Annotated in this window: 102 protein-coding genes and 3 pseudogenes (2 of these 105 only partly in view); 61 read left to right on the top strand and 44 right to left on the bottom strand. The window is 70.9% G+C overall.

The window, feature by feature from the left end; genetic code table 11:
* The 3 genes from AB0M35_RS11000 to AB0M35_RS11010 all read right to left on the bottom strand — a co-directional run.
* Nucleotides 1-24, bottom strand: the beginning of a protein-coding gene (locus tag AB0M35_RS11000; RefSeq protein WP_363744021.1) for a hypothetical protein. 387 nt of this gene lie to the left of the window's left edge; 24 of the gene's 411 nt are visible here — the first part of the coding sequence; it begins with the start codon at nucleotides 22-24; its stop codon lies beyond the left edge, outside the window.
* A 270-nt stretch (nucleotides 25-294) separates the two neighbouring features.
* Complete coding sequence (locus AB0M35_RS11005; protein WP_363744023.1) at nucleotides 295-1,065, bottom strand: DUF5995 family protein; 771 nt, start codon at nucleotides 1,063-1,065, stop codon at nucleotides 295-297.
* A gap of 90 nt (nucleotides 1,066-1,155) precedes the next feature.
* Nucleotides 1,156-4,041 carry an AAA family ATPase gene (locus tag AB0M35_RS11010; protein ID WP_363744025.1) on the bottom strand — a complete coding sequence of 962 codons (2,886 nt, stop codon included), beginning with the start codon at nucleotides 4,039-4,041 and terminating at the stop codon, nucleotides 1,156-1,158.
* 198 nt (nucleotides 4,042-4,239) lie between these two features.
* On the opposite strand from AB0M35_RS11010, the pseudogene AB0M35_RS11015 reads away from it, so the two are divergent.
* Nucleotides 4,240-5,403 (top strand): annotated as a pseudogene (locus AB0M35_RS11015) (adenylate/guanylate cyclase domain-containing protein); the annotation flags it as partial.
* Between the two features lie 102 nt (nucleotides 5,404-5,505).
* Here AB0M35_RS11015 and AB0M35_RS11020 read toward each other — a convergent pair.
* From AB0M35_RS11020 to paaI, 3 genes and pseudogenes are all read right to left on the bottom strand, one after another.
* On the bottom strand, nucleotides 5,506-5,847 hold the full coding sequence (locus tag AB0M35_RS11020; protein ID WP_363744027.1) for a hypothetical protein: 342 nt from the start codon (nucleotides 5,845-5,847) through the stop codon (nucleotides 5,506-5,508).
* 96 nt (nucleotides 5,848-5,943) lie between these two features.
* Complete coding sequence (locus AB0M35_RS11025; protein ID WP_363744029.1) at nucleotides 5,944-6,510, bottom strand: dienelactone hydrolase family protein; 567 nt, start codon at nucleotides 6,508-6,510, stop codon at nucleotides 5,944-5,946.
* A gap of 198 nt (nucleotides 6,511-6,708) precedes the next feature.
* A pseudogene (gene paaI, locus AB0M35_RS11030) lies at nucleotides 6,709-7,083 on the bottom strand (hydroxyphenylacetyl-CoA thioesterase PaaI); the annotation flags it as partial.
* Between the two features lie 217 nt (nucleotides 7,084-7,300).
* On the opposite strand from paaI, the gene AB0M35_RS11035 reads away from it, so the two are divergent.
* Nucleotides 7,301-7,645: a methyltransferase gene (locus AB0M35_RS11035; protein WP_363744031.1), complete on the top strand. Its 345-nt coding sequence runs from the start codon at nucleotides 7,301-7,303 to the stop codon at nucleotides 7,643-7,645.
* A 59-nt stretch (nucleotides 7,646-7,704) separates the two neighbouring features.
* On the opposite strand, the gene AB0M35_RS11040 is transcribed toward AB0M35_RS11035, so the two are convergent.
* The gene (locus AB0M35_RS11040; RefSeq protein WP_363744032.1) at nucleotides 7,705-8,919 is read right to left on the bottom strand and encodes an MFS transporter; all 1,215 of its coding nucleotides are present in this window, start codon (nucleotides 8,917-8,919) and stop codon (nucleotides 7,705-7,707) included.
* Between the two features lie 164 nt (nucleotides 8,920-9,083).
* Between AB0M35_RS11040 and AB0M35_RS11045 the strand changes: the two genes are divergently transcribed.
* The 19 genes from AB0M35_RS11045 (at nucleotide 9,084) to yidC (ending at nucleotide 26,011) form a co-directional block, all read left to right on the top strand.
* On the top strand, nucleotides 9,084-10,064 hold the full coding sequence (locus AB0M35_RS11045; protein WP_363744034.1) for a LacI family DNA-binding transcriptional regulator: 981 nt from the start codon (nucleotides 9,084-9,086) through the stop codon (nucleotides 10,062-10,064).
* A 150-nt stretch (nucleotides 10,065-10,214) separates the two neighbouring features.
* Nucleotides 10,215-11,039 carry a DUF3153 domain-containing protein gene (locus AB0M35_RS11050; protein WP_363744036.1) on the top strand — a complete coding sequence of 275 codons (825 nt, stop codon included), beginning with the start codon at nucleotides 10,215-10,217 and terminating at the stop codon, nucleotides 11,037-11,039.
* Between the two features lie 80 nt (nucleotides 11,040-11,119).
* Entirely contained in the window at nucleotides 11,120-11,455 is a 336-nt protein-coding gene (locus tag AB0M35_RS11055) for a hypothetical protein (protein ID WP_363744038.1), read from the top strand.
* A 13-nt stretch (nucleotides 11,456-11,468) separates the two neighbouring features.
* The gene (locus tag AB0M35_RS11060; protein ID WP_363744040.1) at nucleotides 11,469-12,077 is read left to right on the top strand and encodes a glycine zipper family protein; all 609 of its coding nucleotides are present in this window, start codon (nucleotides 11,469-11,471) and stop codon (nucleotides 12,075-12,077) included.
* A complete protein-coding gene (locus tag AB0M35_RS11065) occupies nucleotides 12,074-12,763 on the top strand; it encodes a carboxypeptidase-like regulatory domain-containing protein (RefSeq protein ID WP_363744042.1) in 690 nt (229 codons plus the stop codon). The genes AB0M35_RS11060 and AB0M35_RS11065 overlap by 4 nt, the downstream gene beginning before the upstream one ends.
* A gap of 28 nt (nucleotides 12,764-12,791) precedes the next feature.
* Nucleotides 12,792-14,033 (top strand): phage tail sheath subtilisin-like domain-containing protein, encoded by a 1,242-nt coding sequence (locus AB0M35_RS11070; RefSeq protein WP_363744043.1) that lies wholly within the window; start codon nucleotides 12,792-12,794, stop codon nucleotides 14,031-14,033.
* 1 nt (nucleotide 14,034) lies between these two features.
* On the top strand, nucleotides 14,035-14,514 hold the full coding sequence (locus tag AB0M35_RS11075) for a phage tail protein (protein ID WP_363744045.1): 480 nt from the start codon (nucleotides 14,035-14,037) through the stop codon (nucleotides 14,512-14,514).
* A 466-nt stretch (nucleotides 14,515-14,980) separates the two neighbouring features.
* Nucleotides 14,981-15,937 carry a hypothetical protein gene (locus tag AB0M35_RS11080; RefSeq protein WP_363744047.1) on the top strand — a complete coding sequence of 319 codons (957 nt, stop codon included), beginning with the start codon at nucleotides 14,981-14,983 and terminating at the stop codon, nucleotides 15,935-15,937.
* Nucleotides 15,937-16,677 carry a hypothetical protein gene (locus AB0M35_RS11085; RefSeq protein WP_363744049.1) on the top strand — a complete coding sequence of 247 codons (741 nt, stop codon included), beginning with the start codon at nucleotides 15,937-15,939 and terminating at the stop codon, nucleotides 16,675-16,677. Before AB0M35_RS11080 ends, AB0M35_RS11085 begins: the two co-directional genes overlap by 1 nt.
* Complete coding sequence (locus tag AB0M35_RS11090) at nucleotides 16,674-18,269, top strand: phage baseplate assembly protein V (protein WP_363744051.1); 1,596 nt, start codon at nucleotides 16,674-16,676, stop codon at nucleotides 18,267-18,269. Before AB0M35_RS11085 ends, AB0M35_RS11090 begins: the two co-directional genes overlap by 4 nt.
* The gene (locus tag AB0M35_RS11095; RefSeq protein WP_363744053.1) at nucleotides 18,269-18,607 is read left to right on the top strand and encodes a hypothetical protein; all 339 of its coding nucleotides are present in this window, start codon (nucleotides 18,269-18,271) and stop codon (nucleotides 18,605-18,607) included. Before AB0M35_RS11090 ends, AB0M35_RS11095 begins: the two co-directional genes overlap by 1 nt.
* Complete coding sequence (locus tag AB0M35_RS11100) at nucleotides 18,604-19,089, top strand: GPW/gp25 family protein (protein WP_363744055.1); 486 nt, start codon at nucleotides 18,604-18,606, stop codon at nucleotides 19,087-19,089. The genes AB0M35_RS11095 and AB0M35_RS11100 overlap by 4 nt, the downstream gene beginning before the upstream one ends.
* A complete protein-coding gene (locus tag AB0M35_RS11105; RefSeq protein ID WP_363744057.1) occupies nucleotides 19,086-21,680 on the top strand; it encodes a putative baseplate assembly protein in 2,595 nt (864 codons plus the stop codon). Before AB0M35_RS11100 ends, AB0M35_RS11105 begins: the two co-directional genes overlap by 4 nt.
* Nucleotides 21,661-22,302, top strand: a complete 642-nt coding sequence (locus AB0M35_RS11110; RefSeq protein ID WP_363744058.1) for a phage tail protein — start codon at nucleotides 21,661-21,663, stop codon at nucleotides 22,300-22,302. The genes AB0M35_RS11105 and AB0M35_RS11110 overlap by 20 nt, the downstream gene beginning before the upstream one ends.
* Nucleotides 22,299-23,219 carry a hypothetical protein gene (locus AB0M35_RS11115; RefSeq protein WP_363744060.1) on the top strand — a complete coding sequence of 307 codons (921 nt, stop codon included), beginning with the start codon at nucleotides 22,299-22,301 and terminating at the stop codon, nucleotides 23,217-23,219. Before AB0M35_RS11110 ends, AB0M35_RS11115 begins: the two co-directional genes overlap by 4 nt.
* A gap of 105 nt (nucleotides 23,220-23,324) precedes the next feature.
* Complete coding sequence (locus AB0M35_RS11120) at nucleotides 23,325-23,780, top strand: hypothetical protein (RefSeq protein WP_363744062.1); 456 nt, start codon at nucleotides 23,325-23,327, stop codon at nucleotides 23,778-23,780.
* A 16-nt stretch (nucleotides 23,781-23,796) separates the two neighbouring features.
* Complete coding sequence (locus AB0M35_RS11125) at nucleotides 23,797-24,567, top strand: hypothetical protein (RefSeq protein ID WP_363744064.1); 771 nt, start codon at nucleotides 23,797-23,799, stop codon at nucleotides 24,565-24,567.
* Between the two features lie 105 nt (nucleotides 24,568-24,672).
* On the top strand, nucleotides 24,673-24,954 hold the full coding sequence (locus AB0M35_RS11130) for a DUF6412 domain-containing protein (RefSeq protein ID WP_363744066.1): 282 nt from the start codon (nucleotides 24,673-24,675) through the stop codon (nucleotides 24,952-24,954).
* 175 nt (nucleotides 24,955-25,129) lie between these two features.
* Entirely contained in the window at nucleotides 25,130-26,011 is an 882-nt protein-coding gene (yidC, locus tag AB0M35_RS11135) for a membrane protein insertase YidC (protein WP_363744487.1), read from the top strand.
* A 64-nt stretch (nucleotides 26,012-26,075) separates the two neighbouring features.
* On the opposite strand, the gene AB0M35_RS11140 is transcribed toward yidC, so the two are convergent.
* The 4 genes from AB0M35_RS11140 to AB0M35_RS11155 are packed head-to-tail and all read right to left on the bottom strand — an operon-like array spanning nucleotide 26,076 to nucleotide 31,612.
* Nucleotides 26,076-28,409, bottom strand: coding sequence for a glycoside hydrolase family 3 N-terminal domain-containing protein (locus AB0M35_RS11140; RefSeq protein WP_363744068.1), 2,334 nt, complete (start codon nucleotides 28,407-28,409; stop codon nucleotides 26,076-26,078).
* Nucleotides 28,410-28,447: 38 nt separating this feature from the next.
* The gene (locus tag AB0M35_RS11145) at nucleotides 28,448-29,308 is read right to left on the bottom strand and encodes a carbohydrate ABC transporter permease (protein WP_363744070.1); all 861 of its coding nucleotides are present in this window, start codon (nucleotides 29,306-29,308) and stop codon (nucleotides 28,448-28,450) included.
* 1 nt (nucleotide 29,309) lies between these two features.
* Nucleotides 29,310-30,299, bottom strand: a complete 990-nt coding sequence (locus AB0M35_RS11150) for a sugar ABC transporter permease (protein ID WP_363744071.1) — start codon at nucleotides 30,297-30,299, stop codon at nucleotides 29,310-29,312.
* A gap of 5 nt (nucleotides 30,300-30,304) precedes the next feature.
* Nucleotides 30,305-31,612 (bottom strand): extracellular solute-binding protein, encoded by a 1,308-nt coding sequence (locus AB0M35_RS11155; protein ID WP_363744073.1) that lies wholly within the window; start codon nucleotides 31,610-31,612, stop codon nucleotides 30,305-30,307.
* A 139-nt stretch (nucleotides 31,613-31,751) separates the two neighbouring features.
* Between AB0M35_RS11155 and AB0M35_RS11160 the strand changes: the two genes are divergently transcribed.
* The 3 genes from AB0M35_RS11160 (at nucleotide 31,752) to AB0M35_RS11170 (ending at nucleotide 34,164) form a co-directional block, all read left to right on the top strand.
* Entirely contained in the window at nucleotides 31,752-32,759 is a 1,008-nt protein-coding gene (locus AB0M35_RS11160; RefSeq protein WP_363744075.1) for a LacI family DNA-binding transcriptional regulator, read from the top strand.
* Between the two features lie 145 nt (nucleotides 32,760-32,904).
* Nucleotides 32,905-33,930, top strand: a complete 1,026-nt coding sequence (locus tag AB0M35_RS11165) for a hypothetical protein (RefSeq protein WP_363744077.1) — start codon at nucleotides 32,905-32,907, stop codon at nucleotides 33,928-33,930.
* 87 nt (nucleotides 33,931-34,017) lie between these two features.
* On the top strand, nucleotides 34,018-34,164 hold the full coding sequence (locus tag AB0M35_RS11170) for a hypothetical protein (RefSeq protein WP_363744079.1): 147 nt from the start codon (nucleotides 34,018-34,020) through the stop codon (nucleotides 34,162-34,164).
* Between the two features lie 53 nt (nucleotides 34,165-34,217).
* On the opposite strand, the gene AB0M35_RS11175 is transcribed toward AB0M35_RS11170, so the two are convergent.
* The 3 genes from AB0M35_RS11175 to AB0M35_RS11185 are packed head-to-tail and all read right to left on the bottom strand — an operon-like array spanning nucleotide 34,218 to nucleotide 36,634.
* On the bottom strand, nucleotides 34,218-34,682 hold the full coding sequence (locus AB0M35_RS11175) for a hypothetical protein (protein WP_363744488.1): 465 nt from the start codon (nucleotides 34,680-34,682) through the stop codon (nucleotides 34,218-34,220).
* A complete protein-coding gene (locus AB0M35_RS11180) occupies nucleotides 34,657-35,289 on the bottom strand; it encodes a sigma-70 family RNA polymerase sigma factor (protein ID WP_363744081.1) in 633 nt (210 codons plus the stop codon). Before AB0M35_RS11180 ends, AB0M35_RS11175 begins: the two co-directional genes overlap by 26 nt.
* 31 nt (nucleotides 35,290-35,320) lie before the next feature.
* Nucleotides 35,321-36,634 carry a S8/S53 family peptidase gene (locus AB0M35_RS11185; protein WP_363744083.1) on the bottom strand — a complete coding sequence of 438 codons (1,314 nt, stop codon included), beginning with the start codon at nucleotides 36,632-36,634 and terminating at the stop codon, nucleotides 35,321-35,323.
* Nucleotides 36,635-36,823: 189 nt separating this feature from the next.
* On the opposite strand from AB0M35_RS11185, the gene AB0M35_RS11190 reads away from it, so the two are divergent.
* Complete coding sequence (locus tag AB0M35_RS11190; RefSeq protein WP_363744085.1) at nucleotides 36,824-39,433, top strand: CHAT domain-containing protein; 2,610 nt, start codon at nucleotides 36,824-36,826, stop codon at nucleotides 39,431-39,433.
* 10 nt (nucleotides 39,434-39,443) lie between these two features.
* Here the strand turns inward: AB0M35_RS11190 and AB0M35_RS11195 are convergent, their stop codons facing one another.
* Genes AB0M35_RS11195 through AB0M35_RS11220 form a run of 6 tightly spaced genes read right to left on the bottom strand, consistent with a single transcriptional unit; the run spans nucleotide 39,444 to nucleotide 45,339 of the window.
* Nucleotides 39,444-40,355: a PmoA family protein gene (locus AB0M35_RS11195; RefSeq protein ID WP_363744087.1), complete on the bottom strand. Its 912-nt coding sequence runs from the start codon at nucleotides 40,353-40,355 to the stop codon at nucleotides 39,444-39,446.
* Nucleotides 40,352-40,969, bottom strand: a complete 618-nt coding sequence (locus AB0M35_RS11200) for a hypothetical protein (RefSeq protein WP_363744089.1) — start codon at nucleotides 40,967-40,969, stop codon at nucleotides 40,352-40,354. The genes AB0M35_RS11195 and AB0M35_RS11200 overlap by 4 nt, the downstream gene beginning before the upstream one ends.
* Nucleotides 40,953-41,837, bottom strand: a complete 885-nt coding sequence (locus AB0M35_RS11205) for a carbohydrate ABC transporter permease (RefSeq protein ID WP_363744091.1) — start codon at nucleotides 41,835-41,837, stop codon at nucleotides 40,953-40,955. The genes AB0M35_RS11200 and AB0M35_RS11205 overlap by 17 nt, the downstream gene beginning before the upstream one ends.
* A complete protein-coding gene (locus AB0M35_RS11210) occupies nucleotides 41,837-42,820 on the bottom strand; it encodes a sugar ABC transporter permease (RefSeq protein WP_363744093.1) in 984 nt (327 codons plus the stop codon). Before AB0M35_RS11210 ends, AB0M35_RS11205 begins: the two co-directional genes overlap by 1 nt.
* A 31-nt stretch (nucleotides 42,821-42,851) precedes the next feature.
* On the bottom strand, nucleotides 42,852-44,189 hold the full coding sequence (locus AB0M35_RS11215) for an extracellular solute-binding protein (protein WP_363744095.1): 1,338 nt from the start codon (nucleotides 44,187-44,189) through the stop codon (nucleotides 42,852-42,854).
* A 19-nt stretch (nucleotides 44,190-44,208) separates the two neighbouring features.
* On the bottom strand, nucleotides 44,209-45,339 hold the full coding sequence (locus AB0M35_RS11220) for a LacI family DNA-binding transcriptional regulator (protein ID WP_363744097.1): 1,131 nt from the start codon (nucleotides 45,337-45,339) through the stop codon (nucleotides 44,209-44,211).
* Between the two features lie 226 nt (nucleotides 45,340-45,565).
* Between AB0M35_RS11220 and AB0M35_RS11225 the strand changes: the two genes are divergently transcribed.
* The 8 genes from AB0M35_RS11225 to AB0M35_RS11260 all read left to right on the top strand — a co-directional run bounded on the left by AB0M35_RS11225 (nucleotide 45,566) and on the right by AB0M35_RS11260 (nucleotide 58,688).
* A complete protein-coding gene (locus AB0M35_RS11225) occupies nucleotides 45,566-46,894 on the top strand; it encodes a Gfo/Idh/MocA family oxidoreductase (protein WP_363744099.1) in 1,329 nt (442 codons plus the stop codon).
* Nucleotides 46,895-46,918: 24 nt separating this feature from the next.
* Nucleotides 46,919-48,337 carry a glucuronate isomerase gene (gene uxaC, locus AB0M35_RS11230; RefSeq protein WP_363744101.1) on the top strand — a complete coding sequence of 473 codons (1,419 nt, stop codon included), beginning with the start codon at nucleotides 46,919-46,921 and terminating at the stop codon, nucleotides 48,335-48,337.
* 119 nt (nucleotides 48,338-48,456) lie between these two features.
* Nucleotides 48,457-49,758, top strand: coding sequence for an enolase C-terminal domain-like protein (locus AB0M35_RS11235; RefSeq protein WP_363744103.1), 1,302 nt, complete (start codon nucleotides 48,457-48,459; stop codon nucleotides 49,756-49,758).
* Nucleotides 49,749-51,236, top strand: coding sequence for a mannitol dehydrogenase family protein (locus AB0M35_RS11240; RefSeq protein ID WP_363744105.1), 1,488 nt, complete (start codon nucleotides 49,749-49,751; stop codon nucleotides 51,234-51,236). The genes AB0M35_RS11235 and AB0M35_RS11240 overlap by 10 nt, the downstream gene beginning before the upstream one ends.
* Nucleotides 51,237-51,307: 71 nt before the next feature.
* Nucleotides 51,308-52,483: a Gfo/Idh/MocA family oxidoreductase gene (locus AB0M35_RS11245; protein ID WP_363744490.1), complete on the top strand. Its 1,176-nt coding sequence runs from the start codon at nucleotides 51,308-51,310 to the stop codon at nucleotides 52,481-52,483.
* 210 nt (nucleotides 52,484-52,693) lie between these two features.
* Nucleotides 52,694-54,076 carry a pectate lyase gene (locus tag AB0M35_RS11250; protein ID WP_363744107.1) on the top strand — a complete coding sequence of 461 codons (1,383 nt, stop codon included), beginning with the start codon at nucleotides 52,694-52,696 and terminating at the stop codon, nucleotides 54,074-54,076.
* Nucleotides 54,077-54,179: 103 nt separating this feature from the next.
* Nucleotides 54,180-55,748, top strand: coding sequence for a pectate lyase (locus AB0M35_RS11255; RefSeq protein ID WP_363744109.1), 1,569 nt, complete (start codon nucleotides 54,180-54,182; stop codon nucleotides 55,746-55,748).
* Nucleotides 55,749-55,880: 132 nt separating this feature from the next.
* Nucleotides 55,881-58,688, top strand: a complete 2,808-nt coding sequence (locus AB0M35_RS11260; RefSeq protein WP_363744111.1) for an AAA domain-containing protein — start codon at nucleotides 55,881-55,883, stop codon at nucleotides 58,686-58,688.
* A 519-nt stretch (nucleotides 58,689-59,207) separates the two neighbouring features.
* Here the strand turns inward: AB0M35_RS11260 and AB0M35_RS11265 are convergent.
* The 5 genes from AB0M35_RS11265 to AB0M35_RS11285 all read right to left on the bottom strand — a co-directional run bounded on the left by AB0M35_RS11265 (nucleotide 59,208) and on the right by AB0M35_RS11285 (nucleotide 62,264).
* Entirely contained in the window at nucleotides 59,208-59,585 is a 378-nt protein-coding gene (locus AB0M35_RS11265; protein WP_363744113.1) for a hypothetical protein, read from the bottom strand.
* On the bottom strand, nucleotides 59,582-60,817 hold the full coding sequence (locus tag AB0M35_RS11270) for a hypothetical protein (protein WP_363744114.1): 1,236 nt from the start codon (nucleotides 60,815-60,817) through the stop codon (nucleotides 59,582-59,584). Before AB0M35_RS11270 ends, AB0M35_RS11265 begins: the two co-directional genes overlap by 4 nt.
* The gene (locus tag AB0M35_RS11275; protein ID WP_363744116.1) at nucleotides 60,814-61,179 is read right to left on the bottom strand and encodes a type VII secretion target; all 366 of its coding nucleotides are present in this window, start codon (nucleotides 61,177-61,179) and stop codon (nucleotides 60,814-60,816) included. Before AB0M35_RS11275 ends, AB0M35_RS11270 begins: the two co-directional genes overlap by 4 nt.
* Entirely contained in the window at nucleotides 61,121-61,555 is a 435-nt protein-coding gene (locus AB0M35_RS11280; RefSeq protein WP_363744118.1) for a YbaB/EbfC family nucleoid-associated protein, read from the bottom strand. The genes AB0M35_RS11275 and AB0M35_RS11280 overlap by 59 nt, the downstream gene beginning before the upstream one ends.
* A gap of 88 nt (nucleotides 61,556-61,643) precedes the next feature.
* Complete coding sequence (locus tag AB0M35_RS11285; RefSeq protein WP_363744492.1) at nucleotides 61,644-62,264, bottom strand: hypothetical protein; 621 nt, start codon at nucleotides 62,262-62,264, stop codon at nucleotides 61,644-61,646.
* Nucleotides 62,265-62,878: 614 nt separating this feature from the next.
* On the opposite strand from AB0M35_RS11285, the gene AB0M35_RS11290 reads away from it, so the two are divergent.
* Nucleotides 62,879-63,397, top strand: a complete 519-nt coding sequence (locus AB0M35_RS11290; RefSeq protein ID WP_363744120.1) for a hypothetical protein — start codon at nucleotides 62,879-62,881, stop codon at nucleotides 63,395-63,397.
* On the opposite strand, the gene AB0M35_RS11295 is transcribed toward AB0M35_RS11290, so the two are convergent.
* Entirely contained in the window at nucleotides 63,330-63,584 is a 255-nt protein-coding gene (locus AB0M35_RS11295) for a hypothetical protein (protein WP_363744122.1), read from the bottom strand. The genes AB0M35_RS11290 and AB0M35_RS11295 overlap by 68 nt on opposite strands.
* Before the next feature lie 252 nt (nucleotides 63,585-63,836).
* Between AB0M35_RS11295 and AB0M35_RS11300 the strand changes: the two genes are divergently transcribed.
* Nucleotides 63,837-64,565, top strand: a complete 729-nt coding sequence (locus AB0M35_RS11300) for an HD domain-containing protein (protein ID WP_363744494.1) — start codon at nucleotides 63,837-63,839, stop codon at nucleotides 64,563-64,565.
* A gap of 8 nt (nucleotides 64,566-64,573) precedes the next feature.
* Here the strand turns inward: AB0M35_RS11300 and AB0M35_RS11305 are convergent, their stop codons facing one another.
* The 3 genes from AB0M35_RS11305 to AB0M35_RS11315 form a co-directional block, all read right to left on the bottom strand.
* Nucleotides 64,574-65,149, bottom strand: a complete 576-nt coding sequence (locus AB0M35_RS11305) for a hypothetical protein (RefSeq protein ID WP_363744124.1) — start codon at nucleotides 65,147-65,149, stop codon at nucleotides 64,574-64,576.
* Between the two features lie 45 nt (nucleotides 65,150-65,194).
* A complete protein-coding gene (locus AB0M35_RS11310) occupies nucleotides 65,195-66,724 on the bottom strand; it encodes a plasmid pRiA4b ORF-3 family protein (protein WP_363744126.1) in 1,530 nt (509 codons plus the stop codon).
* A 120-nt stretch (nucleotides 66,725-66,844) separates the two neighbouring features.
* Nucleotides 66,845-67,777, bottom strand: coding sequence for a hypothetical protein (locus AB0M35_RS11315; RefSeq protein WP_363744128.1), 933 nt, complete (start codon nucleotides 67,775-67,777; stop codon nucleotides 66,845-66,847).
* A gap of 372 nt (nucleotides 67,778-68,149) precedes the next feature.
* On the opposite strand from AB0M35_RS11315, the gene AB0M35_RS11320 reads away from it, so the two are divergent.
* Together AB0M35_RS11320 and AB0M35_RS11325 are read left to right on the top strand one after the other, a co-directional pair.
* The gene (locus tag AB0M35_RS11320) at nucleotides 68,150-68,383 is read left to right on the top strand and encodes a hypothetical protein (RefSeq protein WP_363744129.1); all 234 of its coding nucleotides are present in this window, start codon (nucleotides 68,150-68,152) and stop codon (nucleotides 68,381-68,383) included.
* A 222-nt stretch (nucleotides 68,384-68,605) separates the two neighbouring features.
* Nucleotides 68,606-70,036 carry a cellulase family glycosylhydrolase gene (locus AB0M35_RS11325; RefSeq protein WP_363744131.1) on the top strand — a complete coding sequence of 477 codons (1,431 nt, stop codon included), beginning with the start codon at nucleotides 68,606-68,608 and terminating at the stop codon, nucleotides 70,034-70,036.
* A 94-nt stretch (nucleotides 70,037-70,130) separates the two neighbouring features.
* Here AB0M35_RS11325 and AB0M35_RS11330 read toward each other — a convergent pair whose 3' ends face one another.
* The 7 genes from AB0M35_RS11330 to AB0M35_RS11360 form a co-directional block, all read right to left on the bottom strand.
* Nucleotides 70,131-70,787 carry an ATP-binding cassette domain-containing protein gene (locus AB0M35_RS11330; protein WP_363744133.1) on the bottom strand — a complete coding sequence of 219 codons (657 nt, stop codon included), beginning with the start codon at nucleotides 70,785-70,787 and terminating at the stop codon, nucleotides 70,131-70,133.
* Nucleotides 70,784-71,782, bottom strand: a complete 999-nt coding sequence (locus AB0M35_RS11335; RefSeq protein ID WP_363744134.1) for an ABC transporter ATP-binding protein — start codon at nucleotides 71,780-71,782, stop codon at nucleotides 70,784-70,786. The genes AB0M35_RS11330 and AB0M35_RS11335 overlap by 4 nt, the downstream gene beginning before the upstream one ends.
* Nucleotides 71,779-72,648 carry an ABC transporter permease gene (locus AB0M35_RS11340; RefSeq protein WP_363744136.1) on the bottom strand — a complete coding sequence of 290 codons (870 nt, stop codon included), beginning with the start codon at nucleotides 72,646-72,648 and terminating at the stop codon, nucleotides 71,779-71,781. Before AB0M35_RS11340 ends, AB0M35_RS11335 begins: the two co-directional genes overlap by 4 nt.
* Nucleotides 72,645-73,679, bottom strand: a complete 1,035-nt coding sequence (locus AB0M35_RS11345) for an ABC transporter permease (RefSeq protein WP_363744138.1) — start codon at nucleotides 73,677-73,679, stop codon at nucleotides 72,645-72,647. Before AB0M35_RS11345 ends, AB0M35_RS11340 begins: the two co-directional genes overlap by 4 nt.
* Nucleotides 73,646-75,235 carry an ABC transporter substrate-binding protein gene (locus tag AB0M35_RS11350; RefSeq protein ID WP_363744140.1) on the bottom strand — a complete coding sequence of 530 codons (1,590 nt, stop codon included), beginning with the start codon at nucleotides 75,233-75,235 and terminating at the stop codon, nucleotides 73,646-73,648. The genes AB0M35_RS11345 and AB0M35_RS11350 overlap by 34 nt, the downstream gene beginning before the upstream one ends.
* A gap of 278 nt (nucleotides 75,236-75,513) precedes the next feature.
* Nucleotides 75,514-76,572: a sporulation protein gene (locus AB0M35_RS11355; protein WP_363744142.1), complete on the bottom strand. Its 1,059-nt coding sequence runs from the start codon at nucleotides 76,570-76,572 to the stop codon at nucleotides 75,514-75,516.
* A gap of 165 nt (nucleotides 76,573-76,737) precedes the next feature.
* Complete coding sequence (locus AB0M35_RS11360) at nucleotides 76,738-78,216, bottom strand: glucose-6-phosphate dehydrogenase (protein WP_363744144.1); 1,479 nt, start codon at nucleotides 78,214-78,216, stop codon at nucleotides 76,738-76,740.
* Between the two features lie 204 nt (nucleotides 78,217-78,420).
* Here AB0M35_RS11360 and pgi point away from each other — a divergent pair, with 204 nt between their 5' ends.
* Nucleotides 78,421-80,055, top strand: a complete 1,635-nt coding sequence (gene pgi / locus AB0M35_RS11365) for a glucose-6-phosphate isomerase (RefSeq protein ID WP_363744496.1) — start codon at nucleotides 78,421-78,423, stop codon at nucleotides 80,053-80,055.
* Nucleotides 80,056-80,496: 441 nt separating this feature from the next.
* Complete coding sequence (locus tag AB0M35_RS11370; protein WP_363744497.1) at nucleotides 80,497-80,796, top strand: BON domain-containing protein; 300 nt, start codon at nucleotides 80,497-80,499, stop codon at nucleotides 80,794-80,796.
* Between the two features lie 344 nt (nucleotides 80,797-81,140).
* Here AB0M35_RS11370 and AB0M35_RS11375 read toward each other — a convergent pair whose 3' ends face one another.
* Entirely contained in the window at nucleotides 81,141-81,716 is a 576-nt protein-coding gene (locus AB0M35_RS11375; RefSeq protein ID WP_363744146.1) for an STAS domain-containing protein, read from the bottom strand.
* A gap of 211 nt (nucleotides 81,717-81,927) precedes the next feature.
* Between AB0M35_RS11375 and AB0M35_RS11380 the strand changes: the two genes are divergently transcribed.
* From AB0M35_RS11380 to AB0M35_RS11395, 4 genes are all read left to right on the top strand, one after another.
* Entirely contained in the window at nucleotides 81,928-83,034 is a 1,107-nt protein-coding gene (locus tag AB0M35_RS11380) for an L-dopachrome tautomerase-related protein (RefSeq protein ID WP_363744148.1), read from the top strand.
* A 106-nt stretch (nucleotides 83,035-83,140) separates the two neighbouring features.
* Entirely contained in the window at nucleotides 83,141-83,311 is a 171-nt protein-coding gene (locus AB0M35_RS11385; protein WP_363744150.1) for a hypothetical protein, read from the top strand.
* Between the two features lie 136 nt (nucleotides 83,312-83,447).
* A complete protein-coding gene (locus AB0M35_RS11390; protein ID WP_363744152.1) occupies nucleotides 83,448-84,788 on the top strand; it encodes a PHB depolymerase family esterase in 1,341 nt (446 codons plus the stop codon).
* Between the two features lie 186 nt (nucleotides 84,789-84,974).
* Complete coding sequence (locus AB0M35_RS11395) at nucleotides 84,975-86,588, top strand: RICIN domain-containing protein (protein WP_363744154.1); 1,614 nt, start codon at nucleotides 84,975-84,977, stop codon at nucleotides 86,586-86,588.
* Nucleotides 86,589-86,655: 67 nt separating this feature from the next.
* On the opposite strand, the gene AB0M35_RS11400 is transcribed toward AB0M35_RS11395, so the two are convergent.
* The 3 genes from AB0M35_RS11400 to AB0M35_RS11410 form a co-directional block, all read right to left on the bottom strand.
* Entirely contained in the window at nucleotides 86,656-88,074 is a 1,419-nt protein-coding gene (locus tag AB0M35_RS11400; RefSeq protein ID WP_363744156.1) for an endo-1,4-beta-xylanase, read from the bottom strand.
* A gap of 320 nt (nucleotides 88,075-88,394) precedes the next feature.
* Nucleotides 88,395-89,462 carry an acetylxylan esterase gene (locus AB0M35_RS11405; protein ID WP_363744158.1) on the bottom strand — a complete coding sequence of 356 codons (1,068 nt, stop codon included), beginning with the start codon at nucleotides 89,460-89,462 and terminating at the stop codon, nucleotides 88,395-88,397.
* Nucleotides 89,463-89,480: 18 nt separating this feature from the next.
* A complete protein-coding gene (locus tag AB0M35_RS11410; protein ID WP_363744160.1) occupies nucleotides 89,481-90,512 on the bottom strand; it encodes a LacI family DNA-binding transcriptional regulator in 1,032 nt (343 codons plus the stop codon).
* A 295-nt stretch (nucleotides 90,513-90,807) separates the two neighbouring features.
* Here AB0M35_RS11410 and AB0M35_RS11415 point away from each other — a divergent pair, with 295 nt between their 5' ends.
* The 9 genes from AB0M35_RS11415 to AB0M35_RS11455 all read left to right on the top strand — a co-directional run bounded on the left by AB0M35_RS11415 (nucleotide 90,808) and on the right by AB0M35_RS11455 (nucleotide 101,179).
* Nucleotides 90,808-93,195 carry a glycoside hydrolase family 3 N-terminal domain-containing protein gene (locus tag AB0M35_RS11415; protein WP_363744162.1) on the top strand — a complete coding sequence of 796 codons (2,388 nt, stop codon included), beginning with the start codon at nucleotides 90,808-90,810 and terminating at the stop codon, nucleotides 93,193-93,195.
* The gene (locus tag AB0M35_RS11420) at nucleotides 93,192-94,166 is read left to right on the top strand and encodes an ABC transporter permease subunit (RefSeq protein ID WP_363744164.1); all 975 of its coding nucleotides are present in this window, start codon (nucleotides 93,192-93,194) and stop codon (nucleotides 94,164-94,166) included. Before AB0M35_RS11415 ends, AB0M35_RS11420 begins: the two co-directional genes overlap by 4 nt.
* Nucleotides 94,163-95,101, top strand: coding sequence for a carbohydrate ABC transporter permease (locus AB0M35_RS11425; RefSeq protein WP_363744166.1), 939 nt, complete (start codon nucleotides 94,163-94,165; stop codon nucleotides 95,099-95,101). Before AB0M35_RS11420 ends, AB0M35_RS11425 begins: the two co-directional genes overlap by 4 nt.
* 45 nt (nucleotides 95,102-95,146) lie before the next feature.
* Entirely contained in the window at nucleotides 95,147-96,787 is a 1,641-nt protein-coding gene (locus AB0M35_RS11430) for an extracellular solute-binding protein (RefSeq protein ID WP_363744168.1), read from the top strand.
* A 70-nt stretch (nucleotides 96,788-96,857) separates the two neighbouring features.
* Complete coding sequence (locus AB0M35_RS11435; RefSeq protein ID WP_363744170.1) at nucleotides 96,858-96,998, top strand: hypothetical protein; 141 nt, start codon at nucleotides 96,858-96,860, stop codon at nucleotides 96,996-96,998.
* Nucleotides 96,995-97,678, top strand: coding sequence for a DUF624 domain-containing protein (locus AB0M35_RS11440; RefSeq protein ID WP_363744172.1), 684 nt, complete (start codon nucleotides 96,995-96,997; stop codon nucleotides 97,676-97,678). Before AB0M35_RS11435 ends, AB0M35_RS11440 begins: the two co-directional genes overlap by 4 nt.
* Before the next feature lie 8 nt (nucleotides 97,679-97,686).
* Nucleotides 97,687-99,711, top strand: a complete 2,025-nt coding sequence (locus AB0M35_RS11445) for a beta-galactosidase (RefSeq protein WP_363744174.1) — start codon at nucleotides 97,687-97,689, stop codon at nucleotides 99,709-99,711.
* Between the two features lie 287 nt (nucleotides 99,712-99,998).
* Complete coding sequence (locus AB0M35_RS11450) at nucleotides 99,999-100,295, top strand: DUF1540 domain-containing protein (RefSeq protein ID WP_363744176.1); 297 nt, start codon at nucleotides 99,999-100,001, stop codon at nucleotides 100,293-100,295.
* Between the two features lie 107 nt (nucleotides 100,296-100,402).
* A complete protein-coding gene (locus tag AB0M35_RS11455) occupies nucleotides 100,403-101,179 on the top strand; it encodes a DUF2470 domain-containing protein (protein WP_363744178.1) in 777 nt (258 codons plus the stop codon).
* Between the two features lie 112 nt (nucleotides 101,180-101,291).
* Here the strand turns inward: AB0M35_RS11455 and AB0M35_RS11460 are convergent, their stop codons facing one another.
* Nucleotides 101,292-103,481, bottom strand: a complete 2,190-nt coding sequence (locus tag AB0M35_RS11460) for an alpha-glucuronidase (RefSeq protein ID WP_363744180.1) — start codon at nucleotides 103,479-103,481, stop codon at nucleotides 101,292-101,294.
* Between the two features lie 140 nt (nucleotides 103,482-103,621).
* On the opposite strand from AB0M35_RS11460, the gene AB0M35_RS11465 reads away from it, so the two are divergent.
* Nucleotides 103,622-104,011 (top strand): DUF2267 domain-containing protein, encoded by a 390-nt coding sequence (locus AB0M35_RS11465; RefSeq protein ID WP_363744182.1) that lies wholly within the window; start codon nucleotides 103,622-103,624, stop codon nucleotides 104,009-104,011.
* A 37-nt stretch (nucleotides 104,012-104,048) separates the two neighbouring features.
* On the opposite strand, the gene AB0M35_RS11470 is transcribed toward AB0M35_RS11465, so the two are convergent.
* Nucleotides 104,049-104,459, bottom strand: coding sequence for a roadblock/LC7 domain-containing protein (locus AB0M35_RS11470; RefSeq protein WP_363744184.1), 411 nt, complete (start codon nucleotides 104,457-104,459; stop codon nucleotides 104,049-104,051).
* A 171-nt stretch (nucleotides 104,460-104,630) separates the two neighbouring features.
* Nucleotides 104,631-105,875: a hypothetical protein gene (locus AB0M35_RS11475; protein WP_363744186.1), complete on the bottom strand. Its 1,245-nt coding sequence runs from the start codon at nucleotides 105,873-105,875 to the stop codon at nucleotides 104,631-104,633.
* A 98-nt stretch (nucleotides 105,876-105,973) separates the two neighbouring features.
* Here AB0M35_RS11475 and AB0M35_RS11480 point away from each other — a divergent pair, with 98 nt between their 5' ends.
* The 8 genes and pseudogenes from AB0M35_RS11480 (at nucleotide 105,974) to AB0M35_RS11515 (ending at nucleotide 114,351) form a co-directional block, all read left to right on the top strand.
* On the top strand, nucleotides 105,974-106,546 hold the full coding sequence (locus AB0M35_RS11480) for an RNA polymerase sigma factor (RefSeq protein ID WP_363744499.1): 573 nt from the start codon (nucleotides 105,974-105,976) through the stop codon (nucleotides 106,544-106,546).
* Nucleotides 106,539-107,312, top strand: a complete 774-nt coding sequence (locus tag AB0M35_RS11485) for a hypothetical protein (RefSeq protein WP_363744188.1) — start codon at nucleotides 106,539-106,541, stop codon at nucleotides 107,310-107,312. Before AB0M35_RS11480 ends, AB0M35_RS11485 begins: the two co-directional genes overlap by 8 nt.
* A 505-nt stretch (nucleotides 107,313-107,817) precedes the next feature.
* Nucleotides 107,818-108,123 carry a DUF6403 family protein gene (locus tag AB0M35_RS11490; protein ID WP_363744190.1) on the top strand — a complete coding sequence of 102 codons (306 nt, stop codon included), beginning with the start codon at nucleotides 107,818-107,820 and terminating at the stop codon, nucleotides 108,121-108,123.
* On the top strand, nucleotides 108,120-109,487 hold the full coding sequence (locus tag AB0M35_RS11495; protein WP_363744192.1) for a hypothetical protein: 1,368 nt from the start codon (nucleotides 108,120-108,122) through the stop codon (nucleotides 109,485-109,487). The genes AB0M35_RS11490 and AB0M35_RS11495 overlap by 4 nt, the downstream gene beginning before the upstream one ends.
* Nucleotides 109,484-110,410: a hypothetical protein gene (locus tag AB0M35_RS11500; RefSeq protein ID WP_363744194.1), complete on the top strand. Its 927-nt coding sequence runs from the start codon at nucleotides 109,484-109,486 to the stop codon at nucleotides 110,408-110,410. Before AB0M35_RS11495 ends, AB0M35_RS11500 begins: the two co-directional genes overlap by 4 nt.
* A 127-nt stretch (nucleotides 110,411-110,537) precedes the next feature.
* Entirely contained in the window at nucleotides 110,538-111,752 is a 1,215-nt protein-coding gene (locus tag AB0M35_RS11505) for a S8 family peptidase (protein WP_363744195.1), read from the top strand.
* 241 nt (nucleotides 111,753-111,993) lie between these two features.
* Nucleotides 111,994-113,186, top strand: a pseudogene (locus AB0M35_RS11510) (MFS transporter).
* A 106-nt stretch (nucleotides 113,187-113,292) separates the two neighbouring features.
* Nucleotides 113,293-114,351 (top strand): DUF2332 domain-containing protein, encoded by a 1,059-nt coding sequence (locus AB0M35_RS11515; protein ID WP_363744197.1) that lies wholly within the window; start codon nucleotides 113,293-113,295, stop codon nucleotides 114,349-114,351.
* A 113-nt stretch (nucleotides 114,352-114,464) separates the two neighbouring features.
* Here AB0M35_RS11515 and katG read toward each other — a convergent pair whose 3' ends face one another.
* Nucleotides 114,465-115,004, bottom strand: partial view of a catalase/peroxidase HPI gene (gene katG / locus AB0M35_RS11520; protein WP_363744501.1) — the final stretch only. The gene runs 1,662 nt beyond the window's last position; the window shows 540 of its 2,202 coding nt (coding positions 1,663-2,202); its start codon lies beyond the right edge, outside the window — the gene reads right to left on this strand; its stop codon occupies nucleotides 114,465-114,467.

Genomic DNA, 115,004 nt, shown 5'->3' on the forward strand with positions numbered 1-115,004 from the left:
GAAGCCGAAGCGCTGTCCCGTCATCCGCGGGCTCCCCGGCCGGCACGGTCGCCCGGCCGGGCGGGACGAGGTGGGGCGGCGGGGCGAGGTCGGGGCCGGCTGGCGGGACGGCGCCGGAACGCAGCGGTCATGGCCGCGGCGTACCCGCGAAGGGCCGGCCGACACCCCCCGGGCCGGCCGGCCCCTTGCTCCCCCCTTGCTCCCCCCGTGGTCGATCCAGGCGATGTCGCCTGTGCGGGTCGGACCGCCCCCGCGCTCCGCCCACCGACGGAACGCGGGGACCCCCCGTCCCGGCTACTGCAGCAGCGCCCCCAGGGGCGACAGCAGCAACCGACCGAGCGCGGCGGCCGTCTCATCGAGCCGCTTACGCTCGCGTTCGTGTTGGTGCGGGTCGTGCCGGCACCGCCAGATCCGCTGGGCGTTGCGCCAGGCGACATCCCGCGTGTAGCCGATCAGTTCGCCCTGATACCAGTCGTCGATCTCCCCGTTGAGCATGTCGATGAGCAGTTGCCACCGCTCCAGGTAGCCCCGACGCAGGCCGGGGATCTTGTCGGCGAAGATCTTGTTGATCTCCAGGTAGTCGCGGTGCTGGTCACTACCGTCGACCGGCTCGGACTCCAGGTGGTCGAAGGTGGTGACGAGCGCGAACGGCAGGTCGAAGTTGATGTGCGCGTTGACTCCGGCCGCCGCCGAGGGCAGCGGTCGGGCGTCCGGGCCACGCATCCGTTCGAACAGGCAGGACCAGGCGCTGGGCGTACCGGGACTGGAGTCGGTCCACAGCCGCAGCGCGTCGAAGTAGCGGGCGGCGAACTCCACATCCAGTCGGGACAGGAAGACCGGGTCGACGAAGCGGTCGGAGTACAAACCGTCCAGCACGCTGCTGGTGATGGTCAGGTACAGCTTGTTGAAGTCGGCCAGCGGGCAACTGTCCAGCAGCGGAGGCAGCCGGACCAGCATGTCCTGCAACTTGGTCAGGTGGTCGACCACGGCCGGCACGTCCGCCGGGTGGTCGGCGAGCAGGTCGACGATGTCCCCGTGCACCGGCCCCCAGACCCGCTCACTCATGTCGTCCCCCGCCCTGCTCGTCGCCGCCGTGGTGCCGTTGCGGCGCCGGGCTCAGCCTTTCAGGCGGACCAACCGTCGACATCAGTAGAACTACGTATCCGACACCTGCGCGCGGCTACGTAGGAAGATGGCGCTGGCCTGGACCCGGGTACGCACCTGAAGCTTGTCGAAGATGTGCGACACGTGGACGCCGATGGTCCGTTCGCTGATGAACAACCGCTGGCCGATCTCCCGGTTGGTCAGCCCCTCGGCCACTGCGGCCAGGACCTCAAGCTCGCGGGCGGTCAACGCGGCGAGTTCCGCGCCAGCCGCCCCGGCCGGCGCGGTCGCCCCCGACGGGCCGGCCTCCTCCAACGTCACCCGGGCCCGACCGGCGAGGTTACGGATCTCGTGAGTCAACGGCACCGCGCCAAGCCCCTGAGCCATCTGGTACGCCTGCCGCAGCAGTTTCCCCGCGGTGGCGGTACGCCGCCGAAGAGCCAGCAACGCCTCCGCCTGACGCAGCCGGGAGTACGCCGCCGGGTACGGGTGGTTACGGTGATCCCACTCCGCGGCGGCCCGCGCCCACAGATCCGGATCGGCCACGTCGAGCCGACTCACCTCGGCCGCGCAGAGCGCCAGATAGCCGTCGACCACGTACCGTACCGGCCGGGCCGCGCTCTCACTCTTGTCCGCCACCCGGTCGGCGATCTGCCGCAACCGGCGTACCGCGTTGTCGTCGACGGGGGTGCGGCTGGCCTTCGCCTCCGCCTCGGCCCGCAGGCCGTGCCAGACGAGCACGGCGAGGATGACCAGGTCGTCGGAGCGGGTCTCGGTCAGCCCCCGCTGCACCGCATGCCGGGCGACATCGTGGTGCCCCTGCCACATGGCCAGCCCGGCCCGCAGGGTGAGCAGCGGAATGACGTGTCGGGCGCCACCGCCGGCCAGCATGGTGGCCACCGCGTCGAGATCCCGGTCGGCCGCCTCGATGTCGCCGTAACCCACCGAGAGGCGGCACCGGGCCAGCAGCAACTCGACCGCGTCGGTGCCGGAGGGGCGGTGCCGCAGGGCCGCCGCGACCACCTTCTCCGCCTCGGCCCACTGCCCCACCCGGAACAGGCCGTTGGTGGCGATCGCCAGCAGCCGGGTCTCGTAGCTGCGCCCCAACCCCAGCTCGGCCACCCGCTCGGCGCCCCGGCGGGCCACCACCACCCCCTCCTCCAGGATGTTCAGCGGCCCGGTCAGCAACTCGGCCAGGTGCAGGTAGGCCCGAGCCACGTCCTCCGGCTGGCCGGCGCGCTCGGCGGTCGCCAACGCGCGGCGCAGCACGGCCAGCCCGGCATCCGGGTCCTGGCGGTACGCCTCGGAGAAGCCCAGCGCCATGCTGGCCAGCACCATCTCCGTAGTGGCGTCGTCGGCCTGCTCGGCCAGCTCCAGCGCCTCCTTGGCCCACTGGCCGGCGTCGGCGTACCGGCCCAGTTGCAGCAGCAGCTCGGCCAGGTGTGCGGCGGCCGTGGCCCGCTGCCGGGAAGTGCAGTCGGCGGCGTCCAGGGCGCGCTGGTACTCCGCCTCGGCCAACGCGGAGCGACCTGCGGCGGCCAGGTAGCGGGCCCGGCGGATGTGCAGCTCACAGACCGGTTGGTCGGCGTCGACGCCGGCCAGTTCTTCGAGCAGGGCCAGCGCGCGGGCGTACTCGCCGCAGTGATGGGCGGCCTCGGCCGCATGCCTCAGCAGCACCGCCCGCTCCGCGCCGGGCAGGCCCTCGGCCAGTTCCACCGCGACCGACCAGTGCCGGTGCGCCTCCACGTAGCCGTACAGTCGCTCGGCCTCCTGCGCGGCGGCCACCGCCGCCGGCAGCGCCCGCTGCGGCTCGCCGGCCAGTCGCCAGTGGTGCGCCAGTCGGGCCTGGTGCAACTCCCCCGGCGCGGACGTCAGCGCCTCGGCGTAGCGGCGGTGCAGCACGGCCCGCTCGGCGGGCAGCAACTCGTCCTCCAGCACCTCGGCGACGAGTCGGTGCCGCAGCCGGTACCCGTCATGGGAGCCGACCACCAGCCGATGGGCCACGGTCGCCCGGATCGCGTCCAGCAGGTCCTGTTCGGGCAGCCCGAGCACCTGGGCGAGCAGCCAGTGCTCGACCGGTTCCACCCCGGCGGAAACCGCGTGCACGACCCGGTGCGCCGGCTGCGGCAACGCGTCCACCCGGGCCAGGAAGACCTCACGCAGGGTGTCGGAGAGCCCGTCACGGCCGTCGCGCAGATCGCGCGAGAGTTCCTCGATGACGAACGGGTTGCCGCCGCTGCGCCGACACAACCGCTCGACCGCCTCCGGGGCCATCGGCCGGCCCACGACCGCCGCAGCGAGTTGCTCGGCGGCGGCCCGGTCCAGCGGAGCGAGGTCGAGCACCTGCACCGACCGCAACCGACGCAGCTCGGTGAGCACCCGACGCAGCGGATGCGCCCCTTGCAGGGACTCCGACCGCACCGCGGCGAGCACCGACAGCTGAAGGTCGCCGAGGCCGGCCAGCAGATACAGCAGCAGTTGCCGGGTGGTCCGGTCGACCCATTGCAGATCGTCGAGGACCAGCACCACGGGTCGCCCTCCGGCGATCACGCCCAGCCCTCGGGCGACACGCTCCAGCAGCGCGCCCGCGCCGTCCGGCCCCGCCGCGTCCTCGGCGAACATCGCCAGCAACGCACGGACCGACGCGGCGGCGGCCGGGGGCAGGTCGGCGTCGAGCCGGCGCAGCGCCTGCCGCAACGGGTGCAGGGGTGAGGCGTCGCCGATGTCCAGACAGGAGCCGGTGAGCACCAGGGCACCCGCGTCGCCCAGCCGTTGGCCGAGCTCACGGAGCAGTCGGGTCTTTCCCACCCCGCTCTCACCGGTGAGGAACACGGCGGCCGTGCTGCCGGGCGCCACATCGTCGAGCAGCGCGGCACGCGCCGTCGCCACCAGGTCGGCCCGACCGACGAGCGGTGCGCTGTCCACGTCGCTGGCCATGGCTCGCAGCCTAGTCACAGGCGCCCTCCCCGTTCTACCGCCGCCGCCCGCCTGTCCTACTCCTCGCGTCGACAATGCGACCAACCGGTTGCGCTCGGCCGACATACGTCGTTCTGCCGATCCGCCGGTCAGACCCGCAGTGACAGTCTCCCGGCAACGTCGACCCACACGGGGGAGAGGCGGGTGCGTCTCATGCCAATGTCCACCATCGTCCCTGCTTGCGGACCGACCAGCCGAACGCGCTGGTCGGCGACCGAGGAGCGGCGAACCGTCACCGTGCTCTTCGTCGACATCATCGGCTCGACCAGACTGGTCGACCGGCTCGATCCGGAGGACGTCCGCGCCCTGCAACGGGTCTACTTCGGCACCGTCGCCCGGGTGCTGCGCCGCTGGGACGGCGCCGTGGAGAAGTACGTCGGCGACGCCGTGATGGCCCTGTTCGGCGCGCGAAGCGATGACGGATGGCAGGCGTACCGGGCGGTGCGGGCCGGTCTGGAGATCCAGCGGGCACTCGACCGTCGTACCCCGGCTGTGGCCCCCGGGCTGCGGGTGCGGGTCGGAGTGGCCACCGGCGAGGCGGTGGTGGACCTCGGGGTCGGGCACGACGGTGGGCACGGTGTGGCCAGCGGCGCGGTCATCACGCTGGCCGCCCGGTTGCAGGAGTACGCGCCACCCGGCGGGGTGGCGCTCTGCGCGACCACGCACCGGGCCGTCGCCGGGCTGATCGCCCAGCAGCCGATACCGGCGGTGACCGTGGCCGGTAAGGATCTGCCGATCGACGTCTGGCACGCCACCGGCACGCTGCGTCCCCGTCTGCTGCGGGCGGACGGCCCGCTGCTCGGCCGGCGTCGCGAGTTGGCCACCGCCCGGGAACAACTGACCCAGGCGGTACGCGGGCGCGGCCCACGGCGCCTGCTGCTGACCGGCACGCCCGGGACCGGCCGCAGCCGGTTGCTGCGCGAACTGGTCGGCAGCGTCCCCACAATGGACGGCGCAGCGGTGCGTTGGTGCGTGACGGCCTGTCCGCCGTATCCGGACGGCCCCCTGGCTCCCGTGGTGGACCTGCTCCGTGGACTTGCCGGCATCCGCGACACCGACGATCCCGGGACGGCACGCCGTCGACTGGCCACCGCCCTGCTTGATCAGGTGTCGCCGCAGTGCCTGGCGGCGGCGTTGGACGCGGTGACCGGATCGGCCGGCACGACCGGCGCCCGCGCTGCCGCCTGCTGGCGGGAGGTGCTGCTGAGCCTGGCCCGCCGGCAACCGGTGGTGGTGGCCGTCGACGATCTGGACCGTGCCGCGCCGGCGCTGCGCCGTCAACTGGACCTGCTGCTCGACCAGGCCACGGCCGACGGTCTGCCGCTGGTGCTGGTCGCGACCGGCACCGAGGATCTGGCCGGGTCGACCGGTCCTGCGGCCCGGGTGCCGTTGCGTCCGCTCGATGCGGTGACCACCGGTCGGTTGCTACGTCGGCTGTTGCGCCGCGCCGGGCGGCCGACCGGGTTGGTACGACAACTGATCCCCCTCGTCGACGGCAACCCCGGGTACGCCGTGGCGTACGTACGCGCGCTCGGCGACGCGATGACGCCGCCACCCGTGCCGGAGAGTGTGCGCCGGATCGTCGACGCCCGGCTGGACCGTCTCGACGATCCGCTCCGGGTCGCCCTGATGGCCGCCACCGTCCCGGCCCACTGCTCGGCGACGCACCTGGCGCGCACGCTGGGCTGGTCGGTGGGCCGGGCGCGATGGGCGCTGCACGCCCTGGCCGTGGCGGGCCTGCTCGTCGCGCTGCCGACCGGCGGTCACCGGTTCACCGATCCGGTGCTGGGCGAGGTCGTGGCCGCCCGGCTGACCCGGGCGCGACGGTCCACCTTCGCCCGCCGGGCCGCCACCGTCGAAGGATCATGGGCCGGCCAGGAAGGCCAGGACACGGTTCCAGGTGAGGTCGGCGGCGATCGGGTCATGATCGACCACGGTCGGGTCGGTGAACAGGTGACCCGCGCCCGGGTAGTGGTGCACCACGACGTCGGCGCCGGCAGCGGTCATCTCCCCCTGCCACTGGGTGACCTCCTCGGGCGGGTCGTAGGCGTCCGGATCGGCCAGGTGCAGTTGGATCCGCAGGCCGGGCCGGACCGCCTCCGGGGCGCCACCGGTACCGTGCAACAGCAGCAGGCCGGCGGTGTCGGGGCGCTCGGCGAGCAGCGCGCCGGCCACCCCGGCGCCCATCGAGAATCCGGCCAGTACGGTCTGCGGCGGCAGGCCGTCGAGCGCCGCGCGGGCCCGGTCGAGGACGGTCTGCTGACCGATCCGGCCGAGCAGGGCGAAGCCCTCCTCGACGGTGTCGACGGCCGGTACCCCGTACAGGTCGGGCACGTGCACCTGGTGCCCGGCGGCGTGCAGCCGGTCGGCGGCGGCCAGCACGGCCGGACGCAGTCCGTACACGGAGTGGAAGAGCGCGACGTCTGCCATGCGGACATCCTGCCCGACATCCATGACCGCCCCGGCCCGCCGCGCGGCGCGGCGGGGCCGGCCCGGCATCCGGCCGGCCGGCACGGACGCGGGACAGCCGGCCGCGTGGCGGGTCGGGCTCGGCCCGGTGGGTCAGCCTCGGTGGCCGGTGGCCGAACCGACGTTGCGTTCCCCAGGCACGGGCGGGTCGTGCCGAGCCGCACCCGGGCGCAGGGACCGGCTGTGGCCGCGGAACTCGGCGACCACCTCCCCGTCCTGCCGGGTCACCGTGACGTCGTAGATCCCGCTGCGCCCGTACCGGGTGCGCTCGGTGGCGCGGGCGAGCAGCAGGTCGCCCTCGTGCGCCGGGCGGACGAAGGTGATCTCGCCACCGGCGGCGACGGTGGCCGGTCCGTGGCTGTTGCAGGCGAGCGCGAAGGCGGTGTCGGCGAGCAAGAACACGAAGCCGCCATGGGCGATCCGATGCCCGTTGACCATCTCGGCGGTGATCCGCATGCGGGCGACCGCCGCGCCACCGCCGGCGGTGACCAGTTCGATTCCGAGGCGGTTCGATGCGACGTCGGCGTCGAACATCTCATGCGCTGCGGTGCGCTGCGGTTCCACCGGACTCCTGACGCCGTCAGTCGGGCGTACCCCCGCCCTCGGACGACCATCATGTCATCGCCGGTAGCAGGGGCCGCCGGCATCCGCCGACGGCCCCAGGATCATCGCCCCGCCATTGTCTCCCAGTTGCAAATCTTTGGCAACAAGCCTGGACATGGTTCCGGCAATGTAAGTAGCGTGCCCCGCCATGAGTACTTACATCTCCGAGATCGACGCCTGGCAGGAGAGCTGGGACCGGCAGCAGGAGGCGTACCTGCCGGATCGGGAGCAGCGCTTCGCCGCCATGCTCGACGCGGTCGACGCCATCCGCGACACCGCGCCGCCCCGGCTGCTCGACCTGGCCGGCGGCACCGGCACCATCTCGCTGCGCGCGTTGCGCCGCTTTCCCGACGCCGAACTGACCCTGGTCGATCTCGACCCCGCCCTGCTCGCCCTCGCCACCGCCACGCTCGGTGACCGGGCCAGCATCGTCACCGAGGTCGGCACCCTCTGGCGCGCCGGCCCGGACGCCGCTGTGGTCGCCGTCCGATGACCGACCGATCTTGGTACGAAAGCGCCCCTCCACGGGCGGTTTCGTACCAAGATCTCGACTCAGCGTGGGTGGCGCGCGGCGGGAACGAGGGCGAGGGTGGGTAGGAGGAGGATGGGGACGACCAGTAGTGCGCGCAGCGTGCCGACCTGGTCGCCGAGCAGGCCGAGCAGGGGCGGCCCGGCGAGGAACGCGGTGTAGCCGATCACCGCGACGACGCTGACCCGGACGTGGGCGTGCTCCTCCTCGTCGGCGGCGGCGCTCATGCCCACCGGGAAGCCGAGCGAGGCACCGAGACCCCACAGCACCACACCGACCACAGCGACCGGACCGGAACCGGCCAGCACCGCCAGGCCGGCCCCGACGATGGCGAGCACGATGGTGACGGTCAGCACCGGCCCTCTCCCCCACCGGTCCAGCGCCACCGTGCCGAGGGTGCGACCCACCGTCATGCCGACCACAAAGACGCCGAAGACCGCCGCGCCGGCCGCCTCGCTGAAGCCGTACCCGTCGATGAAGGCCACCGCGAGCCAGTCGTTGGCGCTGCCCTCGGCGAAGGCCACCGCCAGCACCAGCAGGCCGATGAGCAGCGTGCGCGGCTCCCGCCAGGCGGCGAACAGGCGCCGGCGACGGTCAGCCGGGGTGCTGGGCTGCGCCTCCGGCTCGGCCGCCAGGAACGCCCGCGCCCCGAGCAGGGTGCCGCCGAGCACCAGCGCGGCCAGGACACTGAGGTGTACGCCGATCGGCACACCCAACCGGGCGGCACCGGCACCGATTCCCGCACCGGCCACCCCACCGAGACTCCACGCGGCGTGGAAGCGGGGCAGCACCGTACGCCCGAGCCGTCGCTCGACGGCCGCGCCCTCGATGTTCATCGCCACATCGCAGCTGCCGGAACCGTAGCCGAGCGCGAACAGGCCCAGCGCCACCCCGGGCAACGAACCGACGACGCTGGCCGACACCCCGGCGACGGCCAGCCCGACCGTCAGGATCAGCGTGGACAGGACCACCGCGCGGGCCGCACCGAGACGCTGGGTGACCAGGCCGGCGGTGGGCATGGCGACGATCGCACCGATGGACATGGCCAGCAGGAGCAACCCGAGGCGCCCGGGGGTGAGGTCGAGGCCGTCGCGGACCGCCGGTACCCGGGCGAACCAGGTGGCCACGGCCAACCCGTTGAGCGCGAACACCACCGCCACGCCGTTGCGGGCGGCCAGCACGGGGCGGGACGGGCCGGGACCGGCCGGCGGGGCCGTGGGAATGGCGGTGGGATCCACGTGCTGCGTTCCTCTCCTGGGGGCTGACCCTCATTACGATCACACACCTGGGAGCGCTACCAGCACAATCGGGCACCGCTCCTTACCGGCAGGCCCTCCGGCCGGGCATGATGCGATTGGGCACCACGTACGGGGCACGGAACCAGGCAACGGGGAGCACAACCATGACGATGGCACACCGGCCCGCCACCCTGGAGGACGTCGCCCGGGTCGCCGGGGTGTCCCGGTCGACGGCGTCGCGGGTCCTCGCCGACAGCGGATTCACCTCACCGATCGCACGGGAGCGGGTGCGTACCGCCGCCGACCGGCTCGGCTACGTGCCCAACGCGGCGGCCCGGGCGCTGGTACGTGGCGCCGGCGTACGCCTGCTGGTGGCGGTGGCGGGCGCCACGCCGGGGGTGCTCGACGACAGCTACATCCACCAGGTGGTCAGCACCACCGCGCAGGTCTGCGCCCCGTACGGACTCGGAGTGACGGTCGAGTGGGTGCCGCTGGACGAGCCGGGACAGCTCACCCGGCTGGCCGACGATCGCGGAGTCGCCGGGCTGCTGCTGGTCAACACCACCGAAGCGCTGCTCGACCTGGTACCGCGCCGGCTACGCGGGCGGACGGCCTCGATCGGGATCGGCTCGGCCGCCGTACCGTCGGTGGACATCGACAACGGCGGCGGCACCGCGGCCATCGTCCGGCACCTGTACACCGCCGGCCGGCGACGGATCGCGATGGTCACCGGCCCTGCCTGGCTGACCTGCGCCAGCCGTTCGACGGAGGCGTACCGGGGGGTGCTGCGCGAGGCCGGTCTGCCGGTCCGCGAGGTGGCCGGTGACTTCACCGCGGCGCGCGGCCGGGCAGCCGCCCAGGAGGTGCTGCATCGCTGGCCGGACACCGACGCGATCGTGGGGAGCAGCGACGCGACCGCGCTGGGGGTGATCGACCAGCTGCGCACCGACGGCGTACGGGTGCCCGCCGACGTCGCGGTGACCGGGTTCGACGACATCCCGCTGGCCTCGGTGACCGCTCTGACCACGGCGAGCCATCCGGTACGGCGGATCGCCAAGGCGGCCGCGAGCATGGTGCTGGAGCAGCGTTCGGCACCGCCGGTGACCGTGTTCCCCTCGTCGCTGGTGCTGCGGGAGAGCGCCTGAGCGTCGCCGGCCAGATGCCAACCCTTCAGAATATCGATTCCTGCGCTTTGCACCCTCGGGTAAATGTGACTGACCACCGGTAAGATCGGCGACTTGCTTATGACTGATCGCTGACTGATGGGTCGGACGGAAAGCGCACACACTGTGCCCATGAGAAGTGGGTTCGGGCGCATCAAGACACTCCACGGTGTGGTGTGCCTCGTCCTGCTGGCGGCCCTTTCCGGCTGCATGCAGCTCAACATCGGGCTCACCGTCAAGGCCGACGACACGGTCAGCGGGCAACTCCTGCTGACCGCCGAACGCAAGGTCCTGACCTTGAACAACAAGACCGTCGAGCAGGGCTTCGCCGACCTTCGGCAGAACATCCCGGCGCTGCCGCCCGGCCCCGAGACCCCGTACGCGACCGACACCCACTTCGGATTCCAGATCAACTATCAGAACGTTCCTCTCGATCAATTCGACAGCGAAAGTCTGAGCATCGTCCGGGCGAACGACCGCTACGTCTTCACACTTCCGCTCGATCCGAACAAGTACGGCGGAAAAGTGGCCGAACAGGACCCGGAAAACCAAGCCAGGTTCATGTTGTTGATGTCTTTCGAGATCGCCGTGACCTTCCCCGGCCGCGTTCTCGACGTCAACGCGGGCGGTCAGGTCAACGACCGGACGGTGACCTGGCGGGTCAACCCCAATCAGCCGAAGCCGGCCGAACTACGTGCCGTGGCCGAGGCGCCGCCCCGGCCGTCCGCACCCGCGAACGCCGACGACGCCGACGGCGGGGTGCCGTGGCTGCTCATCGCCGCCGGTGCGGTGGTGTTGCTGCTCATCGCGCTACTCGTCGTACTGCTGCTGCGCCGGCCCCGGGCGGCCGGCACGCAAACCGGCGCACCGAGCGACCCGCACCCGGACACCGATCCGCGAGCGGGTGGTCCGGCCGCGCCGAGCACCACGATTCCCGGTTCACCGGGTGCCGGCTGACCAGCCGGCCGTCGCCCGCCCGAGCGGTCGGGCGACATCCTCCTCCCACCCCGCACCACCGCCACGAAGGGAGATCGGCGATGAACGATCTCTTCACCTGGGCCGCGTTGGGCAGCCTCACCGGCGCGAGCGCCGCGACGCTGCTCACCACAAATGTCATCGGGGGCCTGATCGGCCCCAGCGCCGACAAGGCGCGCAAGTGGATCGCGCTGGGCATCGCGCTCGCGCTGTCGTACCTCACCGCGGCCTTCGCCACCGACGTGGGAGCGGAAAAGTGGATCATCGCGTTCTTCAACGGCCTGGTCATCTTCTCCGCCGCGCTCGGCATCAACCAGTTGCCGCCCGGCAACCGGCAGGCGACGCCGACCCAACTGGCGCAGGGCAACGAGCCCCGCTTCATCCGCTCCTGGGCCTGATCGGAGCAGTGCCATGGTCTTCGGCATCATCAGCGCCGCCGTGCACGTCGCCGCCGGCGCGGTACTCGGCCAACTCGTCGGCGGCATCGTCGGGTTGCTCGTCGGCGCCGCCCTCGGCCTGCTGGTCGGTGGCGTCTTCGGCTGGGCGATCGCCTCGGCCCGGGTGTACGGACCCGACCCGCGCGGCGTGTTCCTGTTCGTGGTCGACCACACCTGGAGCCTGCTGAACACCCTGGTCGGCGCGGTGTACCTCGCCGTACACCTGGTGTTCGGCCACTCGCTGGACCGCACCACCTCTGCGCACAGCTGCCGGGTCAACGTGCTGGAGGGGGTCTCCCCCCGGTACGCCACCACGCTCGGCACCGTCTGCGCCGGTTCCGGTCCCGGCATCCAACGGCACGAGGACGTGCACGTCTTCCAGGCCCGACTGCTCGGGCCGCTCTACATCCCACTGGTCGTGGCCAACTACGTGCTGTTCACCATCGCGCCGGTGTGGCTGCTCTACCACGATCACGCGGGCGCGCCGATCAACCGGTTCACCCGCTACTTCGAGATCGGCGTCTACCCGCACGTGTGGAACGAGGCCATCGCGTACCGCATCCAGGGGACGCCACCGCGATGAGCGCAACCGGTCCGATCGAGGGCGCCACCGCCGACCTGACGGCGTGGCTGGCCGGGGCGGCGGGCGCCGCCGTACCGGTCGGCCCGCCCGGGCCGGACACCGATCCCGCCGGGCTGACGCTCTGGCCGCTGGAGCTGCGGCCGATGCGGCAGACCCGGGGCAGCGGCGGATCGGAGCCCTACCGGTTCACCGTCCGCTACCTGCTCGCCGTGGGCGGGCCGGAGGCTCTCGCGGCACTGGACCGGGTGCTGGTCGCGGCCACCACCACGGGCGGTCACACGCTCACCCTGGAGGCCGGCGACCCAACACTGTGGACGGCGTTCGGCACACCGCCCCGACCGGCGCTGCTGATCGACGTACCGGTGCAGATCACCCCGGCGAATCAGCCGGCCGCGCCGGTCCTGCACCCGCTGCGGCTACGACAACTGGACATGCTGACCTTCGACGGTCGGGTCGTCGGCCCGGCGCAGCAGCCACTCGCGGCGATGCGGGTCGAGGTCGTCGGTCAGGCGTACGCGACCCGGACCGATCCGGCCGGCCGCTTCCGGATCGTCGGCGTACCCCACGACCCCGAACGACCCGGCCCGGTCCGGCTCCGGCTCACCGGCCGGGGGCAGGTGCTCACCGCCGAGGTCGACCCGACCGAGCCCGACATCGTCATCGTCTGCGCCCCGCCGGCCAGCTGATCCGCCGACCCCGACCTCGGGAGGACCGATGCCCACCTACTTCTCGCCCGGCATCTACGTCGAGGAGGTGCCCGGTGCCGCCCGGCCGATCGGACCGGCCGGTACCAGCACCGCCGCCTTCGTCGGTGTCGCGCCCGACCGCACCGCGCACCTCGGCGAGGCGCTCGCCGTCAACAACTGGACCGACTTCCTGCGCCTGTACGCCGACGGCGACGAGTTGGAGAGCACCCCGTTGGCCCGTGCCGTCTTCGGTTTCCTGGACAACGGCGGCACCCGCTGCTGGGTGGTCAACGTCGGGGAGGGCGGCTCGGTCACCGGTACCGGCCGCAAACGCGCCGGCCTGGACCTGCTGGAGGCGGTCGACGAGATCTCCATCGTGGCCGCACCCGGGTTCCACGACCCGGTCTCCCACGAGGCGCTGCTGAGCCTGGCCGAACGCACCCGCGTCATGGTCGCCATCTGCGACCCGCCGCCCGACGTCGACGACATCTCCACCCTGACCCGGGTCGCCACGCCCGGCTCGACCCGCCCGGCCAAGCCCGCCGACGCCGCCGACCCGGACGCCCCCGCCGGCTCCGGAGGTGGGACGGGTGGTGGCCCGGTGTCGTACCGGCCCCGGCAGTCGGACTTCGGCGCCCTCTACTACCCCTGGCTGCGGGTGCGCGATCCGCTCTCCGGTGAGCTGGTGCTCACCCCGCCGAGCGGGCACGTCGCCGGCATCTGGGCCCGCACCGACGCCCTGCGCGGGGTGCACAAGGCGCCGGCGAACGAGCCGGTACGCGGCGCCGTCGACCTGGGCCACCTGGTCACCCGGGCCGAGCACGACGTGCTCAATCCCAAGGGGGTGAACGTCATCCGCTACTTCCCGGGCGAGGGCATCCGGGTCTGGGGCGCGCGTACCCTCGCCGCCGAGGCCAGCGAGTGGCGCTACCTGAACGTACGCCGGCTCTCCATCGCCATCGAACAGGCCATCGCCAACGGCACCCGCTGGATGGTGTTCGAGCCGAACGACTTCACGCTGTGGCGCTCGATCCGCCGCGACATCGGCGCCTTCCTGACCCGGGTGTGGCGCGACGGCGCGCTGCTGGGGCGTACGCCCGAGGAGGCGTTCTTCGTCAAGTGCGACGAGGAGACCAACCCGGCCGACGTACGCGACGCCGGCATGGTGGTCGCCCACATCGGCATCGCCGTGGTGAAGCCGGCGGAGTTCGTGGTGTTCAAGCTGAGCCAGTGGGCCGGCGGCACCGAGACCGAGACGATTGGAGGCTGACATGCCCACCACGGCCACTCCGCAGCCGGGCGCCCCGGTCGACCCGTACCGCGCGTACAACTTCAAGCTGCTGGTCAACGGCGTGACGAACGGTCACTTCACCGAGGTCAGCGGCCTGGAGGTGAACATCCCGGCGGTGGCGTACCGGGAGCAGGGCAACGACCGGATCCGGATGATTCCCGGCCAGGTCGAGTACGGCCCGGTCACCCTGCACTTCGGCCTCACCTCGTCGCGCGAGTTGTGGGACTGGGTGCACGCGGTCGCCCGCGGCACGGTGAACCGCCGCAACGTCTCGGTGGTGCTGCTCGACGCCGCCGGCACGGCGGAGGTGCTGCGTTGGAACCTGATCAACGCATGGCCGACGAACTGGCGCGGCGCGCACCTGAACACCCTCAACCAGGAGATCGCCATCGCGGCACTGACCCTGCGCTACGAGAGCCTGGAACTGGAGGCCGGTGGTGCCGCGCCGACGACCGCTTAGCCGGCTGGCCGACCTGCTCCGGTCCGCGGCACAGGCCGTGGACCGCGTCGCCGGCCCGCCGGTCCCCGGCCCCGACGGCACGGCCGGCTCAGCCGACGCCACCGGTCTCCCCCGACGTCCGGGCCGGCCACCGGAGCACTGGCTGCGAGTGGTCGAGGCACACGCCCCGGGGCTGCTGCGCGACCTCCCGCCCGACGGCCCGCCGCCGGACACGGGAACCCCTACGCAAGGCAGGCCGGACGACGGCGACACGGTCGTCTCACCCCACGGCCCGACCGGTCCGGACGACGGCCCGCACCCGGCACCCGGCGATACCTCCACCGGCCCCTCTGCTCTGCTTCAACCAACGCAACAGCCACTGTCCGGATACCGGACACCGGGCGTTGCGTGGAGTGAAGCAGCGCAAAGGGGGGTCGGCGAGGTCGCTCGGGGCGCTGCGGGGCAGCCCGAGCCGGCGAGGGCTGCCGTGAGTCCGGGCGAGGCCGGTCGGGTGGCGCCGGACGGCATCGATGCGACGACGCCACGAACCGGTGAAGCGGTTCCAACGTGCGGCGCAGCCAGTACCGCAGAGGCCGGCGGACCGCGCTTCGCCGACGAGGACAAGGCCACGCCCCGGCGGCTCGGCGGGCCGGATGCCGGCGCGTCACACCCGACACCACGGCTGCCAGCCTCCGGCCGGCGGGAGGGGACGGCGGACCCGCTGTCGTCGAACCGGGCTCGGCTGCGTACCGACGGCCAGCCGGGCACTGTTCCGGTGCCGGAACGAGGCGGATCTGGCGGGTGGCACGGCGGCAGCCATCCGGCCCGGACCGGTCGCTGGCTCCGGGCGGTCGATGCCCGTCACACCGCCGACGACACGGACCCGGCAGTCACTCCACCCCCGACCGGGCACGAATCGGCCACCCGCCCCACGGCGGACCACCAGCCCGACAGCACACCCACGTCCGGGCACCCGAGGCGACCCACCGACGGGCACGAACACCCAGGACGACCCACCGACCGGCACGCGCCCAGCAGCCGACTCGCCGGCGGGCGCGAGCTGTCCAGCCGGCCGACCACGGGATACGAGCCCGCCGGCCGCCCCTCGGTCCGGTACCGGCCAGGCGGTCGAGTCGTGGCCGGGGACGGGCTGTGGCCCGGCGGTGGAGTACCGGCCGGTGTCGAACCGACAACCGATGACAAATGGACAACCGTTGGCGAGCGGGGCACCGGTGTCGAACGGTTGACCGGTGTCGAACGGGCCGCTGGTGGCGGGACGCTGTGGCCGGACCTCGACCCTTCGGGCTGCTCGGACCGCCGGTGGCGGGTGGACGGTCCGTGGCCGAGGTTGCCCGACGACGCTCCCCTGTGGTCGGTGCCCGATGCCTCCGGCGACGACGGCGCGCATCGACGTCGGCTCGACCGGGAACAGGCGGGTGACTGATGGAACGGGTGGCCTTCCTCATCGACGCCACGGGTGAGCGCATCGACTGCCTGCTCAACCCGGAGAGTGTCCAGGTGACCCGGCTCGCCGGGGTGCGTCATCGGGGCAGCGCGGGCACCCAGCTCACCGGGGCCGGGCGGGCCGACGACCCGTTGGTCTTCACCGGCGGTGGGCGTACCGAACTCGTCCTCGACCTGCTGTTCGACACCGACTTCGCCGAGGGTCAGGTGCGGCCCGCCGACGTACGGGAACTCACCCGGCCGTTGTGGCTGCTCGCGGAGAACTCGGCGGTGGAGCACGGCTGGGTCCGGCCTCCGCTGGTCCGGCTGGTCTGGGGCAAGACCTGGAACGTGCCGGGGGTGATCGTCGCCGTCGCGGAACGCTTCGACGCGTTCACCGCCACCGGGTCACCGCGTCGGTCCTGGCTGCGCCTCAAGCTGGTCCGGGTCACCGAGGACGCCGACCGGGCCCGGGAGGGCTTCGCCGAGGAGTTGGCCGCCGCGCAGACCCCGGCCGTCGCGCCGGGCACGGCCCTGGTGGCCGCCGGCGACGGCAGCGGGACCGCCGACTCCTCCGGCGTACGCTTCGATCTGCTGGCGCACGACGCGCTCGGCTCGCCGCTGCGCTGGCGGCTGTTGGCCGAACACAATCGGATCACCGACCCGCTCGCGGTGCCCGCCGGCACCGCCCTGGCCGTGCCACCGCTACCCGAGACCGCCACCGCAGGGGGCGGACGGTGACCGGGGTCGCGCCTCGGGCGCTGATCGTGCTGCTCGACGGCGTGGCGCTGCCCGAGGCGCTGGCCGGCCAACTGCGTACCGTCCGGGTGGCCGCCCGGCTGAACCGTCCCACCCAGTGCGAGGCGGTGTTGGCCGCCGGTCCCGGCACGGCGGCGCTGACCGGTCCGGTGCGTCTCGGCGCGAGCCTGGACGTCCGCCTCGACGGTCAGCCGGAAATCCTGTTCAGCGGCGAGGTCACCGCCGTCGAGGTCGAGTACGCCGCCGACGGCGCCGCGACGCTGCGGGTCCGGGCCTACGACGCGCTGCACCGGCTGCGCAAGCGACAACGGCTACAGGTCTTCGAGTCGGTCACCGTGGCCGAACTGGCCGGTGAACTCTGCGCCGACCTCGGGCTGCACGTCGACGCGGAGTGCGACGGGCCACGGCTGGACCGGTTGGCCCACCATCGCCCCAGCGACCTCGACCTGCTGCTGGCGGTGGCCGGCCGGGCCGGGCTGCACCTGACCGTCCACGACGGCGTGCTGCGCCTGGTGACCCTGGACGGTCACGGCGAGCCGATCCCCCTGGAACTCGGCCGTCAGGTACACGGCCTGCGACTGTCGGTCAACGCCGACTCCGCCACCGGCGAGAGCACCGCGTTGGGTTGGCACCCACAGCGGGCCGAACCGATCGCGCAGAGCGCCGCCGCACCTCGCTGCGGGCGCCGTACGCCGGTGGAACCGGATCCGGCCGACGTCGGCGCGGACGGTACCCGCACCGCGCTGGACCAGCCGGGCCGCAGCGACGACGAGATCGCCGCGCTCGCCCAGGCCCGCCTGGACGTCCGGGCCGCCGCCCTGGTCACCGCCGAGGGGACGGCGGAGGGTGATCCGGCGCTACGGCCGGGACGCCGGGTACGCCTGAGCGGGGTCGCCGAGGCGGTGGCGGGCACGTACGTCCTCACCGAGGTGGTGCACACCCTCGACGGGAACGGGCATCTGACCCGCTTCTCCACCGTCCCACCGCCGGCACCGCCGGCCGGGCCACCCGCACCGGCGGTGGTCACCCTGGGCACGGTCACCGACGTGGCCGATCCCGACGGGCTGGGCCGGGTACGGGTGGAGTTGCCCGCCTACGGCGATGCCGACGCCGGCTGGCTCGGGGTGCTCTGCCCCGGGGCGGGTCCGGGCAAGGGCCTGGTGGCGCTGCCCGATCCGCGTGACAACGTGCTGGTGGCGCTGCCCGGTGGCGAACCGGCCTCGGGCGTCGTACTCGGGTCGCTGTTCGGCGCGGTCGAGCCGTACGACACCGGGGTCGACGACGGGCGGGCCCGGCGCTGGTCGCTGCGGACCGCCGGCGGCCAGCAGGTGGTCATCGACGACGTGGCGCGCAGCCTGCGGTTGAGCACCGAGGCCGGCAGTTGGCTGGAGTTGACCCCCGAGCTGGCGACCTTGCACGCCGCCACCGACCTGGTGCTCTCCGCACCGGGCCGGGCGATGGTGGTGCGGGCCCGCAGCGTCGACTTCCTGCACGCCGAGGCGGTCGAGGAACCGGACACCGCCGCCGAGCGGGCCCGCACGCTGGCCCGCGCTCATCATGAAGGAGGCGGCTGATGCGTTGGATCCACCGCGATTCGGTGATCAGGTGCGTGCACGACGGCCGGGTCCGCAATCAGGCGTCGCAGCAGTGGGTGACGGTGGCCGGTGTCCCGGCGCTGGTCGCCGAGGACCCGATGGGTCGGGAGATCGTCGCCTGCCCCAACTACGGCACCACCGTGAAGCCCTGCACGAAGACCGAACCGGTGCGGGCCGGCTACAGCGGCTGGGTACGCGTCGACGGTCGGCCCGTCGTGCTGTCGCACCTGGAGGGGTTCACCGACGGCAGCCCACCGGGCCAGTTCAAGTACCGGGTGCGCGATCCCCGGCAGCGGTTCGTGGGGGCCGACCGGTGAGGGCGATCAGATTCGTCGGTGCCGGCTTCGACCCGGGTCGCAGCGGCGGGCTCGGGTTGACCGCGGCCGGCGGGCTGGCCATGACCGACGGCGACGAGACGGTACGCCAGGCGCTGTTCCTGCTGTTGTCCACCACACCGGGTGAGCGGCTGATGCGGCCCGGCTACGGCTCGCGCCTGCACCGGCTGGTCTTCGCGCCGAACGACGACACCACCGCCGGCCTGGCCATCCACTACGTACGGGCGGCCATCGCCCGTTGGGAGCCGCGGATCGACGTGCTCGACGTCGACGCCGGCCCTGATCCGGACGACCCTTGGCGGCTGCTGATCCGGCTCGACTACCGGATCCGGGCCAGCCTCACGCCGGGCCAGCTGGTCTTCTCCGTCGACCTGCTGCCGGCCGACGACGAACCCACGCCGACTGTCGAACCCGCCGTGGGGCCGGCGGCGGAACCCGGCACCGACGCGGAGGAGGCGCGATGACCCTACCCGTGCCGCACCTGGACGACCGCAGCTTCCTCGATCTGGTCACCGAGGCCCGGGAGCGGATCCAGCAGTCCTGTCCGGGCTGGACCGACCTGTCCGCGCACGATCCCGGCATCGCGCTGCTGGAGGCGTTCGCCCACCTCACCGAGGTGATGATCTACCGGCTGAACCAACTGCCGGAAAAGGCGTACGTCTCGTTCCTGAACCTGCTCGGGGTGACCCGGCACGCCCCGACGGCGGCCTGGGCGGACGTCCGGTTCACCCGTTCCGGGGCGGACGACGCCGCGTTGCGGATCCCGGCCGGTACGCGGGTGGCCGCCGCCCGGGGCGCGGACCCCCGACCGGTCGTCTTCGTCACCTGTGAACCGGCGTCGCTGCCCGCCGGGCAGCACGAGGTGACCGTCCGGATGCACCACTGCGAGCTGGTCGAGGCGGAGCTGTTGGGTGTGGGCACCGGAGCGCCGGGGCAGGTGCTGCGCGCGGCGCGTGCCCCGCTGGCGCGTACCGCCGAGGCGTTGGACCTGCTGCTCGGTGTCGAGGTGCCGACCGGGTCGGTGGAGTTGGGCGCGGCGGCCCGGGAACACGAGGGCCGCACCTTCGAGATCTGGCGGCCGGTGGACAGCTTCGCCGGCCTCGGCCCGCAGGACAAGGCGTACCTGATCGACCGTTGCTCGGGCACGATCACCTTCGCCCCGGCGCTGGACCTGCGCACCGCCGACCCGGGGTCGCCGGGCTTAGACGGACCGGTCGCGGCGGTGCCGCCGGCCGGACGGCAGGTGCGGCTGTGGTACCGCGCCGGTGGCGGACCGACCGGCAACGTGGCGGCGGGCACGCTGACCAGCCTGCGTGATCCGTTGCCCGGGGTGAAGGTGGTCAACCCGCTGCCGGCGGTCGGTGGCCGGGAGATGGAGGCCATGGAGTCGGTGCTGCTGCGCGGGCCGTACGCCTTCTTCGCCCAACAGCGTGCGGTGACCGCCCGCGACTTCGAGGTGCTGGCCACCGCCGCCGGTGGGGTGGCCCGGGCCCGGGCCTTCACCCGGGCCGCCGTCTACAGCTTCGCCCGACCGGGTGAGGTGGAGACGGTGCTGGTGCCGTACGTGCCGGCCGAGGCCCGGCCGGGCGGCGGGCTGCCGGTTCAGGTGCTACGCGAACACGAGGTGGAGGAGACCCGGCTGCGGGTCGAGGCGGACCTGGGGCGGCGCCGCTCGCTGGGCACCACCTGCCGGGCCAGTTGGGCCCGGTACAAGGCGGTGTCGATCCGGGCCCGGGTGGTGGTCCGCCGGGAGGAGGACGTCGATGCGGTCCGCCGACGCATCCACGACCGACTGCACCAGACCCTCAGCCCGTTGCCCACCACGCTGAACCCGACCGGTTGGGCGTTCGGCGAGCCGCTGCGCGCGTCCAACGTGTACCGGTTGCTGGAGCACGCCGAGCCGGGGGTGCGCTACGTCGAGTCGGTGCGGTTCGTGGTGGACGAGGCGCCGGACAACCAGGTGCGTACGCTGGCCGCCGACGAGTACCAGCCGAACACCTGGTACGCGGGCAGCGCCTCGGTGCTGTTCCGCTCCACCAACGCCGGGGCAGGTTGGGAACCGGTCGGCCGTTTCGACGGGGAGACCGTGCAGCGGGTGGCTCCCGCCCCCGCTCCGGTCCGGCCGGGCATCGGGTCCCGCCCCGGCTCGGTGGCGGTGGCGACCGTACGCGCCGGCGGTGGCTCGCGGGTGCACCTGAGCACCGACCTGGGGGAAACCTGGTCGCTGCTGGCCGACCTGGATTCGCGGATCAGCGACCTGGCCTGGATCGACCGGGATGCTGCGGGGTCGCTGCTGGTCGCCACCGACACCGGCCTGTACGAGGTGTCCCTGCTGCCCGGCGCGGTGCCGTTGCAGATCCTGGTCGACCCGGCCGACGCCGACCGGGGTTTCTACGCGGTGCGGGCGTTCGTCTCCGAGCGCGGCGCCCCGGGGGTGGCGGTGGCGGCACAGGCCGGTTTCGGGGTGTACCTGTCGGGCAACGCCGGCCGACCCGGCAGCTTCACGCACGTCGGCCTGGCCAACGTGGACAACCGGGTGCTCGCCGTGCAGTACGACGGTCCGGCCACCCTGTTGTGGAGCGGCGCCGGGGAGCCGGACCCGAAGAAGCCCGGCCAGGGCTGTTTCCGGGCCCGGCTGTTCGAATCCGACGTGAAGTGGCAGGCGGTACAGGCCGGCTGGATCGGCGGGACCTGCCGGGATCTGGCTTTCAGCGGCAGCGTGGCGCTGGCGGCCACGCAGAGCGGAGGCGTGCTGCGGTTGGACACCCTGGCCGGGCAACCCCAGTGGGCGTCGGTGTCGGTCAACTGTGGGCTGCCGCTGCGCGACCGCACCCGGTTCGTGCCGGTCGACGCGGTCGCCGCCACCGCCGGGGCGCAGCGGCTGGTGCTGGTCGGCGGTGAACGGGGCGTGTTCCGCAGCGCCGACGCGGTGGACTGGTCGGCCAGCGCCAACCAGGCCACCGCCGACGTGGTGACCGTCCCGGACACCTGGTTGCTCTGCTCCGGAGAGCACGACATCGAGGTGGTGCGCCACGATGCGGCGAGCGGGCATTGAGCGGCTGCTGCCCGCGGCGTACCAGCGGGCGTGCGTGCCGGGCAGCGTGCTGTGGGCGCTGCTGGAGGTGATGGAGGGGCTGCACGCCCCGGACGAGGCGGTGCTGGCCGAGGTCGACGCCTTGTTCGCGCCGTACCAGGCGCCCGGCGCGATGGTGGCGTACCTGGCCCGCTGGGTGGCGATGGACCATCTGGTCGCCGCGCCCCGGCGGGACACTCCCCTGCCGCTGCCGTTGAGCCGGCTGCGGGACCTGGTGGCGCACGGTGCCCAACTGGCGGCCTGGCGGGGGACCCCGTACGGGCTGCGTACCGCCCTGGAGTTGGCCACCGGGGTCACCGGCTTCGTCCTCGACGAGCCGGCCGACCGGCCTTTCCACGTGGTGGTCCGGGTGCCGGCGGCGGCTGCCGGGCAGGTGGCCCTGATCGGGCGCATCGTCGAGGCGGAGAAGCCGGCCGCGGTCACCGCCGAGATCGTGGTCGATGCCACCGCGCCGGACCGGGTGATCGGTCGGGCCACCGTCGTGCCCGCTCCGGCCCACCCCGTCCCGACCGACACCCACCCGACCGACACCCACCCGGCCGTCGCCGACCCTGTCGATCCCGCTCCGGAGGAGCCGTCATGACCACCGAATGGACCGTCGTCGCCGCCGCCGAGCAGTTCACCCTGGACGCCCGCAACGCCGGGGAGCTGACCTTCACCGTCTCCAACCCGGGACTCGCGCCGGACACGGTGGTGTTCGACGTGGCCCCCGGCGAGGGGTCGCAGCGGGCCTGGTTCACCGTCACCGAACCGCAGCGGGTGGTGCCCGCACAGGGCTCGGTGTCGTTCCTGGTACGCCTGGCCGTGCCACCCGGGACTCCGCCCCGACGGTACGACATGACCGGCTTCGCCTACTCGGCGAACACCGCGCCGGAGGAGAGTTCCCGCTCCAGTGGCCGGGTCACCTACGAGGTGCGGGCGGTGGCGCCGCCGAAGCGTACGCCCTGGGCCTGGATCGCCGCGGCGGCGGCGCTGGTGCTCGTCGTCTCGGTCACGGTGGTGTTCCTGGTGACCCGGGATGAGGATCCACCGCCGGTGGCCCGGGTGGTGACCATCGAGGCGGAGACCCTGGTGCCCACCGCCGAGGTCGGGTCGCCGTCGAACTCCCCGGCGAGCGTGGCGGTGCAGGGAAACTGCTGCGAGGTGACCTGGTCGCAGGACGCCCAACTGTTCTTCCTGGGCCGGGCGATCAACGACCGGGTGACCGTACGGGTGGAACTGCCCGCCGAGGCGACCTGGCAGTTCTCTGCCGTGCTGACCACCGCGCCCGACTACGCCAACATCGTGTTCCTGATCGACGGCCGGCAGGTCGGTGACCCGTTCATCGGCTTCACCCCGAAGGTGCAGATCACCGACTGGCTCGACCTGGCCCGCGTCCGCCTCGCCGCCGGCTCCCACGAGATCACCCTGGTCGTGATCGGCAAGACCCAGTCCACCGACCGCTACTTCGCCGGCATGGACGCCATCCGTTTCACCGAACTCTCCCCACCCCAGCTCTAGTCGATCAAGAAGTTTGCGTCGGGCCGACGGCGGATCCTGACGCAAACCTCTTGATCGACAAGGCGAGGCCGAGGGTGATGGGAGAAGGGAGAGAGGAGGGTTGGGGTGAGCGGGAGGCAGAAGGTGTTGCTGGTGGGGCTCGGCGTGTTGGTGGTGGTGTTGTTCGTGGTGGCGGTGGGTGCGGGTCGGGATGACCGGGGCGACGCGACGGGGCGGCATTCGCTGGTGGAGTTGCTGGGGCGGGCCGCTGGTGGGCGCAGCGCCGTCGACCCGGCCGCCGTCGAGGCGGAGTGCGCCGAGGCGCCCGGCCGACTGGCGGTGGTCAACGACTGCGAACTGCGGGTCGCCGACCCGGGCGCTCTGCGCACGCTGGTCCTGCGCAGCCCGGGAGCGTTCACCGTCGAGGCACCGGCACCCGGCGGCGCCGACTTCACCGTGGCCGACACCGTCACCCCGGCGGACGACGGCACCGGCGCGGTGGCCCGGATCGCCGTGGACCGCCCGGCCACGGTGACCCTGCGCTGCCCCACGGGCTGCCTGGTCACGATCAGCCGCGACTGAGGCGAGGAGGACGCCGATGGGCGCATTACGCAGGCCGTTCCTGCTGCTGGCCATGCTCGCCCTGGTGCTGGCGGTCGGCGTCGAGGTCGGTGCCGGACTGTTGTTGGGCGGCTCGGACGCCGGGCCGGCGCTGGCCGGCAGCGCCGCCGACCTCGGGGTCGAGGTCGCCGACGTCAGCGGGGTCAGCGAGCCGTCCGGGCGGGGTACCAGTTATCTGGCACTGGTCGACGCGGCGGCGCTGTGGACCACCGGGCTGTTCTGCCTGGGACTGGTGCTCCCCGAACGGATCCACGGGCGGGTACAGGGCATCGCCACCCTGATCTTCTCGATCGTCCTGATCATCGTGGCGTTCCTGGCCCTGGTGATCGCCTTCGTCGAGCTGTCGATCATGGTTTCGCTGTTTCTGGCACCGCCGTTCGGCACACTGGCCTACCTGGCACTGTGGGGTTTCTTCCCGGTCGGGGACGCAGCCGTCCTACTCGGCCTGGTGCTGCTGCTCAAGCTGGCCTGGGCCGGGCTGCTGCTGCTCGCCCAGCCCAAGTTCATCCAGAACAAGGGCCTGGTGCTGCTGATCGGGACCAGCCTGCTCTGCACGGTGGTGTTGGAGTTCCTGCACCGCCTGGTGCCGGTGATCCTGGTGAGCATCCTCGACGATCTCGGCGCCCTCGTCTTCGCGGTGATCGCGATCATCTGGGCGTTGGTGCTGCTGATCGGGGCGATCCCGGCGATCGTCAAGGCGATCCGCGCCACCGCCGCCCTGCGCGCCGAGACCGACCCACACCGCTAGCGCGTGCTCCGGCAGGCCCGCGCCGGACTCGGGCGGGAGCCCGACGCGCACGGGCGAGCCTTCTGGAGCGCATCCCTGGTCGCGGCTAGCGGCTATGGTTGTGGGGTGATCGGGCTCGGCATGCTCTGGTACCTCGTCGGCGTTCTGGCCGACGCGGGTGCCACCAGCATGTTCACCGGCACCGCTGCGGCCACCGGCGTGCTGCTGGCGGTCGTGCTCGCCGCCGCGAGCCTGCTGCACCGGGTGGTCATCCCTGCCGAGCTGCGGATCACCCGTCGGATGATGCGCGAACGCTCCGGCCGCACCGGCGTACCCCGGCACCGTGATCCGGACGCGGCTGGCCGCGCCCGGCCCAGGGCACCGACGGCGACCCGCGCGGTCGCCTGAGCATCTTCTTCTGCCGCTCGACGGCGACCGCACCTGACTGGTTCCTGCCCGTTTTCAGTCGTCGGTCGTCCTCCGAGGGGTGCATCATGTCCAATTCACTGACCTTTGGCGGGTTCTCCACCCGCTGCCCGCTGGCCACCGGAGAGCGCCGGTGAGCACGATTTTCAGCCCACTGATGGCGTTGATCTACGGAGGCATCTCCGCGATCCTGCTGTTCTGGCACGCCGCCTGGCAGCTGATCTTCGATGACGCACCGCTGCTGGGCACCAACTGGTCGTGGGTGCTCGGCATCGTCTTCCTGGTGCTCACCGTCCGGGCCGCGCTCTTCCCGGTCTTCGTCAAGCAGATCAAGTCGCAACGGGCGATGCAGGCGTTGCAGCCACAGATCAAGGCGCTTCAGGAGAAGCACAAGGATGACCGGGAGACGCTTCAGAAGGAGCTTGTCGAGCTCTACCGCACGGAGCAGGCCAACCCGCTGATGGGCTGCCTGCCCATGCTGGTGCAGATTCCCGTCTTCCTGGGCCTGTTCCACGTGCTGCGGCATCTCAAGCCGTCCATGCCGGAGCACATGAAGACGCTGTACGGCTGGACGGTCACCCAGTTCGACAGCGCGTCGTCGGCAACCCTGTTCGGCGCTCCCATCGCGGCCAGCTTCCGCTCCAGCGGGCAGGAGTTGGTCCTGCTCGGCGCGGACGGGGTCACGGTCCGGGTGGTCGCCGCGATCCTGATCGTGGTCATGATCGCGACCACCTACCTGAGCAGCCGGCAGATGATCCTGCGAACCGGATGGGCCGAGGAGCCGCAGCAGAAGATGATGCAGCGGCTGATGCTCTACGGCATCCCGCTGTCGCTGCTCGTCTCCGGTCTGATCTTCCCCATCGGCGTGATCATCTACTGGGTCACCACGAACCTGTTCTCCCTCGGCCAGCAGACCTGGGTGCTACGCAAGTACCCGCCCCCGCCCGCCAACGGCGTCGCCGCCGCGAAGGCACCCACCAACGGCGCCGCGGGGTCACCGCCCCCGAAGGTGGGGGCCAAGCCGAAGAAGCGCCGCTGACCAGCCGGAGCCTGGTGCGTCGTCGCCCTTCGCGGGCGGCGCCGCACCAGGCTCCGGACAGCGGTCAGTGCAGTTGCGAGGTGGTCCAGCGAGGCGAGGCGTTGGTCACCGGGGCCCGGTCGCCGACCAGGGTGGTACGGGCCTGGGCGACTCGGTGGGCGCTGGTGCCGACCCAGATGTCGACGGCACCGGGCTCCACGACCCGGGTGAGGGTGCGGTCGGAGAACGCCAGCCGGGTGGTGGGCACGGACAGCTCGACCGTGACCGACTCACCGGGCTCCAGGTGGACCCGGCGGTACCCGAGCAGCTGCGCCACCGGTCGGGTCACCGAGGCCACCAGGTCGTGGCCGTAGAGCTGGATCACGTCCTCGCCGGCGACGGTGCCGGTGTTGGTGACGCGGACACTCGCCCGCACCGTACCGTCGGTGGGCACCGTGTCGGGCACCGTCAGGTCGGCGTACGCGAACGTGGTGTACGACAGGCCGTGGCCGAACGGCGCCGCGGGCGTCGCCGACAGGTTCGTCACCTCGCTGCCCTCCCCCAGCGTGGGATGCAGGTACGAGTACGGCTGCGCCCCGGCCGAACCGGGCAGGCTGACCGGCAGTCGACCCGACGGGTTGACCCGCCCGGAGAGCACACCCGCGATCGCTCCGGCGCCTTCCTCACCGGGGAAGAACGCCTGCACCACCGCCGCGCACCGGCCCAGTGCCCAACCCACCGCGTACGGCCGCCCGGTGAGCAGCACCAGCACGACCGGCGTACCCGTGTCCAGCACGGCCTCGACGAGTTCGCGCTGCACCCCGGGCAACTCCAGGTCGTCGCGGTCGCAGCCCTCGCCGACGGTGCCACGGCCGAACAGGCCGGCGTGGTCGCCGACGACCAGTACGGCCACGTCCGCGGCGGACGCGGTGGCCACGGCCTCGGCGAACCCGGACCGGTCCTCGGTGTCCACGGCACAACCCGACGCCGAGGTGACGTGCTCGGCACCGAACTCGACCCGCAGCGCGTCCAGCACCGTGGGCACCTCGATGCCGGTTTCCACCCCGGGATGCTGGGCGAGCACATGGTTGAGGAAGGAGTAGCACCCGAACAGCGCGGCCTCCCGGTCGGCGTTCGGGCCGATGACCGCCACCCGACGGCCCGGCGACAGCGGCAGCACCTGCTGGTTGGCGACCAGTACGACGGACTTCTCCGCCAACTGACGGGCGATCTTCCGATGCGCGGGCGAATCGAGGTCGACCTGCTGGGTCGGCTCGTCGTCGAAGGTGGCGTCGAGCAGCCCGAGTTCGAGCTTCTGGCGCAGCACCCGCAGCACCGACCGGTCGATCAGGGCCTCGTCGATGCGGCCGCTGCGCACCGACTCGATCAGGGTCAGGTAGGCGTCGCCGGTCGGCAGTTCGATGTCGACACCGGCGGTGAGCGCCTGCACGGCCGCCTCGGCGTGGTCCTCCGCGACGTGGTGCAGCAGGTTCAGGAACGCCACGCCGTAGTAGTCGGCCACCACGGTGCCGTCGAAGCCCCACCGGTCGCGCAGCAACTCGGTCAGCAGGGTCGGATCGGCGGCGACCGGTACGCCGTCGATCTCGGCGTACGAGTGCATGACCGAGCGCACGTTGCCGTCGAGGACCGCCATCTCGAACGGCAGGAGCAACACGTCAGCGATCTCCCGGGGACCGGCGTGCACCGGGGCGAAGTTACGCCCGGCCCGGGAGGCGGAGTAGCCGACGAAGTGCTTCAGCGTCGCATGCACGCCCTCCGATTGCAGGCCGCGCACGTACGACGTGCCGAGGGTGCCGACCAGGTACGGGTCCTCGGCGATGCACTCGTCGACCCGACCCCAACGCGGGTCCCGGATCACGTCGAGCACCGGGGCGAGCCCCTGATGGATGCCGAGCGTACGCATCACCGTCCCGATCGCCGCGCCCATCTCGGTGACGAGCTCGGGATCGAACGCGGCGCCCCAGGCCAACGGGGTGGGGAAGGTGGCCGCCTTCCAGGCCGACAGCCCGGTCAGGCACTCCTCGTGCACGATCGCCGGAATGCCGAGCCGGGTGCCGGTGACCAGCTCCGCCTGGAACTTCCACAGCCAGGCGGCGCGGGCGGCGGCGTCGACGGGACGGGTGCCGTACGCGCGGGTGAGATGGCCAAGTCCGTGCCGGGAGAAGGTCTCCAACCTGCCGACGTCGGCGAACTCGCCCTGCAACGGGGCGACCGCCTCGCCGTCCTCCTTCTCCCAGAACCCGACGAGCTGCGCGATCTTCTCCTCGATCGTCATCCGACCGAGCAGCTCACGGACGCGCGACTCGCCGTCCGGCCCGTCCCGCCCGTCCGGCCGGTCATGGCGCGGACCTGTTTGAGTCGGCGCCGACGCGCCCACCTTTTGACGGACCTCAGTCATGCTGTGCCTTCCATCTCTGGTGCTCGTGCGGCTGCCGCTCAGCCCTTGACCGCACCTTGCAGGCCTCCGACGATCTGCTTTTCGGCGAAGGTGAAGAAGAGTAGGGCGGGCAGCATCGCCAGCGAGGTGAAGGCGAGGATGCCGGCCGTGTCGGAGCTGTACTGACTGGAGAACTGCTGCACGCCAAGCGGCAGGGTGTGCAGGTTGGCGTCACCGAGCACGAGCAGTGGCAGGAGGAAGGCGTTCCAGCTCGTGACGAACGCGAGGATCCCGACGGTGACCAGTGCCGGCCGCGACAGCGGCAGCATGATGCGCCAGAGGAACCCGAGTCGCCCGGTGCCGTCGATGGCCGCCGCGTCCTCCAATTCACGGGGGATGGCCGACAGGAACGGTCGCAGGATGACGATCGTCAGCGGCAGTGAGAAGGCGACCTGCGGGAGGATCACCGCGTAGTACGAGTTGATCAGGCTGAGGTCGCGCAGCATGAGGTACAGCGGCAGAATCGCCGCCCCGGCCGGGAACAGCAGGCCGAGGGTGAAGAAGGTGTAGAGCACCTCACGCCCTCGGAAGGTGTACCGGGCGAGCACGAACGCGGCGGAGACCCCGAGCGCCACCACGCCGAGGGTGGTGCCAAAGGAGACCACGGCGCTGTTGAATGCCTGCCGCCAGAAGTTGCTCTCGGTCAGCACCCGGATGTAGTTGTCGAAGACCCACGGGTCGGGCAGGGCTGCCGGGTTCGCGACGATCTGCGGGGTGGTACGGAAACCGCCGATGACCACGTAGATCACCGGCGTGATCGACACGGCCGCGACCGCGAGCGCCAAGGCGTAGGTCAGGGGGTTGCCCCAGGACACCGGGCGGCGCTTGGCGGGCGACAGTGCGGTGTTCGCGGTCGTCACGTCATTTTGCCTTTCTGGTGATGGCGCCCTCGATGTCGCGGCGGAGCAGGAAGCGCTGGAACAGGATCGCCGCCACGAACGAGATGACGAACAGGATCACCGCGATCGCGTTGCCGTAGCCCCACAGTCGGGCGAAGAAGCCGTTGTCCACCATGTAGGTCGCCATGGTGGCCGACGCGCCGAGCGAGCGTACCGCCGGCACCGAGGTCACCCAGATCACGTCGAAGACCTGCAACGAGCCGATCATGGACAGGAACATCCAGATGCGGATCGTCGGACCCAGCAACGGCAGCGTGACGTGGCGCTGGATCTGCCACCAGCTCGCCCCGTCGATCGCGGCGGCCTCGTTCAACTCCTGCGGCACGTTGGACAGTCCAGCCAGCAGCAGGATGATGGCGAAACCGACATACTTCCAGGTTAGGACGAACAGCAGAGTCCAGATAACGATATCGAGGTCGGCAAGCCACGCCTGGACCACGCCGCCCAACCCGATCGAGCGCAGCAACGCGTCGAACGTGCCGTTCTCGGTCAGGATCAGCTTCCACATGATGCCGACGGTGACCTCGGCCAACACGTACGGCACGAAGGCCAGCAGGCGGAACAGCGTACGGCCGCGGAACTTGCGGTTGAGCAGCAACGCCACGCCCAGCGCGACGGGGCCCTGGATGGCCAGTGACCCGAACACGATGAGCGCGTTGTTGCGCAGCGCGTCGAGGAAGATCGGGTCCTGGAAGGCCATGACGTAGTTGTCGAAGCCGATGTACTCGGTGGGCGGTCCGACTCCACGCCAGCGGAACAGGCTGTAGTAGAAGGCGAAGCCCATCGGCACCAGGACGAACATCACGTACACGATGATCGCCGGGGTGGTGAGCCCGATGATCTCGTACCACTTGCGTCGGGTCTCGGCGGCCCGGTCGGATTTCCGCCGGGCGGGCCGGAGCCCCGCCGGCGGCGCGGACACGCCGCCGGCGGGGTTCAGGGTCTGGTTCATCGAGCTCACTTGCGGGCGGCCGACTTCATCGCGTCGACAACCTGCTGCGGCGTGCCGTTACCCGCGAAGATGGCGACGATCGCGTCGTTCATCGCGTTGCCGACGGTGCTGCCGAAGGCGGTGTCCAGCCAGAGCTGGACGTAGGTCGCGCTGGTGGTGGCCTCCAGGATGGAGCGCAGCGCCGGGTCCGTCACACCAGCCTCGGAGCCCTTGGCGACCGGCAGACCGGTGCCGGTCTCGGCGTAGCCCTTCTGCACCTCGGGGCTGACGATGTACTTCAGGAACTCGACGCACTCCGCCGGGGCGTTCTTGGCGCAGGAGAATCCGTCGCCGCCGCCGAGGGCCGCCTTGGGGTCACCGGTCGAACCACTGATCGCCGGGACCGGGAACCAGCCGAGGAACTTGTTCAACGCCTCCTTGTCCTCGGCGACGTTGTCCAAGGTGCCCTTGTTCCAGTCACCCATCAGCTCCATCGCGGCCTTGCCGTTGGCGAGCAAGCCGTTGGCGCTGGTCGGATCCTGCTGGCCCGGGGTGGCGATGAAGTTGTTCTGGAACGGCTTGGTGTCGATGAAGGACTTCAGGTCCTCGCCGGCCTTGACGAAGCAAGGGTCCTCGAAGTCCAGGTCCTTGGAGGCCTTCTTGAGGGTGTCGACGGAGCAGGCCCGCAGCGCGAAGTTGTACCACCAGTGCGCGGCCGGCCACTTGTCGCCGGCGCCGACGGCGATCGGCACGACGTTGATCGCCTTGAGCTTGGTGACGGCCTCGTTGAGCTCCTCGAACGTGCTCGGCGGCGCCGCGATGCCGGCCCGCTGGAACATGTCCTTGTTGTACCAGATGCCCTCGATGCCCATCCGGAACGGCAGACCGTACTGCCTGCCGTTCACCGCCCAGATCTCGGCGGAGCTGCCGATGTTGGCGATCGCATCCTTCGCCTGGTCGGTGATGTCCTTGAGGTAGTCAGCCTCGACCTGCTCGCGGATCTCACCGCCACCCCAGGTCATGAAGATGTCTGGCGGGTCGTTGCTCAGCAGCGCGGCAGGCAGCCGGGTGCGCTGGAGCTGGTTGGTCTCGATGCCCTCGATCTCGATGGTGACCGTGGGATGCAGTGCGTTGAAGTCCTTGGCAACCTTCTGCCAGTACTCCTTTCCAGGCCCGTCCTGGCTGGCGTTGTGCCACCAGGTCAGGGTGACCGGGTTCTTGTACAGCTCGCTCTCGGCGGGCTCATCGGACTCGCCCCCGCTGCATCCGGCGGCAAGTAGTGCGGTGGTGATGGACAGCGCTAGGACGGTACGTACGCGGCGCTTTATAGCCATCGGTGTCTCCTCGACTAGTAAGTCGCGGTGCTCGGCCTGCGGGGGAGTTTTACAGCCGTGTAACCGAGTGTCAATCGGTGTCGATAACGTTTTCGATACGTCGCTGACGCCGCCCCGGGCGACCTCTATCATCGTCGGCGTGGCGTTCCCGCAGCGTGTCAACATGTCGGACGTGGCCCGCGCGGCCGGCGTCTCCGTGGCAACCGTATCCAAGGTGGTAAATGGCAGGTACGGCGTGGCACAGGCGACCGTGGAACGGGTTCAGCAGGTCATCCACCAGCTCGGCTACGAGGCCAGCCTGGGCGCGCAGAGCCTGCGCAGCCACCGGACGAACGTCCTGGGCATCCTGGTCGCGGAGTTCGAACCCTTCTCCACCGAACTGCTCAAGGGCGCCTCGGCGGGGGTGACCGGCACCGGCTACCAGTTGCTCGCCTATTCCAGCGGCGACGTCGCCGGCACGGCCGTCGGCTGGGAGCGGCGATCCCTGGCGCGGTTGTCCGGAACCCTCATCGACGGGGCAGTGATCGTCACGCCGACGGTGGTGGAGACCAAGCAGGGCTTCCACGTCGTCGCCGTCGACCCGCACACCGGCCCCTCGGGCCTGCCCACCGTCGACTCCGACAACTTCGCTGGCGCCGTCCTGGCGACCAACTACCTGCTCTCGCTCGGTCACCGCCGGATCGGGCACATCAGTGGACGCGCCGACCTGGAGTCGTCGCGACTGCGTGAGGCGGGCTTCCGGCAGGCCATGGCCGACGCGGGTGTGACGGTGGACGAACGACTGGTCCGGGTCGGCGGGTTCCGCATCGAAAGTGCCGCCGGGACGGCCGCCGAACTGCTCGCCCTGCCCGACCGGCCGACGGCGGTCTTCGCGGGTAACGACCTGTCCGCGATCTCCACGATCGATGTCGCCCGGAGCATGGGCCTGTCGGTGCCCGACGATCTGTCCGTGATCGGCTTCGACAACGTGCCGGAGTCGGCGCTGGTCAACCCGCCGCTGACCACGATCATGCAACCGATACAGCGGATGGGCGCCGAGGCGCTGCGCCTGCTCGTCGACCTGATCGCCGGCGTCGAGCGCGACATCCACATCCGGCTCCCCACCGAACTGGTCGTCCGCGCCTCCTGCCGACCGCTGCCGGACTGAAAACGGGGGCGATTCGCCGGTTCTCGCACCATCTGAGGGGACGTATTTCCGGGTCGGTCACCGGCTCTTGAAGGACGTCACGGCGCCGACACAGCACGGCAACGCGCTTGTCGACGCACGCTCCGTCGATGGGAGAAACCCTGTCATGAGCAGTCTAGGAAGACGGGTCCGCCGGGCCGCGATGGTCGGGCTGACCGCTGCGGCGCTGACCGGCCTGCTGGGCGCCAGCGCGGTCGCCGCGCCGTTCGAGGCGACCGCGCCCGCCGCGCTGACCAGCACCACCGACGTCTACATCAAGGACGTCGCCGCCGATGTCGGGGTCCAACCGCACAACCTCAATCCGTTGTGGGCCAGCCCGGACATCAAGGTCTGCCCGAACCCCACCGAGTGTGCCGTCAGTCAGAACCCCATCGTCGGGGTGACCAACTACATCTTCGTCAAGCTGCGTAACCCCGGGCCCTACGGCTCCGGGGTGGGTACCGGGACGCTGCAGGTCTACCGGACGACGCCCGGTGGTGGTGCGGTCTGGCCAGCCCACTGGACCCAGATCGGGGCGGCCTACGTGACCGTGAACCCGGGGGTCACCACGGTCATCATCCCGTGGACCGGGGTACCCGGGCCGGGCCACTTCTGCCTGCTGGCCCGCTGGGTGTCCGCCACCGACCCGATGACCATCGATGGTCCGGACATCAACCTCAACACCCGGTACAACAACAACGTCGCGTGGCGCAATGTCGACTCGGTGCAGCTCGGCGCGGGTCAGACGACTCCTGCCGTGCGGCCCTTCGCCATCGGCAACTCGTTGCGGGTACCGTCGCGCAACGAGGTGGTCTTCAACGCGGTCGAGCCGTTGCAGGGCATCGGCGGCCGGGTGGTCGTCGACCTCGGCCCGGACCTGTTCGAGCGTTGGCGCGCCGGTGGCGCGGTCGGCACCGGCGTACGGCCGATCGGCCGGACCCAGGTGGAGATCGTCGAGCCGACCCGGGCCAGCCTGGGCAACCTGACGCTCAACCCCGGTGAGCGAGTGCAGTTCTCGCTGCTGTTCAGCGCAACGACCGCGTCGGACCGGGAGATCGCGTTCAACGTGACCCAGTTCGGACCGGACGCCTCCGGTGCCGAACGGACCGACCTCGGCGGCGTGCAATACCTGATCACCGCTGCCAAGCGGTAGTGCGAGGGGGTTGCGGCCCGTCCGGGCCGCAACCCCCGTCAGCCCGGGCCAGGCTGGGCAACCTGCGGCTGGGCCCCCGGCGAACGGATGCAGTTCACGCTGCTCTTCTCCGCCGAGGTGGCCAGTTACCGGGAGATCGCGTTGGACGTCACCCAATTCGGACCGGACACCAACGGGTCCAGGTCGGCCGACCTGGGTGGTGTGCGGTATCTGATCAGCGCCGGGCAGCGCTGATCCCTGGGGGGCGCGAGGGTCGCGGGCCTGTTCGGCCCGCGGCCCTCGTGCCGTCAGCGCAGGCAGACCCAGTCGGTGACCACGGTGAACCCGCCGGCCCGGGCGTGCAACTGGACCGGGCCGGACGGTGGGACGCCGAGGGAGAAGAGTCCCACCGCGTCGACGGAGGTCTCGTCGTAGGTGCCGCTCGTGCTCCGGGCACTGACCCGGCCACCGTCGGTCGGGCAGAGTTGCCCGACGATTCCCGCGGCGCTGACCTCGATCTCCAGCAGGACCGGGCCGCGTCGGAAGGACAGGGTACGCACCGAACCGGCCGACCGGGTGAGCCCCGCCGGTTCCGCCTGACAGGCCGAGTCGAAGGTCAGCTCGGCGAGGGTCAACTCGGCCTCCACCGTCCGCCAGGTGAACGCCGCCCGCGCCGCGGCCAGGTGCTCGGCGGGCACTCCCCCGGCGTCCCAGAGCGCGGTACCCAGCTCGGCTGTCAGCTGATCGTCATCGCCCGGCGGCCACGGCTCCATCACGCTCACCCCCCTTCGCCTCGGCGGACCGATGCAGTCCAACGTACGGGGCGAGGGCCGCACACTCACGCAACCGACGTAGGCAGCGCGCCTGGGTGGGACCGATGCTGCCGACCGGTACGCCCAGCCGGTCGGCGATCTGCCGGTAGCTCAGCGGCGGGTCGGCCGTCAGCAACGAGAGCAGTTCCTGGCAGCGCGACGGGAGTTGGGCGAAGCCCTCCCGCAGCGCCTGGCCCCGCTCGGCGCGTAACAGGTCCTCGTCCGGTGCCACGGCGTCCGCCCAGGTCCCGTGGTAGGCCTCCAGCGCGTCGTCGGACGGGTCGACGGGTTGGGTACGCCGGCCGAGGCGGGACATCCGGTAACACTCACGCCGTGTGGTGACGGACAGCCAGCCGGCCAACGCCTCCGGTTCGCGTACCTGGTCGAGGCGCTCCACCAGACGCAGCCACACGGTCTGGTTGACATCGGCGGCGTCGGCAGCGGTCAGGTCGTGGGAGCGGATCACCGAGTACACCAGCGGGGTATAGCGGCGGACCAGTTCGGCCCACGCCGACTCGTCCCCGTTTGCCGCGGCGGCGACCAGGTCACTCGCGCTACGGCCGGTCACCACGGCACCGCCGCACCGGCAGTAACGGCGCTCACCCGACCAACACGCCGTAGTCGGGGTGCCAGCGGGGCGCCGCGAGCAGCGTCAGCCGGGCCGCGTCGGCGCTCAGGCCACCGGCGGTCATCAGGGCGGCCAGGCGACCGCTGACGTGTGCGGTGGCGAACGACGTGCCGGCCCAGGTGGCGTAGCGCTGGAACACCCGGCTCGGTCGTCCGGGCAACGGCAGCGTGCCCTCGACGTAGGTGCTGTCGCGCTGGCCGAGGGCGCAGGCGTCGACCCACGGTCCGAATCCGCTGTAGCCGGCCGGCACCGGACCCGACGGGCCCACGCTGAGCGCCGCGACCGCCACGACCCGCTCCAGCGCGGCCGGCCACAGCGGCCGGCCGATGCCGGCGTTGCCTGCCGCCGCCACCACAGCAGTCGTCGGCGGCAACGCGGCCACGGCATGGGCCAGCGGCAACGAGGGCTGGTCATCGAGGGTGAAGCCACCCAGGGAAAGGTTGATCACGCTGACCTCACCCGCCAGCCGGCTCATGGCGGCCACCACCGTCGACTCGTCGCCGATGCCGACCGGATCCAGGGCCGTCTCGGGATCGACCCGTACGCCGGGTGCCGCCTGGCGCACCACTCCGGCCACGAACGTACCGTGACCGCCCTGCGGGGCGAGCACGTCGGTGTGCACGTAGAGCGGGTCCTCGTCGTCGGGCTCGGGCAGGTAGGCGCCGCCGAGCCAGTGCGGGTGCTGCTGGCCGGCGTACCGCCAGATGCCGGTGTCGCAGATTCCGACGGTCACCCCCGCACCCTCGCCGAGCCGGGTCGGATCCGGCGGTGGCAGTGCGGCGATCGCCCGGGGCGGCCCGCCCGGGTTGCCCATGATGTTGCCCAGGCCGAGCAGCACGTGGTGCGGTTGGACCAGCGGGACCGGCTGACCGCCCCACTGTCGGGGGTCGCGCAGCTTCGCCACGATCAGGGGGATGTCGGTCTCCCCGGCGAACAGCAGCCGGGTGACGCCGGCGAAGCTCCCACCGGTGGTCACCGGATTCCCGCCGTCCCTCAGCCAGGCCACGACCCGCCCGACGTCGGCGGTGGCGGCGAGCAGTTGCCGGGGACGGTAGAGGATTTCCCGACCGGCAACGGTGTGCCGCCGTACGTTGCGATCCGCATTCACCATTTGGGCGAATGCGAGTTGGTATGCCACGTCGTCTGCGTCCCGGTTGCCGGTCGCCGCGGCCGGACTCGACCCGGCACCCAGTGGCGTGACCGCTGCGGCCAGCGCGGACGCGGCCAGCAGCCGCCGTCGGGACAGCCGGCCGGTACCGCCTGGTAAGGAGTGGTCAGGAAGCAAGGGTCCTCCCAGAGGGCCCGGGAAGCGGCAGGCCACGGGTGGCCGGCGGGGCGAATTCCGCGGGCCTTACCGATTCTTCCAATCAATCGGCACATGTCAATGGCCCGGCCGGGTGACCGCATCCCGACCTCGCCCGTGAGACCATTTGCTGACATTGACGGCCCACGATAACTGGTGGACCCTGCACTCATGCCCGACAGCACCGCTGCCGGTGCCGGCACCGCTGCGCTGGCGCTCGACACCGTCCAGCGCCGTCCACGTGAGGCGATCACGATCGCCCAACGGGTACTCACCACCAGACACGCCGCGAACGACGAGCGCTCCACTGCGGAGCGGGCCATCGGCCTGGCGCTGCGGGAACTCAACGACTTCTCCGGCGCACTGCGCCACCTGCGCCGGGCGGTACGGACCGCCGACACGGCCCGGACCCGGGCGTTGGCCCGGATGAGTCTCGGCTACGTCCTGGCCAACATCGGCCGCACCGCCGCGGCACTGCGGGCGGTGACCGCCGCACTGCCGGAACTCACCGGCGCCGACGCCGGGCGCGCCCGGATGCAGCGCGGGGTGGTGCTGCACTACCGAGGCCGGTACGACGAGGCGGTCCGCGACTACGGCCTCGCCATCGACATCGCCCAGCGCGAGGGCGACCTGCTGCTGGAGGCCCGGGCCCGCAACAACCGGGGGTTGCTCAAGGCCCACCGTGGCGCCGCCGGCGACGTCGACGACCTCACCCGAGCGGCGGCGATCTTCGGTGAACTCGGGCTGGACCTCGCCGCCGCCGACGCGCGCTGGAACGGCGGGATCGCGGCCGGTCGGCGCGGCGACATCGCGGGCGCCCTGCACCGCTTCGCCGCCGTCGGTGAGGAGTACCAGCGCCTCGCCGTGCCCCGACCGGCGTTGCTGCTGGACCGTTTCGAACTGCTGCTCTCGGTGCCGCTGGTCGACGAGGCCACCGAGGTCGCCGCCGCGGCGATCCGGGAACTGCGCCGTCGTGGCATGGCGTCCGACCTCGCCGAGGCGCTGCTGGCCCAGGCGCGGGCCGCCCTGCTCGCCGGTGACCTGGACACCGCGACCGAGGCCGCCGCCGCAGCGCGGACCCGGTTCCGGCGGCAGGGTCGCCGCACCTGGGCCACCTTCGCCCGGCACGTCGAACTGCGCGCCGAGTTCCGGCGCGGGACCCGCACCGCCACCCTGTTCACCGCGATGGTGCGTACCGCCGATCAACTCGACGCCACCGGCTGGCCGGATCCTGCGCTGCTCACCCGCATCGACGCCGGCCTGCTGGCGGCCGCGCTGGGTCGCGCCGACCGCGCCGCAGACCTGTTCGCCACGGCCGCCCGCACACGGGGCCGAGGCACCGCTCCCCGGCGCGCCCAGGGCTGGTACGCCCAGGCGCTGTTGCGTCGGCTGCGTGGCGACGAAGCAGCCGCCGCCCGCGCCCTGCGGAGAGGGCTGGCCGTCCTCGACCGGCACCGGACCTCGCTCGGCGCCACCGAACTGCGGGCCAACAGCGGGGCGTACGGGCAGGAACTGGCGACGGAGGGACTGGACATCGCCGTCCGGGCCGGCAAACCGGCAAGGGTGCTGGCCTGGGCCGAGCGGTGGCGCGCCAACACGCTACGGACCCGGCCGGCGTTACCACCCGACGACGCCGACCTCGTCGCGGCACTGGCCGAACTCAGGCTCGTCAGTGGTCTGCTGGAAGACGCGGTACTGACCGGTCGGCCGGTGCGCGCCCTGCGGGGCCGGCAGGCCCGACTGGAACACCGCATCCGCGACCTGGCCCGGCGGGTGGCCGGCGCGACGACGGCGCCGGCCCCACCCCGCGTGGGCCCCCTGGCCGAGCGGCTCGGCTCCCGGGTGCTCGTCGAGCTGTTCGCGCACGGCGACCGGCTCGGGGCGGTGCTGGTCCGCGACGGCCGGGTCGGCCTGCACGACCTCGGTCCCCTGGCCGAAGCGACGCGACTGGCCCGCTGGCACCGGTTCGGGCTGCGCCGGCTGATCGTCACCGGCGATTCGACCGCGGCCCGGGCCGGCGCCGAGCACGCCGCGGCGGCGCTGGACCGTCAACTGTTCGACCCGCTACGGCGGCGCCTGGCCGACCGGCCGTTGGTGATCGTGCCGGTCGGCGCCCTGCACGCGGTCGCCTGGGCCGGCCTGCCCACCTGCGCGGGGCGGGCGGTGACCGTCGCCCCGTCGGCCACCGCCTGGCTCGGGGCCGAGCAGCAGCGCGGATGGACCGGTACGCCGGTGCTGGCCAGTGGGCCGCGGCTGCCCGCCGGCGCGGTCGAGGTGCGCCGGCTCGCCCAGGTGCTGCCGACAGCCCGGCTGCTCACCGGAGCGGAGGCCACCGCCGACGCGCTGACCACCGCGCTGGACGGTGCCACGATGGTGCACATCGCCGCGCACGGCATGTTCCGCGCGGACAATCCCCAGTTCTCCACGCTGGAGTTGGCCGACGGGCCGCTGTTCGCCTACGAGTGGGAACGCATCGCCCGTCCGCCCGGCTGCGTGGTGCTCTCCGCCTGCGAATCGGGGCTGACCGGAGTACGCCCCGGCGACGAGATCATGGGTTTCGCGGCCGTGCTGCTGGCCCTGGGCACCCGATGTCTGGTCGCCACCGTGCTGCCGGTGCCGGCGGAACCCACCACCGAGCTGATGCTGGACCTGCACCGCCGGATGCACTCCGGTGCCGGCCCGGCGCAGGCCCTCGCCGACGCCCAGCGGGCCTTCGTGGCCGGCGGCGACCGCACCGCCTCGGCCACGGCGGCCGCGTTCGTCTGCCTGGGCGCCGGTTGACCACAGCCGACTACGTCGACTGCCACCGCTCGACGTCGGGCGGGGTGAGGGTGCCGTCGGCGACAAGAATCCGGTAGTCGTTGTGCCGGCTGCTGCCGGCCGGGATGGTCGCGGTCTGCTCGAAGGCGAAGGCGACGCACACCCCGGGGTACATGGTGCTCCGGACGAACCATCGGTCACCCGGACCGAGACCGCTGAAGACCAGGGTGTACGCCCCACCTTCCGGCGCCCTGCCGGCCATCGCCACCCACGGCTCGGCACACCCGTTGACCGCCTCTTCGCCATGGCGCGCAGCGGTGAACACCTCGGGTGGCTCGGCGGCCACCGCCCGCCAGAAGAACCCGCCGTAACCAGCCCCACCGGGACGACCGTTGGTAGCCGGGCTGCCCAGCACGACGTCCCGGTCGACGGGGGCGGTGAGGGTGCTGCTCACCTCCAGCCGCCAGACCCCACCCTGGCCGGACACCGGCGAGGCGGTAAGGGTGCGCCGCTCGGTGAGCAGGACCGCGCCGGTCGGGTCGCACCAGTGCAGGCGGTGGTCGAGTCGACCGGGCGAGCGGTGTTCCCATCCGGTGTGCACGATCCGGCCGTGATCGGCGCGCCAGGTGTAGCCGAGGTCGCGCACGTAGGTACGCCCGCCCCAGAGGTTGGTGCCGTTGACGTCCTGCACCGCCAGGGAGGCGCCGAGATGCCAGACGTGGTCGGCGGGCAGCGCGTCGGTGACCGGGGTGCCGGCCAACGTACGCACCGGGTGCAGATAGGGCCGCAGGCCGTGCTTGGCGTCCAGGTCGGGGGCGAGGACGTAACGGGCGACCGGCGTACCGTCGACCAGCAGGTGCGCGTCGGTGGCCGACCCGACGACGTCGGCCCGATCGCTCGGCCGGTGCGACGACAACTCCGCCCGGGAGTTCGTCTCGTTCACGACAGCTCCGTGCGGGTGAGGGCCCGACGGCGGGCGACCGCGTGCACGGCGGCCAGCGTGTACCCGGCGAGGATCGGTACCGCGACCGGGGTGACCAGCACCGCGAGCAGCACGGCGACGAGGCTGGTGCCGGCCAGCGCGGCGCAGGTCGCGGGGTGGTCGAGGCAGGCGCGGGCGGCCTGGGAGGCCGCCGACCGCCACCCGATGCCGCCGGTACGCCCCACCTCGACCACGATCGCGGCGGCGTACCCGAGCAGGGCGGTCGCCACCACGGTGGTGACGGCCAACCCCACCGCTGCGCCCGGCACCCGGCCGGTGGCCACCACCACCAGGTTGGTGGCGAGCAGCCCGACACCGCCGAGGCCGAGCAGGGTGACCGGCAGACCGGGCAGCAGTCCCCGGGCGAACCGGGACAGGGTCCGCCGCGCGGTGGGCCAACTGCCGGTGCTCAGCCAGTCGTGCACGGCCGCGCTGGCGGTGCCGACCGCAGCGCCGGCGGTCAGCACCGGTGCCGAGGCGAGCACGGTCAGGATGCCCACCAGCGCCAGGTCGGCGCCGTCGCGTACGGTGTCCCGCCAGTCGCGGCCCGGCGGCTGCTCAGCCCTTGATTCCACTGGTGTTGATCCCTTCGACGAGCATCCGTTGGAAGGCGACGAAGAACAGGAAGACCGGCAGCAGGGACAGCACCGCCATGGCGAACATCGGGCCGATCGCACTCTGGCTGGTCGAGTCGATGAACAGCGTCAACGCCACCGGCACGGTGTAGTCGCTCAACTCGGACAGGAAGACGAGTTGCCGGAAGAACTCGTTCCAGGTCCAGATGAACGAGAAGATCGCCGTGGTGACCAGCGCGGGCCGGCTCAGCGGCAGGATGACGTGCCGGAAGATGCCGAACGCGCCCGCGCCGTCGATCCGGGCCGCCTCGTCCAACTCGCGTGGGATGCCCCGCATGAACTGCACCATCAGGAAGACGAAGAATGCCTCGGTGGCCAGGAACTGCGGGATCAGCAGGGGTAGGTAGGGCCAGTCGCCGCCGACCAGGCCGAGGGTGCGGAACAGGATGTACTGCGGCACGATCAGCACGTGCGCCGGCAGCAGCAGGGTGCCGATCATGACAGCGAACCACAGCCGGCGCAGCCGGAACTTCAACCGCGCGAAGGCGTACGCGGCCAGCAGGCAGCTCACCGCGTTGCCGACGACGGTCAGCAGGCTGACCATGGCGCTGTTGAGGAAGAACCGGCCGAAGCTGACGTCGAAGTTGCTCCACCCGTCGGTGTAGTTGCCCGGCGTGAAGCGCTCGGGCAGCAGACCGATGTTGCTGACGATCTCCTGCTGCGACTTGACCGAGGTGCCGATCATCCAGATCAGCGGGTACAGCACGACCGCCACGATGGCCAGCAGGATGATCAACCGCAGCCAGGATCGGCTGCGCGAGCGCTGCGGGCGGGCCGCCACGGGCGGGGCCACGGTGTTCGCCACCATCAGCGGTCCTCCCCGTCGGAGTAGTGCACCCAGAACCGGCCGGTGCTGAAGAAGACGACCGTGATGAGCGCGATGGCGATCAGGAAGACCCAGGCCATCGCCGAGGCGTAGCCCATCTCCAGATCGGTGAAACCGGCGATGTACAGGTTCAACGTGTACATCAGGGTCGAGTCGATCGGGCCGCCCGTGCCGTTGCTGAGCACGAAGGCGGCGGTGAAGCCCTGGAAGCCGTTGATGGTCTCCAGCACCAGGTTGAAGAAGATCACCGGGGAGAGCATCGGCAGGGTCACGCTGACGAACTGCCGGAACTTGCTGGCCCCGTCCACCGCAGCGGCCTCGTACAGCTCGGTCGGCACCTGCTTGAGCCCGGCCAGGAAGATCACCATCGGCGCGCCGAACTGCCAGATGGCCAGCACCATCAGCGTCTCCAGGGCCCAGTCCGGGTCGTTGACCCAGGGCTTGCCCTCGATGCCGAACAGGGCGAGGAAGGAGTTGAACGCCCCCTCGCGGTTGAACATGTTCACCCAGACGATGGCCAGCGCCACGCTGCCGCCGAGCAGCGACGGCAGGTAGAACAGACCACGGAACAGCCCGACTCCGCGCCAGGCCCGGTTGAGCAGCAGGGCCACCCCGAGCGCCGCGGCCAGTTTCAGCGGTACGGCGATCAGCGCGAAGCGCAGCGTGACCCGGACCGAGTGCCACCACGACGGGTCGGCGGTGAACATCCGTTCGTAGTTGGCCAGCCCGACCCATTCCACCTCGGACCACGGGGTGAGGATGTCGTAGTTGGTGAAACTGAGGTACAGCGACAACAGCATGGGTAGCGCCGTGATGCCCATCAGACCGATGAGCCAGGGCGACAGGAAGACGTAGCCGGCCAGACCTTCTCCGTGCCGGATCCGTCCGGTCCCGCGCCGAGGGGCGGGGGGTCGGACGGATCCGGTGCCGCGGCGGGTCGGGTCGGGCGCCGTGGTCAGGGCCACGAACTGCTCCTCTCCGGGTGGCGCGGTGCGGTCAGGAGGCGATTGCCGCTTTGCAGGCCGCGACGAACTGGGCGGCGGCCTCGGCGGGGGTGGCCCGGCCGTACTGCGCGTTCTCGGCGGCCTTGGTCAGCTCGGCGCGTACCTTGCTGTGGCCCTTGATCGGCACCTGCGGCGCCTCGCCGAAGGTCTCGGCCAGCTTGGTCTCCACCTCGATGGACTGCTTCATCGCCGGGTCGGTGGTGTCGTCGCTGACCACCCGGCGCAGGTCCAGGTTGGACGGCAGACCCCGGTCAGTGCCGAGCAACTTGACCGCCTCCTGGTCGTTGACCAGGAAGTTGATCACGTCGACCGCGATGTCGGCGTTCTTGCTGCCCCGGAAGACCGACCAGTACATCGAGGCGCGGGCCCACTGGGCGCTGGGGTCACCGGGGTAGGCGATGACGCCCAACTCGTCGGCGGTGTTCTTCTTCAGCTCCGGCATCTGGTTGACCCAGACCCAGGAGGTGGCCGACTTGCCGGTGACCACGAGCTGCTTGGTGATGTCGGTGGCGTTGCCCTCGTGGATGACGTCGGGGGTCGGGGTGGCGCCGGAATCCCGGGCGCCCTTCCACAGCTCGAACCACTTGGTCACGTCCTCGGCGGTGAAGCCCAGGTCGCTGCCGGAGTAGAGGTCCTTGCCCTGCTGGCGCAGCCACACCCAGAACGCCTTGTAGTCGGCGCTCGGGTCCTGGGTGCCGGGGACGCCGGTCTTCTTGCTGACCTGCTCGGCCCAGGCGATGTGCTCCTCCCAGCTCATTCCGGTGGTCGGCTCGGGCAGCCCGTTCTTGGTCAGCAGCGTCTTGTTGTAGACCAGGCCCTGGGTGTTCTCGCCGGCCGCCAGGCCGGCCAGTTTGCCGTCGACCACGCCGTACTGGAGCAGGCTGGGCGGGAACTTGGTGGTGTCGAGATCGCCCGAGTCCTGGTACTTCTTCAGGTCCAGGGTCGCGTTACGGGCCGCGTACTCGGTCAGGTAGTTGTCGTCGATCTGGAAGATGTCCGGCGGGTTGCCGCCGGCGGTGAGGGTGGCCAGCTTGTCGAAGTAGCCCTGGTTGGCCTGCCAGGTGGTCTCGAAGACGACGTCCGGGTTCTTCTTGGTGTAGAGATCCAGCGCCTGCACGGTCAGCTGGTTGCGGGCGTCACCGCCCCACCAGAAGATGGAGATCTTGGTCTTGCCGTCGGATGCGGCGTCGTCGCCGCAGGCCGCGGCGGCGCTGACCAGCGGCAGGGCCACCACTGCGGCGAGCAGGCCGCGCAGCAACCGGCGGCGTAGCAGAGGGGTACGGTAGGTGCGCCCGTCGGGCGCGCTGGTGGGGTGCGTTGCGGGGTGCATGTGCGCTCACTCCTTGGCGTTAGGAGGCGACGACGTCACCGGCGGCCACTCTCGGGCCGCCCGGGTCCGCACGGCGATGCGGGCCCGGGCCTGCGGCAGTGGCACCGGGACGCTCCCGGCCGGCGTAGGGGCCCGGTCCGGTGGAGTCGCGGATGACCAACTCGGTCTGGAGCATTACCTGTGCGGTGGTACGACGGACGCCGACTGCCACCGCTGCACCGCCGGCCCGCCCGGTACGCGGGAGATCGGTGTCCTGTTGCAGCAACATGTCGACGGCCGTCCGGCCGGCGGCCGCGGTCGGGGTGGCCACCGTCGTCAGTTTGGGGCGGGTGAGCCGGCTCAGTGAGATGTCATCGACGCCGACGACACTCACCTCCTGCGGCACCGCCACCCCGAGTGCGTCGAGCCCCTCCAGGAGGCCGATCGCCATCAGGTCGTTGTAGGCGAGCACGGCGCTCACCCCGGCCCGGCGGACCTGCTCCGCCTGGGCCAAGCCGCCGTGCTCGGTCGGCGGGTTGGGGCCGAGCACGGTCAACTCCGCGCCGGCCGTCCGGGCCGCCGCACCGGCGGCCCGCCGGATCTCCCGGCTGGTCCAGGAACCGCGCGGTCCACCGAGCAGGGCGATCTCCCGGTGCCCCAGGCCGGCCAGGTGCTCGATGGCCGACCGGGCGCCCTGACCGACGTCCATCAGCACGCACGGCAGACCGGCCAACTGGCGGTTGACCACCACCAGCGGAACCTCCCGGCTGAGCTGCTCGATCAGGCTGTTGCTCATTCGCGGGCTGCACAGCAGCACCCCGTCGACCTGCTTGGCCAGCGCGTGTACCAGTTCCTCCTCGGCGGCGGCGTCCTCATTGGTGTCGGCCACGAAGACGTGGTAGTCGCGGTGCCGGGCCTGGCTCTCCGCCGCCTTGATCAGGGGCGGGAAGAACGGGTTCGCGATGTCGGCGATGATCAGCCCGATGTTGTGCGTACGGCCGGTGATGAGGGCGCGGGCGGCCCGGTTGGGCCGGTAGCCCAGGTCCTCGGCGCAGGCCAGCACGCGTACCCGCGTCTCCGGGTTGACCAGGTGGGGCGCGGAGAAGGTGCGGGAGACGGTGGAGATGTGCACACCGGAGGCCCGTGCGACGTCCCGGATCGTGACTGGCACTGCGGCCCCCTTCGTCGATGTGTCGGCGGTCACGGGTGCCGCCAATTAATGCAAACGGTTGCTCCAGTGTCAACGGCCGATGATTACAGATGCGTTTCGGCGCCGCCTCCTAATACCCATCAATTACCGCAAAAGCCGTCGATTGCCGGTGCACCGTTGACGTCGAGGGATCGAGCATGATTACTTCACTGCAAAGGTTTGCAGAGAGATCGAGGAGGATCAGTTCGTGTCTCCGCAATCCGGCAGGCGGGCTCGGTACGCCGTGGTCGGCACCGGCGCCCGCGCCGAGATGTTCGTCCGCGCGCTGGTCCACGACCACGCCGACACCACCGAGCTGGTCGCCTTCGCCGACGTCAACCAGGCCCGGATGGACGCGCACAACCGGTGGCTCGCCGACCTCGGCCATCCGCGGGTGCCCACGTACCACGCCGGTGACTTCACCGCGATGCTGGCCAAGGAGCGGGTCGACGTCGTCCTGGTCACCTCGGTGGACGTCACCCACGACGAGTACGTGGTGGCCGCCCTGGAGGCCGGCTGCGACGTGGTCACCGAGAAGCCGATGACCACCGACGCGCCGCGCTGCCAACGCATCCTCGACGCGGTACGCCGCACCGGCCGGCGGGTCACCGTGGCCTTCAACTACCGCTACAACCCCTTGCACGAGCAGTTGCGTCGGCTGCTCGCCGACGGCGCGGTCGGCGAGATCGGCTCGGTGCACTTCGAGTGGCTGCTCGACGTACGCCACGGTGCCGACTACTTCCGCCGCTGGCACCGCGACAAGGCCAGCTCCGGCGGGTTGATGGTGCACAAGGCCAGCCACCACTTCGACCTGGTCAACTGGTGGCTTTCCGCCACACCGGTGCAGGTGTACGCGGCCGGACGGCTGTTCTTCTACGGCGAGAACGGACGCCGGCACGGCTACGCCCGTGACTACGACCGGGCGCACGGCTCCCCCGCTGCCGGTGACGACCCGTTCGCGTTGCACCTGGCCGAGCACCCCCGGCTCCGCGAGCTGTACCTCGACGCCGAGGCCGCCGACGGCTACCACCGTGACCGCAACGTCTTCGCCCCGGGGGTGAGCATCGAGGACGACATGGCGGTGCTGGCCACCTACTCCACCGGCGCGACCATGACCTACCACCTCACCGCGTACGCACCCTGGGAGGGCTACCGGGTGATGGTCAACGGCAGCCGGGGTCGCCTCGAACTGGAGGTCACCGAGAGCGATTATGTCAGCCCCGCCGCGGCCGGCGCGCTCAAGGGCGCCGCGCTGCACGGCGACCAGGCCGCCGCCGAGGGCGGTTCGGCCACGCTGACCCTGCGCCCGTTCTGGTCCCCACCCCAACGCATCGAGGTCGACGGGTACACCCGGCACGGGCACGGCGGCGCGGACGCCCGGATGACCCAGGTCCTCTTCGGCGGGGCGACCGATCCGCTGCACCGTGCGGCCAGCGCCCGGGACGGCGCACTGGCCCTGCTCACCGGGTTGGCCGCCAACCGGTCCTTCGACACCGGCGCCCCGGTACGCGTCGCCGACCTGCTCACCCTCGACTGACCTCTACCCCAGGAGCCGCACCCCGTGCCCACCTCGACCCGACCAGACCTGCTCCTCCCCGCCGACCCTGGCCAACGCGCACTGGCCCGGGAGTTGTACGCGCTGGTGGCGCGGTTGCCCATCATCTCCCCGCACGGGCACGTCGATCCGGCACTGCTGGCCGAGGACCAGCCGTTCGGTGACCCGGCGCAGCTGCTCATCGTGCCCGACCACTACCTGACCCGGATGCTGCTCAGCCAGGGCGTACCCCCGTCCGAGCTGGGCGTGCCCAGCCGCGACGGGACCCCGGTGGAGACCGACGGGCGACGGATCTGGCGTCGCTTCGCCGAACACTGGCACCTGTTCCGGGGCACCCCGTCACGGCTGTGGCTGGAGCAGACCTTCACCGAGGTCTTCGACGTCGACACCCGGTTCTCGCCGCGCACCGCCGACGAGGTGTACGACGCCCTGGCCGCCAAACTCGCCGAGCCGGACTTCCGGCCCCGGGCGCTGTTCGAACGGTTCAACATCGAGGTGCTCGCCACCACCGAGTCGCCGCTGGACGACCTGGGTCGGCACGCGAAGCTGGCCGCCGACGGTTGGGGTGGGCCGGGCGGTCGGGTGGTCACCACCTTCCGCCCCGACAACGTGGTCGACCTAGACTTCGAGGACTGGTCGGCCAACGTCGACCGGCTCGGCGAGATCACCGGCGAGGACACCGGCACGTACGCCGGCTATCTGGCCGCGCTGCGGGCCCGCCGGGCGGCGTTCATCGACGCCGGCGCCACCTCGTCGGACCACGGTCACCGCACCGCCCGCACCCTCGACCTCGGAGCGGGCGCGGCGGCGCTGTTCGACCGGGCCCGCCGGGGCCGGGCCGAGCCGGGCGACACCGAGGCGTTCCAGGGCCACATGCTGCTGGAGTTCGCCCGGATGTCGCTCGACGACGGGCTGGTCATGCAGCTGCACCCCGGCGCGGTACGCAACCACAACCGGTGGCTGTACGCGCGGCACGGCCGCGATGTCGGCGGCGACATCCCGCAGGTCACCGAGTACGTGCACGCGCTCGCCCCGCTGCTGGACGCGTACGGCAACGATCCCCGGCTACGGGTGGTGCTCTACACCCTCGACGAGGACACCTTCACCCGGGAACTGGCTCCCCTCGCGGGCGGGTACGCCGCCCTGCTGCTCGGTGCGCCCTGGTGGTTCCTGGACTCCCCCGAGGTGCTGCGCCGGTTCCGGGAAACCGTCACCGAGACCGCCGGGTTCTACAACACCGCCGGGTTCGTCGACGACACCCGCGCGTTCTGCTCCATCCCGGTGCGCCACGACGTGGCCCGCCGCATCGACGCGGGCTTCCTGGCCCGGCTCGTCGCCGAGCACCGGCTGCCCATGGACGAAGCCGCCGAGACCATCGTCGACCTGGCGTACCGGCTGCCCAAGCGGGTCTTCAAGTTCCGGTGAGCGCGAGGAGCGCAGCGCAGCGGAGCACCGCAGTCGCGAACGAAAGGACAGCTTCAGGTGAGCGCGAGGAGCGCAGCGCAGCGGAGCACCGCAGTCGCGAACGAAAGGACAGCTCAGTCATGACCACCATCACCGACGTCACCGTGCACGACGTGCGGTTTCCCACCGCCGCCAGCGGCGACGGCTCCGACGCGATCAACCGGGGTGACTACTCGGCCACCTACGTCGAGCTGAGCACCGACGGCGGGCCCACCGGCGCCGGGTTCACCTTCACCAACGGCCGCGGTAACGAGATCACCTGCGCGGCCGTCGACGCCCTGGCCCACCACGTGCGGGGACGCAGCGTGGAGGAGATCACCGCCGAGCCGGTGGCCTTCTGGCGCTCCCTCGTCGCCGACGTGCAGCTGCGCTGGCTGGGCCCGGAGAAGGGGGTCATCCACATGGCCACCGGGGCGCTGGTCAACGCGGTGTGGGACCTGCGCGCCAAACTCGCCGACAAGCCCATGTGGCGCTACCTGGCGGAGTTGCCCACCGACGAACTGGTGGCCAACGTGGACTTCAAACACATCACCGACGCACTCACCGCCGACGAGGCCGCCGCCATCCTGGACAAGGGCCGTGACGGGCTCGGCGATCGGCTGGCCGTGCTGGAGCGCGACGGCTTCCCGTCGTACACCACCTCGGTCGGCTGGCTCGGCTACCCGGACGACAAGGTGCGAGCCCTGACCCGGGAGGCGTACGCGGCCGGGTGGCGGGCGATGAAGATGAAGGTCGGCGGACCGCCCGCCGACGACCTGCGGCGGGCCCGGATCATCCGGTCGGAGATCGGCCCGGACGCGCTGCTGATGATGGATGCCAACCAGGTGTGGGACGTCGACGAGGCGATCACCAACATGGCCGCCCTGGCGGAGGTGGACCCGTACTGGATCGAGGAGCCGACCCACGCCGACGACATCCTCGGCCACGCCCGCATCGCCCGTGCGGTCACCGAACTTACCGGCGGACGGTGCCGGGTGGCCACCGGTGAGGTGGCCGCCAACAAGGTCATCTTCAAGCAGTTGTTGCAGGCCGAGGCGATCGGTGTGATGCAGATCGACGCCTGCCGGGTCGCCGGGGTCAACGAGGTCCTCGCCGAGATCCTGCTGGCCGCGAAGTTCGGGGTGCCGATCTGCCCGCACGCGGGCGGCGTCGGCCTCTGCGAGTACGTCCAGCACCTGGCGATCTTCGACTACCTGCGGGTGGGCACCAGCCTGGACGGGCGGATGGTCGAGTACGTCGACCACCTGCACGAACACTTCGTCGACCCGGTACGCACCCGCGACGGGCGGTACCTGCTGCCGACCGCACCCGGCTACAGCGCCACCATGCACCCGGAGTCGATCGCCACCTTCCGCTTCCCGGACGGCCCGACGTGGCGGTGACCGTGGGCGCGTCCCGACTCGACCTGGGGGCGCTACGCCGGCTGCCGGCCGACGCGCGTCCCCTAGTGCGGCCCGGCACCGTGCCGGCCGGGGTACTGCACCTGGGGCTCGGCGCGTTCCACCGGGCCCACCAGGCGGTCTACACCGAACAGGCGATGGCCCTGGCCGGTGGTGACTGGGGCATCGTCGGGGTGGCACCGCGCAACACCGAACTGGTGCGGGTGCTGACCGCACAGGACAACCTGTTCAGCGTCAGCACGCTGTCGGCCGCCGACCAGCACACCCGGGTGATCGGGGCGCTGGCCGGGGTGCGGCTGGCCGCCGCCGACCCGCAGGCGGTGGTGGCGCTGCTGGCCGACCCGACGATCCGGGTCGTCACGCTGACGGTGACCGAGAAGGCGTACCAACTCGATCCGGCCGGCGGGACCCTGCGCCCGGACCCGGCGCTGGTGGCCGACCTGACCACCGACCGGCCGCCGGCCACCGTGCCCGGGATGCTGGTGCGCGGGCTGCTGGCCCGGGCCGCCGCCGACGCCGGGCCGATCGCCCTGGTCAGCTGCGACAACCTGCCCGCCAACGGCCGCCGGCTGCGCGGCCTGGTCAACCATGCCCTGGCGTACGCACAGGCACCGCAACCGGCCGTCGACTGGGTCGGCGCGCAGGTCGGGTTCCCGGGCACGATGGTGGACCGGATCGTCCCAGCCAGCACGGCGGAGACCCTCGCGGCGGCCCGACTGGCGCTCGGTGTCGAGGACCTCGCGGCGGTGGCGGCCGAGCCGTACACCCAGTGGGTCATCGAGGACGACTTCCCCGGCGGACGGCCCGCCTGGGACCGGGCCGGCGCGGTGCTCTGCGCCGACGCCGGGCCGTGGGAGCGGCTGAAGCTGCGCACGCTCAACGGGGTGCACTCGGCCGCCGCGTACCTCGGCGCACTGGCCGGCTGCGAGACGATCGCCGACGCGCTCGCGCTGCCGCACCTGGACACCGTGCTGCGTCGGCTCATCGCCGAGGACGTGGCCGCCAGCTTCACCCCGCCCGAGGGCGTCGACGTGGTCGACTACGGCGAGCAGGTGCTGGCCCGCTTCGGCAACCCGGCGATCCGGCACCGCACCCTTCAGGTAGCGATGGACGGCTCGCAGAAGTTGCCGCAGCGGATCCTGCACACCATCGCCGACCTGCGGGCCGGGGGCCGGTCGGCACGTTGGGCAACACTGGTGCTCGCTGCCTGGATCCGGTTCGCCCAGGGCACCGCCGACGACGGCCGTACGCTGCCGCTGGACGACCCGCTCGCGGACCGGATCCGGGCCGCCCTCGCCGACGCGCCGCAGACCCCGGCCGGGGCCGTCGACGCGGTGCTCGCCCTCGACGAGATCGTGCCGGCCGAGGTGGCCGCCGACGAACAGGTACGCGCCGACGTGACGGCCTGGCTCACCGACCTCACCCGCCACGGCGTCCGCGCAACCCTCACCGCCGCCTGAGGGAAAGGAAGGGCACCTTGTTAACGCCTGGTGTAGAGGAAGGGCCCCCTGTTAACGCGCCACGGGTCGCGCTGATCGGGGCGAACGGGCATGGTCGCTGGCACCGGCGGGTGATCGGCCCGCTGCACGACGCGGGACGGCTGCGGCTGGTCGCGCTGGTCGACCCGAGGCCGATCGAGGAGGAACCGGCCGCGCCGGTGCCGACCGACACCCGGATCTTCACCGATCATCGGGCGATGCTCGCCGAGGTGACCCCGGACGTGGTGGTGATCTGCACCCCGCCGCACACCCATCTGCCGATCGCCCGGGACGCGGTGGAAGCCGGTGCCGACCTGCTGCTGGAAAAGCCACCGGTGCTGTCCAGCACCGAACACGAGGAGTTGGCCGAGGCCCTGGCCACCACCGGCCGGGTGGCGCAGGTCGGCTTCCAGGCGCTCGGCTCGGCGGCGCTGACCGCACTGACCGACGCGGTGACGACCGGCCGGCTCGGTACGGTCACCGGCATCGCGACCGTCGCGGCCTGGCAACGGCCGGACGCGTACTATGCGCGAGCCCCGTGGGCCGGACGGCGACTGCTCGACGGCCGGCCGGTGCTCGATGGCGCGCTGGCCAACCCGCTCGCGCACGCGGTCATGCAGTGCCTCGCCGTCGCCGAGGCGGTCACCGGGCAGCCGGTGGAGCCGGCCGCCATCGAGGTGGAGCGGTACCGGGTACGACCGATCGAGGTCGACGACACGGCGGTGCTGCGCCTGCGACCGGCGGTCGGTCCACCGATCGTGGCTGCGGTGACCCTCGCCGGGGAGGACTTCGTCGCCGGCGAGGTGATCGTCACCGGCACCGCCGGCCGGGCGGTGCTGGAGTACCCGACCGACCGGCTGTGGTTGCCCGGCGAAGCGGGCCCACGCGAGGTGCCCGGCCGACACAGTCTGCTGGAAAATCTGCTCGCCCATCGGGCCGACCGCCGGGTCCCGCTGATCGCACCTCTGGCCCGGACCGCCCCGTTCACCGCGGTGTTGACCGCGCTACAGGCAGCGCCCGAGCCGACGCTGCTCGACGGCGGACTGATCGACGCAGTCGGTGAGGGCCCCCAGCGGGTGCTGCGCCTTCGGGGCGTCAACGAGGTGCTGCGCCGGGCCGCCGAGCGTGATGAACTGCCGTCGGAGTCGGGGGTGGCATGGGCGGTCCCGCCCTGGCTGGCCACCGCACCGGCCGTCCCGGCATCAACGGGATCGTCGACATCGGAATAGGAGGAACCGCAACCGGACTGCAAATCGCCGGTCCAGCCTGGACCGACGCAACGGCTTGACCAGCAGTCTCCCGACCGTGACAGGTCGGGGCAATGGCGGCCGATCACAATCAATGCAACAAACCTGCATAACATTAATATTGACCGCCATAAAACTCTATCCGTAGCCTTCGTTACAAACGAGAAACACAACGAAGGAACGGACCACGTAATGCACAGAATCGCCGCCAGCGCGGCATTGATCACACTCACCCTGACCGCCGCCCCCACGCCCGCCGTCGCCCACGCGCCGGCCAGGACCGGCACCCCGGCGCTCTCCTCACCGACGCAGGATCGGCTGTCTCCGCTGGCCCGCCAACTCGGCCGGCAGACGCTGCCGGCCGGCGACGGCTGGGCGGCAGCCGGACCGGGCACCACCGGCGGCTCGGCCGCGACCGCCGACCAGGTCCACGTGGTCACCACCCGGGCCGAGCTGATCGCCGCGCTCGGCGGCGACAACGCCACCAACGCCGGCAACACCACCCCCAAGATCGTGTACGTCAAGGGCACGATCGACGGGTTCGAGGGCGCCGACGGCAAACTGCTGGACTGCACCGATCTGGCCGACCCCGGCTACTCGCTGGATGCGTACCTGGCTGCGTACGACCCGGCGGTCTGGGGTCGGGTGGCACCGAGCGGGCCGGTGGAAGCGGCCCGGGTGCGCTCGGTGACCAATCAGACCCGGCACACGCAGATCAACGTCGGCTCGAACACCACCGTCATCGGGCTGCGTGGGGCCCGACTGACCGGCCTCACCCTAATGATCGACCGGGTCTCCAACGTGATCGTCCGCAACATCACCTTCGACGACGCCCGGGACTGCTTCCCCGCCTGGTCCCCCACAGACGGCGAGGCCGGCAACTGGAACTCCCAGTACGACCAGATCTCGGTACGCCGCAGCGAGAACGTCTGGATCGAGCACAACACCTTCACCGATGGTGACAACCCGGACAGCGCCCAGCCGGTCCACTTCGGCCGTCCCTACCAGGTGCACGACGGCGCGCTGGACATCACGCACACCGCCAGCCTGGTCACCGCCGCCTGGAACCGGTTCGACGGGCGGGACAAGCTGATGTTGATCGGCTCGTCCAACACCGTCGGTCCGGACGTCGGCCGCCTCAACGTCACCCTGCACCACAACCTGTTCGACGGATCGCTGCAACGGCTGCCCCGGGTCCGCTTCGGCCAGGTCGACATCTACAACAACGCCTACCGGCTCAACGGTGACGACTTCGAGTACGCCATCGGCGTGGGCGTGCAGTCCGCGGTGTACGCGGAGAACAACCACTTCACCCTCGGCGCCGGCATAACCGCCGCCGACCTGCTCTACGACTGGGGCGGCACCGCCATCACCACCCGGGGCAACTGGGTCACCCCGGCAGGCGGGCTACCGCGTCCGGTCGACCTGGTGGGCGCATACAACGCCGTACACGACCCCGATCTGAGCCCCGACGCCGGCTGGACGCCCACGCTGCGGCACGGGCCGGTGCTGCCGGCACCGCTGGTGCCGCTGGTCGTCGGTCCGCTCGCCGGCGCCGACCGCCTGCCGCTGTAGCGGCACACCGCTGTTAAAAGGGGGCCCCTCCTATACCGGAGGCGTTAACAAGGGGCCCTTCCTTTCGACCACCACCACCAACAGCAAGGAAGGTGAGACGAGGATGAGACGCAAAGTCGCGCTACGAATCCTGGCGGCGCTGGCCACCACGGCCACCGGAGCGGCCGTCTGCATGGCGGTCACGACGCCGCAGGCGTCGGCGGCCGTCGGCAGCGCCACCGGCTTCGCGACCCGCAACGGCGGCACCACCGGCGGTGCCGGCGGGCAGACCGTACGCGCCACCACCGGCACCCAGATCCACGCGGCCCTGTGCAACCGGGCCAGCAGCAGCACCCCGATCACCATCCAGGTCGAGGGGACCATCAACCACGGCAACACCACCAAGGTGTCGGGGTCGAGTTGCAGCACCGCCGCCGACGTGATCGAGCTCAAGCAGATCAGCAACGTCACGATCCTCGGGGTCGGCAACGGTGCCACCTTCGACCAGATCGGCATCCACATCCGCGAGGCCAGCAACATCATCATCCAGAACGTGACCGTCCGGAACGTCAAGAAGTCGGGCTCCCCCACCTCCAACGGCGGTGACGCCATCGGCATGGAGGCCAACGTCCGTAACGTCTGGGTCGACCACGTCACGCTGGAGGCCTCGGGCGGCGAGTCGCAGGGCTTCGACGGGCTGTTCGACATGAAGAACAACACCCAGTACGTGACGCTGTCCTACAGCATCCTGCGCAACTCCGGCCGGGGTGGCCTGATCGGCTCCAGCGAGAGCGACCTGTCGAACGGTTTCGTCACGTTCCACCACAACCTGTACGAGAACATCGACTCCCGTGCTCCCCTGCTGCGCGGTGGTGTCGCGCACATCTTCAACAGCCACTTCTCCCGGATCAACGAGTCCGGCATCAACTCCCGGGCCGGCGCCCAGGCCAAGGTGGAGAACAACTACTTCCAGAACGCCAAGGACGTGCTCGGCACCTTCTACACCGACCAGGCCGGCTACTGGCAGGTCAGCGGCAACATCTTCGACAGCGTGACCTGGTCCAGCCGGGGCGGTGACACCAACCCCGCCGGCCCCAACCCGACCTCCAACACCAGCGTCAGCATCCCGTACTCGTACCGCCTCGACTCGGCCAGTTGCGTGCCGGACATCGTCCGCCAGACCGCCGGTGCCAACAAGGGCATCCGGACCTCGAACGGCAGCTGCACGCCGACGACCCCGACGAGCAACCCGACCACGCCCACCCCGGGCCCGACCACCCCGACGCCGGGCCCGACCAGCCCGACCCCGACGCCGAGCCAGCCCAGCGGCACCAACCTGAGCATCGGTGCCGGTTCCGACGGCTCCAGCAAGGCCAGCGGCACCAGCTACGGCGACGTACGCGACGGCAACATGAGCACCGCCTGGTCGCCGTCCGGCTCGACCGGCCAGATCTCCATCAAGTGGGACACGGCCACCCGGGTCTCCCGGGTCAACATCCGCGAAGCCTCCGGTGCGGTCGGCAACGTCCGGTCGTGGCGGCTACTCAACCACGACACCGGCGCGGTCCTGGCCACCGGCAGCACGGCTGGCGTGATCAGCTTCCCGGCCACCTCGCTGCGGAAGATCACCTTCGACATCACCAGTTCCTCCGGCACCCCTCGGATCGCCGAGTTCGAGACGTACGCCGGGTAACACCTGACGTGCCGGCACGCCGGCACCTGCACACCAAGCCAGTGGGGGCCGTCGACGCGGACGGCCCCCACCCTCACTTGCCGGCCCAGGAGATGCCGGCGGCGTCGGGGCGTACGGCAGAATCGGCGGGCGATGGACGCGGCGGTCATCCTCACCGCGCTCGCCGACCTGGCTCCGGCCGGCGGCGAGCGAGTCCTCGACGTGGCCGGAGGTAACCGGCCGCTGGTCTGGCTGCCGGAGCCGGACCGAGGCCCGCTCAACGCTCAACTGGACCGCTTGGCGGCGCAGGACGCGCTGCACCGCGAGGAACGCATCCTCCGTCGTGGCCTGGCCTTCCTGGTCGGCGGCGCGGACATCGACGGGGTGCGGCGGCGCGTCCGGCTGCCACTGCTGGCCCAGCCGGTACGCCTGGAACGCGGTCGACGCGGCTACCGGGTCGTTCCCGCCGGTGACCTGGAGATGACCTCGCTGATCGAGGATCGGGATCTCGCCGCCCGGTTGGAGGCCGCACCGGGGTTCGCCGGGCCGGGTTGGCTGACCGCGCCCGGCACCGCCGCCTGGATCACCACGGCGGCCGAGGCGGCCGGGCTGAAGGTGGAGGCGGTCGTCGCACGGCCACCGCGCCGCGTCAACGACCAGAGCCTCACCGGGGTCGCTGCGGCTGCGATCTTCGTGACCCGGGACGTGTTCGCCGGCCGCCTCCGCGACACCCTGCTGAACTGGGCAGGCCGACCCGGGCTGGCGGACACCGCACTGAGCAGGCTCTACCTCGGCACCTCCGTGCACGCTGACGACACCGCTGACAAGGCCAGCGACAGGACCAGTGGCGAGACCGGCCGGGACGAGGACGAGGTGCTGTCCCTGCTGCCTCTCAACGCCGCCCAGTCGGACGTGGTCCGACGAACCCGCACCGAATCCGTGGTGGTGGTCTCCGGGGCGCCCGGCAACGGCAAGAGTCACGCCCTGGTCGCCGCCGCGCTGGACACCGTCGATCGGGGCGGATCGGTGCTGGTGGCGACCCAGTCCGTACCGGCAGCGGAGGCCCTGGGCGCACTGCTGCGCCGGTATCCCGGTCCGCCTCCGGTGCTCTTCGGCGACGCCGAGCGGCGCGAGACGGTCGCCGCCGACCTCGCCGACGGCGCCTCCGGTGGGGTGGACGACACACAACTACGCCGCGACGCTGCCGCTGTCGCGGCTGCCCGGCACCGGGTCACCGCCGTCCAAGCCGGGATCGTCGCCGCCCTGGAACAGGAGCGACGCGCCGCCACGCTACCCGGCTGGCAGCCGCTGCTGCCCGCCCTGAGCGGGGACGCCCCACGGGTCTTCGAGCCAGGCGCCGACCTCACCGCGATCCGGCACGCCCTGACCGGCACGAGCCGCGAGGGCGCCGGCTGGTGGTCGCAGCTGCGGCGGTCGTACGCCGGTCGGCGGCTACGACGGCTGACCGGTGCCGGTGCCGACGTACCCCGGGAGCGGCTGCACGCGGCGGTGGACGCGGCAGAGGCCGTCCAGGCGGCGGCGCGACTGCCCGCGTTCGGCGGCACCGAGCTGACCGCCGCCTGGCGGGCGCTGGCCGAGGCGGACACCGCGCTGGCCGAGGCGGTCGGCACAGCCCTACGGCACCACACCACCAGTGCCCGACGGTGGACCGCAGACGCCCGACGGGCCGCCAACGGTCTGGGCACCGCCCTACGTGCCGGGCGCAACCGCCGCCGGGAACTGCTCGCCGGGCTGGACGCCGACGCGCTGGTGCAGGCCCTGCCCCTGTGGGTGGGCACGGTGACCGACGTCGAGGATCTGCTGCCGCCGGTGGCCGGCATGTTCGACCTGGTGGTGCTCGACGAGGCGGCGCACGTCGACCAGGTACGGGCCGCGCCGGTGCTGGCCCGCGCGCGGCGCGCGCTCGTTGCCGGTGACCCCCGGCAGCTGCGGTTCGTGTCCTTCGTCGCCGACGTCGAGGTGACCGCCACCCTGCACCGGCACGGGCTGGACCGGCTCGCCGACCGGCTCGACGTACGACGCGCCAGCGCCTACGACCTGGCGGCCGGCGCCGCACGCGTCACCTGGCTCGGCGAGCACTACCGGTCCGCGCCGCACCTGATCGGGTTCTCCGCGCAGCGGTTCTACGACGACAGGCTGGAACTGGTCACCCGGCACCCGCGCAACGAGCGGAGCGACGCCATCGACGTGGTGACGGTCGACGGGGCGGCCGTGATCGACGGCGTCAACCAGGCCGAGGTGGATGCCGTACTCGACCTGGTCCGGACGCTGGCCACGCGACCGCCCGACGGCGGGATCGCGGTGATCAGCCCGTTCCGTGCCCAGGCGGACGCGGTGGAGGCGGCACTGCTGTCCACGTACGACGTCGCCGAGATCGAACGGCTCGGCCTGCGTACCGGGACGGTGCACGCCTTCCAGGGCAGCGAGGCGGACGTGCTGATCGCCTCCCTCGGGCTCGTCGACGACGACCCACCGGCGCGGCACCGCTTCCTGGCCGAGCCGAGCCTGTTCAACGTCCTGGTCACCCGCGCCAGGAAACATCTGACGGTGGTCACGTCGCTGCGCTGCCCCGAGGGCATCATCGGCGACTATCTCCGGTACGCCGAACAGCCCCCGACACCCCCGGCCGGCCCGGCCACCTCCGCGTCGGACCCGTGGACCCGCGCCCTCGCCGCCGAACTCGTTCGGCTCGGACTGCCGGTACGGTTCGACTACCCCGTCGGCCGCTGGCAGATCGACCTGTGCGTCGGCGACGACACCGAGGCGGTCGGAGTGATCTGCGGAGTCCATCCGGATTCCGTGGCCGCGCACGTCGAGCGACAACGGACCCTGGCCCGCGCCGGATGGCACCTGTACGACGCCTTCGCCAGCCACTGGAACGACGACCCGATCCGAGCCGCCCTCGACCTCGCCGCCCGGATCCGCGACGCTCACAGATAGGCGAACCTGACCGCCCCACCGAGCACCGTCGAATCGGCCTCGACATCGCATGGCCTGCCGGTGTGTCCGCCCACCTCGACCCGCACCCCGTCCACTGAGGCTGACGATGACATGACCGGGACGCAATGCTGCCCCTGCTGGATCAGATCGCCGCAGTGGTGTCGGTTGTCCTCGTAAACGGCCGGACTCGGCGACGGCGGACAAAGCGCACTCGTCCAAGGCCAACCGGGCCGCGTTGCGGGCCCGCGAGACTGTCGCCGTGATCCCCGAACGCGACGAGCAGAAGCCAACCGGGCAAAGGAAAGGCTCATCAGGCGGCCGTCCCCCGGGCTTCAACACCAGCGCACACATCCATCGCAACCAGGTTGAACGTGGGTTCGGTCGGCGCAAGCACTGGCAGGAGCCTCGACCACGTACGACAAGCTGATCGAGGACTACGAAGCCACGCTGGACCTCATCGAGATGCTCGACTGGCTCCGTACCGCATCCGACCGCACCACATGATCCGCTGGACACCACCTAGAGGCGCGGGCGTGCGTCCTCGATCCGATCCGCCTTGACGTATGCGAGGAAGTCGCTTTGGTCGGCTGCCGACATGGCCGCGAACGCGGTGTAGGCCACGCCTCGCGCGTGCGGCGTTTCCGCTGCCAGCAGGCCGATGATGGCGGCCCAGGCGAGCGAGACCGCGTGGAAGACCCGGTCCTCGCGCAGCGCGGTGAGTCTGCTCAGCTCCCCGAGCCTGCTCGCCGCGTCGTCGTCCGCCCGAGCCCGGTCAATCAGCTCGAAAACGGCCTTGCCGCGGTACGGGCCGCCAGCCTTGACCAGGTCCGCCAACTCCTCGTTGCGCATCTGTCGCACCGGCGGCGGCGTGATGTTCGGCGGGTGCGGCACGGTCATGGAGGATCTTCTCCAAAGATCTTCGCGTACTCTTCGCGGATCAACTGGTTGAGGCGGTCGACGGATTCCCGGTCCCCGAGGGACTCGGCGTACCTGATCTCCTGTTGATAGGCGCGCACCTCGTTCTCGTAGCGCACCACCGGGTCCTCGAACCAGCCTCTCATCCCGACCCAGCCTGCGGCCTGATCCTCGCGGAGATGCTGCATCTCGTGCAACAGAGCACCGTACGAGGCATCGGGGTCGAGGATCAGGTGCCCGGGTTGTCCCGATGAAGGGCTCGGCCCGTAGGCGAGCCCACCCTTCCGGAAGGTGATCTCGACACCCATCGTGCGTGCTTCTTCGATCGCGGCGTCCCATTGCTGCGGATGGGTCTCTTGGGCGGCACCCCACTTACGAAGCGGATCAGCGTCGGAGTGGTACAGGTGCGTCTGTCGGGTGGGTGCGGCCGAGGAGCCGCGCTCGGAGAGGCGACGGAGAGTGGCCTGCAACTCCGCGACGAGCCCGCTGAGGCGACGCAGGATCGGTGCTAGCCGACGCAGACTGTTGATGAGCCCGTGCAGCAGCCGGGTGATGCGGGCCACCCACTTGCCGGCGAGGGTGGTGACCTGGGTGATGACCCACGGGGTGGCGACTCCGAGGGTGACGCCGGCTTCGGCGAGCCACACCCACAGCCGTACGGCCAGCACGGAGACGAACTCGGCGATGAGGTCCCGGACGAGTTCGCGGACCATGGCGACGAGCAGTCCGGCCCCGGTGCTGATCTCGGACATGGCGTTGCTGGCCCGGGCTAGAGCGTCGAGTACCGCCTGGTGTTCCTGGCTGCGCCGCCGGTAGGCGTCGGCGGCGGAGCCGGTCCAGCCGATCACCTGCTGGCGGACAGCATCACCGAGGGTCAGACGAGAGTCGCCGATGGCGCCGGTGACATTACGCCAGGTCTGGACGTACGCGGCGATCTGATCAGGGTCGCCGGCCAACTCGTCGAGCGCATCGGAGAGCGGCTTGACGTGCTCGATCAGCCATCCCACACCCCAGGCGACGAGTTGCCCGAGCGGATCGGTGACGAAGGCGAGCGCATCCATGGAGACGGCGAATCCGCCGATAGCCGTGTCGATCCAGCCGCCGCCCGCGTAGCTGGCCAACAGCACGTCGATGTCCTCGGCGATGTACACGCCGCTGAAGGCGGTGGTGCTGTCCTGGCGGGGCGCGATGAGTGGGTTCGGCGGCTGGTTCATCGTTCGGCACCGCGGCGGAAGAGAGCCGCCACGTGCTGATCACCGCTGTCGTACTGGTTCGCCGCGGTCCGCAGGTCGTCAGCCGTACGCTGCAGGGCGTCGTTGGCTTCGTGCAGGGCGTTGACGGTGGCCTGTTGCACGGGATCCAGCAAGCTGGGGATCAGCTGACACAGCCGACCGTACGCCTGCCGACCCAGTTGCACCGAGTCCGCTGCACGGCGGCACTGATCGACCTTATCGGCGACCTCGTCCACGCTACTGGCGTGCCGGCGCAGCGCCTGGCTGTCGACGTCGAAGCCCGGCTCACCAGCCACCGGGTTGCCGCCGGGAGTCGTGGCGCTGATGCTGCTCGCGGTCGTCATCAATAACGGGGAAACGCTCGGCATAGCTGGCGACCACAGCGCGGGCAGTCTCGGAGTCGGCACCGACGGTCTGCCCGGCGATGTCACTCGCCGCGGCTGCGAGACGGCCCTGCGCTCTGCGCATCGTCGCCATGATCTCCGCCGCAAGCCTCGCGCCGGACCAGTTCGACAACCGGTCATCCAGGCGCAGATCGGTGACGATTCCGGAGCCGGCCACCGTCACCTTCACCGCGCCGTCAGCACCGGTGGCCGAAACCGACAGCTCAGCGATCCGCTGCGACATGGCCTGCGCCTGCGCGGCCCGCTCCGACATGGATGCCGCCCACGCTCTGGTCCACTCTTCGGCCGAATCCGCAGCTGCGTCGAACGCATCCATCAGTGCCGCTCCCCCATGAGGACACGATAGCTTGAGCCTTTTATCGATCTATCGATGTGTCACATCTCGGCCACGAGGCATCCTTGTCTCACAAGAGCACGTCGGACTCATCCGATGACCGCATGGACGGCAGGCGCCGACGATCACCCTTGTACACCACCCGAAACCCGAGATGCTGTGCCAACGGTGCCCAGCGCGTCGACCGGGCCAGCAACTCGACGCTGTTGACCTTGCCACCGTTGACGAGCCGGTTGAGAATGACCGTTTCGAACGCCGCCGACTCGATCCAGTCGATAGTCTTCGTGAACCCGCACACCATGGAGGCTTGCGTCTCTTCGAGGAATTCCGCGAGTGCGCTATCAGAGGAACGCAGAGCAGAGCAGCTCCCGAAGTAGAGTCGCTTGCCGGCGCATCGACCCGCCATCCAACCAGCGATCTCCTTCAGCCTGACGGAGTGCGAGTCGGACAGATGAACCTCACTTGGCGACCCATGGAGGGCAAAGAATCCGACCTCGTAAGCGGAGTACTTGTGAGTCAGCCAACGATCTAGGAAGTAGCGCAACTCCTGCGGTGTGGCGGTGTCACGGTGGATGAAGCGGATGGCGCCCAACCGCTCAAGCAGTTCAAGGGTCGGCAGCACAGAGCCGCGTTCGGCGAGGTTGTTGTCCCATTGGCCCTCAACACAGAAGACTCCTCCCGGCTTTGCCACGGCACTCCTCTCGGCTGATTTCCAGGCGCGCCGACCATAGCGAAACCTGTCATCGTCTGCGTACCGCTGACAGCACCACCACTCATGGCCGGCAGTGTCTCCAGTCCAGCCGATCGGGCGAAGCACGCGCGCTGCGCCGTCAATAGACTGCACCTCCACATGCTGACGGAACGCATTGTGGGCAAACGATCTCAGCCCTGAGCAGGTGAAGTGTCCAAATACGATCCTCTGCGCGATTACCTCCGCCGACGAACCGGCGAGGTCAGGTGCACGCTCGACCAGGTCTCGGACCTGGTACCGGGCGGCCTTCCGCCCTCCGCCTACCGATACGAGGCATGGTGGGCGAACAATGACCGCACCCACCCGCAGAACAGATCTTGGGGTGACACCGGTTTCACCGCTCATCCCGATCTTGAACGTGGCCTCGTCAAATTCGTTCCGATAGAGGGCTGCTCTGATGACGGCGACATCAACTTGTGGCTGCAAAGGGGAGGCCCCGCCCCGCGACACTTACATCCTTGACCACGGTTTCCAGTTCAATCCCGCGACCTGGCAGCGGTGGCTGCCGGCCGGGATAGACATGCCGGACTGGCTGCGAACGGCCTCCGCCGCTGGTGGCTGGCCCCGCGTCACCAGACGCGACTTGTTGGACGGCCGGAGCCAACGCGCAGACCGGCCGCGACGCGATGGACATCTTGATCGGTGCGTACGTTTGGGGCAGTGGACTGCCCGGCGGGCGAGGACCCGTCCGGCTACGAAGAATCCTTGACCTGAACGAAGATCGCACAGCGTCGCACCTCGGCGGGGCACTCCGCGTCCTGCGGACGGAGGGATCCCTTGCGGCGTACGCGACTCTTCGTCTGGGAGGTGAATACCGTCTGAGAGGGCTGGGCGTCCAGAGCCTGGCGTACCACCACCTGCGGTGGGTCAAGAGTGAAGTCTCGACGTCGGTGCACCCGTACGCCGGGCCGGCTGCGCAGGCCCCCGCCGAACGGCGCGGTCAGGTGCACCAGATCACCGGTCGGCTGCCGGCGCAGCCCCACACGTCGAGCGCGGTGAAATGGCTCAACGCGCCACGCCCTTGGGCCAGGCGTACGCCGCGCGGCATCGCAGGGCGGGGTCGAGTCGGCTGAATGCCGGTCTGCTCGGACATGAGTCGCCGAGCAGGTGGGCTGCCACGAACACCTCGGGCAGCACCCGCACCAGCTCACCGTTGCCGCAGGCCCGCTGCAGAATCCACTCCGGCACCACTCGCTCGGCAGGCGTCCGGGTGCCCAGCCCGCCACCCCGCGCCACCAGTTCCCGCAGCACCCCGTTCACGCCGCGACCCTGCCCACCCCCGCCGCACCGGCGCAACCTCCCCACCCTGCCCTGTGGACACGCCGCTGTCCTGTGGAAATCCCTGCCTGGCCGCGAAAGCTGCCACGGGGCACCCGAGCGGTGACAGCTCAGCTGCCCCCTGCCGGCATGTCGTCCAGCCCGACCCATACAGCCGACCAAGCGTGACGACAGCAATCAGGTGGGGCCGTGCGCCGTCGGGATCACGTGGTGGAGATCCGATATAAGAGACGGATGGAGTTGCCGCCGTATCTGGCCACCATGCCGATGCACGCCATCACCGAGATGCACGGTGAGGCGGGCCTGCGGGAGAGGTTCCGGCTCGAGGGTGAGGCGTTCGACGCTGACGCCCGGCGTCGGCTCGACGAGGCGTTGGAGTTGGCCGCCCGGCTGCACCGCGACGACCGGCGGTCCCGGGAGCCGTACGTCAACCACCTGTTGCGGGTGGCGATTCGGTTGATGCACCACTACCAGGTACGCGACGTGGACGTGATCGTCGCGGGCTTGCTGCACGACGCAGTGGAGGACCATCCGGCGGAACTGGCCGGCGAGGCGTACAGCGGGGACCTGACCACGGCGGCGTTGGCGGTGCTCGCCGACCGGTTCGGTACGCGGGTGGCGCGCCTGGTCGCGGCGGTCACCAACCCACCGTGGGATCCGCGGCGGGACCGCAACGAGCAGTACCGCGAGCACATCGTGGCCAGCCTCGACCGGGAGCCGTGGGCACGGGTGATCAAGGTTTCCGACTTCACCGACAACGGTGTCGGGGTCATCCACTCGGTCGGGCCGAAGGTGGAGGCGTTGGCGCGCAAGTACCGTCCGCTGGTGCCGGTCTTCCGCGATCTGGTCACCCGGGCCGACACTCCCCTGTCCGCGCCGGTGCGCCAGCACATCCTCGACCAGCTCGACCTGGCCGAGGAGCGGTTCAGCGCCATCCTCGACCAACCCGCGCAGCGTGCCTGAGCGTCACGTCAGGCGCGACCACCATCGTCCGCGCCACCGGTCGCCGGTTTCAGCGCCGGTGGGCCGCTGTGGCGTGGGTAGAGCCGATCGACCAGCAGGGCGGCCTGAGCTACCGAGCCGCTGCTGACGCCGAGGCCACCGCGCGCCGCGTCGTAGAACTGGTCCCGGGCCTCGTTGGCACGGTGCAGCAGGTCGGGCAGCCGGTCGGTGGCGGAGCCGTCGCGGGCCAGGCGTTCGACCTCCCAGACCGCGTCGCGCCACGCCCGGGCGGCGGTCACCGTCGGGGCGTCGCCGAGCAGCAGTACGTTCTCCCAGGCGATGGTGTGCCGGAAGTTGGCATCGGTCAGCGCGGCGAGTTCCTGCTCCCGGTCAAGGTAGCCACCGATCAGCCGGCTGGCGACGGTGTGCACCTCCTTGAGCGCGCGGGCGAATTCGGCGTACGCGTCGAGCCGCCGCTCGTCCCAGCGCACCGTCTGGCGTCGGCGCCAACGGGCGCGGTCGGCGAGCGACGTGGCCACGATCGTGCCGACGGTGCCGACCAGCACACCGAGCAGGGCGGGCAGCTGCGCGACGAGGTTCCCCATGTCGCACAGCCTGCCAACCGTCGGCAAACCCGGCGGCTGGTGGCGTCAGCGCAGCCGTTGCAGCGCGGCGGTGATCGCCTTGGCGTCGAAGCGGGCCGGGTCGAAGGGGGTGGATTCGGCCAGGCCCAGCCAGTCGCGGCGGTCCTGGTGCTCGGGATGCGTGGGGTCGGCGAGGATCTCCACCAACTCCGCGTAACCCCAGACGCCTCCGCAGTCCTCCGGTGGGGCGGCCCGCCGGCCACCGACACAGCGCGGGTACGTCACGGCCGGATCAGGGTCGAGGATCTGTTCCACCAGGATGTCGTGCTCCCAGCTGTCGCCGAAGTCGTAGGTGTAGTGGAGCTTGTCGTTCACGGCGGTCGCGACCTGCTCCAGGGTGACCCGCGACTCGGCCCGGTGACCGAGTTCTGCGTCCGGACGGCCGAAGCTGCCGTACGGGGTTTCGAAGACGTGCAGGTGACTGTCGTCCCAGTCGAAGGCGACCTGAATCAGCGTGTGCAGCCGGGCCAGCGTGATGTCCCCGGGCACGTCGAGGCGGCGCCAGATCGGCGGACGGGCTCCCTTCAGGCCGACTTTGATCCGGTAGATGGGGGCCGGCCCGGCGGACTTCTTCCGCTTGGGCGGCAGGGCAGCGGTGCGGGGTCTCGGTACGGCACCTCTTCGTCCACGCCCCGGTATGCGGTCCAGCAGCGCGGAGATCGAGGCGATGTCCAGTTCGCCGTCGTGCCGGTGACGGGGCAGGCTGGCCGGCTCGGGCAGCGCCCGTAGCCAGCTGCGCAGGAGCAGGGCGAACGGCCGGTAGCCGGGGCCTTGCTCGTCGTCGAGGAGGTCGTCCACGTCGCGGTCATGGTCGTGGTCGGCACGGATCTCCAGTGCCTCCTGCACGGCGCGGCGGAAATCGGCCGGCTGAATCTCCTCGTCCCGGAGGGAGACGCCATCGGCCCGCAGGTCGGATCGGAGCGAATGGCGCGCAGCTTCCCACTGGTCGGGGTCGATCAGGAGGATCTCCTGCGCGGCGCCACAGTCGAGGGGGTCGACCACCACGAACACGGCCAGCGACCGGCCGGCCCGTTGGAACATGCCGGCCAGCAGGAAGGTCTCCCCCATCGGGTTGAGGAACTGGCGGCATTCCTGTGCCACGACCGGGGTGTCCAACTCGGCGAGCCAGGCCGGCGCGTCGACGCCGGCCTCGGCGAGCCGACCGGCCGCCTGTGCCGCGAGGCGGCTCGTGTCGCCGTCGCAGATTGCGGCGATACCGGCGAGCATGGCGCGTGCCGGTGCCGTGGCTGTCGTCTCCAGCGTCGGTACGAACAGCTCCGGCAACGCCCGGTCGAAGTCCTCCCCGACGAGGGCACCGGCCGCCAGGAACATCGAGGCGGCCACCTCGATTTCCGTCGGGTCCTGCATCGCGCTCAAATCGACCAGCGGCATCAGGCCGTCGAGTTGCTCCGGCGTGGGCTGGGCCCCGGCGCAGTGCGGGCAGTCACACTCTTCCGGCGGGTCCACCACGACGAGCGGAGCACCGCGTCGGACGGATCGACTCTTCGGCTTACGGCGACGACTCACGGGACTCACGCACCGCAGTCTGCCCTATGTCGATGACGTGACGATGCATAGGCACGGCATGTCCGACGCCCACCACATGCAACGACACGGCGGGGACCCGATCGGGTCCCCGCCGTGATCGCGTACCGGTCAGGAGGTGAACTTGTCCAGCGCCAGCTCGACGGCACCGTCGTCCGGCGAGGCGTATGCCTTCATGGTCGACTTGTTGTAGGAGATGAAGCTCGGGCAGCGGACCGCCGGAGCGTTGATCCGGCCGCCGTCACCGATCTTCTCGCCGGTCTTGGCGTTGTGGAAGGTCAGGGTGTAGCGCGCGGAGACGTAGTCGACCGTGATCTTCTTGTCGTCGCGGTCCTTGTAGTCGCACTTGCGCGGCTCGCCCTCGCTGCCCTCCTCGAAGGTGAGGCAGCCGACGACCGAGACCTTGGACCAGTCCGCGACCTTGGCGTAGTACGGCTTGTTGTAGCCGACCGACTTGCTCAGCCAGGACTGCGGGCGCTCCGGAGAGTTGGCAAAGGTGTAGACCTTGGCGCTCTTCGCGCTGGTGTACGGCGCGGCGTTGAGGATGGGGCTGCCGTCGCAGACCGCCGACATGTCGCTGGAGCTGCGGGCGGTGATCGCGTTGTTGTTGTCCGGCTGCTCCTCGTCCACCGGCGGCGGTGCCGCCGAGGGGGATTCGGAGGTCTGCGGAGCGGCAGCGGACGGGCTGCTCGACCCGCCGGCCAGCGGGGTGGGGTTGTCTTCGTCTTCGGAGAGCATGAAGTAGCCGATGGTGCCGCCGCAGGCGACGAGCACGGCCATCACCGCGGCGCCGATGCCCAGCCCCAGCCAGAGGCCGTTCTTCGACTTCTGCGGCGGTGGGGCGCCATACGGCGGCGGGGGCGGTGGGACCGGCGCGCCGTACGGCGACGGGTAGCCGGAGTGACCGACCGGAGAACCGGGCGGCATCGGCTGACCGACCGGGGAGCCCGGCGGAAGCGGTCCGACCGGAGAACCGGGCGGGTTGCCCCAGGCACCGGCGTTCGGATCCGGCTGCCCCCCGTACGGCGGGTAACTGTCACTCATGTGTGGCCCTTGTCAAAGTCGAGAGGTTCGCTGGCACATGATCAGGGTCAGGGTAGTGATCGGCGCAAACTCGCGCACGGTCACGCTGCGGCGATTCCGTAACGTGAGCAGGTCGGCGGCCACATTCACCACCGCTGGTGTCGACTCCCGTGCAGGCTGCGACGACGCGATCCGGCGGTGCGGACGAATGGGGCAGACCGCCGCAGCGAGGTGTGGTATTTGCCATAGGGCAAACAGGCTCGCCTGCGGTGTCGATGACGCCAGGTTGGCCGCTACCGCTTGGGCCACCGACGAGCCCACCGCTTGCCGGTCCCGTGTGGCGGGAGCCGCCGGCGGGTACCTGACGGCCACCGGCACGAGGGAGGATGAGAGATGACCACCGATCCCAGGTACACCCCGATCGCGGTCACCGCGGCGGGCAAGTTGGTCGTCGACGGCGGGGACACCGACGGCGGCGAGGTGGTGGGCGCGGACGACGCGGCGGCCGATGCCGCCCGGGCGGGCGCGGACATCGACCTCAGCGAGGCGCGGCGCGACACCGACCCGACCCCGGTGGGTGCCGCCGATGCCGAGGCCGATCGGCGACGCGCGGCCGACCAGAGCTGAGCGGTACGCCGACCACGACGCCCCGGGGAGCGCTTCCCGGGGCGTCGACCGTTGTCGAGACTTCGATGCATCGAAATATTGCGTCATTGTTTCGACCCGACGTAGGCTCTCGTGGGAGCGCTCCCGGCCATCGTCCAATGTGGCCGGAAGTGCCGTACCCCCACCGAGCCGTACCCGTCCACCAGGCCCGCAACCACCACGACCAGATTGCGACGGTCCACTATGAAGCATCCCCCGTCCCGTCCACGACGTCTCCTGGTCGCGGCCGGCGCCGTCGGCGCGCTGACCCTCGGCGCGCTCGCAGGGCTGCCCACCACCAACGCGATGGCCGCGACCGGCTGCTCCGTGACCTACACGACGAACAGTTGGTCCGGCGGGTTCACCGCGAGCGTCACCGTCACCAACCTGGGCGCCGCGGTCAACAACTGGACCCTCGGATTCAGCTTCCCGGACAGCGGGCAACGCCTCACGCAGGGCTGGTCGGCGACCTGGAGCCAGAGCGGCAGCGCAGTCACGGCGCAGAGCGCGAGCTGGAACGGCGCCCTGGCCACCGGCGCCAGCACCAACATCGGCTTCAACGGCAGCTTCACCGGCAACAACCCGTCGCCGACCTCGTTCACCCTCAACGGCACGGTCTGCACCGGCTCGACCACCACTCCCCCGCCCACCACGCCGCCACCCACCACCCCACCGCCGACCACGCCCCCGCCGGGGCAGACACCGGTGCAGATCAACGGTCAGCTGCGGGTCTGCGGGGTCAACCTCTGCAACCAGTACGGGCGGCCGATCCAGCTGCGCGGCATGAGCACCCACGGCATCCAGTGGTTCGGCAACTGCTACAACAACGCCTCCCTCGACGCCCTGGCCACCGACTGGCGGGCGGACCTGTTCCGGATCGCCATGTACGTGCAGGAGCAGGGTTACGAGACCGACCCGGCTGGCTTCACCAACCGGGTCAACAACCTGGTCGAGGAGGCCACCCGGCGCGGGATGTACGCGATGATCGACTTCCACCTGCTCACTCCGGGTGACCCGATGTTCAACCTGGAGCGGGCCAAGACCTTCTTCGCCTCGGTCTCCGCCCGGCACGCGTCGAAGAACAACGTGATCTACGAGATCGCCAACGAGCCCAACGGGGTCAGCTGGTCGACCATCAAGAACTACGCCGACCAGGTCATCCCGGTGATCCGGGCCAACGACCCGGACGCGGTGGTCATCGTGGGCACCCGGGCCTGGTCCTCACTGGGCGTCTCCGAGGGATCCAACCACACCGAGATCGTCAACAACCCGGTCAACGCCAGCAACATCATGTACGCCTTCCACTTCTACGCCGCCTCGCACCGGGACAACTACCGGGCCGAGGTGGAGCGGGCGGCGGCCCGGCTGCCGCTGTTCGTCACCGAGTTCGGCACGGTGGACTACACCGGTGACGGCGGTGTCGACCTGGCCAGCAGCACCCAGTGGCTGGACCTGCTGGACCGGCTGAAGATCGGCTACGCGAACTGGACCTTCTCCGACAAGGCCGAAGGCAGCGCTGCGCTGCGGCCGGGCACCTGCAACGGCAGCAACTACACCGGCACCTCGGTGCTGACTCCTTCCGGGGTCTTCATGCGGGAGCGCATCCGTACCCCGGACAACTTCCCGACCAGCTGATCCATAGCGCCACGACGGCCCCGGGGAGTGTCCCCGGGGCCGTCGACGTCCTCGGCGACCGACGCACCGTCGCCGACAGCCCGACCGGCAGTCGTCACGGCAACTCGACGACGCGGTCGGCCCACCGCGCCAGCAGGGCGGGGTCGTGACTGATCACCAGCACGCCGGCCTCGTGCCGGCCCTGGAAGTCCCGGACGACCGCCGCGACGTGCGCCTGGGTGGAGGCGTCCAGCATGGCGGTCGCCTCGTCGCACAGCAGGTACGAGGGACGGTGCACCAACGACCGGGCCAGGCAGGCCCGTTGCAGTTGGCCGTCGCTGACCGCGTGTGGGCGGCGGGTCAACAGGTCGGCGGTCAGCCCGACGGTGTCGGCGAGTTCAGCGGTACGCTCGCGGACCTGCTCAGGCGGGGTGCCGGTCGCGCGCAGCGGCTCGGCGATGAGGTCGGCCAGGGTGAGCCGCGGGTCGGTGGCGGCGCGTGGACTCTGGAACAGGATCGCCACCCGGGTACGCACCGTCACCGGCACCTGATGGCGCGTGCCGGTCACCGGCGTACCGTCGATGCTGACGTGACCGGAGTCCGGTCGGTGCAGCAGCGCCAGCAGTCGGGCCATCGTGGATTTGCCGCTGCCGGACGGGCCGCGCAGTCCCACCGTCTCACCGGCGGCGATGTGCAGATCCACCCGATCGAGCACCCGCTGCTGGTCGTAGCTCGCGCTGACCTGGCAGGCGGCCAGGGCGCGGCCGGTCACGCCGGCACCTCGGCGGGCACCTGGGCGTGCTCAAGCGGATGGTGGCAGGCGACCTGACCGGTGCGGACACCGGTGAACGCCGGCTGTACTCGGCAGGCCGGGGTGGCCCGGTCGCAGCGGGCGGCGAACGCGCAGCCACCGGGCAGGTCGGTCAACATCGGCGGATACCCCGGCACCGGCCGGAACGCCCGCTGCGGCAACGCGTCGAGCAGCGCCGCGCTGTACGGGTGCCCGGGTGCTTCGAACAGCGCCTCGGTGGGGGCGTGCTCGACGATGCGGCTGGCGTACATGACCGCCACGGTGTCGGCCACCCGCTGCGCCGCGACCAGGTCATGGGTGATCAGCAGTACGGCGGCTCCGGCGTCGCAGCGCCGGCGCAGCAGGTCGAGGGTGTGATCGACCAGCGGGCGGTCCAGGCCGGTGGTCGGCTCGTCGGCCAGCAGCAGCGGCGGGTCGGGCGCGAGCGCCAGTGCGGTGGCCAGTCGCTGGGCCATGCCACCGGACAACTCGTGCGGGTAGCGGTCGAGGTCGGCCGGGTCCAGACCGACGTCGACGGCGAGGCGGTCGGCGGCGGCAGGGGCGTCGGCGCGGGCATGGCCGTGCGCCCGCAGCGTCTCCATCAACAGCCGACGGCCGGTACGCACCGGGTTCAGCGAGGTCGCCGGGCTCTGCGGCACCAGCCCGACGACCCGCCCGCGGACCTGCCGGGCCAGTTGTCGCGGCGCGCAGGCGAGCAGGTCGAGCGGCGATGGCCGACGGACCCCGTCGCCGGTGCGTAGCAGGGCGCTGCCGGTGACCGTGGCGTTGCCGGGCAGCAGGCCGAGCAGGGCGTGGGCGAGGACCGACTTGCCGCACCCGGACTCGCCGACGACGGCGACGAGTTCACCGGGGCGGATGTCCAGATGCAGGTCGGTGACGGCGTGGACGACGCCGTCAGGCAGTTGGAAGCGGACCGTGAGCCCGGCGACGGCCAGCAGCGGATCGGTGGTGGTCACAGTTGCAACTCCGCGCGTACCCGGGGGTCGAGGCGGTCCCGCCAGCGGGCGGTGAGCGCGGCCAGCGCGAGCGTGACCACGATCAGCAGCAGGCCCGGGGTGAGGCTGGCCCACCAGGCACCGGCGAGCAGCGAGCCCCGACCGTCGTTGATCATGTTGCCGAGGGAGGCCAGGTGCGGGGGCAGGCCAAGACCGAGGAAGGACAGCGCGGTCTCGTGCCACACCGCGTGCGGGATCATCAGGGTGGTGGCCAGCGCGAGCCGGGGCAGCACGTGCGGCAGCAGATGCCGGGTGAGCACCCGCAGCCGTCCGGCGCCGCCGGAGACGGCCGCGTCGATGAACGGTCGGTTCCGCAGGCTCAGCAACTCGGAGCGGACGATCCGGGCGGTGGACAGCCAGTGGGTGAGCCCGACGGAGAGCACCACCGCACCGAGGCTGGGGCGCAGCATCGCCACGATGAAGATGCCCAGCAGCAGGTGCGGCATGGCTGCGATGGTGTCCACCAGCCGCATCAGGACCCGGTCGACCCAGCCGCCGATCGTGCCGGCGAGCGCGCCGACGGCACCGCCGATGACGGCGGCGACCAGCGCGGCGACGACCCCGACCAGCAGCGACACCCGCAGCCCGTAGATGCTGCGCAGCAGCACGTCGCGGCCGAGATCGTCGGTGCCCGCCGGGTGTGCCGCCGACGGCGCCAGCCGGGTCTGGGACAGGTCGATCGCGCTCTGGTCCAGCGGCCAGAGCACCGGGGCGAACAGGCAGGCGAGCACGGCGACGGCGAGCACCGTGGCGGCGATGGACGCGCCGAGGCGGCCCGGACGGAGTCGGGGCAGTCGGCGTACCCGGGTGAGGACGGCGGCGGTCATTCGAGGCGTACCCGTGGATCGGCGGCGGCGTAGGCGAGGTCGGTGGCGAGGTTCGCGGCCAGCACCACGACGGTGGTCGCCAGGGTGGTCGCCGCCAGCAGCGGGAAGTCGCTGCCCAGGGCGGCCTGCACGGTCACCGCGCCCAGGCCGGGCAGCGAGAACACGGTCTCCACCAGCACCGCACCACCGACGAGTTCGGGCAGGTGGGTGCCGATCAGGGTGAGAAACGGCAGCAGGCCGGTACGCAGCGCGTGACCGAACAGGACGGTGCGCCCGGGCAGGCCACGGGCGCGGGCGGCGAGCACGTGGTCGTCGCGCAGGCTGTCGGCGACCGAGTCGCGGATGAACAGCACGAACCACGGCATCTGGGACAGTGCCAGCACCCCGACCGGCAGGATCAGGTGCCAGGCCACGTCGAGCGGATCGGTGCCGGTGGCGGTGATGTCGGTCAGGCCGCCGGCCGGCAGCCAGCCGAGGCTGAGCGCGAACACCGCGATCGCGGCCAGGCCGAGCCAGAACGACGGCACCGACTGGATCGCGTACGCGGTCGTGCGCAGCGCCCGGTCGAACCAGCCGCCCCGGCGGTACGCGGCGAGGGTGCCCAGCAGCAGGCTGGCCACCAGCACCACGACCAGGGCGGCACCGACCAGCAGCAGGGTCCAGCCGGCGCGGGCGGCCAGCACGTCGACCACCGGCTCGTGTCGGCTGGTCGACCAGCCCAGGTCGCCCCGGAGCAGGTTGCCCAGCCAGCGGAGGTACTGCACCGGCAACGGGTCGTCGATGCCCCAGTTGGCCCGGATCTGGGCGAGGTTCTCCTCGCTGGTGGTGAAGGCCGCCGCACCGGCGTACTGCTGGGCAGGGTCGATCGGCGAGGCCGCGCCGAGAGCGAACATGCCGGCGCTGGTGGCGAAGAGCACCGGCACGGCCACCAGCAGCCGGTTGCGGATCACGCGGCCGGCGCCGGTACGCCGTCGACGCCGGGCTCGGGTCGGGGCGGTCACGATCGTCGGGTCCAGGTGTGGATGTTCCACCAGATGCTGTTGGCCACGTCGTGCTCGTGCGGCTCGACCCGGGGCACCACACCGTTCACCGAGTCGCGCACCACGTAGGTGTGCTCCAGGTAGGTGAGGAACACCCACGGCATGTCGGTGGCCAACTGCCGCTGGAAGGTGGCGTAGGCGGCCTTGCGCCGGGCCGGGTCGGCCTCGGCCCGACCGTCGCGCAACGCCTGGTCGGTCACCTGCGAGGCGTACGAGCCGGGGTTGAAGAAGCCCTGCCCGGCGAAGTCGGAGTGGAACAGCTTGTAGGAGACGAAGTCCGGGTCGTACGGGGTGCCGTAGCCCATGATCAGGGCGTCGGAGGCCATCCGGGGAGTGATGGCGTCCCAGGTCAGTCCCTCGGGGGTGATGGCGATACCGACCTTCTTCGCGTCGGCGGTGACCGCCAGGGCGAGTTCCTTGCGCAGGCTGTCGGCGGCCGGGTACATGAGACTGAAGGCGGCCCGGGTGCCGTTCTTGACCCGGATGCCGTCCGGGCCGGGCCGCCAACCGGCGGCGTCCAGCAGTGCGGTCGCGGCGGCCGGGTCGGCGGTCGGGTTGCCGGCCACGGACGGGTCGGCGAACTCCGACGACGGCGGCACCGGCCCGTACGCCGGCTCACCGGCCCCGCCGAGGACACCGTTGACCATCGCGGCGCGGTCGACGGCGGCGTTGAGGGCGCGACGCACGGCCACGTCGGCGGTGACCGGGTTGCCCATCGGCAGCATGACGCCCCGGTAGTCGGCGGTGGGCGCCTTGTACACCCGGTAGCCGGGCTGGGCGTCGAAGCCGCTGGCCAGCTTGGGCGGCAGTTCGGCAGCGTCGAAGTCGCCCGAGCGGGTGCGCTGGGCGCGGACGTTGTCGTCGGGGACGAAGGCGACCACGACTGCGCTGTTGGCGGGTCTGCCACCCCAGTACCGGTCGTTGGCGGCCAGCACCAGCCGGTCGCCCGGCGTCCACGAGGTGACCCGGTACGGTCCGGTGCCGATCGGTTGCCGGTTGAAGCCGGCCTTGTTGATGTCCTGTCCGGCGAACGCGGCGGCCGGCACGATGCCCAGGGTCAGTCGTTGCAGGAACGGCACGTAGGCGTACCGGAGGGTGAAGACCACGGTGGCGTCGTCCGGCGCGGCGACCGAGGCGAGCATGTCCAGGTCGCTGCGCAGCGTCGAGTCGACCTTCTCGTCGAGCACCGCCTGGTAGGTGAAGACGACGTCCCGCGCGGTCAGCGGGGTGCCGTCGTGGAAGAGCACCGCGTCGCGCAGCCGCGCCGTGACGGTCTTCCCGTCCTCGGAGAAGGCAGGCAGCTCCCGGGCCAGCGCCGGGACGAGTTGGTTACGCTCGTCCCGGGCGACCAGCCCGTCGAAGATCAGCGAGCCGCCGTCGACGCCGTAGTTGAGCACCGGGTTGAGGGTGTCCGGCTCTCCGGCGGTCGCCACGATCAGGGGGGCGTCGGCCGCAGCGCCTGACGAGGTGGTCGGCGACGAGCAGGCGACGAGGGCGAGCAGCAGCGCGGCGCTGACGGCCAGCCGTACACCGGTCGATCGGGACATGACTGTTACCGCTCCTCGCAGGTGACGACGATAGGTGCGGCGTCCGACCCGAGGTGATCAGCCGGCAGGCCGCCCCACGAGTGCGATCTTGGATCGCCACAGCGCCATACTTGCGTAGTTGCAAACCTATGGCAATAAGGCACGCTGTGGTCAATGCCACGTTCCGACCACCCCACGCCGAACCGGGCCACACCCGTTCGCTCCGCGCCGCCCACGCCTCGGGCAAATCTCAGCTCACGCCGGTAAAGCCCAGCTCACGCGCGGGTAAACGGCTCCGGTCACTCATCGCCGCCGTCGTCCCCACCGTCGTCGTCGCCGAAGGAGTCGAAGACCTCCTCGGCAACCATGCCCCCGGCGAAGCCGAGCGCCGCACCGCCCACCACACCGGCGGCCACCGCGCCCATTCCGGACCCACCCCGCTCGTGATGCTCGTGGTCGTGGCCGTAGGCGGGCTGATGCGGCGGATACCCGGCCGGCGCCCCATAGCCCGGCTGCCCGTACCCGGGTGCGCCGTATCCGGGTGCGCCGTAGCTGGGTGCGCCGTAGCCCGGCTGCGTGGTGCGGTACTGCTCCAGGGCCTCGCGGAGCCAGCCGTCCACCACGGCCACCCAGTCCAGTCGCTCGGCGTCGGCGTGCGCGACCCGGTAGCGGCCGTAGGAGTCGTGGCCGCCGGTGAACAGGCCGCCTCGCCGGTCGAACTCCAGCACGATGTCGACGCCCTGCTCGTCGGCCAGGAAGGTCAACTCGACCTCGTTGACCCCGTGGGCGTACTGCGGCGCGGCGAAGTACTCGATCTCCTGGTAGAACGGCAGGGTCTGGTGCACCCCGGCGATCTGCCCCCGTTCCAGGTCGGCGCCCTTGAACTGGAAGCCGAGCTGGCCGAACGCCGCAAGGATGCGCTCCGGCACGGGCAGCGGGTGTACGTGCACCGGGTCGAGGTCACCCTTGTCGACCGCGCCACGGATGGCGACCTCCGTACGCAGCCCCATGGTCATGCCGGGCAGGCGTTGCCCGTAGACGTCGGTCACCGGGGTCTGGATCGGGATCTGAATCTGGAACGGCAGGGCCACCTGCTGCCCCTGCGCCAGGCGCAGCCCACCCGCGACCTGCGTCCGGTGAAACTCGACGGTGGCGTCGTAGTCGCCCTCCGCGCCGTCGATCTCGACCCGGGTGACCAGTCCCACGGCGATGTGGTCGATCTCCACGTCGTGACTGCCGCCGGTCAGGTTCACCTGACCACCGAGCATCAGCCCGGGACGGGTGCTCGGGTTGGACAGGACCGTGTCGACGCTGGGCCCACCGATCCCGAAGGCACCCAGCATCTTCTTGAACACCACGAGCATCTCCCTCGCCTACGGGGCGGGCGCGGCGCACGGCCCGAACGCGAGACTTTCACGCGAAAACCGTTGCGCCGCAACGGGATCGGCCCCGTCCATGGTGGATCCCGTCGGGTCGGGAAGCTAACACCACCGCCTGAGAGGTAGCTGAGAGGCATCGAAATGTCACCGCTGGTGAAAATTCCTCGCGGCCGGTCGGGGCGGACGCCACCCGGCCACCGGGCCGAGCAACGAGTCGACGGGCCCGGTGGATCCGGCCGCATACTCCCGAAGCGGCACCGCACCCGCCTTCCAGGCGGCCAGCACCGGCTCGACGATGCGCCAGCACTCCTCGGCGACGTCGCCACGCACCGACAGGGTCGGATCCCCATCGAACGCGCCGCGCAGCACCTCGCCGTACGCCGGCAGGTCACCGGGGCCGAATTCCGCGGTCAGGTCGACCTGGTCCAGGTCGAAGGGGTCACCGGGACCGTTGATGTTGAGGTCGAGACCGAGCCGGTCCGGTCCGAACCCGATCCGCAGCCGATCCGGACGCTCGTACCCGGTCAGCCCGTCGGGCACCCGGTCCGGCTGCCTGAAGGTGATGACCGCCTCCTTGCGTACCCCGGCCATGGCCTTGCCGGAGCGCAACCGGAAGGGCACCCCCGCCCAACGCCAGGTGTCCACGGTCAACACCAACTCGGCCAGCGTCTCCGTGCCCCGGGACGGGTCGACGCCCGGCTCGTCGGTGTAGTTCGGCAGCCGGCGCCCCGCGATCTCGCCCGCCGTGTACCGGGCACGCCGGCTGGCCACCACCGGGTCGTCCTGCCACAGCCGGGTGGCCCGCAGCACCTGGGCCATGCGACCCCGCAGTTCCTTGGCCGCGAGGCTGGGCGGCGGGTCCATCGTGAGCAGGGCGAGCACCTGGAGCAAATGGCTCTGCACCATGTCCACCAGCGCGCCCGCGCCGTCGTAGTAGCCGGCCCGCCCCTCCAGCCCGAGGGTCTCGTCGAAGACGATGTCCACGCAGGCCACGTGGGTGGAGTTGAGCACCGGCTCGAAGATCCGGTTGGCGAAGCGCAGGCCGAGCAGGTTCAGCACCGTCGACTTGCCGAGGAAGTGGTCGATGCGGTGGACCTGTTCCTCCGGCACCAGGGTGGCCAGCAGATTGTTCAGCGACCGGGCCGAGATCCGGTCGACGCCGAACGGCTTCTCCAGCATCAGCCGGGTGCCGGGCGGCACGCCGATGCGGGCCAGCGCGGCGGCCGACCGGGCGGCCACCATCGGCGGCAGCGCGAAGAAGATCACCAACGGTCCCGCGCAGTCGCCCAGCAACCGCCGCAGATCGTCCTCGCGGGTCACGTCGGCGGGCACGTACCAGCTCTGGCGGATCAGTTCGGACTCCCGGGGGCCGTCCGCGCCGACGGTGGCGAAGGACTCGGTCACCCGGCGGCGCCACCGCTCGTCGTCCCAGTCGTCCTTACCGCTGCCGATCAGCCGCAACCCGGGCACCGCGCCGCTGGCCACCAGCCGGCCCAGGCCGGGCAACAGCAACCGACCGGCCAGGTCGCCGCTGGCGCCGAGCACCAGCAGGGTCTGCGGTATGCGGGTGGTGGTGGGCTTTGCGGGGGCGGCTGCGGGGGCACTCGGGGCCGACGTCGTCATGCCTCCACGATGCCCTGTGCCCGTCGCGGGCTGCAGCGCACCCTCGACAGTCCGCCTGGCGGACACGCATGGCACCGGTGACCCCTGCAGATCGTGACCAGTCGCGGCGTCGGGGAAAGCATGGCGATCTTTGTATGGCAGGCTGGTCTCATCCGCCGGCCGGACACGGCGGTGACCCGATCCTGCGAGGAGACGATCGATCCGATGGCTGCGGACGTCACCACCACCGACGAGTGGCAGGCCCTGCGCAAGCACGCCGACGAGATCCGCGCGACGCATCTGCGGGACCTGTTCGCGGGTGACCCCGAGCGGGGCGAACGGCTGACCGTCGAGGTGGCCGACCTTTACGTCGACTACAGCAAGAACCTGGTCACCGACGAGACGCTCGGGTTGCTGACCGCGCTGGCCGAGCGGGTCGGGCTCGCCGACCGCATCGCCGCGATGTTCGCCGGTGAGCACATCAACGGCACCGAGGACCGGGCCGTGCTGCACACCGCGCTGCGGCTGCCCCGGGACGCCGCGCTGACCGTGGACGGCCAGGACGTGGTGGCCGACGTGCACGCCGTACGGCAGCGGATGGCGCAGTTCGCCGAGCAGGTACGCGCAGGGCAGTGGCGCGGGCACACCGGCGAGCGGATCCGCACCGTGGTCAACATCGGCATCGGCGGCTCCGACCTGGGGCCCGTGATGGCGTACGAGGCCCTGAAGGCGTACCGCGACGGGGGCCTCAGCTGCCGCTTCGTGTCGAACATCGACCCGACCGACATCGCCGAGGCCACCGCCGACCTGGACCCGGCGACCACCCTGTTCGTGGTGGTGTCGAAGACCTTTTCCACCCAGGAGACCCTGGCCAACGCCCACCAGGCCCGACGCTGGCTGCTGGCCGGGCTCGGCGCCGACGAGCAGGCGGTGGCCAAGCACTTCGTCGCGGTCAGCACCAACGCGCAGCGGGTCGCCGACTTCGGCATCGACCCGGCCAACATGTTCGGCTTCTGGGACTGGGTGGGCGGCCGGTACTCGCTGCCGTCGGCCGTCGGCCTGGCGGTGATGCTCTCCATCGGGCCGGCGCGCTTCGACGAGATGCTCGCCGGCTACCACGCCGTCGACGAGCACTTCCGCACCACTCCGCCGGCCCGCAATGCGCCGGTGCTGCTCGGGCTGCTCAACGTCTGGTACACCAACTTCCTCGGCGCGCAGACCCACGCGGTGCTGCCCTACTCGCAGTACCTGCACCGGTTCCCGGCGTACCTGCAACAGCTGACCATGGAGAGCAACGGCAAGTCGGTCCGCACCGACGGGCAGCAGGTGTCGTACGACACCGGGGAGATCTTCTGGGGCGAGCCCGGCACCAACGGGCAGCACGCCTTCTATCAGCTCATCCACCAGGGCACCCGGCTGATCCCGGCGGACTTCATCGCGTTCAGCGAACCGAACCACGACATCGGCGAGATGCACGACCTGTTCATGTCGAACTTCTTCGCCCAGACCGCTGCGCTGGCCTTCGGCCGTACCGCCGAGCAGGTCGCTGCCGAGGGCACCCCGGCGGAACTCGTACCGCACCGGGTGATGGCCGGCAACCACCCCACCACCTCGATCGTGGCCGACCGCCTGACCCCGGCCACCCTCGGCCAACTGGTCGCCCTCTACGAACACATCGTGCTCACCGAGGGCGCGATCTGGGACATCAACCCCTTCGACCAGTGGGGCGTCGAACTCGGCAAGGTGATGGCCAACCAGCTCGCCCCCCTACTCACCGTCGACCGGCCCGACCTCGACGGTCTCGACTCCTCCACCGCCACCCTCATCCGCCGCTACCGCACCCAACGCCACCGCCCCTGACCGCTCCCCCGCCTTTCGCGGAGTTGATCAAGAGGTTTCGGTCACGGCACGCCGCCACACAAGACCAACCTTCTCAAGGTCACGCTCGATCCAGGATCGAGTGGTTACCTTGTCGCTCTGATGCCACTCGATCCCTGATCGAGCGTGACCTTGCAGAGGAGGGTGTGCGCTCAGGTCGCTTATTGTTTCGAGGACTTGCGACCGTGGCCCGGCCAGGCTTGGGTCGAGTTCTCCTCGTTGTTCCGCTTGGCCTCTTACCGCGTCGCTGCTGACCTGGGACAGGCCCGATCAGGTGGGCATGGGCACCGACTGGCGGCGGGATCTGTCACGCAACTGTCATCCAACCGTGCGGTCGACTCCAAGGTCCTTGCGCAAGGTAATCACCGATCGGGACGGCGCGTCGGGTTGCCGGCCTCGACGACGAAGGAGACCGCTGTGGTGATGCCGTGGCCCTGGCCGATGCCCGACGATCATTCTTTCCGCGCACTGTGGGACGAGCCGCAGGACCATGACGAGGATGTCCGTCTCGCTGCGCTGGTCGCCCAGCGGCTGAGCGCCGACTGGACCACCCGTCGGCAGCAGATCACGGTGATGGTGCAGAACCGCGTAGTGATCCTCACCGGCCTGGTCGCCGGAGCGGAGACCCGGCGGGCCGCCAGCGAGTTGGCCTGGGATGTCGAGGGCGTTGCGGACGTCTGCAACGCCCTACGGCTTGCCGGGCACCGGCGCGGCCGTCGCTGAGTTCCGACCCGCTCGCGCCGCCCGGCACCGGCGAGCGCGAGCGGGTCGGACATCACCACCCACTCACCAACACCCCACCCCACCCCCACGCACCCACGCACCCACGCACCCACGCACCCACGCACCCACGCGATCTTGCACTTTTCGTCGTGACAAATCCGGCGGGAAGCCGCAAAAGAGCGACCGAAAGTGCAAGATCGCCGCGCCGCAAGATCGCCGCGCCGCAGGCTCGCCGCGGGAACGAGCGTGGACCCGTGCGGGTCGTGGGGGCAGGGCGCGAGGCCGCGCCGGGCGGACGTGGAGCCGGGCGCGCGGACGGGCCTCAGGCGGCGGGGTGGGGTGGGTCAGGAGGCGGCGCTGGCGGGGGCGGCGCCCCGGTCGGCGGTCAGGTGGGCGAGGGCTGCGGTGCGGGTGTCCGCCACGGCGAGCACCGCGTGGAGGCCGGTGACTCGTAGGACCTGGCGGATCAGCGGCGACGTCACCGCGACGCAGAGCCGCGCACCGCGTTCGACGGCGTCGTGATGGGCGCGGACGAGCAGGCCGAGGGCGGTGGAGTCGATCAGGTCGGTGCGGACGAGGTCGACCAGCACGTGGCCGCCCATGTCGGCCGCGTGCCGTAGCGCCATCCGCAGGGTGTCGCCGGTGTCCAGGTCGACGTCACCGGCGACGGTCACCACCGTCACACCGCCGAGGTGCTCGATGCCGAGGATGCCGCCAGGCAGGGCGCCGGGTGCCGGGCCGAGCCGGATGCAGTGGGCGCACCGGTGGGGACCGTCGGCCAGCGGAGATCCGCCCCAGCCGTGCTCCGACAGCAGGGTCCAGACCACTTCACCGTCGGCAGGCGGACGCGTACCGGTGACGCTGTCCCCGCAGTTGTCACAGGTCAGGGTGGCCAGTTGGGCAGCCAGGACGACGGCCATACCGGGCTCCTTCCCACGTCGCGATGATCGGCCACCACCCTGCACGGGTCAGGTGGCGGGTACCGCGCGGACACATGACGGTTGGGTGACGAATCGACTTCCGGCGGGCGACGGGTCGGATGGCTGACCTGCTGGCCGCCGCATGCCCGCCGACCTGCAACCATGACCATGAGATACGAATGCGGCACTGTGCGCTACGGGAGGCCGAAGGATGCGGACCGGACTGCCCACCGACGAACCAGTCGGCACGCTGGAGGTCGTACATCGATTCCGGGGGCCGATGCCGACCGGGGTGACCGTCTCGCACCACGGGCGGATCTTCGTCAACTTTCCCCGCTGGGGCGACGAGGTGCCGGCGACCGTGGTCGAGCTGCGCCGCGACCGTGAGGTTCCCTATCCCGACCTGCGCTGGAACTCGCCCGCCGGCAACAACGACGCGTCGGCGTTCGTGTCGGTGCAGAGCGTGGTGGTCGATCCCGCCGACCGGCTCTGGGTACTCGACACCGGCAGCCCGATGTTCCAGCCCACCGTTCCCGGTGGGCCGAAGCTCGTACGCATCGACCTCGACACCAACACGGTCGCCCAGGTGATCACCTTCCCGCCCGAGGTGGCGCTGCCCACGTCGTACCTCAACGACGTGCGCTTCGACCTGCGGCGAGGGACGGCGGGGATCGCGTACATCACCGACTCCGCGGACGGCGCACCGAACGCGATCATCGTGGTGGACCTGGCCAGCGGCACCTCGTGGCGGCGACTGAACGACCACCCGTCCACCAAGGCGGAGTCGCTGGCGAACTTCCGCCCGGTGGTGGAGGGTCGGCCGTTCCTGGTCCGGCCGCCGCAGGGCCCGCCGCAGCCGGTGGGGGTGGGCGCGGACGGCATCGCGATCTCCGCCGACGGCTCCCGGCTTTACTACTGCGCGCTCGCCTCACGCCGCTGGTTCAGCGTCGCCACCGACCCGCTGGCCGATCCCAACGTCGGCGAGGGCGAGGTGGCCGCGACCGTACGCGACGAGGGTGACAAGGGTGGCGGCGCCGACGGGCTCGAATCCGACGACGCGGGGCGGCTCTATCTCACCAACTACGAGCACAACGCGATCCTGCGGCGACGCCCCGACGGCGAGTACGAGACGGTCGTCCACGACCCGCGCCTGCTGTGGCCCGACACGTTGAGCGTGGCCAAGGACCGGCACCTGTACGTCATCGCCAACCAGGTGCACCGGCAGCCCACCTTCAACCGTGGCCGGGATCTGCGGCGCAAGCCGTACGCCCTGTTTCGGACCCGGATCGACGCGGGGCCGGTCCTGCTGCGGCCCTGACGGCGGAACGCCCCCGATCGGGTGGTGGTTGCTCCGGCCGGGACGACCACCCGCGGGCACCCGCATAGCGTCGGTGGGACGTGACCCCGAGGTGAGGAGTGCGCCGGTGACCGAGCCGGAGGAAGACCAGGAGAAGACCCGCAAGACCGATCAGGTGCTCTTCTCCCCCGACGGCGATCCGCACCACACCCTGGCGGAGGCGCCACAGCCCGACGAGCACCTGTCGGTGCGGTTCACCCACGACGACGAGACCGAGGTGGTCGACGACGAACAGTGACCAGCGTGACGCGGCTTGTCACCGCGCACCCCACGACTGATAATCATCAATGTTCCTGAGCCGGACGAGATCGGGCACCGGGCAGCCTCGATCGGAACATCCCCCTGTTCGCATCCGTCCGAAGGACATCGTGCCCATGAAGAAAGCGATCAAACTCGGCTGGGCCGCGTTCGCGGCCATCGCGTTGACGGCGCTGGCCGCGCTGTCGATCCCGACCCCCGCCTCAGCGGCCAGCCTGACCGAGGTCACCAACTTCGGTGCCAATCCCAGCAACCTGCGCATGTACCTCTACGTACCGGATCGGGTCGCACCGCGACCGGGCCTGCTGGTCGCGATCCACTACTGCACCGGCACCGGACCGGCCCTGCACTCGGGCACCCGGTTCGCCGCCCTGGCCGACCAGTACGGCTACATCGTCATCTACCCGTCGGTGACCCGCAGCAGCCAGTGCTTCGACGTCTCGTCGCCGCAGGCATTGCGTCGGGGCGGCGGCAGCGACCCGGTGGGCATCATGTCGATGGTCGACCACGTCCGGGCCCGATACTCGGTCGACCCGGGCCGGATCTTCGCCACCGGTGTGTCGTCGGGGGCGATGATGACCAACGTGATGCTCGGGCTCTACCCCGACGTCTTCGCCGCCGGAGCCGCCTTCGCGGGGGTGCCGTTCGGCTGTTTCGCCACCACCAACGGCTCGGAGTGGAACAGCGAGTGCGCCAACGGGCAGGTCGTGCGGACCCCCCAGCAGTGGGGTGACCTGGTGCGCAATGCATACCCGGGCTACAGCGGCACGCGTCCGCGGATGCAGATCTGGCACGGCACCAACGACGACATCCTGCGGTACCCGAACTTCGGCGAGCAGGTCAAGCAGTGGACCAACGTGCACGGGCGGAGCCAGACCCCCACCTACACCGACAGCCCGCAGGCCGGCTACACCCGCACCCGCTACGGCGGCACCGGCGACAACGCGCCGGTGGAGGCGATCAGCATGCAGGGCGTATCGCACAACCTGCCGGTCGACGCCGCGCAGGCGATCCGCTTCTTCGGCCTCAACAACCCGTCCCCGTCGCCCACGGTAACGCCTGATCCAACGCCCAGTCCGATTCCGACCCCGACTCCGACTCCGACCCCCACGTCGTCGCCGACGCTGCCGCCGGGACCGGGCTGCCAGGTCCATTACGACGTCAACGCCTGGAACACCGGACTGACGACCTCGGTGTCCATCACCAACACCGGCAGCACGGCCATCAACGGCTGGACCCTGGCGTTCACCCTGCCCGCCGGGCAGACCATCACCAACGGCTGGAACGCCACGTACTCGCCGACCTCCGGGGCGGTGACCGCCCGTAACGTCTCCTACAACGGCACCATCGCGCCGAAGACCTCGACGACGATCGGGTTCCAGGCCAACCACACCGGCGACGCCGGCAAGCCGGGCGCCTTCACCCTCAACGGCAGCTCCTGCTACTTCTCCGGCTGATCCCGGTCGGGCCGGCACCCCACGGGGGCACGACGTGGGGCGCCGGCACGGGACCGCTGTTCGCGAGCACCGCCTCCTCGACACGCTGCGGGTCGGGACCCGACTCGCGCCGTCTAGGAAAGCGCTTACCCTGGCAGGTGCCTCGCCCCCTTCACCACCACCCGTCCGTCCGGAAAGGAAGCTCGCATGCCGTCCAGGACAACAACACCCCGGCGTACGCCACGATGGCTGGTTGCCGCCAGCACGTTGGTGCTGGTCGCCGCCGGTACGGCCATCGCCGCACCGAACCCCGCGCAGGCCGCCACGGTCGACCCGAACGCCACGTACGTCTTCGTCAACCGGCACAGCGGCAAGGCGATGGACGTGTGGAACTGGTCCACCGCCGACCAGGCCCCGATCAACCAGTTCACCCGCAACGACGCCGCCGTGCAGCAGTGGCGCTTCGTCGACGTCGGCAGCGGCTACTACCAGATCCGGTCGGTGCACAGCGGAAAGGTGCTTGAGCTGCCCAACGCCAACGACGGCGTACAGCTCGTGCAGAACACCGCTGCCAGCGGCAACACCCGGCAGCACTTCCGGCTCGCCGACTCCGACGGCGGTCACGTCCGGTTCGTCAACCGGCATTCCAGCAAGGTGCTCGACCTGTGGGGCTGGTCCACCGCCGACGGTGCGATGATCTCGCAGTACCAGGATGTCAACGGGGCCAACCAGCAGTGGCGGCTGGTCACCGTCGGCGGTGGCAGCGGCAGTGGCTGCGGTGCCGGCACCTTCCAGGCCGAGGCGGTACTCAACGGCGGCACCTGGACCGCCCGTAACGGCGGCACGACCGTCTACACCGGCGGCGACATGCGGGAAGCCGTGCAGGCCGCGATCAACAGCCTCAGCTCCGGCCGGACCAGCAAGCAGCGGGTCGTGGTACGCGGCTCCGGCTCGATCAGCGCGGGCTCCCGGATCTCACTGCCCAGCTACACCACGATCGACGTGTGCGGCACGATCAACGTGACCGGCTCCGGCAGCGGCGACCAGGCGCCGATCTACTCGCGCGGCACCACCCAGGTCGAGGTGCAGAACCTCAACGTCACCGGCACCCCGCTGTACGGCATCTTCATGCGCAACGTCAGCAACGTGATCCTCGGTCAGATCGACATGCGGCTGTCCAGCGGGCTCGGGATCCGCATCGACAACCGGGGCGACACCAGCCAGTGGAGCCGCAACATCCGCATCGACAACGTGTACGTCTCGGGTGCCCGCGCGCACGCCGTGGAGACGTACGGCGTCGACGGGCTGACCGTCGGCACGGTGACCGCCCGCAACGTCGGCGAGTCGGGACTGCTGCTCAACGAGACCATCAACGCCACCGTGACCACGGTCGACGCGGAGAACGCCGGATCCGGCACCGGGTACGCGGCGTTCCGGATCGCCAACCGGGCCGGCCGGATCGGCTCCGGCTACCCGACCAACATCCGGGTGGGTACCGTACGGGCGCGTGGCGGCGGCCGGGGCATCTTCTGTGTCTCGGAATCCGGCGGCCTGGCGGTCAACCGGGTCGACATCGCCAACACCGGCAACAACGCCATCCTGATCGAGAACTGCTACGGGGTGGACATCGCCGCCGGTGGCGGCACGATCAGCGGTGGCGGCGAGGTGCGGCTGGCCGCGCGCAGCGAGTTCCCCGGCAACCGGGACATCACGCTACGCAACTTCACCCTGGTCAACAGCCGGATTCTGGAGAGCCCCTGCACGGCCAACCTGACCATCAGCAACGTGGTGTTGAACAACTCGTCGATCAGCCGCTGCTGAGTGCCGGCGCGTTAAAAGGGGCCCCTTCCTATGCACGAGGCGATAGGAAGGGGCCCCTCCTTTCAAATCAGCTGGCGTTGCAGGTGGGGGTGCCGGAGGGGGCGGAGCCCGTGCCCTGGAACCCGAACTCGGTGGTGGTGCCGGGTGCCACGTTGCCGTTGTAGCCGACGTTGCGGAACGTCACGGCGCCGCTGTTGCCGCTCGCCTGGGTGTTCCACGAGTTGGTCACCGAGGTACCACCCGGCAGCGTGAGGTTCACTGCCCAGCCGTTGAGGCCGCTGGAGCCGGCGGTGACCCGCACATGGGCGACGAAGCCACCGTTCCAGGTGTCCAACGTGTACGTCGCGGTACAGGCACCGGTCGGCGGGTTGGACGGCGGCGGGCTCGACGGCGGCGGGCTCGACGGCGGCGGGGTGGTCGGCGGCGGGTTGGTGCCACCGGCGTTCAGCGCCTCAAGGGTCGAGTTGTACGCCTGCTTCTTGTTGCCGTTGTTGTCGAACAGCAGCGGCGTGCCGTAGGAACGCCAGGAGTCGCTGTCCCGGATGCCCCAGACGGTGATGCCGTTGCAGCGCGGCACCGCGAGGCAGTCCTGGACCACCCGGCGGTACGTGTCGGCCTGCTGACTGCCGGAGCCCTCGATGTCCAGCTCGGTGATCTGCACGTCCACCCCGAGGGCGGCGAAGCTGGACAGCGTGGTGCGGTAGTTGCTGTTGTACGCCGACTGCGCGTTGAAGTGCGACTGGAACCCGACGCAGTCGATCGGCACGCCCCGCTGCTTGAAGCTCTGCACCATCCGGTAGACGGCCTGGGTCTTGGCCCAGGTCCAGTTGTCGGTGTTGTAGTCGTTGTAGCAGAGCTTGGCGCCCGGGTCGGCGGCGCGGGCGGCGCGGAACGCCGCCTCGATCCAGTCGTCACCGGTGCGCTGGAGGTTGGAGTTGCGTCGGGCGCCGTTGTTGCCGTCGTCGAACGCCTCGTTCACCACGTCCCAGGAGTCGATCTTGCCCCGGTAGTAGGTGGCAACCTGGGTGACGTGGTTGAGCATGGCCGAGCGCAGCGCCTGCCCTTCCATCCGCTCCATCCAGGCGGGCTGCTGCGAGTGCCAGGCCAGGGTGTGACCCCGGACCTTCCAGCCCCGGGAGAGGGCGTGGTTGACGATCCGGTCCGCGGTGCCGTAGGTGAAGACACCCTGCTGCGGCTCCAGGGCGTTGATCTTCATCTCGTTCTCGGCAGTGATCGAGTTGAACTCGCGGTTGAGGATGCCGACGTAGGTGGAGTCGCTGAGCTTGTGCGCTGCGACCGCGGCCCCGAAGTACCGGCCGCTCTCTGCGGCGGCGGCGCCCAGGGTGGTCGCCGCGCTGGCGCTGGAGGCCGTCACCACCACGGTGGTGGCGGCGAGGGAGAGACCGACCACAGCCGAGATCAGCGCGGAGCGCGATCGCAGTCGGGTCGCGGGACGCCCGCTGGCGCGGGCGAACGCGTTGTTCATGGCGTGAGCCTTTCGACGAAGCCGTGCTGATGGAAAGCCGGCTCCGACTACCGCCCAACACGATGACCTTCCCTCGCCTGCGCGGGCGCCCGGATGCCGCGCAGGCCGGTGCGTTCAGCCGGCCATCGTGAGTAGATCGGAGCTGTTCTATCGAAAACAGTATCGAAACACGTCCGCAAGCTCAACGTGCCCGACTGTCTTCTCGGGACCGGTACGAACCTGGCCGCACCGGCCTTCGATCCGCAGTAAACCACAGCAGGCAGCCGGTTGGCGGGGACGGCGACGACCGAAAGTTTCGGACTCGGTGACCTGGCAACCGATCAGCCGGCAACCGCCGCCTCGGTGGGCTGCGGCCTGCCGGTGAGCTGGGGCCTGCAGGTGGGCTGGGGCACGTCGGCCGGTACACCGAGCAGGTCGGCGAGCCAGCGCAGCTGCCGTCGTACGTGCACCGCCTCGCCGTGCTCGTGCCCGTTGAACGGGTAGACGTGCAGGGTCCGCGCCGGCACCGGCGCACCACCGGCGGTCCCGTAGTGGTTGTACGCGGCGAACACCGTGCTCGGCGGGCAAACCCGGTCACGCAGCCCGAGGCCGACGTGCACCGGCGCAGTGGCCCGCCGGGCGAAGCAGACCGCGTCGACGTAGGACAGACTGCGCCGTACCGCCGCCTCGGCCTCCCGGTGGACGGCGAGGTAGTTGGCGATCTCACCGTACGGGCTGGCGTCGGTGATCTCGATGGCGCGCTGGATGTGGCAGAGGAACGGCGCGGTGGCAAGGACGGCGGCCAGGTCCGGCACCAGCCCGGCGACCGCGAGTGCCAGCCCGCCGCCCTGGCTGTTACCGGCGACGACGACCCGCTGCGGATCCACCGCCGGCAGGACCCGGGCCACCTGGACGGCACGTACCGCGTCGGTGATGAGCCGGCGGTAGTAGTAACCCTCCGGCGACAGGATGCCCCGGGTCACCGGCGACGGCCCACCCGGTGCACTGCCGTGCGGGTCGGCGGTGTCGCCCACGCCGTACTGGCCCGACTGACCGCGGGCGTCCATGAGCAGGTGCGCGTACCCGGCGACGGGCCAGGTCAGCCGCTCGTGCGGCGTGCCCCGGCCACGCCCGTAGCCGACGTACTCGACCACCACCGGCAGCGGCTCGTCCACTCCGGCGGGTCGGGTGTACCAGGCCCGGACCGGGTCACCGGCGAACCCGGCGAAGGTCACGTCCCAGGTGTCGAGCAGGCGCAGGTCGGTCGGCTCGGAACGCAGGTCGATCAGCACCGGCACGGCTTGCGCCGCGTCCAGGGTGGTGCGCCAGAAGTCGTCGAAGTCACCGGGCTCGGCCACCGTGGGCGCGTACCGGCGCAGCTGGTCCAAGGGCAGGTCGAACAGGGACATGAGTCCTCGCAACGGTCGTCAGGGTCGCGGTGGCGGGGCGGTGCTCTCGCGCACCACCAACTCGGCGACGAGGTCGATCCGGCTCGTCGGCAGGGCGACACCACGCGCGAGGTCGAGCAGCATCTGGGTCGCCGTACCGGCCATGTCACGCAGCGGCTGGTTCACCGTGGTCAACGCGGGACCGCTCCACGCGGAGACCTGTAGGTTGTCGTAGCCGACCACCGACACGTCGCCGGGGACATCGAGGCCGAGCTGCCGGGCTGCCCGCAGGACGCCCAGCGCCTGAAGGTCGGAGCCGGCGAAGACGGCGGTCGGCCGGTCCGGGCGACTCAGCAACTCGATGCCGTGGGTGTAGCCGGCGTCGAGGTGGAAGTTTCCCGAACGCACCAGGTCGGGATCGACCGGTACGCCGAGTTCCTCGTGCGCGCAGCGGTAACCGGCCGTACGTGCCCGGGCGCAGAGCACGTCCTGCGGGCCGGAGACGATCGCGATCCGGCGATGCCCGAGTTCGAGCAGGTGGCGGGTGGCGAGCAGGCCGCCGTTCCAGTTGTTCGACCCGACGGTCGGCCCCGAGGCCGCGCTCGCACTGTCGGTGTCGACCACCACGACCGGGATGGCCTGTCGCCGTAGCTGCCTGCGCTGCTGGTCGGTCAGGTTGCACATCACCAGCAGCACACCCAGTGGGCGCCGCGCGATCATCGCGTCGACCCAGGCCTGCGGTGGTCGGTGCGCACCGCCCAACTGCGAGAGCACCACGTTGACCCCGTCGGCCGTGGTGACCGCCTCGACCCCGCGAATGATCTCCATCGCCCAGTCCGAGCCGAACTCGTGGAACACCAGGTCGATCTGGCTGTCACCGACCGTACGCCGAGCCCGGCGGCGGTAGCGGTGCCGTTCCAGGCTCGCCTCGACCCGGGCCCGGGTCGAGGCCGCCACGTCCGATCGACCGTTGAGGACTTTGGACACCGTCGCCGAGGAGACCCCGACCTCCTGCGCGATGGTCGCGAGCGTCGTGGCGCCGAGCGCCGCCGGCGAGCGGTTCTCAGTCATCGGCCCCTCTACCACCGGCCCCGAAAATATCGGAGAACTTACTCTGACCGAACCGACCGCCGATGACATCGGTCGATGACTCGGACGACGGCCACCGACCACAGGCAATCGCTTACCCGCACCACAGTGCCAGTGCCGTAGGCGGATTTCCAGGCCTTGACATGGATTTATCGACACACTTAGGTTCCCGACACAGACTACGAGCTGGTTTCCGAAATTTTCGATGATCGCTGTGCTCTACAGCAGCAGGTGGAGCCGTCGGGACAACCTCCCGGACGCGACCGGAGGGGTGCGCATGACAAGTCAGCTACCCGTCGACGATCGACCGGCGCCACCGGGTACCGATCGTTGGCGTGATCCGGCGCTACGGCCTGAGGAGAGGGCCGAGGCACTCATCCCGCTGATGTCGCTGGAGGAGAAGGTCGCGCAACTGGTCGGCCTCTGGGTCGGCGCCGACGCCTCCGGTGAGGGCGTCGCACCGCACCAGAACGACCTGGTGGAGCACACCCCGCCCTGGCCGGACGCGATCCGGTCCGGTCTGGGGCAGCTGACCAGGCCGTTCGGCACCGCGCCGGTCGATCCGACGCGTGGCGCGCGGTCACTTGCCGCCTCCCAGGCGCAGATCGTGGCGGCCAGCCGGTTCGGCATCCCCGCCCAGGTCCACGAGGAGTGCCTGACCGGCTTCGCCGCCTGGCGCGCCACCGCCTTTCCCGCGCCGCTGTGCTGGGGGGCGGCCTTCGATCCCGCCCTGGTGGAGGAGATGGCCGGCCGCATCGGCCGGTCCATGCGGGCGGCCGGCGTGCACCAGGGACTGGCCCCGGTGCTGGACGTGACCCGCGACTACCGCTGGGGGCGGACCGAGGAGACGATCGGCGAGGACCCGTACCTGGTCGGTACGACGGGGGCGGCGTACGTACGCGGGTTGGAACGGTCCGGCGTGGTGGCCACGTTGAAGCACTTCGCCGGCTACTCGGCCTCGCGGGGCGGACGGAACCTGGCACCGACACCGATGGGTCACCGTGAGCTGGCCGACGTGATCCTGCCGCCGTTCGAGATGGCCCTGCGGTTGGGCGGTGCGCGATCGGTCATGCATTCCTACGCCGAGATCGACGGCGTACCGGTGGCCGCCGACGAGGGCCTGCTGACCCGGGTGCTACGGGAGCAGTGGGGCTTCGAGGGGACCCTGGTCGCCGACTATTTCGCCGTCCGGTTCCTCCAGACGCTGCACGGCGTCGCCGCCGACGCGGGCGCTGCGGCCGCGCTCGCGCTGCGCGCCGGCATCGACGTCGAACTGCCCACCGTGGACGCCTACGGCGCACCGTTGATGGCCGCGGTGCGCGCCGGAGCGGTCGGCGAGGATCTGGTCGACCGGGCGCTACGCCGGGTGCTGATTCAGAAGATCGAGCTGGGTCTGCTCGACGGCGACTGGCGGGGGTCGCCCACCGACGTCGGTGAGCTGATCCTGGACGACGACGAGAACCGGCAGGTGGCGCTGCGGCTGGCCCGCCAGTCGGTGATCCTGCTGCGCAATCGCGACGGGCTGCTGCCGCTCACCGCCGACCAGCACGTCGCGCTGGTCGGCCCGGTCGCCGACGACCCGCTGGCGATGCTCGGTTGCTACTCGTTCCCGCTGCACATCGGCGTGCGGTATCCGGAGCACGGCATCGGGGTGGAGATCCCGTCGCTCCGCACGGAGTTGCAGCGGCTGCACCCGTACGTGACCCATGTCCCCGGCACCGCGGTCACCGGTGACGACACCTCCGGCATCGCCGCCGCCGTCGCCGCCGCCACCGAGGCCGACGTCTGCGTGCTCGCGGTCGGTGACCGCGCCGGACTGTTCGGTCGGGGCACCTCCGGCGAGGGCTGCGACGCCGTCGACCTGCGGCTGCCCGGGGTGCAGGCCGACCTGGTACGCGAGGTGCTGGCCACCGGCACCCCGGTGGTGCTGGTGGTGCTCTCCGGCCGCCCGTACGCGCTCGGCCCGGAGGTGGACGGCGCCGCCGCGATCGTGCAGGCGTTCTTCCCCGGTCAGCGCGGTGGGCAGGCGCTGGCCGAGGTGCTCACCGGCGCGGTGAACCCGTCCGGACGGCTACCGGTCAGCGTGCCCCGGCACGCCGGTGGGCTGCCCGGCACCTACCTCTCCCCCGTCCTCGGCCGCCGCACCGAGGTGTCGTCGGTGGATCCGACACCCGCGTTCGGTTTCGGTCACGGGCTGGGCTACACCAGCTTCGACTGGACCGACGCCGAGGTGGTGGGCGAAGCACCCGCCGGCGCCGACGAGCCGGTGTCCTGGCCGGTCGACGGCGACGCGACGGTCGGCGTCACGATCCGCAACACCGGGTCACGGGCTGGTACGGAGGTGGTCCAGCTCTACCTGCACGATCCGGTGGCGCAGACCACCCGACCGGTGGTCCGCCTGATCGGCTACGCGCGGGTGCCGCTGAAGCCGGGCGACGAGGCGCGGGTCACCTTCGAGGTGCCCGCCGACGTCACGTCGTTCACCGGCGTCCACGGCCGACGCATCGTGGAGCCCGGTGACGTGGAGCTGCGCCTCGGCCGTTCCAGCGACGATTTCGCCGCGCGGTTGGCGCTGCGGCTGGTCGGCGACGAGCGTCAGGTCGGCCACGACCGGCAGTTGGTGTCCCGGGTGAGGGTGCGACCGGCGCCGGAGCGTGGGCGGTGAGCAGCCCGGTCACCACGGCACCCCCGGCATCACCGGCGCAGCAGCCGTCCGCGAGGTCCCGGCCGCCCCGCCGGACCTGGCGCCGCGCGCTGCGGCGGGACTGGCAGCTGTACTCCCTGGCGATCCTGCCGCTGCTGTTCTTCCTGATCTTCCGGTACCTGCCGATGCTCGGCAACGTCATCGCCTTCCGCCGGTTCCAGCCGGGCGGCAACATCTTCGGCGAGTACTGGGTGGGCCTGCGGTACTTCAAGATGTTCCTGGCCGATCCCACCTTCTGGAACGTCTTCACCAACACTCTGGCGCTGGGCGCGCTGACGTTGCTGTTCTGCTTCCCGCTGCCGATCGTGCTGGCGCTGCTGCTCAACGAGGTACGCGCCCGCCGGCTCAAGCGGTTCGTGCAGTCGGTGTCGTACCTGCCGCACTTCCTGTCCATCGTGATCGTGGCGGCCATGGTCATGCAGTTGCTGTCCATGGACGGCACGATCAACCAGCTGGTCCGCGCGGGTGGCGGCGAGGCGATCCCGTTCCTGCAACGCCCGGAGTGGTTCCGCACCATCTACGTCTCCTCCGAGGTCTGGCAGACCGTCGGCTGGGGCACGATCCTCTACCTGGCCGCGCTCACCACCATCGACGACGACCTGTACGAGGCGGCCCGCATCGACGGCGCCAACCGCTGGCGGCAGACCTGGCACGTGACCCTGCCGGGGATCCGGCCGACCATGGTGACCCTGCTGATCCTCAACATCGGCACGTTCATGGCAGTCGGGTTCGAGAAGATCCTGCTGTTGTACAACCCGCTGACCTATCCGACCGCCGACGTCATATCCACGTACCTGTTCCGGGTCGGTTTCGCGTCCAGCAACTTCAGCTACGCCGCCGCGATCGGGCTGTTCGAGGCGGTGATCGGGCTGATCCTGGTGCTGTCGGCGAACCTGATCGCCCGCCGTACGGTGGGGACGAGCCTGTGGTGACCGTCGAGGCCGCCAAGCCGGCCACCACACCCACGCCCGGCCCTCGGCGACGGCGGCGCGGCATCCAGCAGACCCGCGGCTACCGGGTGTTCCAGGTGGTCAACGCGATCATCCTGACCGCCGTGGTGGTGGTGACGCTGTACCCGTTCGTCAACATCGTGGCCCGGTCGATGAGCCATGAGGCGTACATCATCGCCGGCCAGGTGAACCTGGTGCCGCGTGGGTTCACCCTGGACACCTACCAGTTGGTGCTCTCCGACTCGATGTTCTGGACGAACTACCGCAACACGGTGTTCTACACGGTGACCGCCACGATCATCTCGATCGTGATGACCACCTGCTACGCGTACGTGCTGTCGAAGAAGCAGCTCAAGGGGCGTGGCCTGCTGGTCGGCCTCGCGGTGTTCACGATGTTCTTCACCGGCGGGCTGATCCCCAACTACGTGCTGGTCACCAGCCTGGGGCTGAAGAACAGCGTCTGGGCCATCGCGCTACCGAACGCGATCAACGTGTTCAACCTGCTGGTGATGAAGGCGTTCTTCGAGAGCCTGCCGAACGACCTGGAGGAGGCCGCCGCGGTCGACGGCCTGAACACGTACGGCATCCTGTGGCGGATCGTGCTGCCGCTGTCGAAGGCCATCGTCGCCACGATGGTGCTGTTCTACGCGGTGGCCTTCTGGAACTCCTGGTTCGCCGCGTTCCTCTACCTGGACCGGCAGGAACTGTGGCCGGTCACCGTGTATCTGCGCAACCTCATCGCCGGGGCCACCGGCGCGGAGAACGTCGGGGCCATCTCCGATGCCAACGAGGTGCAGGCCGAAGCGACGCTCAAGGCCGTGACCATCGTGCTCACCACCCTGCCCATCCTGCTGGTCTATCCCTTCGTCCAGCGGTACTTCGTCCGCGGCATCATGCTCGGCGCGGTGAAGGGCTGAGCAGGACAACCACCCTCCCACCATCACCCTGCGAAAGGACCCGCCATGTTCCGCAGATCGTGGCGACACACAGCGGCAGCGACCGCCGCGCTGCTCGCCCTCGCCAGTGTCACCGCCTGTGGTGACGACCCGTCCGACGCGGAGAACCTGTCGGAGAACCGGGCCGGTGCGATGGAGAACTACGCCGCCGGTACGCAGTTCAAGGCCACCGAGCCGCTTTCCTTCTCCGTCCTCTACAACAACCACCCGAACTACCCGCTCAAGAACGACTGGCTGTTCTGGAAGGAGCTGACGTCGCGGACCAACGTCACGCTCGAACCGGTCGCGGTGCCGCTGAGCGACTACAACCAGAAGCGCAGCCTGCTCATCGGCGCCGGTGACGCGCCGCTGCTCATCCCCAAGACGTACCCGCCGGACGTGCACGCGTACGTCTCCTCGGGGGCGATCCTGCCGGTCAGCGACTACCTCGATCTGATGCCGAACCTCAAGGACAAGATCGAGAAGTGGGACCTGAAGCCTGAGATGGACACGCTGCGCCAGGCGGACGGCAAGTTCTATCTGTTGCCCGGCCTGCACGAGAAGCCCTGGCAGGACTACTCGCTGGCGGTCCGCACCGACATCCTCGACGAGCTGAACCTGGAGATCCCGAAGACCTGGGACGAGCTCTACACCGTGCTCAAGGCGATGAAGGCGAAGTACCCGAACACCTACCCGTTCTCCGACCGGTTCAGCCAGCCCAACCCGGCCGGCAACCTGCTGAACCTGCTGGCCGTGTCGCACGGCCTGGAGGGCGCGGGCTGGAACTTCCAGCACGTGAGCTGGAACGCGCAGGCGAAGAAGTTCGAGTACACCGGGGCGACCGAGCATTACCGGCACATGTTGGAGTACCTCAACAAGCTGGTCTCCGAGAAGCTGCTGGACCCGGAGAGCTTCACCCAGACCGACGACATCGCCCGGCAGAAGCTCGCCAACAGCAAGTCCTTCGTGATCAGCGCCAACGCCCAGTCCGTGGTCAACGACTACCGGCCGGACCTCGCGGCCACCAACCCGAAGGCGAAGATCACGAAGATCCCGCTGCCGATCGGCCCGGCCGGGGAGATCAACCCGCAGAGCCGGCTGGAGAACGGCATGATGATCTCGTCGAAGGCGCGGGAGAGCAAGAACTTCGTGGCCATGATGCAGTTCGTCGACTGGCTCTGGTATTCCGACGAGGGCCAGATGTTCGCCCGGTGGGGCGTGGAGGGCACCACCTACGTCAAGGACGCCGCCGGCAAGGCCACCCTCGCCGAGGACGTCGACATGATCGGCCTCAACCCGGGCGCCCCCAAGCACCTGCAGAAGGACTTCGGCTTCGCCAACGGGGTGTTCGCCTACGGTGGCAAGCCCGAGCTGGTGCAGGCGTTCTTCTCCGCCGAGGAGCAGGAGTTCCAGAAGGTGATGAACGCCCGTACGCCCAAGTCGCCGCCACCGCCGTACCCGCTCAGCGACGAGGAGCGCGAGCAGGTGTCGCTCTGGGAGACCCCGCTGAAGGACCACGTGTACCAGGCGACGTTGCAGTTCGCCCTCGGCCAGCGTGACCTCGCCCAGTGGGACGCCTACGTCAACGAACTCAAGGGCAAGAACATGGACGCCTACCTGGACACGGTGAACAAGGCGTACGAGCGCTACCGCGACAAGCACAACTGATACCCGGGCCGGTCCGCCTCGTGTCGGCGCGAGGCGGACCGGCCCACCGCACCCAGGGATGAGGACACCGATGCGCAGCACCGTCGTCGAGCACCCCAGCGGCCGGCTGTCCGGAGCGCGGCGGTTCGCCGTCGGCACCGGCCGGTTCGACCCAGCGCTGCACCGCGGCCACGAGGATCCGCCGGCCTTGCTGCGCCCGGAGGCGTCGTGAGTACGGCGGTCCGACGCGAGTTCGGTGCGGGACCACTGTCGCGGGTGGCCGCGCTGGTCTACACGCTGCTGGTGGTCGAGGTGTTGCTGCTGGTCTGCGCGGCACCCGGCCTGGTCGCGTTGTTCGCGCTGGAACGGCACGTGAGCAACCTGCCGCTGGTGGCCGTCTGCGCGGTGCCGCTCGGCCCGGCACTGTCCGCCGCCCTGTACGCGCTGCACCACCAGCGTCTCGACCTGACCGAGTTGCATCCCGCCCGGCTGTTCTGGCGCGGCTACCGGGCGAACCTGGTCGGGGCGCTGCTGGTCTGGGTGCCGATGCTGATGTGGCTGGCCCTGCTCGCGATCAACCTGGTCAACCTGACGGCGGTCGGGCTGCCCCGCTGGTGGGTCGTGCCGCTGCTGCTGATCGCCGCCGGGGTGGCCGTGGTCGGCATCAACGCGCTGGTGATCACCTCGCTGTTCACCTTCCGGCTGCGCGACGTGCTCCGACTGGCCGGATACTTCGTGCTGCGTACCCCTCAGGTGGTTGTCGGCATCGGGTTGTTGCTGGTCGCGGCGGCGATGCTCACCCTGGTCGCCTCGGAGGCCGCCCTCGCCGCGCTGGCTTCGGTGCTGGCGCTGGCGTTGGTCCGCGGCGGCGAGCCGATGATCAGCATCATCCGACGTGAGTTCACCTCATGATCCTTCCGGTGACCCCGAAGGTGCCCTTCGGCGGGGACTACAACCCGGAGCAGTGGCCCGAGCCGGTGTGGGACGCCGACGACCGACTGTTCGCGCAGGCTTCGATCGACACCGTCACTCTCGGTGTCTTCGACTGGTCGCTGACCCAGCCGGCCCCGGACCGGTACGACTTCACTCTGCTGGACCGCATCGTCGCCCGGTCCACCGCTCAGGGCCGGATGATCTGCCTGGCCACCGGGACGGGGGCGCACCCGGCGTGGTTGGCCCGCGCGCACCCGGAGGTGACCCGGGTCGACTTCGAGGGGCGCCGGCACCGGTTCGGGCAGCGGCACAACTCCTGCCCCAGTTCCCCGATGTTCCGCCGGCTCTCCACCGAGTTGGCCCGGCGGGTGGCCCGCCGCTACGCCGGCAACCCGTCCGTGGTGGCCTGGCACGTGGGCAACGAGTACGGCGGTGCCTGCTACTGCGAGCTGTGCGCGGCCGGGTTCCGGCGCTTCCTGCGGGATCGCTACGGCACCCTGGCTGCGCTGAACACCGCCTGGTACACCACGTTCTGGTCACACACCTTCACCGACTGGGACGAGATCGAGCCGCCGTCGGCACTGACCGAACACTGGCGCGGCCCGGACCACACCGCCTTCCAGGGCATCACCCTGGACTACCGACGGTTCATGTCCGAGGCGATGCTGACCAACTTCGTCGACGAGAAGGCGGCCATCCGCGAATCCAGCGACCTGCCCGTCACCACGAACTTCATGGGCATGTACCGGCCGATCGACTACCACCGCTGGGCGGCGCACCTGGACTTCGCCTCCTGGGACAACTACCCGCCCGACGACGACTCCCCCGCCTGGATGGCGCTCAGCCACGACCTGATGCGCGGTCTGAAGGGGGGACAGCCGTTCTGGCTGATGGAGCAGACCCCGAGCACCACGGCGTGCCGGGACGTCAACCCGCTCAAGCGCCCCGGTGTGCTGCGGCTGTGGAGTTGGCAGGCGGTCGCGCACGGCGCGGACGCGGTGCTGTTCTTTCAGCTGCGCGCCTCCCGGGGCGCCTGCGAGAAATACCACGGCGCGGTCATCGGTCACGCCGGTCGCTCCGACACCCGGGTGTTCCGCGAGGTCGTCGAGCTGGGTGCGGAGCTGCGTCGGCTCGGCGGCGTGACCCTCGGCGCCCGTACCCCGGCCCGGGTGGCGCTGCTGTTCGACTGGGACAGCTGGTGGGCGTTGGAGATCTCCGACGGCCCGTCCCGGCTGGTCCGTTACCAGCAGGTCGTGCTGGCCTACTACCAGGCGTTGTGGTCCTGCGGGGTGGACATCGACGTGGTGCCGGTCAGCGCGGACCTCGCCGGCTACCAGGTCGTCCTCGCCCCGGCGCTGCACCTGGTCAAGGACGACCTGGCCGACCGGCTGGCCCGGGTCGCCCTGCGGGGTGGCTCGGTGCTGACGACGTTCCTGTCCGGTCGCGTCGACGTCGACGGCAACGCGTTCCTGACCGATGTGCCCGGCCCTCTGGCGCCGCTGACCGGAGTCCGGGTGGACGAGTGGGACGCCCGTGGCGCCGACGTGGTCAACCCGGTGTGCCTGGGCCACGACGACGACCGGACCGAGGTTCCCGCCCGGCTGGTGTTCGAGCTGGTCATCCCCGTCGGCGCGGAGGTGGTGGGCAGCTACCGGGCCGACTTCTACGCCGGCACCCCGGCGGTCACCCGCAACTCGTACGGCGACGGCCACGGCTGGTACGTCGGCACCGCGCTCGACCAGCCGGGTGTGGACTGGGTGGTCCGCCGCATACTCGACCACCACGGTCTGACCGGTCCGCACCCGGACGTGCCGGGCCTGGAGCGCACGGTGCGGGTCGCTCCCGACGGGACACGACTGCTGTTCCTGCTCAACCACGGCACCGAGCCGATCGAGATCGCCGCCACCGTAGATGGTGTCGACCTGCTCACCGGTGCCCGGGTCGAGTCCGGCGGTCCAGTGCGACTCGACACCGCAGGCGTCCTCGTGATCCGCGAGGACGAGTGCGGGTAGCTGGTTTCCGGTCGCTGTTCCCGGCCCGAGATGCGGCAGGAAAGGCAAGGCTCACCTTTCCTCGAAAAGCTTCGAACAAAGCAAAGGCTTACCTTCTAAACGCCACACCGAAGCGAGTTGCAAGCAAACTTCATAACAGACTTCGTAGCCCACTTGAACAGGTACGATATCGTCGTTGAACATCTCGCAAGACCCGAACGAACGACCCTGCGGACGATTCTTTGGCTATTCTTGAACGCGACCGGATCTCGGTTGTACGGATACGGTAAACCATGAGCGGAGAAGCCATGAAGACCCTTTTGCAGATGCCTGCCGTACGCGAGTGCGCCGCTGTCACGTGCAGCTTCAACGACGGTGGCTGTCACGCCCCGGCGGTGACCGTCGCGGCGGCCGGCGAGGCTGCGTCCTGCGCGACCTATGTCGAGTCGTCGGTACGCGGGGGCATCGCGGAGATCACGGGCAGCGTCGGCGCATGCGCCCGCACCGACTGCACCTACAACACCAACCTGGCCTGCAAGGCGCCGTCCGTGCAGGTCGGGTCGGGCGCCACCGCCAGCGACTGCCTGACCTACCAACCAGCCTGACCTGGGCAGAGCCGCCGACCTCCTCACACCGCGACCCCTTGATTTAGGCAAGCCTTACCTACTAGCGTGGGCTTGCCTCGACTCGACTGCGGTGTAAGGAGGCCGTCGTGGCATCCGAAGCCGTACCACCGTCGGCGCTCGCCGACGACCGGACCTCGACCGACGCGGTCGAGGTCCGCTCCGCCCTCGCGACCTGCACCTCACTGCGCCTGCGGGTGGCCGGCACCGCCGTCGACCTACTCGACGCGCACACCGTCCTCCCCGACGGCACGATCGTTGTCGCCGTCGACGCGATGACCCCGCTCGGTGGGCTGCTCGTCGCCGCCCGGGGGGCAGACGGCGCTGTCCGGCTCGACCTCACACACCTGGTGCCGGTGCCGGTACGCGAGCGGGTGCGCGCGTGGGTGACCGTGACCGGCACGGTCCGCCGACTCGACCCGGCTGCCCTCGACTCGTGCGACGACGACGCGGTCATGGCACTGCTCAACCTGCCGCCGGTGGCGCTGTGGGCGGTCGAGCCCGACAGCGTGCACGTCCAACGGCATGCGGCCGCCGTCGAGGTACCGATCGCGGCCTACCACGCAGCGCGTCCCGACCCGGTCGCCGCCCTTGAGGCTGTGCACCTGGCCCGGCTGGTCCGACAGCGCCCCCACCTCGGGCAACGATTCGCCGCCCTGGTGGACCCGGACCTGCCCCCCACCGGCACCCGGCTGGTACCGGTGGCCGTAGACGCTCACGGGCTGACCCTGCGGGCGGAGTCCACGCACCGACACCACGACATCCGTCTACCGTTTCGCGTCCGGGTGACCGACGAGGCCGCCCTCGACCGTGAGCTGCGCCGTTTGCTGCCGGGCGTAAACGCCCGGAACGGAGACGCCGGCTGATCGGCGGGAGGCGGACGACGCCCGGCTGATCGATCCGCTTCGACGAAACGGCGGAATTCAGGCTATCGGGATACCGCCAAAACGGCGCCCGTCCAGACTCCAACCCCAAGGCTCAGTGCAGCGGGCGGCCGTGGGCGTCGGGGATGCCGGACTTGCGGTGGAAGTAGGCGTTGATCTGGTCACGCCACTCCCGGGCGCAGCGCAGCTGCTCGGTCAGCCGCTCGGTGACCCGGGCGTGCACCGTCGGGTCGACCAGCCCGGCGAGCCACTCCCAGCGCCGGCACATCGCCTCGACCTCGCGTACCCCGTCGAAGTGGGTGTCGTAGATGTGCTGGATGACCGTGCTGCCGCTGCGCAGCACATGCGTGTAGGGCACGTGGTGGAAGAAGAGCAGCAGTTCCTCGGGGCAGTGGTCGAGCGACTCGTACACCTGCAACCAGGGCGACGGGTACTGGCCGGTGAAGCCGGTGCCGGTGGCCCGGGTGCGGTCCACGCCGACACCGTCGCGGTCGGCGAAGTGGTACGTGCCCCACGGGGTGTACTCGTACCCGTCGACGTCGGGGCCGTAGTGCTGGCCGGGCCGGACCATGAAGCCCACGCCGAGCGGCGCGGTGTACCGCTCGTAGGTGCGCCACGAGTCGTCCATGATCTCGTGCAGGGTGCGGCGCAGCAGCTCGGGATCGGGGGACGTGGCCGGGTCGAAGGTCAGGTCGATCCACTCGTCGAGCACCGTCTGCGGGCGCAGCCCCGGATCCCAGCAGAGCCGGCCGAAGGCGTACAGGTTCGCCTGGGCCAACGGGTGCCCGGTCCAGAACCGGTCGTCACCCACGTTGGACACGGCGACCAGACCACCACCGGTCCGGTCACCGCCACCGGCCTGGTCACTGCCGCCGGCCTGGTCACTGCCGCCGGCCGCCACGTCGGCGACCGTGCGTCCGGGCTCACCCCAGGGCGCGAACCGCAGGATCTCGCTCCACCACGGCGCCAGGTAGCAGACGTGCTTCTGCTGGCCGGTGTACTCCTGGGTGACCTGGAACTCCACGGCCAGCCGGGTGCCGGGCATCGCGGCGATCACCGGGGAGACCGGTTCGCGGGGCTGGAAGTCCATCGGCCCGTGCTTGACCTGCACGATCACGTTGTCCTTGAACCGGCCGTCGAGCGGGGCGAAGTGGTCGTACGCGGCCCGGGCCCGGTCGGTGGAACGGTCCCGCCAGTCCTGCCGGTGGTTGTAGACGAAGGCCCGCCAGTGCACCACGCCGCCGTACGGTGCCAGCGCCTCCGCCAGCAGGTTCGCCCCGTCGGCGTGGTCACGGCCGTAGCTGAACGGGCCCGGTTGACCTTCCGAGTCGGCCTTGACCAGGTAGCCGCCGAAGTCGGGAATGCGGGCGTACACCCGAGAGGTGGTCTCGGCCCACCAGCCGCGCACCGCCGGGTCCAGGGGGTCGGCGGTGGGCAGGCCACCGACGACGACCGGCGCGGCGAAGCTCACCGCCAGGTGCACCCGGATGCCGTACGGCCGCAGCAGGTCGGCAAGCTCGGCGACGTCGTCGAGCCGCTCGGTCAGCAGCCGCGCCTCGGTGGCGTGCACGTTGACGTTGTTCACCGAGACCGCGTTGATCCCGCAGGCCGCCAGCAACCGCGCGTACGCGGTGACCCGGGCCTGGTCGCGGCGGGGTCGGCCGTCCCGCCAGAAGATCGACCCGCCGGCGTAGCCGCGCTCGACCTGCCCCATCACCGGGTGCACGTCGACGTTGTCCCAGTGGTCGAGCATCCGCCGTGCCATGGCCGGGCGACACACCCGCGCGGGCATGGCCGGCCCGAAACCGGACTCACCGAGCCGGACCAGTTCGAAGAGTCCGTACAGCAGCCCGGCCGGCGCGTCGGCCAGCACCACGGTCACCTCGCCGTGGCGGGTAACGGCGAAACCCTCGGCGCCGAGCGGTTCCACCCCGGCCGCGCCGAGTTCCGCCTTCGCGGCGTCGATCGCGGCCGACACCACGGCCGGGTCGGATTCGCCGGGTGGTGGGTCGTCGGACTGGGTGGCCGGCAGTTCGCGGGTCAGGGCGAACACCAGGTCCGCAGGCGACAGGCCGGTCTCGGGGGCGATCCGCCGGGCCGAGCCGCCGTACCGATTGGCGGCCCGCTCGACCTCGGCATGGACGGTGTCGACGAGCGTGCCCTCCCCGCAGACCAGGGTGCGTCGGGTGCCGATGGCGCGCAACGCCTCCGGCGGCAGCCATGCGGGATGGACGTCGGACGAATCGAGGGTGCTCACCCGCACCTGGTGACGGTGCCGTCGCATTGCGCAGATCGTAGTGATATTCCTGGATACGTCAAGGTGCTTCCGGAAGGTCCACCACTTGCCTGCCGGTCCCGGTCGCCCGTTTGCTGGGCCGCTGCGCGGGTACACGCCGCATCCGTGGCGAGAAGGGGGCCGGTGAGGTGGACGACAACGAGTTCATCGATTCCGTGGCGAGCCGTACCGGAGCGTCGGCCGAGCAGGCGACCGCCATCGCGCGGGCCACGCTGACCACCCTGGCCGAGCGGATCGACGGCGGGCAGGCCCGCGACCTCGCCGACCAGCTTCCCGAGGGGCTGCGGGCGTACACGTTCGCCCCGCATGAGGCCGCCGAGCGGTTCGGGCTCGACGTGTTCGTGCAGCGGGTCGGCGGGCGGGCCGACGTCGACCCGGAACTGGCCGAAGCGGGTATCCGGGCCGTCCTCGACACCATCCGCGCGGCCACCACCGCCGACGAGTACGACGACGTCATCGCGCACCTGCCGGCCGAACTGTGGCAGGTGGCCGACCCGGTCCCGCCGTACGACGGTTGACCGGGACCGGCCGGGGTGAAGCGGCGAACGGTACCGGCTAGGCGTCGGCCACGGCCGGTTCCAGGTAGACCGGCAGATGGTCGCCCGCCTGGGCGACGAACATGGCAACCTCGTACGCCATGTCGCCCACCTCGGCCTCCCCGTCGATGCCGACGGTGAGGATCGCCCCGTTGCCGGTGGTGGCGTGGAACAGGAAGGCCCGCGACATGTGTACGACCACCTGGTGCAGTTCACCGTCGCCGCACACCTGGGCGGCGGCCATGCCCAACGCCTGAAGCCCACAGACCATGCTGGACAACTGCTCGGCCAGCTCGCCGTCGATGCCCCGGGAAGCGCCCAGCATGATGCCGTCCGGCGAGAGCACCACCGCGAACTGGGCTCCCGGCACCCGATCGACCAGGCTGTCCAGTGCACGACCCAGGTTGTCGGCGATCAGGGCGGAGGGCATAGGGCTGTCCTTCCTTTCGACGAACGGGCGACTACCGGCGGATCAGGGCGCTCACCCTCCGGTTCCCCTAACGTACGATGACCGACTCGCTGCGGATCAGCCGGGGCGACCGGATTCGTCCCGATGGTCCGTCTTCCCTGCCCACCGGCCCGGCCGCACCCGCACGCCGCGTCAGGCGCGTGCCAGGCCGTGCAGCCCCACCAGACCGGGCACGGCAAGCCGGCCGAGTTGCCCTCCGCCGGCCGAGTCGTGCCAGCTCAGCGTGGCGGGCCCGGCCACGTAGAGCCGGTTGCCGTCGGGGCTGAGCAGCAGTCCGTTGATCCGATGGCCCACCGTCAACTCGCTGCCGCCACCGAGGTTGGCCAGGTCGCAGACGGCAACGGTGGTACCGGTGGCCACGAACAGCCGGTCACCGTCGGTTGTCGCGTACGCCGGTCCGGCACCACTGGTGATCTTGGCCGTCCGGCGTACGGTCAGCTCCTCGGTGGTGATGTCCGCGACGACGCCCGAGATGACGTCGACCACGAGCAGTCGGGCACCGTCCGGGGTGATGGCCATGGCATGCCCCTCGGCCGGCCCGTGCCCGAACGGGGCCGGCAGGTCCACGCAGTACGCCCACCGCTGCTCAAGGTGCAGGGTGTGCACGAAGGCGTGCACGTCGCTGCCCGGTCGCCCACTGATCCGGTCGCGGGTGTGCCGGTGGTCGGGCTGATGGGTGTAGAGCGTGTAGAGCACCTGGCGGTTCGGGGCGAGCACCGCCTGCCGCCCGTCGCCACGCATCTCCTCCTCCGCGCCGGCTGGGATCGGCTGCTTGAGCCGGGTCTGGAGCGGGCCGGGCACGCCGGAGGCGAGGTCCACGATCCGGACCCGGTACCGCTCCGGTGCCTGCGCAGGCAGCCACTCCAACACGTACAGGCCGGTGTGGTCGGGGGTGAACGCCTCCGGCACGAAATTGCCCGGCAGCCGCAACCGCTGTCGCACCCCACCGGCGTCGGCGATCAGCACCGGCGTCACCGCTCGCCCGTCGGGGCGTTCCTCGGTGACGCTCACCTCCTCGGTGGTCAGCGCCACCCGCGTACCGTCGGCGGAGACGGTCTGCGGCACCCACCGACCCGGCAGCCGGACCCGCTCGGAGGCGGCACCAGTGGCGGCGTCGACACGCCAGAACGCGGTGTCGGCACCGTCCGGGGCGGTAGCGTGCACGACCTTTCCGTCGGCGGTGGCGATCGCGTACGCAAGCAGTTGCGGCTCACCGCCACGCAACACGCCGAGCCCGCCGTCGAACTGCGCCAGCAGCGGATCCGGCAGCGTCACCGCCGAGGTCGCCGCCGTCCGGCTGCCGGCCGGATCGCAACCGGCCAGCGTCACCGCACCCACGCCGCCGAGGGCGGCCAGCAGAGCACGGCGCGAAATCATCGACTCAGCCATCATGACCGGATGACACCGGCGGACCTCCTCCGGTTCCGCCGGCGAAACATGGAACCCGCCCGGGTCAGCCGGTGTCAGTAGGGGTGATCCCACCGGAGGTACCACTGGACGACCGGGAGTTCGTCACCCGAGCGCAGGCCGGCGACCTGGAGGCGTACGAACTCCTGGTCGCCCGACACACCGCGTCCGCGTACCGGACCGCGGTGCTGCTGGGCGCGGGTTCGGAGGCGGACGACGTCATCCAGGAGGCGTTTGTGAAGGGCTACCGGAAGTTGTCCCGCTATCGCGGCGACTCGTCGTTCCGGTCCTGGCTGCTGGCCATCGTCGCCAACGAGACCCGCAACCTGCACCGCTCCCGGGAGCGCCGCACCGGGCTGGTGTTGCGGGCCGCCCGGGTGGCGCCCGGCTCGGAGGCCGGCGAGGACGGGGCGATCGGTGCCGTCCTCGCCGAGGAGCGGCGGTCCGCCCTGGTCCGGGCCCTGCGGCAACTGCCGGAACGAGACCGTGAGGTGATCGTCTGCCGGTACTTCCTCGACCTCAGTGAGGACGAGACGGTCGCCATGCTCGGCTGGGCCCGGGGCACCGTCAAGTCGCGTACCTCCCGCGCCCTGACGAAGCTGCGCGGCCTGCTCGACGTCCAGGAGCTGAGCCGTGGCTGACCTGGAACGGGAACTGCGGGAACTGTCCGCCTGGCTGGAAACCCCCGACCCCCCGGACGTGACCGCCCAGGTCCGCGCCCGCCTGACCGCCACACGCACCTCGACCGCCGCGCCGCGTCTGCGGGCCGCCGCGCCGCGCTTGCTGACCGCCGTGGGCCGGCGGCGCTTGCGGTACGCGGTGGCGACAGCGCTCGCCGCGCTGCTGGTCGCGTCGCTGCCACCCGGTCGGGCGGCGCTCGCCGACGCGGTGACCGGGCTGCTGCGCTTCGCCGGGATCACCATCAGCACCTCGTCGGATCCGGTGCCGCCGACCGGTTCCCCGTCGCCGCTGCCCGCGCAACGCACGGCCGAGTTGGCGCAGGCGCAGCAGCTGGTGCACTTCCCGATCCGGCTGCCGGTAACCCTGGGCCCGCCTGAGCGGGTGCTGGTCGCCGATCCGGACGGCACCGGCGGGCACCGGGTGGTGACGCTGCTCTACCGAGGCGGTGAGGTGCGCCTGGACGCCTTCGACGGACAGCTTGATCCGGTCTTCTTCAAGCAGGCCAGCGGGTCGGAGGCGGAGTGGACGGAGGTCGACGGGCGGCAGGCGGTGTGGGTCGGCGCCCCACATCCGGTGTCGTACGTGGACCGTTCCGGTGTGGTGCGGGAAGAAAGCGCCCGGCTGGCGGCGGCGACGTTGATCTGGGAACAGGACGGCGTCACCTACCGCCTCGAAGGCGAGTTCACCCTGACCGAGGCGGTCGAGGCTGCGAAGTCCCTGAAGTGACGAACGATCTCCGAAAATCTTGGACACTTACCGTCCGAGCCGGACGGTAAGTGTCCAAGATTTTCGTTCGGGGTGGCCGTTGGTGCGTCCGGCCTATGCGGTAGGGACATCCTCGTCGATCCGCAGTGGATGAGACCGCTGTCCCGATCGAACGGCGAACCGTCGAACCGGCCGGCGGCCTGGAACTGCGCCCACTCGCCGGGCAGCAGGATCTTGTAGATCAGCACGCGGCCATGCTGCCAGAGCCGCACGGCGGACGGGACCCGGACCGATGGGACAAGCTAGGCGCGTTCGATCTGCACGTCGACCGGGTTGACCCGCAGCACCCCACCGGTGCGCAGGCGAGGCCAGCAACTCGACGATGTCCGACATGGGGGCACGCTACGACGCCTCGGCGCCGGGCCACTCGACGTTGCGCCCCGTCGGGCGGGGGCTGGCGTGGCCGGGTTGGCGCGGTTGGGCTAGACAGGTACCCGTACCGGAACCCCTCGGACGGTGGGAGCACATGTCACCATCCCTGCTGATCTGGTTGGTCGGTGGCGTGTTGCTGCTGGCCGCCGGGATCGTCACCACCCTGCTGCCCCGCCTGCGTACCCGCACCCGAGCGACCCGGGTGGCCTGGTCGAGGGCGCGGGCCGCGATCGACAGCGCCACGGTCAGCCGGGACGCGGCGGCCGTACGGCTGCCCGAGGCCGACCGGCTGCTCGCCCGCGCCGAACTGCTCGCCGCTGAACATGGCGGTACGGCGGCGGCGCAGGCCGCGACCGAGCACGCCCGGCAGGCCGACCGGTTGTGGCGGGCGCAGTCGTGAGGGTGCGGTGGTCCCGACAGCTGCACCTGCTGCGGTGGGTGCTGCTCGTCGTCGCGGTGCTCGTCCTGGTGGTGTTCGTGCTGGCCCAGCGGCAGAGCATCGAGGTCAGCTACGGCCAGTCGCCGTCGTCGTCGGTGCGCATCGAAGAGGGCGCGGCCGGTGAGTTGAGCGACGCCACCGTGCCGTCGACACAGGAGATGACCACGCTGGTGGCCGCCGACTCGGTGGTGCGGCTGCCCGGTGCCGTCGCCCACTGGGACGAGCAGCGGGTACGCGAGGCGATCGGCGACGCCGACATCCGGATCCTGGTCGCGCCGCCCGGCCTCGACGAGGCCGAACACGAGCGGGTGCGGGAGGTGGAGAACGCCACCGTACGGGTGATCGGCACGCAGGTCAGCGGCGGTGGCCTGGTGGCCACCCCGGACACGCTGGCCGGGTGGCGGGCCCAGTTCGCCACCCATGACGTGACCAACCAGTTGGCCGCGCTCATCGCCAGACTGCGCAAGGCGCCGGCCCCGACGGAGCGCGGCGAGGTGCGGTGGCGCGAACCGTCCGAACGGGAGTTGGCAACCGTCCTGGCCGACCTGCGCACCGGCGGGTCCCACGTCGGCCGGGGCGCCACCCTCGACGGGGTGCCCGAGCAGGTCGCGCGGACCGCCTTCCCGGACGGGGCGTGGTATGTGGCCCTGCCCGCCCAGCCGTACGGCGAGCCGCTGCCGGCGTACGGTCCGGCGTTGAGCCGGCTCGCCCCGGATCAGCCGATCGTGGTGATGTACGGCGGATGGATCGAGTACCACGGTCCGGCGGCGGCCGAGTTCGCCGACCTGGCCGCGGTGAGCTTCTACGCCCAGGCCGGCAGCCGGCTCAGCCGGTACGACTACCCCCAGCGCAACGTGCTCGGCGCGTACCTGGGCAAGGTCACCGACGTCCGGTACGCGGGCCTGTTCGACCGACCGCTGCCGTACCGGCCGCTGGATCCGCTGCGGGTGGCGTTGCCGGCGCTGCCCTGGATCTTCACCGGCTGTGTGGCCGGCTTCCTGGTGTTGTCGGCCCGCTCGCTGCGCCGCTCGGGTGTGCTGGGCGCTGCGGGTCGGGCCCGTCACGGTGCCGGGGCGGCCCGGCTGGCCGGGCTCACCGCGCTCGCCGTCGAGGTGTCGCTGCTGACCGACGCCCGCAGCAATCCCGCCCTGACCCGGGGCATCGGCAAGCTGCAGGCCGCCCGCTCGGCGCTGGACGACGGGCTGCCCGCCCGGCACGTGTGGGAGTTGCTCGACGAGGCGACGGCCGAGCTGGACGAGACCGCCCGGATGGTGGGCATCGCCAGTTACCGGCCGGCCAGCTATCTCCAGGGAAGGTTGTCGTGACCGTCACGATCCGCCGCCTGCTCGGTGGCCTGTTCGGTACCACCTTCGGCGGCGCCGTGCTGGCCACCCTGGTGCTGGCCGGATGGGCGTTGTGGTCCGGTGGGGTCCTCGACGGCCCGATCGCCCGGGAGGTCCGCGCGTCGTCGGTGTACGTCGCGCCGGGGGTCGACCTGGATCGGCCCGCCGCCGAGCGGATCATCGGCAACCGTCGGCTGGTCGTCCTGCTGATGGCGCCCGGCGACGACCTGCGGGCCGCCTGCAAGCAGACCGAGCGGGCCGCGTCGGGCACCCTCGTGCTGGTCGTCAGCCAGACCGGGCAGGAGTGGGACACCTACGGTTGTTCCCGCTTTCCCCAGCGCGGCAACCGGGACTTCGGTCGGGCGATCGTGATGGAGACGACGATCAACCGGGGCATCGACGCCTTCGTCGATCAGCCGCTGGAGGCGTTGAAGGTGGTCACCCTCAACTACGACCTGCTGGTGCGGGCCGGCACCGTACCCGACGGGGCGCGCACGATCAGCCCGTCGCTGCCCCGCTACCTGCTGGCGGGCGCGGCGGCCGGTGGTGTCGTCGCCGGCGCGGCGGGGCTCTGGCTGATCGGGCGGCGGGCCGGCCGGCTCGCCCATGCCCGGCAGGCCCGCCGCGCCGGGTACGCCGACGGGCGTGCGGACCTCACCGCGGCCACGGCCGCGCTCGCCCAGCAGATCGTCGACCTGGATCAGCAGCTCGGAGGCCGTCGCAGCAAGGCAAAGCCGGCGTACCTGCGGCTGGCCAGTGACTACACCCGACTGCTCGACGAGGTCACGGCGGTGCGGGCGGACGACGAGAGCGCCGTACGCCGGCTGCACGAGCAGGTCGACACCCTCAGCCGGCAGGCGTCCCGACTCGCCGACGAGCCGGGCGTGCCGAGCAAGGCGCTGTGACACCTGCCTGCGGCGAGGTGACATCAATCCGTAACATCCGTCGGCTTATATGTCGGCGCACGTCTATATAACCTCCTCTCAGCGTCAGCGACCTTCCACATCGGATGGTCTGCCCCGAGGAGGCTTCGTGTCACAAGCACGTCCACTGCGCCTGCGCCGCGTCGCGGCCGCCGCCGGCATCACCGCGACCACCGTCGTCGCCGCCCTGCTCACTTTGCCGCAGCCAGCGATGGCCGCAGGTGGCCCCTACCGGGCCACCGCCGTGCCGATCACCACCCCGCAGGCGGCCGGCGACGTCACGGTCATCCCCGGGGCGTACGTCGTCACCATGAAGCCGGGCACCGACGCGACCGCACCGGGCCGGGCGTTGCGCACCACCCCCACCGCCTACTTCAGCCGGGCGGTCAACGGCTTCGCGGCCAAGCTCACCGCCGCGCAGGTCGCCGAACTGTCGCGCAACGCCAACGTGCTGAGCATCGAACGCGACGTCATCCAGTACGACGTGGTCGACGCGACCCAGAACAATCCGCCCTCCTGGGGCCTGGACCGCATCGACCAGACCAGCCTGCCGCTGTCGCGCAGCTACACCTACACCTCGACGGGCAGCGGGGTGCACGCCTACGTCATCGACAGCGGCATCCAGGCCAACCACCCGGACTTCGGTGGGCGGGCCACGTTCGCGTACAACTCGATCGACAACAACAACACCGACTGCAACGGCCACGGCACGCACGTGGCCGGCACCATCGGCGGCACCAACCACGGCGTGGCCAAGAACGTCCGACTGTACGGCGTGAAGTGGCTGAACTGCGGCGGTGGCGGCACCCTGTCCGCCGCCGTCGGTGCGGTCGACTGGGTGACCCGCAACGCCAACAAGCCGGCCGTGGCGAACGCCTCCTGGAACTACACCTACAGCGCCACCCTGGCCACCGCGCTGACCAACATGATGAACAGCGGCGTCTTCCTCGCCGCCTCGGCCGGCAACACCGGCGGCAACTCGTGCGACCGGCTGCCCCGCAACCTCACCGCCGCGCTGGTGGTCGCCGCCACCACCAACACCGACGCCCGCGCCAGCTACTCCTCCACCGGCTCGTGCGTCGACATCTACGCCCCCGGCTCGGCGATCGTCTCGACGTACCCCACCTCCACCACCTCCAGCCTGAACGGCACCTCGATGGCCACCCCGCACGCCGCCGGTGTCGCCGCCCTCTACAAGGCGACGAACGGCGACGCCAGCCAGGCCACCGTGCACAACTGGATCGTCAACAACGCCACCACCGGCGTGGTGGGTGGCAGCCTCTCCGGCACCCCCAACCGACTGCTCAACAAGCGCAACCTCTAGACACCGACGAGGCGGCGTCGTCCACGGGCCCCACCGCCCGTGGACGACGCCGTACGCTTCCGACATCATCGCGCCACGGATGGGAGAGCTGATGTACCTCGACCTGGTGACGGTCCCCGCTTCGCCGCGAGAGCACGCCGGGCGCTGACCTGCCCACCGCCGGGTGTTCCGGCGGTGCGGGTGCTCCTCGCCTCGGAGCGGTCCCCGAAGACCGTTTCCCTTCCTGGTTCGAGGAGCCCTTTTGCGTGCCCTGTCATCCGCGCGTCTCGGCGCGGACTTCACCAAACTCTGGACCGCTTCGGCGGTGTCCAACATCGGCGACGGTGTCACCATGGCGGCCGGCCCACTCCTGGTGGCTTCCGTCACCGAGAATCCGGCCCTGATCGCCGGCGCGGTCTTCGCCCAGCAACTGCCCTGGCTGCTGTTCGCCCTGATCAGTGGTGCCTACGTGGACCGGTTCGACCGGCGCCGTCTGGTGGTGGCGGTCAACATGGTCCGGGCTGTCGCCCTGGCCGGTCTGGCGGTCGCCGTCGCCACCGAATCCGCCACCGTGAGCGTCATCTATGCGGTGGTCTTCCTGCTCGGTACCGGGGAAACCCTCGCCGATACGGCGATGGGTGCCCTGCTGCCATCGGTGGCTCCGGCCGACCGACTGCCCGAGGCCAACGCGAGGCTGCACGCCACCTTCGCCATCGGCAACCAGCTCGCCGCCAAGCCGCTGGGTGCCTGGCTGTTCGTCATCAGCGCTGCCGCACCGTTCGGCCTCAACGCTCTGACCTTCGCCATGTCGGCCGCGCTCATGGCCGGACTGCGGCCGCGTCGGATCCGGTGCGCCGAGGGCTGTGGGGCGAGGTCGCCGAGGGCGTACGGTGGCTGTGGCGGCAGCGTCTGCTGCGTACCCTCGCCGTCAGCATGGGGCTGGCCAACGTGGCCTTCTGCGCCGCGTTCGCTGTCTTCGTGCTCTACTGCCGGCAGCGACTCGGCCTGTCCGACCTGGGTTACGGCTTCCTGCTCACCGTATTCGCGGTAGGTGGCCTGGCCGGCACCGCCCTCGCGGCACGACTCGGTCGGCGCTTCGGCAATCCGACGCTGCTGCGCACGGGGCTGATCATCGAGCTGGCCACCCATCTGGTCCTGGCGATCACCACCACACCCTGGGTGGCGGCGCTCGTCCTGATCGTGTTCAGCCTGCACGGCATGGTCTGGGGCATCACCGTCGCATCGATCCGTCAGCGGCTGGTGCCGGCAGCGCTACGCGGCCGGGTAGGCAGCACTTACGCCCTACTGGATCTGGGCGGCGCTGCGATCGGATCCCTGCTCGGTGGCCTGATCGCCAGCACATGGGAGATCACCACGCCGTTCTGGATCGCCGCAGCGGCAATGACCGTCGTCACCATCGCCGCATGGCGTCCACTGCATGCGGCAGCCGGCTAGCCCGGCCCGCCCTGTTTCGGCGCAGCTAGATCTTGGTACGAAAGCGCCCCCGGAAGGGCAATTTCGTACCAAGGTCCAGCTGTGGTGGCCGGATAGAGTCGGGGGAATGGGGGATGTGGGGACGGCGGAGGCTTTTCGGGCGGCGCGTGGATTCGACAGTTCGCCGCTGTACCGGCATCTGCTCGCCGTGGTGGCAAACGAGCCGGCGTTGGTCGAGTTGGCGTCGCGTACGCGGCCGGGTCAGCAGCCGACGTTCGCGCTCTTCGGTGCCGTGCATTATCTGCTGTTGGGCGGCGTGACCGATCCGCTCGCCGCGTACTATCCGTCGGTCGCCGGTGCGCGGGCCCGGCCGGTCGACGCGGACGCCGGGCGGGCCTTCACCCGGTTCTGCCTCGCACATGCCGACAGGATCTCGGCGATCCTGGCCACCCGGCTGGTGCAGACCAACCATGTGCAGCGGTCCCTGGCGACCCGGCTGGGGCTGGCGCTGTTGCGCGAGGCCACGGCGGCGCCGGTCTGCGTCGTCGAGGTGGGGTGCAGTGCGGGTCTGAACCTGCGCGCCGACCGGTACGCCTACACCGTGGGCGGCAGCACCATCGGTGATCCCACCTCGGGCGTGCACATCCGTGTCGACGTGCCGGACGCTCGGCTACTGCCCGACCTCGCCCGACTGCCGGTCATCGCCGACGCCGTGGGCGTCGACCTCGATCCGCCCGACCTCGCCGACGCCGACGACCGGGCCTGGCTTCGCGCGTTGGTGTGGCCGGAGAACTCGCATCAGGCGGCCCTGTTGGCAGCGGCGATGCGGGTGGCGGCGGACGATCCACCGAGGGTGCTGCGCGGCGACGTCGCCGACATCGGCGCCGAGGCCGCGGCGGCTCTCCCAGCCGGGCTGCCACGTCTGGTGGTACACACCGCGACCCGGATCCATGTGCCCGTCGACCGGCGGCCGGCGTTCGACGCGGCGATGGCCGCCTTCGCGGCGGACGGGCCGGTGCTGCACCTCGCGCTCGAAGACGACCAGCGCATCGCCCCGTCCGGGCGACCCGGCATCGGGCTGACCGCCACCGACGCCACGGGCAGCCGGACCATCGCCGTGGCCGACGGCCACCTGGCCTGGCTGGAGCCCCTGCCCGAGCTGGCCACCCCGACCACGCTCGGCTGACGCGACCGTCCCCGAGCCTCCCGACCGACCGCTCCCGACCAGACAGCGCTTTCGACCAGACAGCGACGCCCAGGGCGGCCCGGGGACGGGCCGACCTGGGCGTCGAGGGTGGATCAGGCGAGGTCGAAGCGGTCCAGCTCCATCACCTTGGCCCAGGCGGCGACGAAGTCGTGCACGAACTTCTCCCGGGCGTCGTCGCTGGCGTACACCTCGGCCAGCGCACGCAGCTCCGAGTTCGAGCCGAAGACCAGGTCGGCGCGGCTGCCGGTCCAGCGGACCTCACCGGTGGCGTCCCGGCCCTCGAAGGTGTTCGCGTCCTCGGCGGTCGCCTTCCACGCCGTACCCAGGTCGAGCAGGTTGACGAAGAAGTCGTTGGTCAGGACCCCGGGGGTCGCGGTGAAGACACCGAGCTGCGACTGCTGGTACGTCGCGCCGAGCACCCGCAGGCCGCCGACCAGCACCGTCAACTCGGGCGCGCTGAGGGTCAGCAGGTTGGCCTTGTCGATCAGGAGGAACTCGGCCGGCAGGCGGTTGCCCTTGCCGAGGTAGTTGCGGAACCCGTCGGCGGTGGGCTCCATCGCCGCGAAGGACTCCACATCGGTCTGCTCCTGCGAGGCGTCGGTACGGCCCGCGGTGAACGGCACCTCGACGTC

The sequence above is a fragment of the Micromonospora sp. NPDC051196 genome (assembly GCF_040682415.1).
Lineage (GTDB): Bacteria > Actinomycetota > Actinomycetes > Mycobacteriales > Micromonosporaceae > Micromonospora.

What these genes read in the sequence shown, in the direction of transcription:
- AB0M35_RS11270 (WP_363744114.1), bottom strand. Translation starts at nt 60,817, where the DNA reads ATGAACCAGCCGCCGAACCCACTCATCGCGCCCCGCCAGGACAGCACC.
- AB0M35_RS11140 (WP_363744068.1), bottom strand. Translation starts at nt 28,409, where the DNA reads ATGACTGAGGTCCGTCAAAAGGTGGGCGCGTCGGCGCCGACTCAAACA.
- AB0M35_RS11350 (WP_363744140.1), bottom strand. Translation starts at nt 75,235, where the DNA reads ATGTCCCGATCGACCGGTGTACGGCTGGCCGTCAGCGCCGCGCTGCTG.
- AB0M35_RS11415 (WP_363744162.1), top strand. Translation starts at nt 90,808, where the DNA reads ATGACAAGTCAGCTACCCGTCGACGATCGACCGGCGCCACCGGGTACC.
- AB0M35_RS11375 (WP_363744146.1), bottom strand. Translation starts at nt 81,716, where the DNA reads ATGGCCGTCGTCCTGGCTGCCCAACTGGCCACCCTGACCTGTGACAAC.
- AB0M35_RS11400 (WP_363744156.1), bottom strand. Translation starts at nt 88,074, where the DNA reads ATGAACAACGCGTTCGCCCGCGCCAGCGGGCGTCCCGCGACCCGACTG.
- AB0M35_RS11260 (WP_363744111.1), top strand. Translation starts at nt 55,881, where the DNA reads ATGGACGCGGCGGTCATCCTCACCGCGCTCGCCGACCTGGCTCCGGCC.
- AB0M35_RS11275 (WP_363744116.1), bottom strand. Translation starts at nt 61,179, where the DNA reads ATGACGACCGCGAGCAGCATCAGCGCCACGACTCCCGGCGGCAACCCG.
- AB0M35_RS11190 (WP_363744085.1), top strand. Translation starts at nt 36,824, where the DNA reads ATGCCCGACAGCACCGCTGCCGGTGCCGGCACCGCTGCGCTGGCGCTC.
- AB0M35_RS11070 (WP_363744043.1), top strand. Translation starts at nt 12,792, where the DNA reads ATGCCCACCTACTTCTCGCCCGGCATCTACGTCGAGGAGGTGCCCGGT.
- AB0M35_RS11115 (WP_363744060.1), top strand. Translation starts at nt 22,299, where the DNA reads ATGACCACCGAATGGACCGTCGTCGCCGCCGCCGAGCAGTTCACCCTG.
- AB0M35_RS11235 (WP_363744103.1), top strand. Translation starts at nt 48,457, where the DNA reads ATGACCACCATCACCGACGTCACCGTGCACGACGTGCGGTTTCCCACC.
- AB0M35_RS11155 (WP_363744073.1), bottom strand. Translation starts at nt 31,612, where the DNA reads ATGGCTATAAAGCGCCGCGTACGTACCGTCCTAGCGCTGTCCATCACC.
- AB0M35_RS11055 (WP_363744038.1), top strand. Translation starts at nt 11,120, where the DNA reads ATGAACGATCTCTTCACCTGGGCCGCGTTGGGCAGCCTCACCGGCGCG.
- AB0M35_RS11045 (WP_363744034.1), top strand. Translation starts at nt 9,084, where the DNA reads ATGACGATGGCACACCGGCCCGCCACCCTGGAGGACGTCGCCCGGGTC.
- AB0M35_RS11265 (WP_363744113.1), bottom strand. Translation starts at nt 59,585, where the DNA reads ATGACCGTGCCGCACCCGCCGAACATCACGCCGCCGCCGGTGCGACAG.
- AB0M35_RS11395 (WP_363744154.1), top strand. Translation starts at nt 84,975, where the DNA reads ATGCCGTCCAGGACAACAACACCCCGGCGTACGCCACGATGGCTGGTT.
- AB0M35_RS11430 (WP_363744168.1), top strand. Translation starts at nt 95,147, where the DNA reads ATGTTCCGCAGATCGTGGCGACACACAGCGGCAGCGACCGCCGCGCTG.
- AB0M35_RS11300 (WP_363744494.1), top strand. Translation starts at nt 63,837, where the DNA reads ATGGAGTTGCCGCCGTATCTGGCCACCATGCCGATGCACGCCATCACC.
- AB0M35_RS11105 (WP_363744057.1), top strand. Translation starts at nt 19,086, where the DNA reads ATGACCCTACCCGTGCCGCACCTGGACGACCGCAGCTTCCTCGATCTG.
- AB0M35_RS11255 (WP_363744109.1), top strand. Translation starts at nt 54,180, where the DNA reads ATGAGACGCAAAGTCGCGCTACGAATCCTGGCGGCGCTGGCCACCACG.
- AB0M35_RS11110 (WP_363744058.1), top strand. Translation starts at nt 21,661, where the DNA reads ATGCGGCGAGCGGGCATTGAGCGGCTGCTGCCCGCGGCGTACCAGCGG.
- AB0M35_RS11435 (WP_363744170.1), top strand. Translation starts at nt 96,858, where the DNA reads ATGCGCAGCACCGTCGTCGAGCACCCCAGCGGCCGGCTGTCCGGAGCG.
- AB0M35_RS11405 (WP_363744158.1), bottom strand. Translation starts at nt 89,462, where the DNA reads ATGTCCCTGTTCGACCTGCCCTTGGACCAGCTGCGCCGGTACGCGCCC.
- AB0M35_RS11320 (WP_363744129.1), top strand. Translation starts at nt 68,150, where the DNA reads ATGACCACCGATCCCAGGTACACCCCGATCGCGGTCACCGCGGCGGGC.
- AB0M35_RS11025 (WP_363744029.1), bottom strand. Translation starts at nt 6,510, where the DNA reads ATGGCAGACGTCGCGCTCTTCCACTCCGTGTACGGACTGCGTCCGGCC.
- AB0M35_RS11125 (WP_363744064.1), top strand. Translation starts at nt 23,797, where the DNA reads ATGGGCGCATTACGCAGGCCGTTCCTGCTGCTGGCCATGCTCGCCCTG.
- AB0M35_RS11215 (WP_363744095.1), bottom strand. Translation starts at nt 44,189, where the DNA reads ATGCACCCCGCAACGCACCCCACCAGCGCGCCCGACGGGCGCACCTAC.
- AB0M35_RS11410 (WP_363744160.1), bottom strand. Translation starts at nt 90,512, where the DNA reads ATGACTGAGAACCGCTCGCCGGCGGCGCTCGGCGCCACGACGCTCGCG.
- yidC (WP_363744487.1), top strand. Translation starts at nt 25,130, where the DNA reads ATGGCGTTGATCTACGGAGGCATCTCCGCGATCCTGCTGTTCTGGCAC.
- AB0M35_RS11065 (WP_363744042.1), top strand. Translation starts at nt 12,074, where the DNA reads ATGAGCGCAACCGGTCCGATCGAGGGCGCCACCGCCGACCTGACGGCG.
- AB0M35_RS11460 (WP_363744180.1), bottom strand. Translation starts at nt 103,481, where the DNA reads ATGCGACGGCACCGTCACCAGGTGCGGGTGAGCACCCTCGATTCGTCC.
- AB0M35_RS11325 (WP_363744131.1), top strand. Translation starts at nt 68,606, where the DNA reads ATGAAGCATCCCCCGTCCCGTCCACGACGTCTCCTGGTCGCGGCCGGC.
- AB0M35_RS11470 (WP_363744184.1), bottom strand. Translation starts at nt 104,459, where the DNA reads ATGCCCTCCGCCCTGATCGCCGACAACCTGGGTCGTGCACTGGACAGC.
- AB0M35_RS11390 (WP_363744152.1), top strand. Translation starts at nt 83,448, where the DNA reads ATGAAGAAAGCGATCAAACTCGGCTGGGCCGCGTTCGCGGCCATCGCG.
- AB0M35_RS11475 (WP_363744186.1), bottom strand. Translation starts at nt 105,875, where the DNA reads ATGATTTCGCGCCGTGCTCTGCTGGCCGCCCTCGGCGGCGTGGGTGCG.
- AB0M35_RS11170 (WP_363744079.1), top strand. Translation starts at nt 34,018, where the DNA reads ATGCAGTTCACGCTGCTCTTCTCCGCCGAGGTGGCCAGTTACCGGGAG.
- AB0M35_RS11305 (WP_363744124.1), bottom strand. Translation starts at nt 65,149, where the DNA reads ATGGGGAACCTCGTCGCGCAGCTGCCCGCCCTGCTCGGTGTGCTGGTC.
- AB0M35_RS11060 (WP_363744040.1), top strand. Translation starts at nt 11,469, where the DNA reads ATGGTCTTCGGCATCATCAGCGCCGCCGTGCACGTCGCCGCCGGCGCG.
- AB0M35_RS11005 (WP_363744023.1), bottom strand. Translation starts at nt 1,065, where the DNA reads ATGAGTGAGCGGGTCTGGGGGCCGGTGCACGGGGACATCGTCGACCTG.
- AB0M35_RS11340 (WP_363744136.1), bottom strand. Translation starts at nt 72,648, where the DNA reads ATGACCGCCGCCGTCCTCACCCGGGTACGCCGACTGCCCCGACTCCGT.
- AB0M35_RS11315 (WP_363744128.1), bottom strand. Translation starts at nt 67,777, where the DNA reads ATGAGTGACAGTTACCCGCCGTACGGGGGGCAGCCGGATCCGAACGCC.
- AB0M35_RS11370 (WP_363744497.1), top strand. Translation starts at nt 80,497, where the DNA reads ATGCCGTGGCCCTGGCCGATGCCCGACGATCATTCTTTCCGCGCACTG.
- AB0M35_RS11205 (WP_363744091.1), bottom strand. Translation starts at nt 41,837, where the DNA reads ATGGTGGCGAACACCGTGGCCCCGCCCGTGGCGGCCCGCCCGCAGCGC.
- AB0M35_RS11280 (WP_363744118.1), bottom strand. Translation starts at nt 61,555, where the DNA reads ATGGATGCGTTCGACGCAGCTGCGGATTCGGCCGAAGAGTGGACCAGA.
- AB0M35_RS11515 (WP_363744197.1), top strand. Translation starts at nt 113,293, where the DNA reads ATGGGGGATGTGGGGACGGCGGAGGCTTTTCGGGCGGCGCGTGGATTC.
- AB0M35_RS11085 (WP_363744049.1), top strand. Translation starts at nt 15,937, where the DNA reads ATGGAACGGGTGGCCTTCCTCATCGACGCCACGGGTGAGCGCATCGAC.
- AB0M35_RS11490 (WP_363744190.1), top strand. Translation starts at nt 107,818, where the DNA reads ATGTCACCATCCCTGCTGATCTGGTTGGTCGGTGGCGTGTTGCTGCTG.
- AB0M35_RS11150 (WP_363744071.1), bottom strand. Translation starts at nt 30,299, where the DNA reads ATGAACCAGACCCTGAACCCCGCCGGCGGCGTGTCCGCGCCGCCGGCG.
- pgi (WP_363744496.1), top strand. Translation starts at nt 78,421, where the DNA reads ATGGCTGCGGACGTCACCACCACCGACGAGTGGCAGGCCCTGCGCAAG.
- AB0M35_RS11450 (WP_363744176.1), top strand. Translation starts at nt 99,999, where the DNA reads ATGAAGACCCTTTTGCAGATGCCTGCCGTACGCGAGTGCGCCGCTGTC.
- AB0M35_RS11035 (WP_363744031.1), top strand. Translation starts at nt 7,301, where the DNA reads ATGAGTACTTACATCTCCGAGATCGACGCCTGGCAGGAGAGCTGGGAC.
- AB0M35_RS11095 (WP_363744053.1), top strand. Translation starts at nt 18,269, where the DNA reads ATGCGTTGGATCCACCGCGATTCGGTGATCAGGTGCGTGCACGACGGC.
- AB0M35_RS11010 (WP_363744025.1), bottom strand. Translation starts at nt 4,041, where the DNA reads ATGGCCAGCGACGTGGACAGCGCACCGCTCGTCGGTCGGGCCGACCTG.
- AB0M35_RS11380 (WP_363744148.1), top strand. Translation starts at nt 81,928, where the DNA reads ATGCGGACCGGACTGCCCACCGACGAACCAGTCGGCACGCTGGAGGTC.
- AB0M35_RS11175 (WP_363744488.1), bottom strand. Translation starts at nt 34,682, where the DNA reads ATGGAGCCGTGGCCGCCGGGCGATGACGATCAGCTGACAGCCGAGCTG.
- AB0M35_RS11075 (WP_363744045.1), top strand. Translation starts at nt 14,035, where the DNA reads ATGCCCACCACGGCCACTCCGCAGCCGGGCGCCCCGGTCGACCCGTAC.
- AB0M35_RS11360 (WP_363744144.1), bottom strand. Translation starts at nt 78,216, where the DNA reads ATGACGACGTCGGCCCCGAGTGCCCCCGCAGCCGCCCCCGCAAAGCCC.
- AB0M35_RS11165 (WP_363744077.1), top strand. Translation starts at nt 32,905, where the DNA reads ATGAGCAGTCTAGGAAGACGGGTCCGCCGGGCCGCGATGGTCGGGCTG.
- AB0M35_RS11250 (WP_363744107.1), top strand. Translation starts at nt 52,694, where the DNA reads ATGCACAGAATCGCCGCCAGCGCGGCATTGATCACACTCACCCTGACC.
- AB0M35_RS11050 (WP_363744036.1), top strand. Translation starts at nt 10,215, where the DNA reads ATGAGAAGTGGGTTCGGGCGCATCAAGACACTCCACGGTGTGGTGTGC.